This is a genomic window from Noviherbaspirillum sp. Root189 (genome assembly GCF_001428545.1).
In the GTDB taxonomy this organism is placed as follows: domain Bacteria; phylum Pseudomonadota; class Gammaproteobacteria; order Burkholderiales; family Burkholderiaceae_D; genus Noviherbaspirillum.
Genome location: NZ_LMHZ01000012.1, coordinates 173015 through 288357 on the forward strand (window position 1 = coordinate 173015; position 115343 = coordinate 288357).

104 protein-coding genes, 1 tRNA gene, 1 pseudogene and 3 riboswitches (2 of these 109 running past the window's edge) are annotated in these 115343 nt (G+C 57.9%); of the genes and pseudogenes, 39 read left to right on the forward strand and 67 right to left on the reverse strand.

All coding sequences use genetic code 11. The annotated features are described in order from the left end of the window. The 14 genes from ASE07_RS08665 to cobT form a co-directional block, all read right to left on the reverse strand. On the reverse strand, positions 1-275 hold the beginning of the coding sequence (locus ASE07_RS08665; protein WP_200960906.1) for a cobyric acid synthase. The gene continues 1168 nt to the left of window position 1, outside the view; only the first 275 of its 1443 coding nucleotides appear in the window; its start codon is at positions 273-275; its stop codon lies off the left edge, out of view. After that, positions 272-1069: a cobalamin-binding protein gene (locus ASE07_RS08670; RefSeq protein WP_057290401.1), complete on the reverse strand. Its 798-nt coding sequence runs from the start codon at positions 1067-1069 to the stop codon at positions 272-274. The genes ASE07_RS08665 and ASE07_RS08670 overlap by 4 nt, the downstream gene beginning before the upstream one ends. After that, positions 1066-1986, reverse strand: a complete 921-nt coding sequence (locus ASE07_RS08675; RefSeq protein WP_057290402.1) for a cobalamin-binding protein — start codon at positions 1984-1986, stop codon at positions 1066-1068. Before ASE07_RS08675 ends, ASE07_RS08670 begins: the two co-directional genes overlap by 4 nt. After that, positions 1986-2975 (reverse strand): threonine-phosphate decarboxylase CobD, encoded by a 990-nt coding sequence (cobD, locus tag ASE07_RS08680; protein WP_057290403.1) that lies wholly within the window; start codon positions 2973-2975, stop codon positions 1986-1988. Before cobD ends, ASE07_RS08675 begins: the two co-directional genes overlap by 1 nt. Then, positions 2968-3924 carry an adenosylcobinamide-phosphate synthase CbiB gene (gene cbiB / locus ASE07_RS08685; protein ID WP_057290404.1) on the reverse strand — a complete coding sequence of 319 codons (957 nt, stop codon included), beginning with the start codon at positions 3922-3924 and terminating at the stop codon, positions 2968-2970. The genes cobD and cbiB overlap by 8 nt, the downstream gene beginning before the upstream one ends. Beyond that, positions 3918-4475: a bifunctional adenosylcobinamide kinase/adenosylcobinamide-phosphate guanylyltransferase gene (cobU, locus tag ASE07_RS08690; RefSeq protein WP_057290405.1), complete on the reverse strand. Its 558-nt coding sequence runs from the start codon at positions 4473-4475 to the stop codon at positions 3918-3920. The genes cbiB and cobU overlap by 7 nt, the downstream gene beginning before the upstream one ends. Further along, positions 4472-5779, reverse strand: coding sequence for a cobyrinate a,c-diamide synthase (locus ASE07_RS08695; protein ID WP_057290406.1), 1308 nt, complete (start codon positions 5777-5779; stop codon positions 4472-4474). The genes cobU and ASE07_RS08695 overlap by 4 nt, the downstream gene beginning before the upstream one ends. A 26-nt stretch (positions 5780-5805) precedes the next feature. Continuing rightward, the gene (gene cobO, locus ASE07_RS08700; RefSeq protein WP_057290407.1) at positions 5806-6411 is read right to left on the reverse strand and encodes a cob(I)yrinic acid a,c-diamide adenosyltransferase; all 606 of its coding nucleotides are present in this window, start codon (positions 6409-6411) and stop codon (positions 5806-5808) included. Further along, positions 6404-7180, reverse strand: a complete 777-nt coding sequence (locus ASE07_RS08705) for an ABC transporter ATP-binding protein (RefSeq protein WP_057290408.1) — start codon at positions 7178-7180, stop codon at positions 6404-6406. The genes cobO and ASE07_RS08705 overlap by 8 nt, the downstream gene beginning before the upstream one ends. A 5-nt stretch (positions 7181-7185) precedes the next feature. Next, positions 7186-8157, reverse strand: coding sequence for a FecCD family ABC transporter permease (locus ASE07_RS08710; protein ID WP_156396502.1), 972 nt, complete (start codon positions 8155-8157; stop codon positions 7186-7188). An 80-nt stretch (positions 8158-8237) separates the two neighbouring features. Continuing rightward, positions 8238-10106 (reverse strand): TonB-dependent receptor domain-containing protein, encoded by a 1869-nt coding sequence (locus ASE07_RS08715; RefSeq protein ID WP_057290410.1) that lies wholly within the window; start codon positions 10104-10106, stop codon positions 8238-8240. A gap of 157 nt (positions 10107-10263) precedes the next feature. Next, positions 10264-10499, reverse strand: a riboswitch (cobalamin riboswitch). Positions 10500-10627: 128 nt separating this feature from the next. After that, positions 10628-11185, reverse strand: coding sequence for a histidine phosphatase family protein (locus ASE07_RS08720; protein WP_057290411.1), 558 nt, complete (start codon positions 11183-11185; stop codon positions 10628-10630). 2 nt (positions 11186-11187) lie between these two features. Then, complete coding sequence (locus tag ASE07_RS08725) at positions 11188-11997, reverse strand: adenosylcobinamide-GDP ribazoletransferase (protein ID WP_057290412.1); 810 nt, start codon at positions 11995-11997, stop codon at positions 11188-11190. Positions 11998-12002: 5 nt separating this feature from the next. After that, on the reverse strand, positions 12003-13046 hold the full coding sequence (gene cobT / locus ASE07_RS08730; protein ID WP_057290413.1) for a nicotinate-nucleotide--dimethylbenzimidazole phosphoribosyltransferase: 1044 nt from the start codon (positions 13044-13046) through the stop codon (positions 12003-12005). A gap of 72 nt (positions 13047-13118) precedes the next feature. Next, positions 13119-13375: riboswitch (cobalamin riboswitch) on the reverse strand. A gap of 123 nt (positions 13376-13498) precedes the next feature. Between cobT and ASE07_RS08735 the strand changes: the two genes are divergently transcribed. From ASE07_RS08735 to ASE07_RS08745, 3 genes are all read left to right on the forward strand, one after another. Then, complete coding sequence (locus ASE07_RS08735) at positions 13499-14350, forward strand: alpha/beta hydrolase (protein WP_156396477.1); 852 nt, start codon at positions 13499-13501, stop codon at positions 14348-14350. A gap of 324 nt (positions 14351-14674) precedes the next feature. Further along, positions 14675-15460: a protein phosphatase CheZ gene (locus tag ASE07_RS08740; RefSeq protein ID WP_057290415.1), complete on the forward strand. Its 786-nt coding sequence runs from the start codon at positions 14675-14677 to the stop codon at positions 15458-15460. Further along, on the forward strand, positions 15460-17295 hold the full coding sequence (locus ASE07_RS08745; protein WP_057290416.1) for a chemotaxis protein CheA: 1836 nt from the start codon (positions 15460-15462) through the stop codon (positions 17293-17295). Before ASE07_RS08740 ends, ASE07_RS08745 begins: the two co-directional genes overlap by 1 nt. Positions 17296-17423: 128 nt before the next feature. Here the strand turns inward: ASE07_RS08745 and ASE07_RS08750 are convergent, their stop codons facing one another. From ASE07_RS08750 to ASE07_RS08765, 5 genes and pseudogenes are all read right to left on the reverse strand, one after another. Then, positions 17424-18104, reverse strand: coding sequence for a LysE family translocator (locus ASE07_RS08750; protein ID WP_057290417.1), 681 nt, complete (start codon positions 18102-18104; stop codon positions 17424-17426). 84 nt (positions 18105-18188) lie between these two features. Next, positions 18189-18317: pseudogene (locus tag ASE07_RS29405) on the reverse strand (fumarylacetoacetate hydrolase family protein); the annotation flags it as partial. 9 nt (positions 18318-18326) lie between these two features. After that, positions 18327-18896 carry a TMEM165/GDT1 family protein gene (locus tag ASE07_RS08755; protein ID WP_057290418.1) on the reverse strand — a complete coding sequence of 190 codons (570 nt, stop codon included), beginning with the start codon at positions 18894-18896 and terminating at the stop codon, positions 18327-18329. A 1-nt stretch (position 18897) separates the two neighbouring features. Further along, a riboswitch (yybP-ykoY riboswitch) is annotated at positions 18898-19084 on the reverse strand. Between the two features lie 21 nt (positions 19085-19105). Further along, positions 19106-19954, reverse strand: a complete 849-nt coding sequence (locus tag ASE07_RS08760) for an HAD-IIB family hydrolase (RefSeq protein WP_057290419.1) — start codon at positions 19952-19954, stop codon at positions 19106-19108. After that, on the reverse strand, positions 19951-20892 hold the full coding sequence (locus ASE07_RS08765; protein WP_057290420.1) for a CysB family HTH-type transcriptional regulator: 942 nt from the start codon (positions 20890-20892) through the stop codon (positions 19951-19953). Before ASE07_RS08765 ends, ASE07_RS08760 begins: the two co-directional genes overlap by 4 nt. 134 nt (positions 20893-21026) lie before the next feature. Here ASE07_RS08765 and ASE07_RS08770 point away from each other — a divergent pair, with 134 nt between their 5' ends. The 7 genes from ASE07_RS08770 to cobA are packed head-to-tail and all read left to right on the forward strand — an operon-like array spanning position 21027 to position 27822. Continuing rightward, the gene (locus ASE07_RS08770; RefSeq protein ID WP_057290421.1) at positions 21027-21800 is read left to right on the forward strand and encodes a sulfite exporter TauE/SafE family protein; all 774 of its coding nucleotides are present in this window, start codon (positions 21027-21029) and stop codon (positions 21798-21800) included. Positions 21801-21815: 15 nt separating this feature from the next. Further along, positions 21816-23510 carry a nitrite/sulfite reductase gene (locus ASE07_RS08775; protein ID WP_057290422.1) on the forward strand — a complete coding sequence of 565 codons (1695 nt, stop codon included), beginning with the start codon at positions 21816-21818 and terminating at the stop codon, positions 23508-23510. Then, a complete protein-coding gene (locus tag ASE07_RS08780; protein WP_057290423.1) occupies positions 23503-24024 on the forward strand; it encodes a DUF934 domain-containing protein in 522 nt (173 codons plus the stop codon). The genes ASE07_RS08775 and ASE07_RS08780 overlap by 8 nt, the downstream gene beginning before the upstream one ends. Next, positions 24021-24740, forward strand: a complete 720-nt coding sequence (locus ASE07_RS08785; RefSeq protein WP_057290424.1) for a phosphoadenylyl-sulfate reductase — start codon at positions 24021-24023, stop codon at positions 24738-24740. Before ASE07_RS08780 ends, ASE07_RS08785 begins: the two co-directional genes overlap by 4 nt. A 57-nt stretch (positions 24741-24797) precedes the next feature. Beyond that, on the forward strand, positions 24798-25733 hold the full coding sequence (gene cysD / locus ASE07_RS08790; protein WP_057290425.1) for a sulfate adenylyltransferase subunit CysD: 936 nt from the start codon (positions 24798-24800) through the stop codon (positions 25731-25733). Further along, complete coding sequence (locus tag ASE07_RS08795; RefSeq protein ID WP_057290426.1) at positions 25733-27061, forward strand: sulfate adenylyltransferase subunit 1; 1329 nt, start codon at positions 25733-25735, stop codon at positions 27059-27061. The genes cysD and ASE07_RS08795 overlap by 1 nt, the downstream gene beginning before the upstream one ends. Before the next feature lie 20 nt (positions 27062-27081). Beyond that, complete coding sequence (cobA, locus tag ASE07_RS08800) at positions 27082-27822, forward strand: uroporphyrinogen-III C-methyltransferase (RefSeq protein ID WP_057290427.1); 741 nt, start codon at positions 27082-27084, stop codon at positions 27820-27822. Positions 27823-27956: 134 nt separating this feature from the next. On the opposite strand, the gene ASE07_RS08805 is transcribed toward cobA, so the two are convergent. From ASE07_RS08805 to lptF, 3 genes are read right to left on the reverse strand one after another with little or no spacing between them, the layout of a single operon-like run. Further along, positions 27957-28334 carry a sirohydrochlorin chelatase gene (locus tag ASE07_RS08805; protein ID WP_057290428.1) on the reverse strand — a complete coding sequence of 126 codons (378 nt, stop codon included), beginning with the start codon at positions 28332-28334 and terminating at the stop codon, positions 27957-27959. An 8-nt stretch (positions 28335-28342) separates the two neighbouring features. Then, positions 28343-29470 carry an LPS export ABC transporter permease LptG gene (lptG, locus tag ASE07_RS08810; RefSeq protein ID WP_057290429.1) on the reverse strand — a complete coding sequence of 376 codons (1128 nt, stop codon included), beginning with the start codon at positions 29468-29470 and terminating at the stop codon, positions 28343-28345. After that, positions 29467-30600 (reverse strand): LPS export ABC transporter permease LptF, encoded by a 1134-nt coding sequence (lptF, locus tag ASE07_RS08815; RefSeq protein WP_057290430.1) that lies wholly within the window; start codon positions 30598-30600, stop codon positions 29467-29469. The genes lptG and lptF overlap by 4 nt, the downstream gene beginning before the upstream one ends. Before the next feature lie 39 nt (positions 30601-30639). Between lptF and ASE07_RS08820 the strand changes: the two genes are divergently transcribed. After that, positions 30640-32160: a leucyl aminopeptidase gene (locus ASE07_RS08820; RefSeq protein ID WP_057290431.1), complete on the forward strand. Its 1521-nt coding sequence runs from the start codon at positions 30640-30642 to the stop codon at positions 32158-32160. A gap of 129 nt (positions 32161-32289) precedes the next feature. Beyond that, the gene (xth, locus tag ASE07_RS08825) at positions 32290-33054 is read left to right on the forward strand and encodes an exodeoxyribonuclease III (RefSeq protein WP_057290432.1); all 765 of its coding nucleotides are present in this window, start codon (positions 32290-32292) and stop codon (positions 33052-33054) included. Positions 33055-33260: 206 nt separating this feature from the next. Here the strand turns inward: xth and ASE07_RS08830 are convergent, their stop codons facing one another. From ASE07_RS08830 to prpB, 6 genes are all read right to left on the reverse strand, one after another. Next, positions 33261-35153: a propionate--CoA ligase gene (locus tag ASE07_RS08830; protein ID WP_057290433.1), complete on the reverse strand. Its 1893-nt coding sequence runs from the start codon at positions 35151-35153 to the stop codon at positions 33261-33263. A gap of 165 nt (positions 35154-35318) precedes the next feature. After that, on the reverse strand, positions 35319-36773 hold the full coding sequence (locus ASE07_RS08835; protein ID WP_057290434.1) for a bifunctional 2-methylcitrate dehydratase/aconitate hydratase: 1455 nt from the start codon (positions 36771-36773) through the stop codon (positions 35319-35321). A 246-nt stretch (positions 36774-37019) separates the two neighbouring features. Continuing rightward, complete coding sequence (prpF, locus tag ASE07_RS08840; RefSeq protein WP_057290435.1) at positions 37020-38210, reverse strand: 2-methylaconitate cis-trans isomerase PrpF; 1191 nt, start codon at positions 38208-38210, stop codon at positions 37020-37022. 137 nt (positions 38211-38347) lie between these two features. Next, the gene (acnD, locus tag ASE07_RS08845) at positions 38348-40960 is read right to left on the reverse strand and encodes a Fe/S-dependent 2-methylisocitrate dehydratase AcnD (protein ID WP_057290436.1); all 2613 of its coding nucleotides are present in this window, start codon (positions 40958-40960) and stop codon (positions 38348-38350) included. Between the two features lie 66 nt (positions 40961-41026). Then, positions 41027-42181: a bifunctional 2-methylcitrate synthase/citrate synthase gene (prpC, locus tag ASE07_RS08850; protein WP_057290437.1), complete on the reverse strand. Its 1155-nt coding sequence runs from the start codon at positions 42179-42181 to the stop codon at positions 41027-41029. A gap of 39 nt (positions 42182-42220) precedes the next feature. Continuing rightward, entirely contained in the window at positions 42221-43111 is an 891-nt protein-coding gene (prpB, locus tag ASE07_RS08855; protein WP_057290438.1) for a methylisocitrate lyase, read from the reverse strand. Between the two features lie 207 nt (positions 43112-43318). On the opposite strand from prpB, the gene prpR reads away from it, so the two are divergent. Then, on the forward strand, positions 43319-44941 hold the full coding sequence (gene prpR / locus ASE07_RS08860) for a propionate catabolism operon regulatory protein PrpR (RefSeq protein ID WP_057290439.1): 1623 nt from the start codon (positions 43319-43321) through the stop codon (positions 44939-44941). Positions 44942-45139: 198 nt separating this feature from the next. Here prpR and ASE07_RS08865 read toward each other — a convergent pair whose 3' ends face one another. After that, positions 45140-45781, reverse strand: a complete 642-nt coding sequence (locus ASE07_RS08865) for a glutathione S-transferase family protein (protein WP_057290440.1) — start codon at positions 45779-45781, stop codon at positions 45140-45142. Between the two features lie 39 nt (positions 45782-45820). On the opposite strand from ASE07_RS08865, the gene ASE07_RS27965 reads away from it, so the two are divergent. Further along, the gene (locus ASE07_RS27965) at positions 45821-46006 is read left to right on the forward strand and encodes a DUF1289 domain-containing protein (RefSeq protein WP_082584024.1); all 186 of its coding nucleotides are present in this window, start codon (positions 45821-45823) and stop codon (positions 46004-46006) included. Between the two features lie 71 nt (positions 46007-46077). Here ASE07_RS27965 and cls read toward each other — a convergent pair whose 3' ends face one another. From cls to glnA, 5 genes are all read right to left on the reverse strand, one after another. Beyond that, positions 46078-47298 (reverse strand): cardiolipin synthase, encoded by a 1221-nt coding sequence (gene cls, locus ASE07_RS08870; protein WP_057290576.1) that lies wholly within the window; start codon positions 47296-47298, stop codon positions 46078-46080. Between the two features lie 302 nt (positions 47299-47600). Then, on the reverse strand, positions 47601-49157 hold the full coding sequence (gene ntrC, locus ASE07_RS08875; RefSeq protein WP_057290577.1) for a nitrogen regulation protein NR(I): 1557 nt from the start codon (positions 49155-49157) through the stop codon (positions 47601-47603). 52 nt (positions 49158-49209) lie between these two features. Further along, a complete protein-coding gene (glnL, locus tag ASE07_RS08880; protein WP_057290578.1) occupies positions 49210-50283 on the reverse strand; it encodes a nitrogen regulation protein NR(II) in 1074 nt (357 codons plus the stop codon). Positions 50284-50353: 70 nt separating this feature from the next. Further along, positions 50354-50848 (reverse strand): hypothetical protein, encoded by a 495-nt coding sequence (locus ASE07_RS08885; protein ID WP_057290441.1) that lies wholly within the window; start codon positions 50846-50848, stop codon positions 50354-50356. 220 nt (positions 50849-51068) lie between these two features. After that, a complete protein-coding gene (gene glnA, locus ASE07_RS08890; RefSeq protein WP_057290442.1) occupies positions 51069-52484 on the reverse strand; it encodes a type I glutamate--ammonia ligase in 1416 nt (471 codons plus the stop codon). A gap of 425 nt (positions 52485-52909) precedes the next feature. Here glnA and ASE07_RS08895 point away from each other — a divergent pair, with 425 nt between their 5' ends. After that, a complete protein-coding gene (locus ASE07_RS08895) occupies positions 52910-53362 on the forward strand; it encodes a rhodanese-like domain-containing protein (RefSeq protein ID WP_057290443.1) in 453 nt (150 codons plus the stop codon). A gap of 36 nt (positions 53363-53398) precedes the next feature. Here ASE07_RS08895 and ASE07_RS08900 read toward each other — a convergent pair whose 3' ends face one another. The 4 genes from ASE07_RS08900 to orn form a co-directional block, all read right to left on the reverse strand. After that, positions 53399-54772 (reverse strand): TAXI family TRAP transporter solute-binding subunit, encoded by a 1374-nt coding sequence (locus ASE07_RS08900; protein ID WP_057290579.1) that lies wholly within the window; start codon positions 54770-54772, stop codon positions 53399-53401. A 163-nt stretch (positions 54773-54935) separates the two neighbouring features. Next, positions 54936-55730: a hypothetical protein gene (locus ASE07_RS08905; RefSeq protein WP_156396481.1), complete on the reverse strand. Its 795-nt coding sequence runs from the start codon at positions 55728-55730 to the stop codon at positions 54936-54938. A 133-nt stretch (positions 55731-55863) separates the two neighbouring features. Next, entirely contained in the window at positions 55864-57531 is a 1668-nt protein-coding gene (locus ASE07_RS08910; RefSeq protein WP_057290445.1) for a peptide chain release factor 3, read from the reverse strand. 130 nt (positions 57532-57661) lie between these two features. Next, positions 57662-58249 (reverse strand): oligoribonuclease, encoded by a 588-nt coding sequence (orn, locus tag ASE07_RS08915; RefSeq protein ID WP_057290446.1) that lies wholly within the window; start codon positions 58247-58249, stop codon positions 57662-57664. Positions 58250-58291: 42 nt separating this feature from the next. Here orn and ASE07_RS08920 point away from each other — a divergent pair, with 42 nt between their 5' ends. From ASE07_RS08920 to ppnP, 6 genes are all read left to right on the forward strand, one after another. Further along, complete coding sequence (locus ASE07_RS08920) at positions 58292-59551, forward strand: M48 family metallopeptidase (RefSeq protein ID WP_057290447.1); 1260 nt, start codon at positions 58292-58294, stop codon at positions 59549-59551. 19 nt (positions 59552-59570) lie between these two features. Beyond that, a complete protein-coding gene (locus ASE07_RS08925) occupies positions 59571-59921 on the forward strand; it encodes a 4a-hydroxytetrahydrobiopterin dehydratase (RefSeq protein WP_057290448.1) in 351 nt (116 codons plus the stop codon). A gap of 2 nt (positions 59922-59923) precedes the next feature. After that, the gene (rsgA, locus tag ASE07_RS08930) at positions 59924-60814 is read left to right on the forward strand and encodes a ribosome small subunit-dependent GTPase A (RefSeq protein WP_057290449.1); all 891 of its coding nucleotides are present in this window, start codon (positions 59924-59926) and stop codon (positions 60812-60814) included. 120 nt (positions 60815-60934) lie between these two features. Next, entirely contained in the window at positions 60935-61849 is a 915-nt protein-coding gene (gene argF / locus ASE07_RS08935; protein WP_057290450.1) for an ornithine carbamoyltransferase, read from the forward strand. A gap of 70 nt (positions 61850-61919) precedes the next feature. After that, positions 61920-63257 (forward strand): argininosuccinate synthase, encoded by a 1338-nt coding sequence (argG, locus tag ASE07_RS08940; protein ID WP_057290451.1) that lies wholly within the window; start codon positions 61920-61922, stop codon positions 63255-63257. Positions 63258-63281: 24 nt separating this feature from the next. Further along, positions 63282-63602 carry a pyrimidine/purine nucleoside phosphorylase gene (gene ppnP, locus ASE07_RS08945; RefSeq protein ID WP_057290452.1) on the forward strand — a complete coding sequence of 107 codons (321 nt, stop codon included), beginning with the start codon at positions 63282-63284 and terminating at the stop codon, positions 63600-63602. Between the two features lie 101 nt (positions 63603-63703). Here the strand turns inward: ppnP and murB are convergent, their stop codons facing one another. Then, complete coding sequence (gene murB / locus ASE07_RS08950) at positions 63704-64732, reverse strand: UDP-N-acetylmuramate dehydrogenase (protein ID WP_057290453.1); 1029 nt, start codon at positions 64730-64732, stop codon at positions 63704-63706. 159 nt (positions 64733-64891) lie between these two features. On the opposite strand from murB, the gene ASE07_RS08955 reads away from it, so the two are divergent. Together ASE07_RS08955 and ASE07_RS08960 are read left to right on the forward strand one after the other, a co-directional pair. Continuing rightward, positions 64892-65377 (forward strand): YajQ family cyclic di-GMP-binding protein, encoded by a 486-nt coding sequence (locus tag ASE07_RS08955; protein ID WP_057290454.1) that lies wholly within the window; start codon positions 64892-64894, stop codon positions 65375-65377. Between the two features lie 172 nt (positions 65378-65549). Next, complete coding sequence (locus ASE07_RS08960; RefSeq protein WP_057290455.1) at positions 65550-66185, forward strand: retropepsin-like aspartic protease family protein; 636 nt, start codon at positions 65550-65552, stop codon at positions 66183-66185. A gap of 140 nt (positions 66186-66325) precedes the next feature. On the opposite strand, the gene aroG is transcribed toward ASE07_RS08960, so the two are convergent. Next, on the reverse strand, positions 66326-67387 hold the full coding sequence (aroG, locus tag ASE07_RS08965) for a 3-deoxy-7-phosphoheptulonate synthase AroG (protein ID WP_057290456.1): 1062 nt from the start codon (positions 67385-67387) through the stop codon (positions 66326-66328). Between the two features lie 321 nt (positions 67388-67708). Next, complete coding sequence (locus tag ASE07_RS08970) at positions 67709-68206, reverse strand: redoxin domain-containing protein (RefSeq protein WP_057290457.1); 498 nt, start codon at positions 68204-68206, stop codon at positions 67709-67711. 903 nt (positions 68207-69109) lie between these two features. Here ASE07_RS08970 and ASE07_RS08975 point away from each other — a divergent pair. From ASE07_RS08975 to ASE07_RS08990, 4 genes are all read left to right on the forward strand, one after another. Next, complete coding sequence (locus ASE07_RS08975; RefSeq protein WP_057290580.1) at positions 69110-70345, forward strand: polyhydroxyalkanoate depolymerase; 1236 nt, start codon at positions 69110-69112, stop codon at positions 70343-70345. A 117-nt stretch (positions 70346-70462) separates the two neighbouring features. Next, a complete protein-coding gene (gene rsxB / locus ASE07_RS08980; RefSeq protein ID WP_082584025.1) occupies positions 70463-71245 on the forward strand; it encodes an electron transport complex subunit RsxB in 783 nt (260 codons plus the stop codon). Continuing rightward, positions 71242-71892, forward strand: coding sequence for an endonuclease III (nth, locus tag ASE07_RS08985; protein ID WP_057290458.1), 651 nt, complete (start codon positions 71242-71244; stop codon positions 71890-71892). The genes rsxB and nth overlap by 4 nt, the downstream gene beginning before the upstream one ends. A gap of 183 nt (positions 71893-72075) precedes the next feature. Continuing rightward, positions 72076-72498 carry a DUF1841 family protein gene (locus ASE07_RS08990; protein WP_057290459.1) on the forward strand — a complete coding sequence of 141 codons (423 nt, stop codon included), beginning with the start codon at positions 72076-72078 and terminating at the stop codon, positions 72496-72498. Positions 72499-72555: 57 nt separating this feature from the next. On the opposite strand, the gene ASE07_RS08995 is transcribed toward ASE07_RS08990, so the two are convergent. The 4 genes from ASE07_RS08995 to ASE07_RS09010 form a co-directional block, all read right to left on the reverse strand. Beyond that, positions 72556-73062: an Hsp20/alpha crystallin family protein gene (locus tag ASE07_RS08995; RefSeq protein ID WP_057290460.1), complete on the reverse strand. Its 507-nt coding sequence runs from the start codon at positions 73060-73062 to the stop codon at positions 72556-72558. Positions 73063-73438: 376 nt separating this feature from the next. Continuing rightward, positions 73439-73780: a c-type cytochrome gene (locus tag ASE07_RS09000; protein WP_057290461.1), complete on the reverse strand. Its 342-nt coding sequence runs from the start codon at positions 73778-73780 to the stop codon at positions 73439-73441. Between the two features lie 13 nt (positions 73781-73793). Next, positions 73794-74114 (reverse strand): c-type cytochrome, encoded by a 321-nt coding sequence (locus ASE07_RS09005; protein WP_057290462.1) that lies wholly within the window; start codon positions 74112-74114, stop codon positions 73794-73796. A gap of 256 nt (positions 74115-74370) precedes the next feature. Then, the gene (locus ASE07_RS09010) at positions 74371-76509 is read right to left on the reverse strand and encodes a site-specific recombinase (RefSeq protein ID WP_057290463.1); all 2139 of its coding nucleotides are present in this window, start codon (positions 76507-76509) and stop codon (positions 74371-74373) included. Positions 76510-76638: 129 nt separating this feature from the next. Between ASE07_RS09010 and ASE07_RS09015 the strand changes: the two genes are divergently transcribed. The 3 genes from ASE07_RS09015 to ASE07_RS09025 are packed head-to-tail and all read left to right on the forward strand — an operon-like array spanning position 76639 to position 79288. Further along, entirely contained in the window at positions 76639-77493 is an 855-nt protein-coding gene (locus tag ASE07_RS09015) for an AAA family ATPase (RefSeq protein WP_057290464.1), read from the forward strand. Between the two features lie 30 nt (positions 77494-77523). Continuing rightward, the gene (locus ASE07_RS09020) at positions 77524-78129 is read left to right on the forward strand and encodes a GNAT family N-acetyltransferase (protein ID WP_057290465.1); all 606 of its coding nucleotides are present in this window, start codon (positions 77524-77526) and stop codon (positions 78127-78129) included. Then, complete coding sequence (locus ASE07_RS09025; protein WP_057290466.1) at positions 78119-79288, forward strand: vWA domain-containing protein; 1170 nt, start codon at positions 78119-78121, stop codon at positions 79286-79288. The genes ASE07_RS09020 and ASE07_RS09025 overlap by 11 nt, the downstream gene beginning before the upstream one ends. 64 nt (positions 79289-79352) lie before the next feature. On the opposite strand, the gene ASE07_RS09030 is transcribed toward ASE07_RS09025, so the two are convergent. Next, the gene (locus ASE07_RS09030; protein ID WP_057290467.1) at positions 79353-80195 is read right to left on the reverse strand and encodes a response regulator; all 843 of its coding nucleotides are present in this window, start codon (positions 80193-80195) and stop codon (positions 79353-79355) included. Positions 80196-80492: 297 nt separating this feature from the next. On the opposite strand from ASE07_RS09030, the gene ASE07_RS09035 reads away from it, so the two are divergent. The 3 genes from ASE07_RS09035 to parC are packed head-to-tail and all read left to right on the forward strand — an operon-like array spanning position 80493 to position 85604. Then, positions 80493-82481 carry a DNA topoisomerase IV subunit B gene (locus ASE07_RS09035; protein ID WP_057290468.1) on the forward strand — a complete coding sequence of 663 codons (1989 nt, stop codon included), beginning with the start codon at positions 80493-80495 and terminating at the stop codon, positions 82479-82481. A gap of 24 nt (positions 82482-82505) precedes the next feature. Continuing rightward, positions 82506-83282, forward strand: a complete 777-nt coding sequence (locus ASE07_RS09040) for a lytic transglycosylase domain-containing protein (protein WP_057290469.1) — start codon at positions 82506-82508, stop codon at positions 83280-83282. A 12-nt stretch (positions 83283-83294) separates the two neighbouring features. Next, on the forward strand, positions 83295-85604 hold the full coding sequence (gene parC, locus ASE07_RS09045; RefSeq protein WP_057290470.1) for a DNA topoisomerase IV subunit A: 2310 nt from the start codon (positions 83295-83297) through the stop codon (positions 85602-85604). Positions 85605-85674: 70 nt separating this feature from the next. Here the strand turns inward: parC and ASE07_RS09050 are convergent, their stop codons facing one another. The 7 genes from ASE07_RS09050 to ASE07_RS09080 all read right to left on the reverse strand — a co-directional run bounded on the left by ASE07_RS09050 (position 85675) and on the right by ASE07_RS09080 (position 93351). Then, positions 85675-87630, reverse strand: coding sequence for a DUF4214 domain-containing protein (locus tag ASE07_RS09050; protein ID WP_057290471.1), 1956 nt, complete (start codon positions 87628-87630; stop codon positions 85675-85677). Positions 87631-87901: 271 nt separating this feature from the next. Continuing rightward, positions 87902-89095 carry an aminotransferase-like domain-containing protein gene (locus ASE07_RS09055; protein WP_057290472.1) on the reverse strand — a complete coding sequence of 398 codons (1194 nt, stop codon included), beginning with the start codon at positions 89093-89095 and terminating at the stop codon, positions 87902-87904. A 264-nt stretch (positions 89096-89359) separates the two neighbouring features. Next, positions 89360-90193 (reverse strand): PhzF family phenazine biosynthesis protein, encoded by an 834-nt coding sequence (locus ASE07_RS09060; protein ID WP_057290473.1) that lies wholly within the window; start codon positions 90191-90193, stop codon positions 89360-89362. Positions 90194-90247: 54 nt separating this feature from the next. Next, positions 90248-90706 carry a RidA family protein gene (locus tag ASE07_RS09065; protein ID WP_057290474.1) on the reverse strand — a complete coding sequence of 153 codons (459 nt, stop codon included), beginning with the start codon at positions 90704-90706 and terminating at the stop codon, positions 90248-90250. A 96-nt stretch (positions 90707-90802) separates the two neighbouring features. Beyond that, positions 90803-91684: a DMT family transporter gene (locus ASE07_RS09070; RefSeq protein WP_057290475.1), complete on the reverse strand. Its 882-nt coding sequence runs from the start codon at positions 91682-91684 to the stop codon at positions 90803-90805. A gap of 84 nt (positions 91685-91768) precedes the next feature. Next, positions 91769-92359, reverse strand: a complete 591-nt coding sequence (locus ASE07_RS09075) for a LysE family translocator (RefSeq protein WP_057290476.1) — start codon at positions 92357-92359, stop codon at positions 91769-91771. Positions 92360-92376: 17 nt separating this feature from the next. Next, positions 92377-93351: a threonine dehydratase gene (locus ASE07_RS09080; RefSeq protein WP_442946059.1), complete on the reverse strand. Its 975-nt coding sequence runs from the start codon at positions 93349-93351 to the stop codon at positions 92377-92379. Positions 93352-93464: 113 nt separating this feature from the next. Here ASE07_RS09080 and ASE07_RS09085 point away from each other — a divergent pair, with 113 nt between their 5' ends. Further along, positions 93465-94928: an aminotransferase-like domain-containing protein gene (locus ASE07_RS09085; protein ID WP_057290478.1), complete on the forward strand. Its 1464-nt coding sequence runs from the start codon at positions 93465-93467 to the stop codon at positions 94926-94928. A 172-nt stretch (positions 94929-95100) separates the two neighbouring features. Next, the gene (gene htpG / locus ASE07_RS09090; RefSeq protein WP_057290581.1) at positions 95101-97014 is read left to right on the forward strand and encodes a molecular chaperone HtpG; all 1914 of its coding nucleotides are present in this window, start codon (positions 95101-95103) and stop codon (positions 97012-97014) included. Between the two features lie 358 nt (positions 97015-97372). Here the strand turns inward: htpG and ASE07_RS27970 are convergent, their stop codons facing one another. The 6 genes from ASE07_RS27970 to ASE07_RS09120 form a co-directional block, all read right to left on the reverse strand. Further along, a complete protein-coding gene (locus tag ASE07_RS27970; protein WP_156396483.1) occupies positions 97373-98809 on the reverse strand; it encodes a polysaccharide deacetylase family protein in 1437 nt (478 codons plus the stop codon). A 13-nt stretch (positions 98810-98822) separates the two neighbouring features. Next, a complete protein-coding gene (locus tag ASE07_RS29410) occupies positions 98823-99032 on the reverse strand; it encodes a hypothetical protein (RefSeq protein WP_156396485.1) in 210 nt (69 codons plus the stop codon). Between the two features lie 559 nt (positions 99033-99591). After that, positions 99592-100629, reverse strand: coding sequence for a 2-dehydropantoate 2-reductase (locus ASE07_RS09105; protein WP_082584028.1), 1038 nt, complete (start codon positions 100627-100629; stop codon positions 99592-99594). 13 nt (positions 100630-100642) lie between these two features. Beyond that, complete coding sequence (locus ASE07_RS09110) at positions 100643-101095, reverse strand: Mpo1 family 2-hydroxy fatty acid dioxygenase (protein ID WP_057290481.1); 453 nt, start codon at positions 101093-101095, stop codon at positions 100643-100645. A gap of 61 nt (positions 101096-101156) precedes the next feature. Beyond that, positions 101157-101903, reverse strand: a complete 747-nt coding sequence (locus ASE07_RS09115; RefSeq protein ID WP_057290482.1) for a helix-turn-helix domain-containing protein — start codon at positions 101901-101903, stop codon at positions 101157-101159. Positions 101904-101946: 43 nt separating this feature from the next. Further along, positions 101947-102696, reverse strand: coding sequence for an SDR family oxidoreductase (locus tag ASE07_RS09120; protein WP_057290483.1), 750 nt, complete (start codon positions 102694-102696; stop codon positions 101947-101949). Between the two features lie 159 nt (positions 102697-102855). Here ASE07_RS09120 and ASE07_RS09125 point away from each other — a divergent pair, with 159 nt between their 5' ends. The 4 genes from ASE07_RS09125 (at position 102856) to ASE07_RS09140 (ending at position 106642) form a co-directional block, all read left to right on the forward strand. Next, entirely contained in the window at positions 102856-103353 is a 498-nt protein-coding gene (locus tag ASE07_RS09125; protein WP_057290484.1) for a DNA-deoxyinosine glycosylase, read from the forward strand. 81 nt (positions 103354-103434) lie between these two features. Then, complete coding sequence (locus tag ASE07_RS09130) at positions 103435-104280, forward strand: spermidine synthase (RefSeq protein WP_057290485.1); 846 nt, start codon at positions 103435-103437, stop codon at positions 104278-104280. Next, positions 104277-106091 carry a GspE/PulE family protein gene (locus ASE07_RS09135; RefSeq protein WP_057290486.1) on the forward strand — a complete coding sequence of 605 codons (1815 nt, stop codon included), beginning with the start codon at positions 104277-104279 and terminating at the stop codon, positions 106089-106091. Before ASE07_RS09130 ends, ASE07_RS09135 begins: the two co-directional genes overlap by 4 nt. Before the next feature lie 475 nt (positions 106092-106566). Next, a tRNA-Lys gene (locus ASE07_RS09140) sits at positions 106567-106642 on the forward strand. Positions 106643-106904: 262 nt separating this feature from the next. Here the strand turns inward: ASE07_RS09140 and ASE07_RS09145 are convergent. The 8 genes from ASE07_RS09145 to ASE07_RS09180 form a co-directional block, all read right to left on the reverse strand. Beyond that, a complete protein-coding gene (locus tag ASE07_RS09145; RefSeq protein ID WP_057290487.1) occupies positions 106905-107972 on the reverse strand; it encodes a hypothetical protein in 1068 nt (355 codons plus the stop codon). A 176-nt stretch (positions 107973-108148) separates the two neighbouring features. Continuing rightward, positions 108149-108463 (reverse strand): flagellar transcriptional regulator FlhD, encoded by a 315-nt coding sequence (gene flhD, locus ASE07_RS09150; protein ID WP_057290488.1) that lies wholly within the window; start codon positions 108461-108463, stop codon positions 108149-108151. Positions 108464-108481: 18 nt separating this feature from the next. Continuing rightward, complete coding sequence (locus tag ASE07_RS09155) at positions 108482-108802, reverse strand: type II toxin-antitoxin system PemK/MazF family toxin (RefSeq protein WP_057290489.1); 321 nt, start codon at positions 108800-108802, stop codon at positions 108482-108484. After that, positions 108796-109050 carry an AbrB/MazE/SpoVT family DNA-binding domain-containing protein gene (locus tag ASE07_RS09160; RefSeq protein WP_057290490.1) on the reverse strand — a complete coding sequence of 85 codons (255 nt, stop codon included), beginning with the start codon at positions 109048-109050 and terminating at the stop codon, positions 108796-108798. Before ASE07_RS09160 ends, ASE07_RS09155 begins: the two co-directional genes overlap by 7 nt. Before the next feature lie 370 nt (positions 109051-109420). Beyond that, positions 109421-110569, reverse strand: coding sequence for a hypothetical protein (locus ASE07_RS09165; protein WP_156396487.1), 1149 nt, complete (start codon positions 110567-110569; stop codon positions 109421-109423). A 397-nt stretch (positions 110570-110966) separates the two neighbouring features. Then, complete coding sequence (locus tag ASE07_RS09170) at positions 110967-112217, reverse strand: L,D-transpeptidase family protein (protein ID WP_156396489.1); 1251 nt, start codon at positions 112215-112217, stop codon at positions 110967-110969. 20 nt (positions 112218-112237) lie between these two features. Beyond that, positions 112238-113374, reverse strand: a complete 1137-nt coding sequence (locus ASE07_RS09175) for a tetratricopeptide repeat protein (protein ID WP_057290492.1) — start codon at positions 113372-113374, stop codon at positions 112238-112240. Between the two features lie 340 nt (positions 113375-113714). Next, on the reverse strand, positions 113715-115343 hold the final stretch of the coding sequence (locus tag ASE07_RS09180; RefSeq protein ID WP_057290493.1) for a hypothetical protein. 2688 nt of this gene lie beyond the right edge of the window; 1629 of the gene's 4317 nt are visible here — the last part of the coding sequence; its start codon lies beyond the right edge, outside the window; its stop codon occupies positions 113715-113717.

Sequence of the window (115343 nt, forward strand, 5' to 3'; positions counted from 1 at the left end):
ACCTGGGCCCCGGTATCGCTGGACGGCTTGAGAAGGACCGGATTCATGTCGGTGTGCGGTTGCAATCCGGCCGCCTGTGCCTGCAAGGCCTGCGCACGTCCGATTTCGCCGCCATCCGTTGTCACTGCGCTATTGAGCGCCATGTTCTGCGGCTTAAAAGGAACGACCTGGATACCATCGCGTGCGAGCAGGCGGCACAAAGCGGCAACAACGGTACTCTTGCCGGCGTCGGAGGTGGTGCCCTGCACCATCAGGGTAGGGAATGGGAAATTCATGATTGTTGTTGATGCCAGCGGCGAATGATGTCGGCCAGTTGCGGCAAGCCTTCCGTAATGGCGGACGGTCCGGGCGACAGGATGTCGGCGGATTTGATTTCGAGGACCATGCGGTTGCGTACCGCCGGGATGGCATCCCAGCCTTCACGCTCGCACACGGCTTCGGCCCGAAATTTCTTGCCGCACCAGGAGCCAATGATGATGTCGGGGGCACGCCGGATCACTTCAGCCGGATCGGCGATGATGCGTTCCTTCGCGCTCGAATGCGCAGCCAGATCGGCGAAAACATCGTTTCCGCCGGCAAGCGCAACCATTTCGGATACCCAGCCAATACCGCTGATGAGTGGATCGTTCCATTCTTCAAAATAGACACGGGGACGCGTGAGTTCGGACAGTAACTGGCTGGTGACCGAGGCAATCGTTGTCTGCAGGTCGGCGATGAGTTGTTCTCCAGCTTCTCCGCGATCCACCAGCACCGCCAGCGCCCGCACCATGCGAAGGATGCCCGCAATATCACGCTGATTGAACAAATGGACCTCGATACCTGCTGCGGCAAGGTCACGGCAGATATCCGCCTGCATGTTGGAAAAACCGATGACCAGATCCGGCTCCACCGCCAGTATCCGTTCTATACGCGACGAGGAAAATCCGCTGATTTTTGGCTTCTCGCTGCGGGCGCGTGCAGGCCGCACCGTAAAGCCAGAAATCCCGACGATCAAGTCTTCCGCACCAAGCGCGTAGAGAGTTTCGACCGCCTCGGTGCTGAGACATGCAATACGCCGGTAGCAGCTCATGGACGGTCTCCGCGACGGCCCCTTGCCTGTTCGAGGCGCGCACATAGTTCACCGGCACCATCGATGATGCGCGGCCCGGAACGATTAATCAGGTTGCCGTCAATGGCGAACAGGTTGCCACGCTTGACCGCCAGCATGGATGGATACTGCTTCCAGATTTCGATGCCGCTGACAGTCTGGTCGTTTCTGTCGCCGCTGACGATCACTTCCGGATTTTCCTTGACCACGGCTTCTTGCGTGATGCTTGGCGCAGCCATAGGCAAGGACGCGAAAATGTTTTCCCCGCCGCAAACGCGGATCGCGTCGGTGATGATGTGCCGCTCATTGAGTGTGTACAGCGGCTTGTCCCATACCTGGTAAAAGACGCGGACCCGGGGCCGGTTGCGATACGCTGAGACAAGGGTTTCGAGTTGCTTGCGCAGTTCGCCCGCGCTTTGCTGTGCCTGCTGTTCGGTGCCCATAAGCCGACCAAGCCGCAACACTGACTCCGGAATGTCTTCCAGCTTGTGCGGGTCGCTATAAAACAATGGAATACCGAGGCGTCTAAGCTGATCCATCTGACGTGACGATGCATTGTGACGCCAGACCACCAGCAGATCGGGCTTCAGCGACAGCAGGTGTTCGATATCCACGGAGCGATTGTCGCCGACGCGCGGAATGTTTTTTGCGGCAGGCGGGTAATCACTGTAGTTGACCGTCCCCACAATGCGATCCGCGCCACCGGCGGCGAACAACATTTCCGTTACATGCGGCGAAAGTGAGATCACGCGCCGCGCCGGCTGCGCGAGCGTCACCAAGTCGCCTGCATCGTCGCGCATGCTGATCGCAGCCTTGGCAGGAACGGCTTGAACACTCAGTAGTGCAGCCAGTGCGATCCATATTTGTATCCGGACTTGCGCTCGTACTTTTTCGATCATCAGATTTCCCTTTTCCAGTCATCCAGGCTTGCAGCCAGTCGCTGCCATCCTGCTTCGTTGCCGGGCAATCCCAGCCGGATACCACGCGCCTGATGGACAAACAACCGCACCCAGATGCCGCGTTCCGCCATGTGATGTGCGAACGCTTCTGCATGCTTCTCGGGCCACCACTGGAACAGCGCTGTACCGCTTGATGCAATTGCATACGCCGATAGCAGGCCACGCAAGCGTTCACCGTCGCGGAGCAGCCTGGCATGCGTTTCTCTTTGCCACGTGAAGTCGGACAATGCGGCGGTGCCGATCTGTTGCGCCGGACCGCTGACCGACCATGGGCCGATCCACTCGGCAAGCTGGTTCAGTAATTTCTGGTCAGCGGCGACAAAGCCAAGCCGCAGTCCTGCAAGGCCAAAAAATTTTCCGACCGAGCGCAGCACAATCAAGCCCGGCCGATCGGTCCAGCGTGCAACACTCATCTCCGGCGCGGTATCGCCGAACGCCTCGTCGACCACCAGCCAGCCACCGCGTGCCGCAAGTTGCTCTGCCCACCCGAGAAGGGTGTCAGGGGCAATCATGGCGCCGGTCGGATTGTTGGGATTGACCACCACTACGACATCGGCCTCGGCGATGTGCACCGCCAGCCTATCGTAGTCCACCTCGCGAACCACGTGTCCAGCCTGACGCCAGCGATGCGCATGCTCGGCATAGGAAGGCGCCGAAATGATGACGCTCGCCTGATCGCGCAGTCTTGGCAAGGCCTGTATCGCAGCCTGCGTTCCTGCCACCGGCATCATTCGCGGGGCGCCGTAATAGGTTTGCGCCGCTTCGACCAATGCGCGGTCGGGCTGAGGAAGCCGATGCCATGCATTGGGTGCTGTTGCCGGGATGGGATAGAACACCGGATTGATGCCGGTCGACAGGTCGAGCCAGTCGGCTTCGGGCCGACCGAAGCGCTCGGCCGCATCGCGCAGGTTACCGCCATGTTCAAGCATGAAAGGTCCTTTCCAGCACAAATGCCAACCCGCCCGCTGCAATAAGCCACAGAAGCGTAGTACGTGCCACCAGTTGCCATGCGCGGGCGATGTCTTCTCCTTGGGCCTCGCGCCCGATGCCCAAGGGCGGCCGGGTTTCGACGATGCCGTCATATTCAGCGGTGCCGCCCAAAGCCAGTCCGAGTGAACCGGCTCCAGCCGATATCACGGGACCGGCATTCGGACTAGGCCATGCCGCAGCCTGCGTCATCCAGGATTCGCGCGCGCGTCGGGTATCGCCAAGTACGCCATACGACAACGCGGTCAGCCGCGCGGGAATCCAGTTGAGTACGTCGTCGGCGCGTGCGGCCATCCAGCCGAAGGAGAGAAATCGTGGATTGCGGTATCCCCACATGGCGTCGAGCGTATTGGCGAGCCGAAACAGTAATGCACCCGGTCCACCGGCAACCGCAAACCAGAACAGTGTGCCAAAGACCGCATCGTTGCCGTTTTCCAATGTTGATTCAACCGCGGCCTTGGCGAGATCGCCTTCACTGGCACGCCCGGTATCGCGGCTGACGATGCGCGATGTCAGCTTGCGCGCCGCGGCAAGGTCGCCGCTTGCCAACGCCTCCGCAATCGGAATGATGTGATCGCGAAGGCTGCGCAGGCCAATGCAGAAATACAGCAGGATGGCGTGCAGTGCGGCGGCAAACATCCAGTGCATCTGGTGGGCAAGGTGGATGATGGTTATCGACAGCGCTACCAGCGGTACCACGGCAAGCATCCAGCCTGCAACGCCACGGAGATACAAGCTGCTTCCCCGGTTCAGCAAAGCTTCGATCTTGCCCGCGAACTTGCCGAAGCCGACCAGCGGATGAAAACGGCTCGCTTCACCCAGCAACCAGTCGAGCAGCACGCCCGTTGCCATCATCATGGCAACCCACAGGGGCGAGATACCCATCAGCATGGCTGTCCTTTGAGCATGATCGGCAAGCCGGCCACGATGAACACAGCGCGATCGCAGAGCGCGGCCACCGCTTGATTCAAGCGCCCTGCTTCATCGACAAACCAGCGTGAAATCGCACCTTGCGGCACCACGCCCATGCCGACTTCATTGGATACCAGTATCACGTCTCCGTTTGCATTGGCAATCGCGTCAAACAGGGATTCTCGTTCAATGTTAAATGCCTCAGGCGGAACGATGGGGCCAATGTCGGGATAATCATGTAGTTTGGAAAAGAGCAGATTGGATAGCCACACCGTAAGGCAATCGACCAGGATCACCGTGTCCGGCCTGCTCCATTGTGCGATGGCCGTGCCGAGGGCGAGCGGCTCTTCCATCGTCTTCCATGCCGCATCGCGTCGCTGGCGATGGTGGGCGATACGGCTGGTCATTTCAGCATCGCCGGCTTGGGCGGTGGCGATGTAGATCACCCGCTTTCCACATGCTGTTGCTAGCGCTTCAGCATGTGCGCTTTTACCCGAGCGGGCGCCGCCGATCACAAGTGTGGCCGTCATGGTGTTGTCGGTTGAAGAAAGAGACTTGCCACTGCCTGAGGGCAGGAAGGGAAATACGCATGAAAATAAGACGCGGTGAGCGAACCGACGCGATAAATCGGTTCACCCTCGATATTCATCGGGTGCTTGATAGTGTGTGCCATCGGCTGCAACGTCGACTCCATGTGCGAATAGTGGAATGCGTGGCCGCGTAACTCTCCCTGTGCAGTTGTCCAGGCTTGAGGACCGAGCGCAGCAAGCCGCTTTTGCATGCTGACTTTTCCGGGCAAGATGCCGGCCATCGACCACGTCGCGCCCTCGATGTCCACAAGCTGATTCGCAAGCGCCATCATGCCGCCGCATTCAGCGACGATGGGCAGATCGTCGGCATGGGCGTTGCGGATCGATGCCTGCCACTGGCCGGCCTGCGACAAGGTGCGTGCATGCAGTTCGGGATAGCCGCCCGGCAGATACACCGCGTCGGCATCCGGCGGCACCGCTTCATTCGCCAGTGGCGAGAAAAACAGGCATTCGGCCCCAAGCCTGTGCAGGCAATCGATGTTCGCCGGATAAAGAAAAGCAAATGCCGCATCGCGTGCGATCGCAATTTTTCGTCCTTTAAGCATTGGCTCGATCGGCACATCGTCGGCAGGGTCATTCAAAACAATTTCCGGCATCGCATCCCATGCTGTTTGATCGATCTCCAGCTGGTCGGCAAGGTGATCGAGCAAAGCGTCGAGGTTGTGAATTTCGTCTGCCTGCACCAGGCCAAGATGCCGCTCCGGCAAGGACTGTTCCTGGCGTGCCAGGGTGCCAAGCAAGGGGATGTCGCGCATGGCGTCGGCAACCATCTGCGCATGCCTTGCGCTGGCGACGCGATTGGCTAGCACACCGGCCAGTCGAACGGGACCATAGTCGCGCAGACCACGGGCAACGGCTCCCGCTGTTTGCGCCATGGCCGACGCGTCGAGCACAGCCATGACGGGCACGCCGAAGGTGTTGGCAAGGTCAGCCGATGAGGGGGTGCCGTCGTACAAACCCATCACCCCTTCAATCAGGATGACGTCGGCGTTGCCCGCGGCCTGCGCCAGCAAATGACGGCTGCGCTTTTCGCCGACCATCCACAGGTCGAGCGAATCCACCGCGCTGCCGGCGGCGCGCTGCAACATCATCGGATCAAGGAAATCCGGTCCGGTCTTGAACACCCGTACCCGCTTGCCCTGCCGTTTCAGCTTGCGCGCAAGTGCGGCTGTCACGGTCGTCTTGCCTTGTCCGGATGACATGGCCGAGACAAGAAGGAGTCGTGCCGATGCGGCGTGCTTCATAGGCTTACCTTCATGGGCTTATCCATTTACCATTCGACGCCGGGCTGGGCGGCAATGCCCGCGGCGAACGCATGCTTGACCGGTTGCATCTCGGTCACGGTGTCCGCCACTTCAATCAGTTCCGGCGGCGCTGCTCGTCCCGTGACGACAACGTGCTGCATGGCCGGTCGGGCCTGCAGATCGGCGATCACCCGTTGCACGTCGAGATACTTATACTTGAGTGCGATGTTGAGTTCATCGAGGACAACGAAGCCGATTGCCGGGTCGGACAAAAAACTTTTTGCCTGTTCCCAGGCGCGTTCAGCGGCGGCGATATCGCGCTCGCGGTTTTGCGTTTCCCAGGTATAGCCCTCGCCCATGGCATGAAAACTGACCTCATCGGGGAAGCGCTGCAGGAACAATTCTTCACCGGTCGACTTCGCGCCCTTGATGAACTGGACCACGCCGACCTGCATGCCATGACCCAATGCACGGATTGCCATGCCGAAAGCGCTGGAACTCTTGCCCTTGCCATTGCCGGTATTGACCAGCAGCACGCCTGCGTCGCGCTTGGCGGCTTCGATTTTCTGATCGACCACTTCCTTCTTGCGTTGCATGCGCGCGCGGTGGCGTTCGTTGATATCGTCACTCATGGTACGACTCCTCTGCGGGAATAAAAATGGTTCGCTTGCCGTGCCTGACAAGATCGATCGGATAACCGAGGCAGCGACTCAGCAGGTCCGCCGTCATCACATCCTGTACCGGTCCGGCCTGCCATTCGCCGTCGCCCATCAATAGCAAGGCGTGGCTCGCGACACTGTGCGCGAGGTTGAGGTCATGACTGACCAGGACGACGGATTTCTGCTGCGTGCGGCACAGCCGTGCCAGCAGTTCCATGACACCGACCTGATGGGCGAGATCAAGTGCGCTTGCCGGTTCATCGAGCAACAGCAGCGGCGCTTCCTGCGCCAAGGACGCGGCGATGGCAACCCGCTGGCGTTCGCCACCGGACAGCGTGCGCACGTCGCGCTCGGCCAGCTCGGCGACATCGAGCGCGCGCAGGGCGGCATGCGCGACACGGTAATCGTCTTCCGCATCCCAGTAGCGATCATCCTGGTAGGGATGACGCGCGGCGAGCACGGTTTCAATCGCACGATAACCGAAGGCATCGTTGCGGCCCTGAGCAAGGTAAGCCCGCTGTCGTGCCAACGCGGTCAATGGCCAGTCCGCGAGAGGACGTCCATCGATATGAATGGCTCCGCCGTCCGCTTGGCGCAAACCGACCAGGGTACGCAGGAGCGTACTTTTCCCTGCGCCATTGCGCCCGATCACACACCAGCTTTGTCCGGCTTCTACTTGCCAGTCCAATCCGGTGACCAAGGCGCGGGAGCCGATACGCAGTGAAAGATTGATTGTCTGCATCCGCGTTATTTCCTGTAAAGCTGATGCAGCTGCACCAGGAACACCGGCACGCCGATCAGCGCGGTGATCACGCCGACCGGCAATTGCTGTGGCGCGATGATGGTGCGTGCAAGGGTGTCGGCCAGCACCAGAAAGCTGCCGCCGGCCAGTGTGGCGGCTGGCAGCAGCAAGCGGTGATCGGGGCCCCAGGCGAAGCGACAGGCATGAGGAACGATCAGGCCGACAAACCCGATGCTGCCGGCGCTGCTTACCGCGCTCGCCGTCAACAGTGCAGAGCACAGGAAAAGACCCTGCCGCAATCTGGCAACCGAGATGCCAAGCGTTGCCGCGGCTTCGGCATGCAAGGCCATCACGTTGATCGCGCGCGCCACCCGCACAGCGAACATCAGCGCTCCGCCCCAGATCAGCCATGGCAGCCAGCGCAAAGGTGTCGCCGACAGATCGCCGATCAGCCAGAACACCATGCCGCGCAAACGGTTATCCGGCGCTACCGACAGCATGAGCGTGATCAGTGCACTGCAACCAGCGGCGACAATCACTCCGGTCAACAGCAGCATCGGTGCATTGCCGTCGCCACCGCCACCGCGCAAATCCCGATACGCAAGCAGGAGCAATAGACAGGCTACCGCTATGGCGCCGCCAAATGCGGCGAGGTCCACGATCCATGCCGCCGCCATGAAAAGAATGGCGGCGAGCGCGCCGACAGCAGCCCCTCCCGACACGCCGAGCACATATGGGTCCGCCAAGGGGTTGCGCAGCAAGGCCTGCATCATCACGCCGGCCAGCGCAAGCGTCGCTCCTGTCACAAACGCCGACAGTGCACGCCCAAGCCGCAATTCCAGCAACGTCGCTGCGAGGCTTGCCGGTTGCCCTGACAGGATGTCCGCCAGCGCACCAAACAGTTCGGATGCCGACAAGGAGACGGAGCCGATGGCGCATGCAAACAGTACTGTGGCGCAACCGATGGCGGCCAGCATCGCAAGGATGCCAACCGCTCGCCGGCGTTCCTGGAATGAAGGTAATGAGACGACTGGGCTATGCACGTGCATTCCGAAAATTAACGCAGGCCGTAACGCACGCCGACAAAGACGTTGGACCCGGCGGTGTTGTAATTCCTTGCCAGCTCATAGTCTTTGTCCAGCACGTTGTTCCAGCGCCCGAATAACGACCAGTTGGGCGCGAAATCATAGGTCGCGTACAGGTTGAATACGCCATAGCCGCCAAGGCGGTTACGGTTGTTGGTGTCATCGAAGCGCCTGCCGGAGAAAATCAGCTCGCCGCCGGCCGTCGCCTTGCCGGCGCCATAGTCCAGCGCCAGGGTGCCATGCTTTTTCGCGCGGCGCGCAAGTTGGCGTCCGGTAGTTTCATCCTGCGGATCTTGCAGGTCGAGCGAACCGCGCAACTTGAAATCACCCAATGCCTGTGTCATTCCCAGGGTCAATCCCGTCAGCAAGGCCTTGTTGACATTGTAGGAGCAGCCGAAAGGATGGGTTGCCTGTTCCACCGGGCAAACATTGGTATTGACCAGCAGGTCGGTCAGGCGATTACGGTAATACACGGCACTGTATTGCGATTTTCCGTCGTCGTAGTACAGGCCCGCCTCCGCATTGCGTCCCTTCTCCGGACGGTTGGTGGCAATGCCAAAACCGGGGAAATACAGATCATTGAATGTGGGCGCACGGAAGCTGGTACCCATGCTGCCGCTGGCGCGCAAGGCGTTGCTCAGCCGGTATCCATACGACAGATTGCCCGTCGTCCGCGATCCGAACTGTGAATTGTCATCATTGCGAATACTGGCTGCAGCCAGGTGCGCACCACGTTTTAACTGATAGGCCGCCGCGATTGCATTGGTAGTGCGCGCGCCGATAAGTTCTGTGGTCGTTGAATCGACTTCTTCACGGCGGTGTTCGGCCAGCAATTGCAGCACATCGGTGGTGGCGACCGCGATATTGTTTTGCCAGCTGACTTGGGTCTGTGTCGTGTCGAACAGTGTGCGGCCAGTGCGCATGTCGGATATGGAACGGTCCTGGGATTGCGACACCTGGAACTGGCTGTTCCAGTTTTGGGTGATCTGGTTTTTGCTGTACACGCCATAGGTAGCAAGCTTCTGCTTGCTGCGGTCGTCAAACGTTGCGCTGTTATCGAACTGGTTTTTAAGCTCGCTGTGCAGGAAGGTCAAGCCCAGCTCATGTCCCTTCGCCAGTTGCGTGCTGAACTGTCCGCTGGCACTGTTATTGTCGTAGCCGTCACGGTCCGGATTAAAGCCAAATGCGCCGCTCTTCGTTGACGAGAACCCGTCCGACTTTTCATGGGATGCGCGCAGCGCGTAGCGGAAGCCTTCCGTCGATCCCGAGACGCCCGCTTCCAGATTGTAGGTATGGTAGCTGCCGACACCTGCGGACACGGTGGGACTCGGCGGTCCGTCACCCTGTTTGGTAAAAATCTGGATAACGCCACCGACGGCATCGGCGCCATACATGGTGCTCAACGGTCCGTAAACGATTTCGATACGATCGATCTGGGACAGCGGGATCGACGACCAGGTCGCGCCGCCGTTGGTTGAAGAACCAACCCGTACGCCGTCGACAAGAACAATATTCTGCTTGTTGTCGGTTCCACGCAAAAATACGGATGACGTGGCTCCTGGCCCTCCGTTGCGTACAATTTCCATGCCGCGCTGGCGCTGCAGCAGATCGACCAGCGAGGTACGTCCGGATCTTGCAATGTCTTCGGAAGTAATGACCGCATGATCGCTCAATACTTCGGCGGCGATCTGGGGCGTTCTCGTTGCCGTGACGACGACCGATTCGAGTTTTTTTTCTTCAGCGAGCGCGACGCTTGATGCGGAAAATGCTGCACAGACGGCGATTGCCATGGCCAACGGCTTTCCAGCTGCCGGAGAGGCCAGGGATACGAATGAATGCATGTTGTGATTCCAGTGAATAGACAACCGGCCCGCTTCCCCGCAGGCTGGATTGAAAGAAAGCATTCGAACTGGAGTCGATATCGAGAGAGCCCGGTTGGCTTGTCGCGCCTGAGGCGCTATTGCATTGCCGGTCTGCGTCGCGACGGTCCCCGTCCGCTTGCTTCCACCTGTTCTGGCCGGTATCCGGGCTGGCAAGATGAACCGGTCGACCTTCCCATGCGGACTGCACAGTGGTACGAAGGACCGTCTGTCACACAGTCACCATGTCGGCTTCTGTCGTGACGCTTGCTTACCGTTGCGGGGGCAGCACACGTTGGCTCTGAAGAGCATCGTGTTTCCCGTTTAACTGCCTGCATGAATATGCGGGCGGGCACCAAAACTTCGCTATTGTAAAGCTTGCAGTAACAGGCGACAACAAGCGCAATGGAAATTGCACAACACTTGTCTATATGTAACAAACTTACAGCGGTGACCCGTGATGATCAATCAGACAACATTGCGCTGTCGGCAATCAAGCACCATCAAGGACAATCGAGAATAATCAGTTCTCCGTAACGAATCGTATGTCGAACGCCGCCGGCGTGATGTGCAATGTCGCTCGGCAACGAATGCGAAAGACATTGCTGTAACAACCGGATCGTTCCTGCGTGGCAAACGACAATCACGTCGGCGATTCCACTGCTGCGCATATCGTCATAAAACCTCCGCACACGCGTAGCGACGTCAAGTACGCTTTCACCTTTGCCCGGCCGGTAATGCACCACATCGGCCGCCCATGCATCGATTTCGCTGCGCGGTATTGCATCCCATGTGCGCATTTCCCAATCGCCGAAATGTATTTCGGCAAGCCGGCTGTCCTGCACTATTTCGGGAGCATGTATCGTCTCAGCAATGGCTTCAGCCAGACCACGGCATCGTCGTAGCGGGCTGGTAAGAACGGGTACGCCACGCGGCAAGGAAGGCAGAATTGCCTCCGCCACGCGACGGTTCTCCCGCTCGCATATTGCAAGATCGCTGCTGCCGTAGCAGGTGCCCATATCGACTTCCGGCTTGCCGTGCCGGATGAGATACAGACGCATGGTCAGTGCACCATCGCCAGCAAGGCGAGATAACAGCTTGCTTCGCTCACCTGCTGGACTGCGCCGAGACAGTCGCCGGTGTAACCACCAAGGCGGCGAATAAATTTACAGGCGAGCCACAACGTCGGAAGAGCACATGCAGCGATCGCTGCCAGCAGGCTCTGCCACGGTATCCAGCCTAGCGCAAGCAATACCAGGGCGGGCAGCAATGCGGCGCTTGCCGCAATGACGAACTCTCCGTTTGTCATGCGTTGCGCAAGCGGTTTGGCCTTGCCTTCGGTCTTTGCATACGCGAGCCGCCAGATCAGCGATGATGCCGCCAGGCGCGACAAGGGATGCGCGATCATTAATGCGGCGAGCACCGACTGCGGCGGCAAATAAGCGAGCGTCGCGCATTTCAGTGCGAGCAGCAATATGATGCCGATCGCACCGTACGCGCCAATGCGTGAATCCGTCATGATCTCCAGCACGCGCTGACGCGTCATGCCGCCACCGAGTCCATCGCAGGTATCGGCAAATCCGTCTTCGTGGAATGCCCCGGTCAGATAGATCCCTGCGATGGTGGAAAGGAGAACTGCGACCGCAGGCGGCAGCAGCAGGCTGGTGAGCCAATACACAGCGGCAGTGACAGCCGCAACCACAATACCCACCGCCGGAAAATAGCGGCTGGCGTGATGCAGCCAGTCCGGCTCGAAACCTACCCAGCGCGGAATCGGCAGTCGGGTAAAAAATTGCAGGGCGATGAAGAACAACCTGACTTGATGCAGGCAGTTCCTCGCGATAGAGAGAGCAGGCGTGACGGAGGGCTGCATAACGTTTACGCTTCCTTTTCGCTGACCTGCGCGGATGCAAAGGTGGCCATCTCATTGAGGAAATTGACGGCGGAACGCAATAGAGGCAGCGCAAGAGCGCAGCCGCTACCCTCGCCCAGGCGCAGGCCAAGCTGCAGCAGCGGACGGGCTTTCAAATGGTCGAGCATCTGACTATGCCCGCGTTCATCGGAGCAATGCGAGAATACGCAGTAATCGAGAATGGCCGGTTGCAACTTTGCCGCAACCAGTAAAGCGCTGGTAACAATGAAGCCGTCAATCAGCAGCACCATGCGGCGCTCCGCCGCGGCCAGCATCGCACCGACCATCATCGCGATTTCAAAACCGCCAAAGGTGGCAAGCACGCTGAGCGCATCGCTGGCGTTCGCGTGCAGTTTTACCGCTTGTTCAATCACATGCAATTTGTGTGCAACGCCCTCCGCCGACAGGCCTGTGCCTGCACCGACGCATGCATGCAGCGAAACGCCCGTCATCTTGTGCATCAATGCCGCTGCCGAGGTCGTGTTGCCGATGCCCATTTCACCGAAGCCGATCACATTGCCTTCGAGCCGGCCAACCAACGCGGCGCCATGCTCCAGCGCTAACGTGCATTGCTCACGGGTCATCGCCGGCGCCTTTGCAAAGTTGTGCGTACCGTAGGCGACCTTACGATCGATCAAATTAGAGCGCGCGCCGAAGTCGTGATTCACACCAGCATCGACGACCTGCAACGCGCAGCCATTCTGGCGCGCGAACACATTGATGGCTGCCCCGTTGGCCAGAAAATTCTCGACCATCTGCCAGGTCACGCTTTGGGGGAATGCGGATACGTTTTCCTCTACCACGCCGTGATCGCCGGCAAACACCACGATGGTCGGAGCGATGAGCCGGGGCGTTACCGTTTGCTGGATCAGGCCGATCTGGTGCGCGAGCGATTCGAGCATGCCGAGGCTGCCGAGCGGTTTTGTCTTGTTGTTGATCGCGGCATCAAGTTGTGTGGACAGGACGGTATCGACTGTCAATGCGACAGAAGGAATGGGCGTAATAGGCATGTGGCAAACTCTGAATGGGGGATGAAGCCGCAGGAAACCCCGCCTGCATGCGCTGGGTGCATGAACCTGTTCCGCTCATGCACCATTCCGGCCGGTATCCGGGCTGGCAAGACTGACCGGGCCGCCTTCCCATGCAAACTGCATAGTGGCATCGAGGCCGGCTGCCGTCAGGAGACGACGCTTGCTTACCGTTGCGGGGGCAGCACACGTTAGGCCGGCAAGTTCAAGAATTCAAGAATTGAACTCTTGGGCGCTTGCGCCGGCGTCGTGTTTCCCGTTTAACTGCAACCGCGATTGCGGTTGCGGGCACCAGAATGCACGCAGTGTAAGCCCCTGCACGACCGCACGTCAATTCGTCATGCTTGCGCCTGCAATCCCCGTTAAACTCTCTCTTTTATCCGCTATACAAGCGGATACTGACCGGATAACTGCAAACGATGAATGCGCCTTCCATGACCGACAGAACCGAATACTACAGCCAGCAGTACAACGCCCGCGCGTCCATCCCTGACCACCCTTATATCTTCACCCGCTGGTTGAAGGAATCGATGCAGGTCAGGCGCAGCCAGCCGGCACTGTTTGACATTACCTATGGCGACGCCAGTGGCGAAAGACTGGACTTCTTTCCGGCCAGCCGCGGGGATGCCCCCTTGCTGGTATTTATTCACGGCGGATGGTGGCGCTCGCTCGACAAGGCTGACTTTTCCTTTCTCGCCCCAGCCTACGCGCGCGCCGGCTTCAATGTCGCGCTGACCAACTACACCTTGGCGCCGCACGCCTCGATCGCGGAAATCGTGCAGCAGCAATTGCGTGCCCTCGCCTGGCTTTACCGCAATGCCGACAAGTATGACTTCAACCGGGACCGTATTGTCGTCGCCGGTCATTCCGCGGGTGCACATCTGGCCGCGATGATGATGGCCGCACACTGGGATATTTATGGAAGTGACTTGCCAGCCAACCTGATCAAGGGCGGCATCCTGATGTCGGGATTGTACGATCTGGATCCGGTGCGCTATGCGGACTTCGTCAATGTGGACCTCAAGCTGACCGAAGAGGATGTTCCCGTGCTTTCACCAGCTCTCATGCCACAGCCCAATCCGGCGCCATTTATTACTGCCTATGGGGCGCTGGAATCGGACGAGTTCCGGCGTCAGACCGAGCTGATCGCCAATGCATGGAAGCCGAATCATCGCGCCGATGTGCCGCTGCCCGGGCTCAACCACCTTACTATCTGCGATGCCTTTGCCGATACGGACCATCCTTTATATAAAGCCACGCTTGAACTCTTGACAGAGATTCAATAGACGATAAGGCAACTTGGCGCTCGTCGGGTTTGCCTGACGAATACGCATCGTAACAATCGCAACAGTTTAGGGTGAGTTTAAGGTTCATCCGGGTTGCCGCAGCATGTTCGTGTTGCGCAGAAGAAATTCGTAGTCGATAATCGTAGTCAATCAGCATGGGAAGTACGCGCGGGCGCCCGTATCTGCGCGCTTCCCGGCTGAAGCGTCTTTACCAGGGCGTGCGGCGAATACACGATGGATGTCGGAACAACGATTCCGACATGGCGACCGGTGTTCGACCGCCGCCGATGATCAGGCTGACTACGAACAAAGGGATGTACCGATATGACCGACGCTGCAGATGACCTTGAAGCACTGTTTGACGAAGTAGCCGCGCAACGCGTAGAAACAGCTGCTCCACCGGCGCCCGCACCTGAATCCGAAATTGTCAGCGAAAGCAGCGAACACGTCACGGAACTGGTTGTTGGCGAGACCGCCACCCAGGAGCACGACGAAGACCAGTCCGACAAGCCGATGTACGAACGCCTTGGCGGCATCGTGCGCATGCTGCACGATTCGCTCCGTCAGCTCGGCTACGACCGCTCGTTGTCCGATGTGGCCAGCCAGATTACCGATGCCCAGGGCCGTCTCGAGCACGTCGCTTCGCTGACTGAACAAGCTGCCAACAAGGTGCTTAACACGGTCGATACCTGCATTCCGGAACAGGAAGCCTTGTCCAAAAAAGCCAGGGACATTGAGGCCCGCTGGGCCATGCTGTTCGACGGCAAGCTGAGCATCGATGAATTCAAGGCGCTGGCCGGCGATTCCCGTCAGTTTGCCAGCGTTGTCATGGAAGCCACGGAAACCGAAAAGGCTCGTCTGCTGGACATCATGATGGCCCAGGATTTCCAGGACATCACCGGTCAGCTGATCAAGAAAATCGTCCATATCACCAGCACCGCGGAACGCGAACTGGCGCAGGTGTTGCGCGACAATGCGCCGCCCGAAGTGAAAGCCGCTATTGCCGCCGCCGAAAGTAAACCGGTCGATCTGATGCAAGGCCCGGCCGCTCCCGGCGTCGCCATGGCACAGGATGATGTGGATAGCTTGCTTGCTGATCTGGGGTTCTAATGGATGACATGCTCAAGGAATTCGTTGTCGAGGCGCTAGACCTGGCAACGAACGTCGAGGAGCACCTGCTCTCTCTGGAGCGGCGCCCCGACGACACCGACACCCTGAATGCGCTGTTCCGCTCCTTCCATACGATCAAGGGCGGCGCGGGCTTCATGAACCTGCCGGCCATTGTGTCGGCCTGCCACCTGACGGAAAACCTGTTCGATGGCTTGCGTACCGGCCAGGTACCGGTGACGCCGACCGCCATCGAGGCTGGCCTGCAAGCCAGCGGTTTTGTCGGCGACCAGCTCAAGCAACTGGCCAACGGTGCATCGCCCGACTCGTTGCCGGCAATGCCTGCTGCCCTGGAAGACATCCTGACGCAGGCGATTGAAGGCAAGAATGAAGCTCCGGCGGCTGCCGCATCAGTCGCGGTCGCCACGGAGGCTGCGGCCGAGGCCGGGGCTGCCATCGCGATCGCTAGCGGATCAGCCATGTCTGAGGACGGGCTGGACTGGGAAGCGCTCTATCGCGCGGTCGTGCCTGCCGGCACCCTCCCCGATACCGCCACGGCCGCCGTACTCGCTGCGAGTGCGCCGACCAATGTCACGCCTTTGGCCAAGCCCGCGCCTGACGAGCAAAGCCGCCCGATCACTGCGCAGGTCAAGGAAGACAGCATCCGGATCGATGCGATCAAGCTGGATGCCCTGCTCGAAGTCGCAGGCGAATCAGTGCAGGCCGCCAATCAGGCTAGCGTGTTGCTCGAAAAACTTTCTCAGTTCAAGTTTGAAGGCCAGGCTGCCGCGCTGATGGCAACGCTGCAGGAAACGCTCAGCCGCGCGTCACGCTATTCGACCGAACTGCAACGCGCAACCCTGTCGACCCGCATGCAACCGGTCGGACGTTTGTTCCAGAAATTTCCGCGTCTGGTGCGCGAACTGGCCAAGGACCTTGGCAAGGATGTCGACCTGATCATCGAAGGTGCGGAGACGGAAGTCGATCGCGTGGTCGTCGACAGCCTGTACGACCCGCTGGTCCACATGCTGCGCAATGCGCTCGACCATGGCATCGAAACTGCAGACGAACGCGCCGCCACACCGAAACCCGCCAAGGCGACGATCCTGCTGAAAGCATGGCAGGAAGGCAGCAGCGTCATGATCGAGATTTCAGACGACGGCAAAGGCATGGACCCGGTCAAGCTGCGCACCAAGGCGCTCGCCAAAGGCTTGATCGGCGAGAACGCCGCACAGACCACCGAAGAATCGCTGCAACTGATTTTCCTGCCCGGCTTCTCGACCAAGGAAGTCGCCTCCAGCGTATCGGGTCGCGGCGTCGGCATGGACGTTGTGAAGACCGCCGTGGAAAAGCATCGCGGTGCAATCCGCATCGATTCCACGCTGGGCGAAGGTACGCGCTTCACGATCCGCCTGCCGATCGAACTGTCCATCGTTCCGACCATGCTGGTACGTACCGCCGGCGCTGCCCTGGCGATGCCAATGGCCGTCGTGCAGCGTGTGGTTGAATTGCCGGAAGAGTTTTCCGAAGTCGGTGGCGCACCGGTCCTGCGCGACCAGGGCCGCCCGCTCGCGGTACGTTCGCTGGCCGGCATCCTTGGTTACGAAGAGTGCAAGGAAAAGGTCGGCATCGTGATCGCGGCGCCCCAGCCTTACATCCTGGCGGTGGAAGCCGTGGACGGTACGGCGGACCTCGTGATCAAACCACTAACCGCCCTCGCCGTTCCGGGTGTCAACGGTACTGCCCGCTCGGCTGAAGGCGAACTGGTGCTCGTTATCAGCCTTGCCTTCCTGCTCGACGGATGCAAGATCACCAACCCGGCCCGACTCGCAGCCTGATCAAGGCGGCATAAAACAAAGCCCGGAAACGCCAAGCGTTCCGGGCTTTTTTCTTGTCGAGTGCTTGAGTACCCGTGTCAGCGCTCCGCCGGCATGCGATGCAATACACGGGTGTTGAATACAAAGATTTATTTGGCTGAACGCCCGCCCGCAAAAGCAGTAAATATCCCTAACCCGATAAAGGTACTCGCAGTCACATATCGCCCAATTGCACCAGCGCCGCGCATGCGGTTCAGCATTGGTGCCACGGCGCTCGCGACGGACACATAAACACAATCCGTTGTCGCGGCGATGAGCACGAAGACCGCGCCGAGAGAAATACTTTGCAACACCGCCGGTGCGGCAGGATCCATGAACTGTGGCAGGAAAGCCGCAAAGAAAATCGTCGTCTTCGGGTTGAGTAATGCAACCAGGAAGCCATCGCGGAAAATACGCCTGATGTTTGTGGTATCGAACTTTTCTTCCTGCCCGATAGCTTGTGCAGCATCCTCAGCGGCTGCAACAGGTGTAACAGGTGCGCGCAGCGTCTTTATGCCTAGATAGATCAGGTAGGCCGCGCCGGTATATTTGACGACAGTAAAGGCAATCGACGAAACGGCAAACAATGCAGCAAGTCCGATTGCCGCACCGATCGCGTTACCAAGATTTCCCAAGGCCACACCGGCGACTGATGCCACGCCAGCGCGACGACCCTGCGCCAGCGTACGTGTTACGACATAGATCACACCAGGTCCGGGCGTAACCGCCAGCGCCAGACTGGCCAGGAAGAACGCAGCCATCAATGGCCAGGCGGGAAACAGGCTGTGCATCAGACTCTCCTTGACGATACGTGTGGACCGCTCAGTATAAACTGGGAGGCGATCGGTCAGGCAAAGGCATCAAGTCCATCTTGGCTCGTCCGGCGTAACGGCACCCGGTGAAAAACTGGACGCCGGTTTGGACTGGAAAAAGCCAAAGCCTTTTGCCAGTTCACCGGGAATCAGGTTACGCAGCGAAACGTCGTTGACCAGCATCAGCAGCCTGGGAATTGCTTACAGAAGGTTGCCGACGTTCAGGAGAGTCAGTACGCCGAGGATTGCGAAAATTGCCGCAGCGATGCCATGCACGAGCTTGAGCGACACGACGTGCATGATCCGGCTGCCGATGAATACGGCCGGCACATTGGCGAGCATCATGCCCAGGGTTGTCCCGGCTACTACAGGGATAAAAGCAGCATATTTTGCTGCCAGTGCGATGGTCGCCACCTGTGTCTTGTCCCCCATTTCAGCGAGGAAGAACGCTACCGCTGTCGCACCAAAGATGCCGAAGCGCGCGGGCTTGGCATCAACGTCGTCGAGCTTGTCGGGGATCATGGTCCAGGCGGCCATTGCGAGAAAAGACAAACCAAGTATCCAGCGCAGGACGTCCTTGCCGACGAGTGAAGTCAGCCAGCTGCCAAGCGCGCCCGCAAAGGCGTGATTGAGCAAGGTTGCTACGAGGATGCCAAGGATGATAGGGACCGGACGCCGGAATCTGGCTGCAAGCAGCAGGGAAAGAAGTTGCGTCTTGTCGCCCATCTCTGCGAGGGCAACGATTCCGGTCGAAATGAAGAATGCTTCCATAAGTGCTCCAGGGCCGGACAGATACCAATGACCATGCGCCTTCCGGCCCTAAGCTGAGGCGGCATGGTCAAAGGTCTCGCCAAACCTGGATCGCTTGCGCCATAACCTGCTGTCGATGACGCAGGTTAAGTCTGTTGACGCAAGCCCCTCTCGCTTTCGGAGGGCGGCTACTCCCCAATGACGGGGGCGATTTTAACCCAAATAAAGGGTTACTGGGCAGAAATGTTTTTGTGTTCCGGGATGCCATGCGCGGCCAGCACAGCGCGTGCAGCTTCTACAAAGCCTGCGCCACAGGCTTGTTGCGTGACGTAAGCGGGAGCGACATCCAGCCAGGCAAGGTGCTTGCTGATATTGGCGACTCCCACGGTATAGGGGTAATGCGCAAACATCGCCGCATCGTTGCCTGAATCGCCAATAAAAAGGCAGCGTTTACACGCATCCGCATCAATAATTCCGAAGACGCTTTCAAGCACATGCGCGCTGGCAATCTGCTTGGAAAAGTGTGCCAGGGACGCGTGCGCATGGATACTGCTGACGGTGGCATAAAAGCCGTGCGAGGTGATGAACTGCACGATGGCGGCTATGTCATCCGTTGTCCTGGGCTGGACGTTTTCACCGATATCAAACGCCAGATCTCCCACACGCTGCGGCGCATCGTCGGCGACCGGCAAGTCGGGGAAGCGCCGCTGCAGCACCGGTACAAATTCTTCCAGCGCCGCGCGGTGCTGTTTTCGCGTAGAGACATCTGCATAGAACCACGATTGCAGCCGCCCCTGCGCGTCATCCCAGAACGCGCTGGCGCCATTTTCGGCAATCACGGCGTCAAACCGGCATAGTTTCAACAGGGGCATGGCCCAATAGGTCGGACGTCCCGTCACGGCAATCACGCGTATGCCAATGCTGCGAAAGTCATTAATGGCGGCCAACACCTCCGGCAGGAGCGCTCCATCCGTCGTCAGCGTATCGTCGATATCTGTAAGCACGAAGTCGATCTGGCGGCGCTGGTCGATCGGCCACGTGGCCAGTGCCTGCATTTGCCTTCCCGGGACCGGCTTCATAGTTCGTAGCTATCCTTTTCGCCGCTCATGACCTGTTCGATCAGCTTACGGTTCATGGTCGGCGTCAGCAGTTCGATAAAGCTGTATACATAGCTGCGCAAATAGGCGCCCTGCTTCAGCGCGACCCGCGACACGTTCGATCCGAACAGGTGACCGACGGAAATTGCCTGCAAACCCTTATCCCTTTCCGCATCGAAGGCCATACCGGCAATGATGCCGACCCCCATGCCTAGCTCGACGTAGGTCTTGATGACGTCGGCATCAATGGCTTCCAGGAAAATATCTGGCTTCAGTTCCCGAATCGCAAATGCATGATCAATCTTCGCGCGGCCGGTAAATGCACTGTCATAAGTGATCAGCGGATAGTGGACGATCTCTTCCAGCGTGATGACTTTTGCATCCAGCAAGGGATGTCCGTGTGGAACCACCACCACATGTTCCCATTGATAACAAGGCAAAGTAATCAAGCCGTCAATGCTGGCGATGGCTTCGGTCGCGATGGCAAGGTCGGCCTGATCCTTCAATACCATTTCCGCAATCTGCTTGGGATTGCCTTGCAGCAGCGACAGCCTGACTTTGGGAAACTTCTGCGTAAACGCCTGCACGACTTTCGGCAACGCATAGCGCGCCTGCGTATGGGTGGTGGCAATGGTAAAACTGCCGCTGTCCTGCGCCGCGAATTCCTTTCCGATGCGCTTGAGCCCCTCGATCTCCTGCATGATCAGTTCAACCGAGCGAAGCACGGCCCGCCCTGGCTCGGTCAAGCCACGGATGCGCTTACCATGCCTGGTGAAAATATCGACGCCCAGTTCTTCCTCGAGTTCGATGATGGCTTTGGAAACGCCGGGCTGGGAAGTGTAGAGCGCTTTTGCGGCTTCGGTCAGGTTGAAGTTTTGGCGGACGGCCTCGCGCACAAACCGCAGTTGATGGAGATTCATTGTTTCCCTTATGGCAACACTACCTTATTTTTTGTTCTTGCATATGCCAAATGAGCATATAAGCAAATAAATACTAAGTAGTTTGGAATAAGGAATTAGTTTATTACGATTTACATTCCTTTGCGCGAGGTGACATGACTGTTTCTTATGTAGTTTCCGGATTTGCGGTTGGCCTGCTGGTCGGCCTGACTGGCGTCGGTGGCGGTTCGCTGATGACGCCATTGCTTACGCTCATGTTTGGCGTTTCGCCAACCGTGGCGGTTGGGACCGACCTCGCTTTTGCGTCCGCCACGAAGACCGCCGGCACCCTTGCCCATCGTGTGCGCGGCACGGTACGGTGGGAAGTGGTCCGCCACCTTTGCTATGGCGCGCTGCCTGCCGCCCTGTTCGCCACACTGGCGCTGAAATACTTCGGCGCACTGGACAAGCAGATCGGCCAGATCATTCGTTATTCCATCGCCGGGTCGGTCCTGCTTACGGTCGCAGCACTGCTGTTCCGCAGCCGCATGCAAGCCTGGATACTTGCCCATCCCGAAAAGCAGTTGCAAGGCCGCAACCTGATGGTCGCCACAATTGTTGTGGGCGTCCTGCTCGGCACTCTGGTCACGATCTCTTCCATCGGCGCCGGAGCAGTCGGTGCGACCATTCTTGTATTACTGTATCCTCGCCTATCCCCGGCGGAGATTGCCGGTACCGATATCGCCTATGCGGTTCCGCTGACAGCCATTGCTGCTGCCGGCCACTGGTATCTCGGTTCCATCAACTGGGAACTGCTGGTCACCCTGCTGATCGGTTCGGTTCCCGGCATTACCCTCGGTTCACTGGCCGCGAAAGCGGTTCCGGAAAAAATTCTGCGCGGCCTGCTGGCTACCACGCTGACGGGTGTCGCCGCCAAAATGGTTTTTTAAGATTGGAAGAAGAAGATGTATCGTTACGACCAATATGATCATCAGATCGTCAAGGAACGCGTCGCACAGTATGCCGACCAGGTGCGCCGCCGGCTGTCCAATGAGCTGCTGGAAGATGAGTTCCGTCCGCTGCGCCTGCAGAACGGCCTGTATTACCAGCGCCATGCTTACATGCTGCGCATTGCCGTTCCCTACGGCCTGCTTTCTTCCAAACAGATGCGCATGTTCGCGCACATTGCCCGCGAATATGACCGTGGCTACGGACATTTCACGACGCGCCAGAACATCCAGTTCAACTGGATCAAGCTCGAAGACACACCTGAAATCCTGTCCAAGCTGGCATCGGTCGAAATGCATGCGATCCAGACTTCGGGCAACTGCGTGCGCAACATCACTTCCGATGAATTTGCCGGCATTGCCCCTGACGAGATCATCGATCCGCGTCCGTACGCCGAAATCCTGCGCCAGTGGAGCACCTTCAATCCTGAATTCGCCTTCCTGCCACGCAAGTTCAAGATCGCCATCAACGGTGCGCTGGAAGATCGTGCCGCGATCATGGTGCATGACATCGGCCTGTCGGTCGTAAAGAACGAACAGGGCGAGGTCGGCTTCCGCGTGCTGGTGGGCGGCGGCATGGGTCGCACGCCTATCCTTGGCAGCGAAATCCGTGCCTTCCTGCCGTGGCAGCACGTGATGAGCTACATCGAAGCGATCCTGCGCGTCTACAACCAGTACGGCCGCCGCGACAATATGTACAAGGCACGCATCAAGATCCTGGTAAAAGCCATCGGGATTGAAGAATTCGCGCGCCAGGTTGAAGAAGAATGGGCTGACATCAAGGATGGCCCCAGCACGCTGACCGAAGAAGAACTTGCCCGCGTCGCCGCCTATTTCACCGCACCCGCATACGAGACGCTGCCGGCGAACGATGCCGCCGTCGAACAGCTCAAGTCCGACAACAAGGCGTTCTCCAACTGGATCAAGCGCAACGTCAAGCCGCACAAAGTGTCCGGTTACGCTGCGGTCGTGCTGTCGCTGAAGAAAACCGGCGTGCCGCCGGGCGACGCGACGGCCGAGCAGATGGAATTCGCCGCCGACCTGGCCGATCGTTACAGCTTCGGCGAACTGCGCGTCACGCACGAACAGAACCTGGTGCTGTCGGATGTCAAGCAATCGGACCTGATCAGGGTCTGGGAAGAAGCCAAAGCGCATGGTATGGCAACACCGAACATCGGCCTGCTGACCGACATGATCTGCTGCCCGGGTGGTGACTTCTGCGCGCTCGCCAATGCCAAGTCGATCCCGATCGCGTCGGACATCGCCGAGCGTTTTGACAACCTCGATTTCCAGCACGACATCGGTGAAATCGAACTGAACATCTCCGGCTGCATCAACTCCTGCGGCCACCACCATGTCGGCCATATCGGCATTCTTGGCGTCGACAAGGACGGCAGCGAGTGGTACCAGGTATCGGTGGGCGGCGCGCAAGGCAACAATTCGAGCATCGGCAAGATCATCGGCCCGTCGTTCTCCGCGCACCAGATGCCGGAAGTGATCGACCGCATCCTGCAGGTCTACCTGCGCGAGCGCAACGAAGATGAACTCTTTATCGATACGGCGCGCCGTATCGGCGTTGCGCCGTTCAAGGAATTCGTCTACGCGACACCGATCGTCATCGAACACAAGACAGGAGAAGACGCGTATGCGTAACATCATCAAGAACAAGGCAGTCGTTTCGGATGACTGGACCGTATTGCGCCTGACGGAGAACGACACGGCCGACACCGTTGCGATCCCGGCGGGCAAGGTGATCGTGCCTTTGAAAGTCTGGCAGCAGCAACGCGCCGCATTGGAAGGCCGTGCCGACCTCGGCGTGTGGATCGCCAGCAGCGAGCGCCCGGAAGAACTGAAGGATGAGCTGTCGCACTTCAAGGTCGTCGCCGTCGACTTCCCGAAGTTCGCGGATGGCCGTGGCTATTCAATCGCCTACAACCTGCGTGCCCGTCTCGGCTATACCGGCGAACTGCGCGCCATCGGCGATGTGCTGCGCGACCAGCTCTTCTACATGCAGCGCGTGGGCTTCGACGCCTTTGCCGTGCGTGAAGACAAGAACATCCATGATGCACTCAAGGGACTGACCGATTTCTCCGAGGTCTATCAGGCCTCGTGGGACCAGAAGTCGCCGCTGTTCCGCCGTGTGCAGCGCTCCGGAGTGTCGGCATGAGCGATTTGAACACCCTGGTCGACAATACGACGGCGACGCTGCAGCGTATTGCCGACGAATTTTCGCCGGCGGTATTCGCGTCCAGCCTGGCTGCGGAAGACATGGTGCTGACCGACCTGATCCTGAAGGCGAAACTGCCGATTGGCATTTTTACGCTGGAAACCGGTCGCCTGCACAAGGAAACACTGGCCATGGTCGACCGCATCCGGGAAACCTATGGCTACGAGGTCGCGCTGTACAAGCCAGAGACTGTGGCGATCGATGCTTACGTTGCGCAGAATGGCCTCAACGCCTTCTATGACAGCGTGGACATGCGCAAGGAATGCTGCCGCATCCGCAAGGTCGAGCCGCTGAACCGCGCCCTCGCTGGCAACAAGGCATGGGTGACCGGCCAACGCCGCGCGCAGTCAACCACCCGTGCCGAACTGGCGGTACAGGAAGACGACGTTGCGCATGGAATGACCAAGTTCAATCCCCTGGCCGACTGGTCCGAGGAAGACGTATGGAACTACATTCGCAGCAACAACGTGCCGTACAACCCGCTGCATGACAAGGGTTATCCGTCGATCGGCTGCGAACCGTGCACGCGGGCGATCCAGCCTGGCGAGGATGTACGCGCCGGCCGCTGGTGGTGGGAAAACCCCGACTCCAAGGAATGCGGCCTGCATGTGGTTGACGGCAAGCTGATCAGAATCAAGGCAGTCGCGACATCCTGATCTCTATCGAGAACGGGAAGAATCAAATAGCGTAACAACGATGGCATGGATAACATTATGAATACCGCAGTCGAAAAACTTTTTCTGGATGCCGCCAGCAACCGTCACCTTGACTGGCTGGAGTCGGAAGCGATCCACATCATGCGCGAGGTCGCTGCGGAATGCACCAATCCCGCCCTGCTCTTTTCCGGCGGCAAGGATTCCGTTGTTCTGCTTCGTATCGCTGAAAAGGCTTTCCGTCCGGGCAAGTTCCCGTTCCCGCTGGTCCATATCGACACCGGCCACAACTTCCCGGAAGTGATCACCTTCCGCGACAAGCGCGTGGCTGAACTGGGTGAGCGCCTGATCGTCGGCTCGGTGGAAGATTCCATCAAGCGCGGCACGGTGCGGCTGCGCAATCCGCAGACCGATTCACGCAATGCGGCACAGGCTGTGACGCTGCTGGAAACCATTGCCGAACACAAGTTTGACGCCTGCATCGGTGGTGCCCGCCGTGACGAGGAAAAAGCCCGTGCGAAGGAACGCATTTTTTCCTTCCGCGATGAATTTGGCCAGTGGAATCCGAAGGCCCAGCGCCCGGAACTCTGGGACCTGTACAACACCCGCGTGCATCCGGGTGAAAACATGCGTGTATTCCCGATCTCGAACTGGACCGAGCTCGACGTCTGGCAATACATCGCCCGCGAGAAGCTGGAGCTGCCGCCGATCTATTTCGCGCATGAACGCGAAGTCATTCCACGCAACGGCCTGCTGGTGCCGCTGACCGACCTGACACCGCCGCGCGAAGGCGAAGCCGTTGAAAAGCGCGTCGTGCGCTTCCGTACCGTCGGTGACATCTCCTGCACCTGCCCGGTCGCCTCCGACGCGGCAGACGTTGACGCGATCATTGCCGAGACCGCTGTTACCCAGATCACCGAGCGCGGCGCGACCCGCATGGATGACCAGACATCCGAAGCATCGATGGAAAAACGCAAGAAAGAAGGATATTTCTGATGAACGCCGTAGCTGAACAACAAGCCCTGTCGATCAATGCCGGCGCCGAACGCGGCCTGCTGCGTTTCATCACCGCGGGTTCGGTGGACGATGGGAAAAGCACACTGATCGGTCGCCTGCTGTTTGACAGCAAGGGCATCTTCGCCGACCAGCTTGATGCGATTTCCCGTGCCAAGCACAAGCGCACCGTAGGCGATACCGTCGACCTGTCGCTGCTGACCGATGGCCTCGAAGCGGAGCGTGAGCAAGGCATTACGATCGACGTCGCCTACCGCTACTTCGCCACGCCGAAGCGCAAGTTCATCATTGCCGACACGCCTGGCCATGAACAATACACGCGCAACATGGTGACCGGCGCATCGACCGCCGACGCGGTGATCATCCTGATCGACGTGTCCAAGGTCAAGCTGGGCGATGACGGCAGCGTGACGCTGCTGACACAGACCAAACGCCATTCCACGATTGCGCATCTGCTGCGCATTGAACACGTGATTGTCGCGGTCAACAAGATGGACCTGGTCAACTATGACCAGACTGTGTATGACCGCATCGTCGGCGCTTATCTCGATTTCGCCAAACAGCTCGGCCTGAAAGATGTACGTCCGATTCCGTTGTCGGCGCTGGCTGGCGACAATGTCGTTGTAGCCGGCGACAAGATGCCGTGGCACAAGGGCCCGACCCTGATCAGTCTGCTGGAATCGCTGTCGGTGTACGAAGATTCGCATGAAGAACCGTTGCGTTTTCCAGTGCAGCTGGTCGCGCGCCACAACGGTCACGAAGCAAACGATTTCCGTGGCTATATGGGCCGTATCGAAGCCGGCAAGGTGCGCAAGGGCGACAAGCTCGTGGTGCAACCGAGCGGACAGACTGCGACCGTCAAGGATATCCTGACGCTGGACGGGTCGCACGATTGCGCGACGTCCGGGCAATCGGTGACCGTGCTGCTGGAAGAATATCTCGACATCTCGCGCGGCGACATGCTGGCGGCAGCCGAAGCCCCTGCCACGCTGCTGAAGACCGTCAACGCCGATATCTGCTGGCTGTCGGAAGAGCCGCTGGACATGCGTCGCAAGTACTGGCTCAAGCACACTACCAAGCAGGTCGCTGCGCGCGTGACTGCCATCGATACGCTGCTGGATATCAATACGCAGGAACGCCGCAACGCGGACGCGCTCAGGCTCAACGATATCGCTACCGTATCGATCAACGTGCAGCAGCCTCTCGCCGCCGATGCGTACGATGCCATTCGTGCCACTGGTGCCTTCATCCTGATCGATGAAGTGACCCACCAAACGGTGGCCGCAGGCATGATCCGACTGGCTAAATAAATCAGTCAGGGCTACTGCCGATGCCATCAAATGAAGTTGCAGGCCGGGCACTCGGCAAGGTCTACCTGATTGGCGCCGGCCCCGGCGCCGCCGACCTGATCACGGTCCGCGGCGCCCGCATTCTTTCTCAGGCCGACGTTGTTCTGTATGACGCGCTCGTAACTGAAGATATGCTTGCCCTGTGCCCACAGGCCGACAAGATTTCCGTTGGCAAGCGATCCGGACAGCGCTCGACGGCCCAGCATGTCATCAATGAGCAGCTGGTCGCCTGTGCGAAGAAGTACACACTGGTAGTACGCCTGAAAGGCGGCGATCCCATGCTGTTTGGACGGGCCGATGAAGAGCTGCGCGCGCTCGAAGCGGCCGGCATCGAAGTCGAGATTGTTCCCGGCATCACGGCAGCGCTCGCCGCGGCAGCATCCACCAGGCAACCGCTAACCAAGCGGGGCATTGCCCGCAGCGTGGCGTTTTTTACTTCCAGCACCGCGCCCAATCATCCCGAAGAAACGACGCTTCCGGATTGCGACACGCTGATCCAGTACATGGGCGGCAAGGAAGCAATCGCCACTGCACAGAAGCTGCTGGCGCAGGGACGTTCTCCTGCCCTGCCGGTCGTCGTGGTGGAGAATTGTAGCCGGGAGAATGAACGCGTGATGCGTCTTAGCCTGGGTGGCCTTGAACAGGGATTATCAGGCTGTCAGGGGCCGGTGCTTGTGATGATTGGCGAGGCGTTTGCGCCAAGGGATTCGGGCAGAGATTAGCGTTGCAGAAGTAGCTGCCAATCCTAGAGCGGATTTCATCGTGTGTACTGTCGCCTCGGTCCGCCTTGACGCGCAGGACGGCGTTGCTTGTCGCTTGTGTGGCCCGCCACACGGCACTTCCGATGAAATCCGCTCTAGCCGTTCCCCAACGCCTCAATGCAATACTGCCCGATCGCGTTCAGCACATCCAAGCTCTCTCCAACTGCGGGCGCGACCGTAATCTGCAGCAGCGGATATTGATGCCGGATTTCATCGATGATCACCGGCAGGTCACGCAATACATGGCCACCCTGCCCGAAGAAGACAGGAACCACGGTCACTTCCTTGCAGCCATCCTCGACCAGCTCTTTCACCAGTTCCGGCAGGCGAGGCGTCATTAACTCAAGATAGGCCAGCGACACGGCGACATCCGGCTTCTGCTCTTCGACGATCCGCTGCAGACGCTGGAAAGGCTCCGCCCAGCGTGGATCGCGGGCGCCGTGGGCGAACAGGACAAGGGCACGATGTTTCATCAGGTTTCCTAATGTTTTTGGACCCACCACAGCGATCCGATCGCAATCACAAGGAACATCATACTGGGCAAGACCGCAGTCGCCAGCGGAGGCCAGGTATTAAGCAGGCCCAGATGCGAAAACAGGCTGTTGAGCAACTGGAAGCTGACACCGATCATAATCCCGATAAAGATCTTGAGGCTGACGCCACCGGCACGGAAATGCAGATAGGCAAACGGTAGTGCCAGCGCCATCATCACCAGCACGGCAAACGGATAAAACACCTTTTTCCAGAACGCGATTTCGTAACGCTCTGTCGTCTGGTTGTTTTCCGCAAGATGGCGGGTATAGGTGGCCAGTCCGTACGCCGACATACGGTCCGGATCGGCAAACAGCACCGACAGGATGTTTGGCGTAATTTCTGACACCAGGTCGCGCGTCGGCAAGGTCTTGGTTGAGATGGTGGCCGTGATATCGCTCAGCCTGGTGCTGAAGCTTGTCTCCGTCACATCCGACAGCCGCCAGACATTGCTGGCCTGATAATCGGCATAAGCTGCGGTGACCACCGCAATCAGATGAAAATCACGGTCAAACTCATACAGCTTCACGTTTTGCAGACGGCCGGCCGGCGTCACATCCTTGACGTTAAGGAAGCGCGTCCCGATGGTTTCGCCAGTCAATCCGTTTTGCCGGATGACGTCCTTGGTCCATAAGCCGGTACGAAACTCCTGTGACACCGACGCACCCTGCGCCTGCAGCTTCCATTTTTCGGCCATCGCACTGGTCGTGGGGGCGATAAACTCGCCGAACAGGAAAGTCACGATGACGAGCACGATTCCAACCCGTGCCAGCATCCAGCTCGCCATGCCGGTCGACAGCCCCGACGCCCGCATGATCGTAAATTCGGAACGCGCCGCCAACTGTGCCAGGGTATAAATGCTGCCGATCAGGGCGGCGATCGGCATCAGGTCATACACATAACCGGGCAGACCCATCGTGACATACAGAAAGGCATGTTGAAGCTGATAATTACCCCGACCGACCTGCGGCAGTTCACCGATCAGGTCGAAAAAGGCAAACAGCGCAAGAAAGGCTACCAGCGCAAAGATGACGGCGCCGATGATCTCGCGTGCCACATAACGATGCAAGACCTTCATTGTGCCGCCGCCTTCCGGGCAAATATGGCGCGCTTGAACGCTCCCCATAGGCTGGCCGGATGATAAGGATGGTTCACCAGCAGACGCCAGGAGAACAAGAACGCAATCAGCGCGGCGGCAACGACATGCAGCGGCCACCAGGCGGTTTCCAGCGTGAGCCGTTTCTGCACCACTGCTGCCTGGAATACGCTGACCATGTTGCTGTAGATGATGAACAGCAGCAAGGCGATCAACAGGTTGGCGGACCGACCGCCTCGCGGATTCACAAAACTGAGCGGGATGGCGAGCAGCATCAGCAGCAATCCCATGATCGGAAGGGACAGACGCCAGACCAGTTCGCCGCTGTTGAAATTATTGAGGTTAGCCAGGAGCAGCGGTGTCGACAACGAGCGGGCCGACATGTCGCCGACCAGTGCCTGTGACTGGCGCGCCACCAGCACACCGTAGCGCTCGAATTCAATGACACGGAAATCCGACTGGCTCGCGACACCGTCATAACGCCGGCCCTTGTCCATCAGGAGGAACTTGTCGCCACGTTCGTCGATGGCGATTGTTCCTTCCCTGGCCACCACGACGCTGGTCCTGCCGTTTTGTATGGTATTGACGAAGACGTTCCTGACCTTGGTCGCATCGCCGCTGACACCTTCAACAAAGAAGATCCGGTCGGCGGATGAGGATTCCTGGAACCGTCCCGGCGAGACCCTCGCGATGTCTTCGCGCTTCTGAAAGCGCTCACGAAACTCCGCACTCTGGCGATTGGCCCATGGGGTAACAAAAAAGCTGAGCAAGGTAATAAGTATGACGATGGGGATGCCGAAGCTCATCACGGGCGCGATCCATTTTGACAGACTCATGCCGGACGCGAACCAGACGACCATTTCGGAGTCCTGATAACTGCGAGTGACGACGACCAGCACCGAAATGAATCCGGTCAGGATCAGGATCACGGAAAGGTAACGAAGCGCCGCAAATCCGATCAGGGCGATGACATCCTGCGATGCGATTTTTCCTCCGGCTGCCTGGCCGAGGATCTTGATCAACATCACGGTAATCGTGATCGTAAAAAGCGTGGTGAAGACAGCGCCGGCGGTACTTACCAATTCGCGACGAAGAGCGCGCTGAAAGATCATTGAATTGAAGACTATAATTGCGTCTCAAAAGGAGTGACCATGGACTTTAGCATAAAACCATTCGACGCAAAAACCGGACTTGCCGGTTTCAAGTCAGGCTGCATCGCCGTAGGCGTATTTGAAGATAAGAAACTGTCGCAGGCCGCTCAGGCCCTGGATCGCAAGGGCCAGATCGCCGCGGCGCTGAAGTCCGGCGACATCACCGGCAAGCCGGGCTCGACCTTGCTGCTACGCGGCCTGGACGGCATTGCCGCCGAGCGTATCCTGCTGGTCGGCCTGGGGGCGGATACCGAACTCTCCGACAAAACATTTGTCACTGCCTTGCAGGCAACCGCCAAGGCGTTCTCGTCGATCGGTTCGGCGGACGCTGCCATTGCCCTGCCGCTGGACCAGGTCAAGAAGCGCGATACCGCCTGGGCCATTCGCTGCGCCATTCTGGCGGTGCGCGACGCCGAGTATCGCTATAGCGTGACCAAGAGCGAAAAAGAACCGCCTGCGCGCGGCGTCAAAAAGATTGCCTTTCTGAGCGCGGGTGCCGATGCCGCAGCCAAGAACGTGATTGCGCAAGGTATCGCCCTGGCCAACGGCGTCGACCTGGCCAAGGAACTCGGCAATCTTCCTCCCAATATCTGCACCCCGACTTACCTCGCCAATACGGCCAAGCAGCTGGGCAAGGATTTCGGCTTCGGGGTTGAAGTCCTCGAACGCAAGCAGCTCGAAGCCCTCAAGATGGGCAGCTTCCTCTCCGTGACCAAAGGCAGTGACGAACCGCCGAAGTTCATCGTCATCAAGCACATGGGCGGCAAGGCGAAGGAAGCGCCTATAGTGCTCGTAGGCAAGGGTATCACCTTCGACACCGGCGGCATTTCACTCAAGCCGGGCGCCAACATGGACGAGATGAAGTACGACATGTGCGGGGCGGCATCGGTGCTCGGCACTTTCCGTGCGATCGGCGAGATGAACCTGAAGCTGAACGTCATCGGCGTCATCCCGACCTGCGAAAACATGCCATCCGGCCGCGCCTCCAAGCCGGGCGACATCGTCACGTCGATGTCCGGCCAGACCATTGAAATCCTGAATACCGATGCCGAAGGCCGCCTGATCCTGTGCGATGCGCTGACCTATGTCGAGCGCTTCAAGCCGGCGGCAGTGGTCGACATCGCAACCCTGACCGGCGCCTGCGTGACCGCACTTGGCCATCACAATACCGGCCTGTTCACGCGCCACGACGATGATCACGACGGTCTGGCGGATGAATTGCTCACCGCGGGCAAGGTGTCCGGCGACACGGCATGGCGCATGCCGATCGAAGACGCGTATCAGGAACAGCTTAAGTCCAACTTTGCCGACATGGCCAACATCGGCGGTCCGCCAGGGGGCAGCATCACGGCGGCCTGCTTTCTGGAGCGTTACACCCGTAAATATCTGTGGGCTCACCTGGACATCGCGGGCACGGCCTGGAAAAGCGGCGCGGCCAAAGGTGCGACTGGGCGACCGGTTCCCCTGCTGACCACATTCCTGCTGAATCGCGCAAACGGTAACGGCAAGAAGGCTGCCTGATAGGCGCTTGTCCGGACGTGTGAAAACGCGATCCGTATATCCGATCTGTCCGCTCCCGGCGCTGCCGGCAGCGGACATTATTTATTCTGAACGCGCGGGGCACCGCGCCGGTATTGAGAACACTCTGCTATGAAACTTGTCACTTGGAACGTAAATTCCCTGAAAGTACGCTTGCCGCAGGTACTGCAATGGTTGGCCGAAAACCCTGTCGACGTTCTTTGCCTTCAGGAAACCAAGCTCACCGATGACAAGTTCCCTGTCGCGGAGATTGAAGCGGCGGGTTATCACGTGGTCTTCACAGGTCAGAAGACCTACAACGGGGTTGCCATCCTGTCGAAGCATCCGATGAGCGAAGTCGTCAAGAATAATCCCCGCTTCGAGGATGAGCAGCAGCGCATCATTGCTGCGACCATCGAAGGCGTACGCGTGGTCTGTGCCTACATCCCGAACGGACAGACGGTTGGGTCGGATAAGTATCAGTACAAGCTGCGCTGGCTGGAAGCCTTGCACGACTGGCTGGCAGATGAATTGAAGACCTATGAGAGTCTTGCCTTGCTGGGCGACTACAACATCGCACCGGACGATCGCGATGTGCATGATCCGGTCGCATGGCAGGGCCAGGTCCTGGTGTCCGAACTTGAGCGCGCGGCGTTCCAGCGGCTGATCGCTCTAGGCTTCAAGGATTCGTTCCGGCTATTCGAGCAGCCGGAAAAGATCTACAGCTGGTGGGATTATCGGATGATGGCCTTTCGGCGGAACATGGGATTAAGGATCGACCATATCCTGCTGTCGCCGCCGCTGGCTGCACGGTGTACGGCGTGTGTGGTCGACAAGGTGCCGCGCAAGTGGGAACAGCCGTCGGATCATACGCCGGTGGTGGCGACGATTGAGTGATGTAGGTTGGCGTGCTGTTGACGCACTAATTGAATCGTCCACGTACGTCGCGCAACCCGCTGCCGGCTCCTTCCCCTTCGCAGGGGGAAGGCTGGGATGGGGGTCAGGTGGTCGAACCAGCGCAGTCAGGCGATCAACCTTCACACCCCCATCCCAACCTTCCCCCTAGAAGGGGGAAGGAGCCCTTCTCCTAAGCGCGACACTCCTTACGTCTGATCAGCCAACACCGCCCGAATCTGCTGCAACGACGTCGGATCCTCAATCGTCGTCAAATCCCCCGGGTCGCGGCCTTCGCAAATCGCCTGGATCGAGCGTCGCAATAATTTCCCCGACCGCGTCTTCGGCAACAGCGACACAAAATGCACACGCGCCGGACGCGCCACCGCACCCAACCGTTTGTCCACCACGGCCATCACCTCGGCTTCCAGCGCCTTCCGTGCTTCCGCGCTGGACAAGGCGTCGCCATTCTTCGGAATCGCAAACGCCACGGCGACCTGTCCCTTCAGCTTGTCCTCGACGCCCACCACCGCGACTTCCGACACATTCGGATGGCTGGAGATGCTCTCCTCGATTTCACGCGTGCCGAGACGATGCCCGGCGACGTTGATCACGTCGTCCGTGCGACCCAGGATAAAGTAGTAACCATCCGCATCGCGAATCCCCCAGTCGAAGGTCGAATAAACCTGTTCCTTGAAATTGGACCAGTAGGTTTTGACAAAACGTTCGTCGTCGCCATACACCGTCTGCATGCATCCCGGCGGCAACGGCCCCTCAATCACCACAACGCCCTTCTCGTTCGGGCCGCATTCCACGCCGGTCGATTCGTTGATCAGCTTAACCTTGTAGCCGTACATCGGTACGCCGGGGCTGCCCAGGCGTGTCGCCTTGTTTTCCACGCCGCAGGCAACCGTCAGGATCGGCCAGCCGGTTTCGGTCTGCCAGTAGTTATCGATGATGGGCACGCCGAGTTCCGACGCGATCCACTCCGACGTCGTTTCATCAAGCGGCTCACCGGCCAGATACAAGGCCTTCAGTGAAGACAGGTCATATTTCTTCATGAATTCCGGTGGCTGCTTCTTCAGCACGCGCACCGCGGTCGGCGCGGAAAACATGCGCGTGACCTTGTACTTCTCGACGATGCTCCACCATATACCGGCATCGGGACGGATCGGCAAGCCTTCGTACAGAACAGTCGCCATGCCGGCGATCAACGGTCCGTACACGATGTAGGAGTGACCAACCACCCAGCCGATGTCCGACGTCGAAAAATAGGTTTCCCCCGGATTGCCGCAGAAAATATGCTTCATCGATGCGGCAAGGGCAACCGCATAACCGCCGACGTCACGCTGTACGCCTTTCGGCTTGCCGGTCGTGCCCGAGGTATAGAGAATGTAGGAAGTCTCATTCGATTCCAGCCAGGTCACCGGCACCTGTGCATGGAAATGCTGTTCACGCAACTCGGCATAGTCGACATCGCGCCCGGCTACCATGGTCGTCGGCACAAGACCGCGATTGACCATCAGCACATGCGCGGGTTTATGCTGCGCGTGATGGATAGCCTCATCCAGCAAGGGTTTGTAAGCCACCGCCTTGCCGGCGCGCGATCCGGCGTCGGCGGACACGATCAACGTTGGTTTCGCGTCATCGATGCGCGTGGCCAGGCTGTTGGAAGCGAATCCGCCGAATACGACCGAATGAATCGCACCGATACGCGCGCACGCGAGCATCGCAAAAACCGCCTCCGCAACCATGGGCATATAGATCAGCACACGATCGCCCTTGCCCACGCCGAGAGACTGCATCATCGCCGCAGCGCGCATGACTTCTGTTTGCAATTCCTTGAAGCTATAGACCTTTTCCGTGCCGGTTTCAGTCGAGATGGCGATCAGCGCTGGCTTGTCAGCCTGCATCGCCACCCAGCGATCGACCGCGTTATGGCACAGATTGGTTTTGCCGCCGACAAACCATTTGGTAAATGGCGGATTGGCGTAATCCAGTACCTGGGTGTAGGGCTCATTCCAGTCGATTCGCTTGGCCTCCCTGTCCCAGAATGCCTGTGGATCGGTGATCGACTGCTGGTAGAAATCCGGGAAGTTCATGGCGTCTCCTATCTGAATGATATCCCTGCGTCATCGCAGGGCATAAGCAATTCTTTTTTGTAATTCAACCTTGAAGTCCAAGTATGGGACTGCTGTCTTACTAAGTACTTACTAAGCACTGACGCGCCATGCGCGCGAAGCGAAAACGCAGGAAAAAATCGAAGCTCAGATGACGTACAGGTCCACGTAGTCATTCACTGGCATCGCTTCCAGTGTCGCCTGGTCCAGTGACACATCGAGAATCGCCTTCTGCTGCTTCGTCGGAAACCTGCGCGCCAAGTTAGTCCTGAACTTCGCTTCCAGCAGTGGGATGCCCTCCTTGCGCCGGCGTGCATGTCCGATGGGATACTCGACGACAACTTCATCCAGTACTTCGCCAGTAGTGAGTTCGACTGTCAACGCATTCGCAATCGACCGTTTGAAGGGATCGTGATAATCGATGGTGAACAACGGATCTTCCACGCATACGATCTTGTCGCGCAATGTGTCAATGCGTGGATCCACGGCGACGTCATCCTCATAATCGGCTGCGGTAAGGTGGCCGTAGAGCAGCGGTACGGCCACCATGTACTGGATGCAGTGGTCACGGTCGGCCGGGTTGTTCAGCGGTCCCTTCTTGTCGATGATGCGAATGCAGGCTTCGTGTGTGCGGATGGTGATCTTTTTGATGTCTTCTGCCGACTTGCCGATCTTCTTCAATGCGGCATGCAGAGTCATTGCCGCTTCCACCGCTGTCTGGGCGTGGAACTCGGCCGGAAAGGAAATTTTGAACAACACATTTTCCATCACGTAGCTGCCATAGGGCCGCTGGAAATGGAAGGGTTTACCGTCGAACAGCACATCGTAGAAACCCCAGTCCCTGGCGGTCAGTACGGACGGATATCCCATCTCGCCGGTCTTCGCCATCAGCGCCAGTCGCACGGCACGCGCGGTGGCATCGCCCGCTGCCCATGATTTGCGCGAACCGGTATTGGGCGCATGACGATAGGTACGCAGCGATTGACCGTCGACCCACGCGAGCGATACGGCATTGAGGATTTCTTCGCGCGTCAGGCCGAGCATCTGCGCAACGACAGCAGTCGATGCCACCTTGACCAGCACGACATGATCGAGACCGACTTTGTTGAAGGAATTTTCGAGTGCGATGCAGCCCTGAATTTCGTGCGCCTTGATCATGCCGGTCAGCACCTTTTTCATGACCAGCGGCCGTTTTCCTGTCGCCACCGCATTGCGCGACAGCCAGTCGGCCACCGCCAGAATGCCGCCGAGATTATCCGAAGGATGTCCCCATTCGGCGGCGAGCCAGGTGTCGTTGAAATCCAGCCAGCGGATCATCGTGCCGATGTTGAACGCGGCTTGCACCGGATCAAGCTGGAACTGCGTACCGGGTACACGGGCCCCGTTGGGAACGATCGTGCCAAGCACAACCGGACCGAGAAGCTTGGTGCAGGCCGGGTATTCCAGCGCTTCAAGACCGCAACCCAAGGTATCGATCAGGCAGTTGCGTGCGGTTTCGTAGGCCAGATCGGAGCCGACCCGGTAATCCAGTACGTAATCGACGATATCGATCAGGACCTTGTCCCAACTGGGGCGCGTGGCTGATGTCATGGCGGTCGTCATGGCAAGTGAGGTGCAGTAGTCAACAGCATGATTCCTCCGTATCCGTTGGCACGGCGCTCGATTGCCCTGCGCCCCAACCCGCTTTCAAACCGGCATCAAAACATTAATACATCACAACATCAGAACCTTATACCAATCCCAACCCATAACGCACCATGAGATCGCGTCTTTTTCCGCCTGCCTGCGTTGCACTCGTCGTCAATAGCTCGCTATTGACTCCTCTCACGTTATAGCTTGGGATTGGTATTAGAACGCGTCGCCGGGCACGCGCACCCAACCTTCCATCAGCACGCGTGCGCTGCGGCTCATGATGGCTTTGGTCACGCTCCAGTCGCCGTCGACCTGCGTGGCTTCGGCACCGACCCGCAGCGTGCCGGAGGGATGTCCAAAGCGTACTGCGGTGCGCGGCCCGCCACCGGCGGCAAGGTTCACCAGCGTGCCGGGTATCGCCGCCGCGGTGCCGATCGCGACCGCAGCCGTACCCATCATCGCATGATGCAGCTTGCCCATGGACAGCGCACGTACCAGCAGATCGACATCGTCGGCCGTGACCTTCTTGCCGCTGGAAGCAACATAATCGGCCGGTTTGGCAACAAACGCAACCTTCGGCGTGTGCTGGCGCGTGGCGGCTTCATCGACGTTCTTGATGAGGCCCATGCGCACCGCGCCATAAGCACGGATCGTCTCGAACATGGCCAGGGCCTTGAGATCGCTGTTGATGGCGTCCTGCAATTCGGTGCCTGTGTAGCCGATCGCTTCCGCGTTCACGAAGATGGTCGGGATGCCCGCATTGATCATGGTGGCCTTGAGCGTGCCGATGCCGGGAACCTCGAGGTCATCGACCAGATTGCCTGTCGGGAACATCGCACCGCCGGCACCCTCTTCTTCAGCGGCCGGATCCATGAATTCCAATTGCACTTCCGCAGCCGGGAAAGTAACCCCGTCGAGTTCAAAGTCACCGGTTTCCTGCACCGCGCCATTGGTCATGGGTACATGCGCAATGATGGTCTTGCTGATGTTGGCCTGCCAGATACGCACGGTTGCCATGCCATCTTTCGGAATGCGGCTGGCATCGATCAACCCATTGCTGATGGCGAACGGTCCGATCGCCGACGAGAGGTTGCCGCAGTTGCCGCTCCAGTCGACAAATGGCTTGTCGATGGAAACCTGGCCGAACAGATAATCGACATCGTGATCGGGTCTGCTGCTTTTTGCGACGATGACAGCCTTGCTTGTACTCGATGTGGCAGCGCCCATCCCGTCGATCTGCTTGCCGTACGGGTCGGGACTGCCGATCACGCGCAGTAGCAGCGCATCGCGTGCCGCGCCGGGTACCTGTGCGGCTTCGGGCAAATCCTGCAGACGGAAGAACACGCCTTTGCTGGTGCCGCCACGCATGTAGGTGGCGGGAATTTTAATCTGGGATACGTGGGCCATGGGAGTGTTGTCCTTGTGAATCCGGGTGATATCGATCGATATCAATCATTACCATCGATATCACCCTTTGCAAAACCGTAGAGGTGCGCTTCGCATGCCGGCATGACTGCAAGCGCACCTCAGTTAACCGGCAGGTTTCAGGCTGCCTTTGCCGTCGATGCAAGGAAGTCTTGCGCAAACCGCTGCAATACGCCGCCGGCTTCGTAGATCAAGACTTCTTCGGCGGTATCGAGCCGGCAGGTTACCGGTACTTCGACACGCTCGCCATTCTTACGATGGATCACGAGGGTCAGATCGGTTCGCGGCTTGCGCTCTCCGATCACGTCGTAGGTTTCCGTACCGTCAATGCCGAGAGTGAGTCGATTGACGCCAGGCTTGAACTCCAGCGGCAGCACGCCCATACCGACCAGGTTGGTGCGGTGGATGCGCTCGAAACCTTCGGCAACGATGGCTTCCACGCCGGCAAGGCGCACGCCTTTTGCAGCCCAGTCGCGCGAAGAACCCTGACCATAGTCGGCACCGGCAATTACGATCAGCGGCTGCTTGCGTTCCATGTAGGTCTCGATCGCTTCCCACATGCGCGTCACCTTGCCTTCGGGCTCGATACGCGTGAGCGAACCTGCCTTGACCTTGCCGTCGACCATCACCATTTCGTTCTTCAGCGTCGGATTGGCGAAGGTGGCGCGCTGGGCAGTGAGGTGATCGCCGCGATGGGTTGCGTAGGAATTGAAATCCTCTTCCGGCAGGCCCATTTTCTCGAGGTACTCACCGGCAGCGCTGTCCAGCATGATGGCGTTGGACGGCGACAGGTGGTCAGTCGTGATGTTGTCGCCGAGGACGGCCAGCGGACGCATGGCCGTGAGCGTGCGCGGACTGGCAGCCAGCGCGCCCTGCCCTTCCTTGTCCCAATATGGCGGACGACGGATGTAGGTGCTCTGCGGGCGCCAGTCATACAGAGGACTAACCTTTTCGCCCGAATCCACGCTGAACGTGAACATCGGTTCGTAGACCTTGCGGAACTGCTCGGGTTTCACGCTCTCAGTAATCACTGCGTCGATTTCGGCATCGCTCGGCCAGATGTCCGCCAGGCGGATTGGCTTGCCATCTGCATCGGTCCCGAGAACGTCCTTCTCGATATCGAAACGGATCGTGCCGGCGATGGCATAGGCGACCACCAGCGGTGGCGATGCCAGGAAGGCTTGCTTGGCATACGGATGGATGCGGCCGTCGAAGTTACGGTTGCCGGAAAGAACTGCGGTCGCATAGAGGTCGCGTTCCACGATTTCCTTCTGGATCACCGGGTCGAGTGCGCCCGACATGCCGTTGCAGGTAGTGCAGGCGAAAGCCACGACACCAAAGCCCAGGCTTTCGAGCTCGGGCAGGAGGCCCGCTTCTTCCAGGTACAGCGCCACGGTCTTGGATCCCGGCGCCAGCGAACTCTTTACCCAGGGCTTGCGCGTAAGGCCAAGCTTGTTGGCGTTACGGGCCAGCAGGCCGGCGGCAATCATGTTGCGCGGGTTGTTGGTATTGGTGCAGCTGGTAATCGCGGCAATGATCACAGCGCCGTCCGGCATCAGGCCCGGCTCGTTCTCGACCTTGCCGCTGATGCCGCGTGCGGCCAGCTCCGTGGTCGGCACGCGGTTATGCGGGTTGGACGGTCCGGCAATGTTACGTACCACCGAAGACAGGTCGAAACTCAGCACGCGTTCATACTCGGCGTTCTTGAGGCTGTCCGCCCAGAGGCCGGTTTCCTTCGCATAGGTTTCGACCAGCTTGACCAGTTCTTCATCACGACCGGTGAGCCGCAGGTATTTGATGGTCTGCTCGTCGATATAGAACATCGCGGCAGTGGCGCCAAACTCGGGCGCCATGTTGGAGATGGTCGCACGGTCGCCCAGCGTCAGGTTGGCCGCGCCTTCGCCAAAGAATTCCAGGTAGGCGGAGACGACTTTCTGCTTGCGCAGGAACTCGGTCAGTGCCAGCACGATGTCCGTCGCGGTAATGCCGGGTTGCGGCTTGCCGGTCAGTTCGACGCCGATGATGTCCGGCAACCGCATCCAAGACGCACGGCCCAGCATGACGGTTTCCGCTTCGAGACCGCCGACACCGATGGCGATCACGCCAAGTGCATCGACCATCGGCGTATGGCTGTCGGTACCCACCAGGGTATCCGGAAAGGCCACGCCGTCTTTTACCTGAACCACGGGCGACATGCGCTCGAGGTTGATCTGGTGGAGGATGCCGTTACCCGGCGGGATCACGTCGACGTTCTTGAACGCCTTCTTGGTCCAGTTGATGAAGTCGAAACGGTCTTCGTTACGGCGGTCTTCGATGGCGCGGTTCTTGTTGAACGCGTCCGGATCGAAACCTCCGCATTCGACGGCCAGTGAATGGTCCACCACCAGCTGGGTCGGCACGACCGGATTCACCATGGCAGGATCGCCACCTTGCGAAGCGATGGCATCACGCAGACCGGCGAGGTCGACCAGTGCGGTCTGGCCAAGGATGTCGTGACATACCACACGAGCGGGGAACCATGGAAAGTCCAGTTCGCGCTTGCGCTCGATGATCTGTTTCAGTGACGCTGTCAGGGTAGCCGGATCGCAGCGGCGCACGAGATTCTCGGCCAGCACGCGCGAGGTGTACGGCAACTTGTCGTACGCGCCGGGTGCGATCGCGTCGACGGCGGCACGCGTGTCGAAGTAGTCGAGTTTGGTCCCCGGCAGGGGTTTGCGGTTTGCGAGATTCATGGATCAGTAAAGAAAGGAGTCACGGTGTAGAGGATGTCTCGGACACCCTCTATGCTTTATTTTGCTTTATTTGCGTTCCTGGATCGGCACAAACTTCAGGTCTTCCGGACCGACGTAGTTGGCGCTCGGACGGATGATCTTGTTGTCGATGCGCTGCTCGATGATGTGTGCAGCCCAGCCGGAAGTACGCGAAATCACAAACAGCGGTGTGAACATCGCTGTCGGCACGCCCATCATGTGATAGGACACGGCGGAGAACCAGTCGAGGTTGGGGAACATCTTCTTGACGTCCCACATCACGGTTTCAAGACGCTCCGCAATGTCGAACATCTTGGTTGAACCGGCTTCGGTGGAGAGGTTATGCGCGACTTCCTTGATGACCTTGTTGCGCGGATCGGAAATGGTGTACACCGGATGGCCGAAGCCGATGATGACTTCCTTGTTCTCGACACGGCGGCGGATGTCGGCTTCCGCTTCGTCGGGATTGTCGTAACGTTTCTGGATTTCGAAGGCGACTTCATTGGCGCCGCCATGCTTGGGGCCGCGCAATGCGCCGATCGCGCCAGTGATGGCCGAGTACATGTCGGAGCCCGTGCCGGCGACGACGCGACCGGTAAACGTCGACGCATTGAATTCATGTTCCGCATACAGGATCAGCGAAGTGTGCATCGCCTTTTCCCATGTTGCCGAGGGCTTCTTGCCATGCAGCAGATGCAGGAAGTGGCCGCCGATGGAGTCGTCGTCGGTTTCGACTTCGATACGCTTGCCGTTGTGGCTATAGTGGTACCAGTACAGCAGCATCGAACCCAGTGATGCCATCAGGCGGTCAGCGATGTCACGCGCGCCCGGCGTGTTGTGGTCGTCTTTCTCCGGCAGTACACAGCCGAGCACCGATACGCCGGTACGCATCACATCCATCGGGTGCGAGGACGCCGGTAGTGTTTCGAGTGCCGCCTTGACGTTGGCCGGCAGGCCGCGCAGCATTTTCAGCTTGGCCTTGTAGCCTTTGAGTTCGGCGACATTGGGCAGTTTTCCGTGCACCAGCAGATAGGCAATTTCTTCAAATTCGCAGGTGTCCGCGACGTCCAGAATGTCATAGCCGCGATAGTGCAAATCGTTACCGGTTTTACCCACTGTGCAGAGGGCGGTATTGCCGGCGGTCACGCCGGAAAGGGCAACCGATTTTTTTGGCTTGAAGCCGGCGGCTTGTTGTTCGCTCATCAAAGTCTCCTGGTAAAAATAAGATACGTGGAATGCGGATTACTTGGCTTTTTGCTGGGCAAACAAGGCATCCAGCTTTTGCTCGAAATCGTGATAGTTGATGCGGTCATACAGTTCCATCCGCGTCTGCATGGTGTCGACTACATTCTTTTGCGTGCCTTCGCGGCGGATCGCGTTATACACGTTTTCCGCGGCCTTGTTCATCGCGCGGAATGCGGACAGCGGATACAGCACGAGGCCGACATCAACACTCTTTAATTCCTCGACCGTGTACAGCGGGGTCGCGCCGAACTCGGTGATGTTGGCCAGCACCGGCACCTTCACCGCGTCGGCAAAGGTCTTGTACATCTCGAGCTTGGTGATGGCTTCCGGAAAGATCATGTCGGCGCCCGCTTCGACACAAGCCTGTGCGCGGTCAAGCGCGGCTTCCAGGCCTTCCACGGCCAGCGCGTCGGTACGCGCCATGATCACGAAATTTTCATCGGTACGTGCATCGACGGCTGCCTTGATGCGATCGACCATTTCCTGCTTGCTGACGATTTCCTTGTTCGGGCGATGACCGCAACGCTTGGCGCCAACCTGGTCTTCGATATGCATCGCCGCTGCACCGAACTTGATCATCGACTTGACGGTACGCGCCACATTGAAGGCCGATGAGCCGAAGCCGGTGTCGACGTCAACCAGCAGAGGCAGGTCGCAGACGTCCGTGATGCGGCGGACATCGGTCAGTACGTCGTCAAGATTGGAAATGCCGAGGTCGGGCAGGCCGAGCGAACCGGCTGCTACGCCGCCGCCCGACAGATAAATGGCGCGATAGCCGGCACGTTTGGCCAGCAACGCGTGGTTGGCGTTGATGGCGCCGACAACCTGCAGCGGGGATTCTTCGCGTACTGCCTGACGAAAGGCGGCTCCTGCGGATTGGACTGTCATGTATTCACCTTGTTGGATGTTTCAACGAATTGCATTCCGGGTCTTTATTGCAATCGGTGTGCCATACGGGAAGTTTCTGGGGTCTATCGAAGATGTTCTATACAGATCAATGACTTAGCCAAACATGTTATCAAAACATTCTATCCAGTGTTTCACCAATAGGTTCAAGCTGCGTTACACTTGAAACATTGAAACAAGAGGTGAAACATGCGCTCCCGAAGCCATTCCCTGCCCGATCCGAATGACAAACCCGTTATCTGGACCGTTGCCATCTCCAGGCTGTCCGACCTGTTCCGCGATATCACCCTTGAATTCGACGACCGCGCCAGCATTGAACCGATCAATCTCGGTTTTGAAGATGCTGTCCGGCATATCCGCGAGCGCATGGAAACAGAACGCTGCGACGCGGTCATCGCCGCCGGGTCCAATGCCGCCTACCTGAAAAGCCGCCTGTCGTTGCCGGTCATCATCGCCAAGGCCAGCGGCTTCGATGTCTTGCAGGCACTTGCACGCGCCAGAAAAATCACCGCGGAAATCGGCCTGATCACCTATCAGGAGCCCATGCAGGAACTGGCCGAATTCCAGGCGACCTTCAACCTGAAAATCGCGCAGCGCACGTATGTGACCGAAGAAGATGCCCGCGCCCAGATCAATGAACTGAAAGCCGCAGGTATCAAGGCCATCGTTGGGGCCGGGCTGATCACAGACCTGGCTGCGGAAGCCGGTCTTGCAGGCGTTTTCGTATATTCGGCAGCGTCGATTCGACAGGCATTCGAAGACGCGCTGGAACTCGCCCGTTTCAGCCAACTGGAATCAGGCCGCGCCCGCGCCAATCCCCTTGCCGATGCCTTGCGCGCCAAGCATGGCTTGAACGATCTGCGCGGCGAGTCGGCGGCGATGCAGGCCGTGCGCCATTCGATTGAACTGTTCGCCAAATCCCCTGCCACCGTACTGATCCAGGGCGAGACAGGTACCGGCAAGGAATTGACGGCGCAGGCGATCCACCGCGAAAGCCAGCGGGCACGCCAGCCGTTTGTCGCCATCAATTGCGGCGCTGTCGCCGAATCGCTGCTGGAATCGGAGTTGTTTGGCTATGAAGAAGGCGCTTTCACCGGCTCGCGCCGTGGCGGTCATGCAGGCTTGTTTGAAGCGGCCAATCGCGGCACGCTGTTCCTGGATGAAATCGGCGAAATGCCGTTGCCATTGCAGACCCGGTTGCTACGCGTATTGGAAGAGCGTGAAGTCGTCCGAGTCGGCGGCACGCGGCCGATTCCGGTCAATGTGCGCATCATCAGCGCCACGCATTGCGATCTCGACCGGCGTGTCCGGGATGGGCGCTTCCGGGCTGACCTGTTCTACCGTCTGGGCGGATTGCGGCTGACACTTCCTCCGTTGCGTGAACGCGCCGATGACCTTGCCGCGCTCGCGGAATGGGGATTGAAGAATGCGCTTGCCGCGCTCGGTACCCGCCCGCATGCCAACCTGCATGCGGAGATCCTCGCATGTGTGCCTTTGCTCGCAAGTTATACCTGGCCCGGCAATGTGCGCGAACTGCGCAACCTGATGGAGCGCGTGGCACTGTTCCTGGCCGCCGAACCGCTGCAGGCTTTGTCACCGAGTTTTATTGCAGCGGTTGCGCCTGAACTGACCCGAGAGAATGCGCATGGCATCCCACCGGTGACGGCTCAGTCAATGGTTCCTTCCGGTTCCAATAAAAAAGAATCCGTCCATGCCGTGCTTGCAAGATTCAACGGCAATCGGGAAGCCGCCGCAAATCATCTCGGCATAAGCCGCACCACCTTGTGGCGACGCTTGAGCAAGCCTGAATAAAAACATATAAGGCAAAGCAGAAAAACGCACAGATCATATAGACAACACAGACCATTCAGATCAATTTCCCCCATCCTCCGAACGATCCCCTCCCCCTTCTAGGGGGAGGGTTAGGGTGGGGGTGCGAAGGTCGATCGCCCTTCTGCGTTAGCAAAAGCTCAAGGAGTTTTTAACTCAGAATCCTCTCCAACTTCGTCATCAAAAGAACGGCGCCACCAACCCCTCCTGCTCCAAAGCTCTGCTAATCGCCGCACGCTCAACCATCCTCCGCAAAAACGGCCCAAGATGCGCACGATGACGCGCCGGATTACCCATCATCCTCGTCCACCGCGACAGCATGAAGAGATATGGATCAACAGCGCTATATGTTTCACCCAGCAGATACGGTCCACCATGTTTGGCGAACACTTCATCCAGCAAGTCGAGCATCGTTCCGATCCTGGCCTCCGCATGCTGCTTCACATCCGCAGCGCCCCTTTCATCCGCAGCCAGTCGCTCCGGATAAAAATACGTAATCAGTTCGGCCTGCAAGGTATTGGTCAGGTACATCAGCCACTTGTAAAAATGCGCGCGCTCCGCCGTACCGACTGCTGGCGCAAGCCCGGCTTCAGGATGCGTATCCACCAGGTGCAGGCAGATGGCAGCCGTTTCAAACAAGACAAGATCGCCGTCGACGAAAGCGGGAATGCGGCCGGTCGGATTCAGGCGAAGGTAGTCGGCGCCCTTGTGCGCATTCTTGTCCCGGTCAACCAGGACAAGTTGATAAGGAACACCCAGTTCTTCGAGCAGCATGTGTGGCGCGAGGCTGGCATTGCTGGGATAGTAGTAGAGCTGATACATGGTTTTGCCCTATCATTGGCGTTTTAGGTCCTTTATTCTATGCAAAAACCTTCCCGCCCGGACACGCCTTGTGTTGCCGTCTGCTCAACAACCTTTGACGACGTCTGCCGCGGATGCGGTCGCACCGTTGCCGAGGTGGCGAACTGGGTGTTCATGACACAAGAAGAAAAAGACAAAGTCTGGGACCGTATCACGGCGGAAGGCTTTCCGCGGCGACAATCATAGTGCATGTCCCGGCCATCGCGACGTCGAATCGCGGCATGTCGGGCTCATCAGTCATTCAATCATTCAGACGATCAAAGTTGCTTGCCCAGCAAAGAAGAAGCGTGCTCGATCACTTTCTCCTTCCACGGCCGGTTGCGCCACTGCTCAATGGTAATGGCCCGCGTCTTCGCAAAATCCTGTTCGAACTCCCTGGTCATTTCTGCGGCAAAGCCTGCGTCGTAAACATTGAGGTTGGCTTCGTCATTCAGCCGGAATGATCGATTGTCAAAATTGGTCGAGCCGGTCGACACCATGAAGCCGTCGACAATCATGATTTTGCAATGGAACATGGTCGGCTGGTATTCCGCGATCACGATGCCTGCTTCCAGCAACTCACCCCAGCGCGCCCGCGATGCGTGCCGCACGACCGATGCGTCAATATCCTCGCCCGGCGTGATGATGCGGATCTTCACACCTCTTTTTGCGGCTTCGACAAGGGCATTGATCGCGAGATCATCCGGTACGAAATAGGAACTGGATAACAGGATGGACTGACGTGCGGAAGCAATGGACAGCAGGTACATCAGGTGCATGCTTTCACTGCCTCCGGTCGGCGAACTGCTGAACATCTGTGCCGGCATTTTCCCTGCATTGTCGATCTTCGGAAAATAGTCCCCGGAATGCAGGACACGCCCGGTCGCCTTTATCCAGTTGTCCAGAAAGACTGCCTGGAACTCGGATACCGCAGGTCCGCGCACCATAAAATGCGAATCACGCCAATGCTCCTTATCCTGCGCATTCCCATCCCACTGATCAGCGATGCCTACCCCGCCGGTGAAGCCGACTTGTCCGTCCACGATGAGAAGCTTGCGATGCGTGCGGTTATTCATTCGCGTCAGGTTGAGCCAGTGCGGTTTATGGTAACGCTCCACCTCGACACCGCCCTTACGCATCTCTTCCAGCAAGGCCTCGTCCATCTTGGCGCTGCCGATCCAGTCGAGCAGGACGTGGACTTTAACGCCGACCTGCGCGCGTTCACGCAGGGCTTCGGCGAACTGTTTGCCAATATCGCCGGACCAGTAGATATAGGTTTCAAAGGTGATCGTTTCACGGGCCGAACGAATAGCCTCAAGCATCGCAGGAAAAATCTCGGCGCCATTCTCAAGATGTTTGACGGTATTTCCCTCAATGATGGTCGGTCCGAGAAGCACGCCCATCGACCGCAGATATTGCGGATCGGTAACGCCGTACAGGCTTTCGACCCGGGTATCGATCTTTTTTTCACCCGCGGAAAGATTTCCCAGCAACAGCATGGCTGCGGCGGTCACCAGCACCGCAACGGCAATATGAACAAGGTTGAAGCGATTTTTCACAAAAGCCCTACGCCCCACGGAACCCGAGGCAGCAATGAGGAATATGCTTACTGTATCCCGTGCGACATATCGGTGCCTTGCGATTGGTAAAGTCTCATGCTGGTGCGCAGCACCGGTCCGTCTTGGGGCACTGGATAAATGACGCTGCACTCCGATGAAGGCCCTACGGCGCTGCCCGGAGACAGCTTCCGCAAGCAGGGGAAGGATGGAAAGGAAAACGGCGCCCGCAGGCGCCGTTGAGGTCATTCGTCCTTGGCTCCGTCTATACCAAGTTCATGAATTTTGCGGGTGATGGTGTTGCGCCCTATGCCGAGCCGGATCGCCGCATCGTTCTTGCGGCCATGCGTATGCTTGAGTGCGGTTTTGATCAGCGCGGACTCGAACTGACGTCCCAAAGCGTCCATCACTTCGGGCTGGCCGGCCGCCAGCATGTGAGCAGCTTCGGACTCCAGTAAGGCGATCCAGCCTGCCTTATCGGCGACAGCCGCCGCATGACCGTTAGCCGGCGTCGGAGACGATGACGGGAAGGAAGGCACCGACATGGAAGACATCGCGGACGACACATCGGACAGCGCCGGCATGGCCGAGGGCTGCACCGGCATGGTGACAGAAACCGGCATGCTCACAGTCGACGAGACATAGTCCTGGCCATGGGTCAACTCCTGCGGCAGATCCTTGACCTCGACCGTTTGCCCGGGCGCCATCACGGTAATCCAGTTACACAGGTTTTCCAGTTGCCGTACATTGCCCGGCAACTCGAGACTGGCGAGGAATTGCATGGCGCTGTCGGACATGCGTTTTGCTTCGACACCGAGCTGCTTTGCGCTTTGCGCCAGGAAGTGACGGGTCAGCAGCGGAATGTCTTCGTGGCGCTCGCGCAGGCTGGGCAAACGCAGGCGAATCACATTCAGGCGATGATACAAGTCTTCGCGGAACAGGCCCTCTTTCACGCGCTGTTCCAGGTTCTGATGCGTCGCTGCGATCACGCGGACATTTGCCTTCAGAGGCTGATGACCGCCAACGCGATAGAAGTGGCCATCCGACAGCACCCGCAGCAGGCGGGTCTGCAAATCAAAAGGCATATCGCCGATTTCATCGAGGAAGAGCGTGCCGTTTTCGGCCTGCTCGAATCGTCCTCGCCGAGTCGCCTGTGCGCCGGTAAACGCGCCGCGCTCGTGACCAAACAACTCGGATTCAAGCAAGTCCTTGGGAATTGCCGCGGTGTTGAGCGCGATGTATGGCTGGGCCGCACGCGGGCTGTGCTTGTGCAATGCGCGCGCCACCAGTTCCTTGCCGGTACCCGATTCGCCGGTGATCAGTACCGTCACGTTGGATTGCGACAGGCGCCCGATCGCACGAAAGACGTCCTGCATCGCAGGAGCCTGACCGAGGATTTCGGGTGTCTCGGCCGACACCTGTTCGACATCAGACTCACGCAGGCTTTCTTCCAGCGCGCGGCGTATCAGTTCAACTGCCTTATCGATATCGAAAGGCTTGGCGAGGTATTCGAACGCACCGCCCTGAAAGGCGGCCACGGCCGAGTCGAGATCGGAAAACGCGGTGATCACAATGACCGGCAGGCCCGGATGCTTGGCCTTGACCGCCTGCAGCAGTTCGAGGCCGGACTCGCCCGGCATGCGGATATCGGACACCAGTACTTGCGGCACGCTGGTCTGCAGTGCATCGAGTGCTTCACGCGCATTCGGGAAGCTTTTGGTAGCGAGATTTTCGCGGGCAAGGGCCTTTTCCAGTACCCAGCGAATTGATTCGTCGTCGTCGACAATCCAGATTGGCTTCATATTTTCGTGTGCATCCCGCGTCATGAGGCATTGATCAAAGCCGGCCCGTTATTCAGGGCAGCGGTATCAGTATTCTGAAGTCGGTGCATCCCGGCCTGCTCTGGCATTCGATAACGCCCATGTGCTGCTGAACGAACGTCTGCGCAAGAGTCAGGCCCAGTCCACTACCGCCCTGCCGCCCCGATACCAGGGGATAGAAGATCCGGTCATGGATGTCGGGAGGGATGCCCGGCCCATTGTCGATAATATGCAAGTCTAATGCCAGCCTGTAACGAATCTTCGCGAGCGTCACCTGGCGGGCGACACGGGTCTGCAAAGTGATCTGTGCATCGCCGTCTTTCATGCGGTGCGACAGTGCCTGCGCAGCGTTGTGCGTGATGTTCAACACCGCCTGGATCAGTTGCTCCTTGTCGCCGCGGAATTCGGGCACCGACAGGTCGTAGTCGCGCTTGATGGTCAAGCCATTGGGGAATTCGGCGACGATCAGGCTGCGCACACGTTCGCAGACTTCATGGATGTTGACGTCGCCGACGATATGCGGACGACGATGCGGGGCAAGGAGACGATCGACCAGAGTCTGCAGGCGATCCGCCTCCTTGATGATGACCTGTGTGTATTCGCGCAACTCCTTCAGATGCCGTTCGGGCAATTCAAACTCGAGCAATTGCGCGGCGCCACGGATACCGCCGAGCGGGTTCTTGATTTCATGCGCGAGGTTGCGGATCAGTTCCTTGTTGGCCTGGCTCTGGTCGAGCAGGCGTTCTTCCCGGTCCAGCTTGAGTTGCTGAACGTTTTCACGTAGTTCGATCAGCACCGGCGTGTCGGGATTGTCGAGCGCGGTGACGATCACATGCACCTGTAGCGATTCACGCCCCGCCCGCTCCAGCGTCAGATCGAGGCGCTTGTCGGCGAAGCGATGCTGGACCGCTTCCTCGAAAATTTCGGACAGGTGGTCTCCGTTCAGGAAGAGGTCTTCCAGCTTTTGGGTCATGAGTGCCTTGGCCGAGCTCTCGAACAAGTTTTCCGCCGCCGCGTTGGCATAGGTGATACGGCTTTCCGGGTCGAGGATGATGACCGCCGAGGAAAGCAGATCCAGTCCATCCAGGGGATTTCGCGTTGTTTTCACATTCATCCAAAAATAAAGGGCCGCATATGCGGCCCTTGTTATGCAAGCGTCATACCTGAAGCGCGCATTGCTATTTTAGATTACCAATCTCGCGTTTCAGTGCCTCGATATTCTTTTCGCTGCGGCTAATATCGTCCTTCATGGTCGCAACGCGTTCCTGGTATTTCGCATAATTGCGCTCATCGCCACGGCGTTCCGGCTCGCCATTGTTAAATTCCTTCTTCAGGTTCGCAAGCTTCTGCTCCTCGCTTTTCATTTCATCTGCGAGGATCTGGCGGCGGTCGTTGTCACGGGTTTTCTGCGTGTCGCCATCGACTTTCGGGAAATCCGACGGCGATGCCGACGGTTTTGCGGCAGCGGTCTGGACAACGGGTTTGCGCGCGGATGGTGGCGCGGGAATCATGGTGATGCCGGGAAGATCAATCTTTTTGCAGCCCTTGGTAGTGCCGGTATTTTTATATTCCTTCTTGCCAGTCTCATCGACACAAAGGAATACCTCGCTCTGTGCATGGACGTGTCCGGCAGCGGCTGCAACTAAGGCCAGTCCAATCAATTGTTGTTTCATAATCTTTCTGCGTGGAAACAGTAAAGGTGCTTACAAGTTTAGGGCAAGTAGCGATCCTTTACAAACATTCGAACTCAGAACGACTTATAGCACAACAGTTCCATACGACAAAAAAGGGAAGCCGAAGCTTCCCCTTTCTGCAACAGTCGAACGATCGAACAGTTAACCTTGCGTACTTGTTGCCAGGTACGCAAGATCGCAAGCTCGATATATCCGCGTATTACAGCGAGTAGTACATGTCGAACTCGATCGGATGCGTCGTCATGCGGAAGCGCTGGACTTCCTGCATTTTCAGCTCGATGTAAGCGTCGATCATGCTGTCGCTGAACACACCGCCACGGGTCAGGAATTCGCGGTCCTTGTCCAGGTACTCGAGCGCCTGGTCGAGCGACGAGCACACTGTCGGGATCAGCTTGTCTTCTTCCGGCGGCAGGTGGTACAGATCCTTGGATGCTGCTTCGCCCGGATGGATCTTGTTCTGCACGCCGTCCAGACCTGCCATCAGCAATGCAGCAAAGCCCAGATACGGGTTCATCAGAGGATCCGGGAAACGTGCTTCGACGCGGCGACCCTTCGGATTGGCAACGTGCGGAATACGGATCGAAGCGGAACGGTTACGCGCCGAGTAAGCCAGCTTGACCGGTGCTTCATAGCCAGGAACCAGACGCTTGTACGAGTTGGTGCCCGGGTTGGTAATCGCGTTCAATGCACGTGCGTGCTTGATGATGCCGCCGATGTAGTACAGCGCAAAGTCGGACAGGCCGGCATAGCCATCGCCTGCGAACAGGTTCTTGCCATCCTTCCAGACGGACTGGTGCACGTGCATACCCGAACCGTTGTCGCCAACGATCGGCTTCGGCATGAAGGTCGCTGTCTTGCCGTAAGTGTGGGCAACGTTCCAGATCACGTACTTGAGGTTCTGTGTCCAGTCGGCGCGCTCAACCAGTGTCGAGAACTTGGTGCCGAGTTCGTTCTGGCCTGCGCCAGCAACTTCGTGGTGGTGAACTTCAACCGGGATGCCCATTGCCTCGAGGATCAGGGACATTTCCGAACGCATGTCCTGGAAGCTGTCGACCGGAGGAACCGGGAAGTAGCCGCCTTTGACGGTCGGACGGTGGCCAGTGTTGCCGCCTTCGAGCTTGTCGCCGGTAGTCCACGACGCTTCTTCGGAATCGATCTTCACGAAGCAGCCGGACATGTCGATCTTCCAGCGAACGCTGTCGAAGATGAAGAATTCAGGTTCCGGGCCGAAGTAGGCGGTATCGCCCAGGCCGGAGGACTTCAGGTAGGCTTCAGCGCGCTTGGCGATGGAACGTGGGTCACGGTCGTAGCCCTTGCCGTCGGACGGCTCGATAACGTCACACTGCATGAACAGCGTGGTTTCTTCCATGAACGGGTCAATGTTGGCGGTACTGGGATCCGGCATCAACAGCATGTCAGATGCTTCAATGCCTTTCCAACCAGCGATCGAGGAACCATCGAAGGCGTGGCCCGAGTCGAATTTGTCCATGCCGAACTGCGAAATGGGAACGGTAACGTGTTGTTCCTTGCCTCGGGTGTCTGCAAAACGAAAATCAACGAATTTGACTTCGTTGTCTTTCGCCAACTTCAAGACCTCTGCGGCCGTACGTGCCATGCGAATCTCCTAAATGAGCAAAATGTGTCTTAGAAATGCGGATAATGTTGAGTCGATGGTATCCGCCGTGCTGCAAGCGCAGTACACATCGAAGTGCGACCGAAACTCAGGCCGGAATGATAGCAGATTCCATGCCACCAACTTGAGAAATCACAAATGCCTCGCACCGTCCTGATGCACGCTAATTAGCGGAAATAGTGCGATGTTGAAACATGATTGTTAGCTTTTAAGCCACATGAAGAAGTCCCCATTTCGGTGCGTTTCCTCCTAAAATCCCTGTATTGGTGCATTTATGCTTTGCACTACCGAAATCCGCACGGTTTTTGTGCGTCGCGATCCCAGTCTAGTCCATGCGCCGCCGAGATAAAATAACAAGTTGAACATGCGGTAAATTGCTGACTCACTCCAACGAAATTGGAACCATCATGGACATACTCGACAAGGCTCGCGAACGCGGGCAGGAACAACAACTCCCGTATGCGGGTGCCGTCACCCCCTCGGAGGCTTATGCCCTTCTCCAGGCCAACCCGAATGTCAAACTCGTCGACGTCAGGACCAATGCGGAGCGCGACTGGGTCGGGCGTGTGGCCATACCTGAGGACCAGCATGCCGCAGTGCAGTGGAACACTTATCCCGGCAGCGTACCAAACCCGGCATTCATGGATGAACTGGCGCAGACTGCCGACAAGAATAAGATCTTGCTGTTTTTGTGCCGCTCTGGTGTCCGTTCCCGTCACGCGGCCAAACTGGCAACTGAGAACGGCTATCCCCATTGCTTTGACATACTGGAGGGTTTTGAAGGCGACAAGGATGCCGATGGTCATCGAAAATCCGTGGGGGGCTGGTGCAAGGCCGGCCTGCCTTGGGTCGGTGCGTGACGTTGTTAAACCGCCTGCAGATCGACTCAATGCGACTCAATGCCCGGAGGTGCCTTGGCGCAGGTTTGGCGCCTCCGTCTGCATCAGCGACGCCACCCGGCGACGGACGAAATTGATGTGGCTGCGAAGTCCATATAATTCGTCAGCAAAGGACAACGGGATGGAGATGCGATTGACGCGTTCCTCAATGTCGTTCAGCCGTTGCAACTGGGCGGGATAGACTTCGGCCTGTTTTTCGGGCGGCACTTCCTCGATGGCTTGTTCAACCGCACGCAACTGCCCGTACCAGCGATAGACGCGCGAGCGCACTTTCCATACGTAGATTGGCGGAATGATCCGCGACAGCGGCAGAATCAGCGCGCCAAGAGCCACGACCACTACCCACATGCGCTCAAAAAAGTTGGCCAGCCAGAATGGCAGATAACGCTGCAACAGCGGCGGTCCGTTCTTGTAAAACTTCTGCGCCGCCGGCGAGACAGGAATCTCGGTATAGCTTGCCGTCGGAAACTCATCCTTCCTGTTGAACCAGCCCGCATTTCCGTGGATGGTTGTCGCGGCCTCAACAAACAGGTCGATGATGGCGGGATGCAGGTCCGACCGCGCCACGAGCGTCGCGGTCGGCGCGATCAAATGGTAATCCTTGGGAGGAAGATCCTTGCCAAGGTCCACGATCCCGCGTGGCAGCACGACATGCGACAGAAAAGGAAAGCGCCGCGTATACGCTTCAGCCTGAGCGAAGTCGAAGAGCCTGATACCCGGGGTTTGTAGCAGCATCTGGATGAGCGGTGCGTCCGGCGCCGAGCTGAACACCAGACCATCGATACGACCGGCCAGCAATTCGACCGTCGCCGGCGTATTTTCCAGCGCGCCCAGCTTCAGTTCTTCCGCTTCCACGCCATTGACGGACAGAATCTTGCGAAACAGGATTGGTACGCCCGTCCCCTCCGGGCCGACGTTGATTTTCAAGCCTTTCAATTGGGTCAGGTGCGTCACGTTGCGTCCACCGCGGTCACTACGCAGGAACAGCCAAACCGGTTCCGTGAACAGGCTTCCCAACGAGACCAAACCGACACGTTCGGCTTCTTCCTGCTCCGTGGAACCACTCTGCACGAAAGCGATATCGACACGTGACGCCGGATCTTTCAGGCGCTGAAGATTTTCCTGCGACCCGAGGGAGTCTTGCTGGATGACGCGAATATCATGTTTTGCGAGCGCACCCGCATATTTTTTGCCCAAAGTCTGATAGGCGCTATTGTCCTGCCCCGTAGAGAGTGTCACCACGGATGGCGGCGACGGATCCACAAGCCAGTAAGCAAGCAGAGAGGTTGCCAGAATCGCGATGACTGCCGGTCCGGCGGCGACGAGGAAATCACGCAGGGAAAACCTGGTGAACTTGAGAATTTTTGGCATGCGCGACCGGAATGAAATCATGGGCCACACCATGCCAAGAAACGTCACACTATGCAAGCAGGGAAAATGCCGTGCAGATCAATTCAGGAGCGAAAAGACGCCCCGGAATTGATCGAATGTCATGGAGATTGTAGAGCGGATGTATTGAGACAACGAGTAAAGCTTAATGCAGGTTAGCGGAAGTCCCGTGATGCCTGAAACCGTTGGACGACTGAGAAATTTCGCCGCGACGGCGCCGATCGGGTACACCGCCGGATTGCTCTGACAGGAGTTGAGCGGCAATCGAGAACCATTGTTCGACCGACAGCATTCTGCGAGCGAGCGGCATCAGTTCCTTTTCTTCCTTTTCCAGCCGCATGTCCAGATGGCGGCAATACAATTGCATGGAATGACAAATTTCCGTTGCCTTGCTGCTACCGAGTTCGACAGCATTGGTGATTTGTTCACTAATCGTACGAAGGGTTGTCGCTGCTCTGACAGAGATGCTGTCGAGTTCGGCAATAACGATCTCCGCATCCCTGCTCAGGCCACGTAACGAGGGGATGACGTAAAGCTCGATCTTTCGTGTCCGGAAAAACCGGTCGAACTGAGTAAGTTTTCCAAAGGCTGTATCAATAAAAGTGAGATCCAGGTTGTGCAGGCTGTTCCACGCGGTTTCAACGTACTGCTGCAGCCGGCAAAGCATGTTGCGCGTCTTGTCCTGTTCGGTTGCGATGGCGATCGTTGCATATGTTGCTGTTAGCATGCATACCTCTTGATTCAGAAAAGTGCAAGGTGAAGACGTCGGAGCGAGAAATGTGCCGGGCTTTCTCCGCACCAAAAAGCCGCAAAAAGCGGGTTCCGAAAACGTTGGGTGAGTATAGGCGCGAGACCCCGGATTTATTTGATCTTGCGCAAACACGACAAACCCGTGCAGCGATTCCCCCAGCAATTGCAGGGTAATAGCGTGTAACTGCACGCAACACGCGAAATTTTCGATATCGGCTTGACGTCGCCGATCACTCGCATTCCTATCGACAGGAAGATAAAAAAGCCCTTCGAACCAACGGTTTGAAGGGCTTTTCTGCCGGCCGTGGTTGATTCTTGTGGTATCAGCCGACCTTTACCGCATGCTCGCGCGTAGCGTGGAAAGTGAGTTGCGGCCAGCGCTCCTGGGTTAATTTCAGGTTGACGCCCGACGTGGCGAGGTAGGCCATGTTGTTTGCCGCATCGAAAGCGATGTTCGCGCCGGCGGCCGATCTTTCGAAATCGGCCAGCGCTTTCTTGTCATCGCTTGAAATCCAGCGAGCGCTACTGATGCTGGTGCTTTCAAATACCGCATCGACCCCGTACTCATTGAGCAAACGGCTGGCCACCACTTCAAACTGCAGCACACCTACCGCTCCCAATACCAGGTCGCCGCCGTGCACCGGTTTGAACACCTGCACTGCACCCTCTTCGCCCAGTTGCTGCAAGCCTTTGTGCAGCTGCTTGATCTTCAGCGGATTACGGATCCGTACCGAGCGGAAAAAGTCCGGCGCAAAATACGGAATACCGGTGAACTGCAACAATTCTCCTTCCGAGAAACTGTCGCCGATCTGCATGTTGCCATGGTTGGGCAAGCCGATGATATCGCCGGCGTAAGCCTCTTCCACCTGCTCGCGGCTGGACGCCATGAAAGTCACCACGCTCGAGACCTTGATTTCGCGATTCAGGCGCAGATGCTTGATTTTCATGCCGCGCTCGAAGCGGCCGGAGCATACACGCAGGAAGGCAATGCGATCACGATGCGCTGGATCCATATTCGCCTGGATCTTGAACACAAACCCGGAAAACGGCGCTTCCATCGGCTCCACGGCACGCACCGTCGCATCGCGCGAACGCGGTGCCGGCGCCCAGTCCAGCAGTGCGTTGAGGATTTCACGCACACCGAAGTTGTTGATCGCCGACCCGAAAAATACGGGGGTCTGCGTACCGGCAAGAAATGCGTCGAGATCGAACGGATGCGACGCGCCATGCACGAGCTCCACTTCCATCTTGAGCTGCTCGATTTCCTGCGGGAACATTTGCGTCAGGCGTGGGTTATCGATGCCCTTGATGACTTCGAACTCCTGGTCCGCCCTTTCCGAGCCGGCCTTGAACAGCAAAATCTCGTCACGCAGGAGGTGATAGACGCCGCGGAAGTTCTTGCCCATGCCGATCGGCCACGTCACCGGCGCGCACTGGATCTTGAGGACTGACTCGACTTCGTCGAGCAGTTCCAGCGGATCACGCGTTTCGCGGTCCATCTTGTTCATGAACGTCAGAATCGGCGTCGCGCGCATGCGGCAGACGTTGAGCAACTTAATCGTCTGTTCTTCCACGCCCTTGGCGGCATCGATCACCATGAGCGCGGAGTCGACGGCCGTCAGCACGCGATAGGTATCTTCGGAAAAGTCCTGGTGGCCGGGGGTGTCGAGCAGGTTGACGACATGACCACGGTATTCAAACTGCATGACCGAACTGGCCACCGAAATGCCGCGCTGCTTTTCAATTTCCATCCAGTCGGAGGTGGCGTGACGGCCGCTCTTGCGTGCCTTGACCGTGCCGGCGAGCTGGATCGCGCCTGAAAACAGCAGCAGTTTTTCAGTCAGCGTGGTTTTACCGGCGTCCGGGTGGGAAATGATGCCGAAGGTGCGGCGGCGTGCAACCTCCTTCGCAATCAGTTCGGTTGGAACCTTGCGGTTATCGGTTGCGGTGTCGAGCGTGCCGTTCGACGGAGAATCTGTAGCGGAGGCCATGTTTCGGCTTTGGAAAAAAGGGACTGAAGTTTACCGGCTCCCGACCTTGAAGTCGACTCTTGCGTTGCCTGTGCGGCAAACCGGTAAACATGAAATGGATCGATACGGACTTTTTTGAAAGCTTTTAGCGCTATGCCTTGATGAAATGCTCTCGGTAATAGCGTAACTCCTCGATCGATTCAGTGATATCGGCCAACGCCGTATGTTTCTGGTGCTTTTTGAAGCCGCTTGCCAGTTCAGGCTTCCAGCGCTTGCACAATTCCTTGAGAGTCGATACATCGAGGTTGCGGTAATGGAAAAACGCTTCCAGCTTCGGCATGCCGCGCGCCATGAAGCGGCGATCCTGGCAAATACTGTTGCCGCACATCGGTGACTTGCCCGTAGGCACATAACGTTTCAGGAACGCGATGAGTTCTGCTTGCGCATCCGCCTCGCTCACCGTTGATGCCTTGACGCGCTCAATCAGACCGGAGCGTCCGTGGGTGCCCTTGTTCCAGGCATCCATCTTGTCGAGAACTTCATCGGGTTGATGAATTGCAAATACCGGTCCTTCGGCAAGCACATTCAGGTTGGCGTCGGTAACGACCGCTGCAACCTCGATAATACGGTCGGAATCCGGGTCCAGCCCGGTCATTTCCATATCCACCCAAACCAGATTAAATTCATTTGGACGCACGATTGCGTCTGCACCGTTATTCGTTTCAGTAGCTTGTGACATAATTTGTTCCTTGGTAAACCGCCATTTTCTCACAGGCACAGCATGTCTTCACTTGCGTTCTCCGTATTGTTCCTCAGCTTCCTCGGCGTAACCGTGCTCCTCCGTTTCTGGTTGAGTTCACGGCATATTCGCCATGTGGTCGCCCACCGCCATGCCGTACCGGCGGAGTTTGCGGAAAAAATCCCATTGTATGCGCACCAGAAAGCGGCCGATTACACTGTGGCCCGCACCAAGCTCGGCATGCTTTCCCTCATGGTCAATACTGTCGTGCTGATCGGCTTCACCCTGCTCGGCGGCCTGCAATGGCTGTCTGTCACGCTGTTCAAGATCACCGGTCCAGGCATGACTTATCAGCTTGCGCTGCTGGCGTCGTTCGGCCTGATCAGCGCGCTGATCGAGTTGCCTTTCGATTATTACAAGCAGTTTGTGCTGGAAGCAAAGTTCGGCTTCAACAAGATGACCCTCGGCCTGTTCATCAGTGACCTGGTCAAAAACACCCTGGTTGCTATCGTCATCGGCTTGCCACTGGTGTGGGTGATCCTGACCCTGATGGACAAATCCGGCGACCTGTGGTGGCTGTACGCCTGGTTCGTCTGGACCGGCTTCCAGCTGTTGATGCTGGTGTTGTATCCGACCGTGATCGCGCCGCTATTCAATAAATTCACGCCGCTGCAGGACGAAAGTCTGCGTACCCGCATTGAAAACCTGATGCAGCGCGTCGGCTTTGCATCCAAAGGGCTGTTCGTCATGGACGGTTCCAAGCGTAGCGCACACGGTAATGCGTATTTTTCCGGCTTTGGCGGCGCCAAGCGTATTGTTTTCTTCGACACCCTCCTCGCTCGGCTCGGTCCGCAGGAAATCGAGGCCGTGCTGGCACATGAACTGGGACATTTCAAGCTCAAGCACATCGTCAAGCGTATCGTTGTCATGTTTGCGATCTCGCTGGGCTTCCTTGCCCTGCTCGGCTATCTGAAGACGCAAGTATGGTTCTATACCGGTCTTGGCGTTGACCCTTTGTTGATTGGCAACAACGACGCGATGGCCCTGATCTTGTTCATGCTGGTCCTGCCGGTATTCACGTTCATACTCTCGCCACTGAGCTCGATCACGTCGCGCAAGCATGAGTTTGAAGCAGACGCGTTTGCCGCCCAGTATACAAATGCCCAGGACCTGGTCTCGGCGCTGGTCAAACTTTACGAAGACAACGCGTCGACGCTGACGCCCGACCCTTTGCATTCCGCATTCTACGATTCACACCCGCCGGCAAGCGTCCGTATTCAACATTTACTCGCCAGCCGATAAAGATAACAAGGATTTCACCATGGTAACCGCAGCAGAACTCATCCAGAAAAAAGGCCGGCATACCGAAACGGCGCTGACCGAAGCGGAAATCGCCGAACATCTCGCCGCCGTCGAAGGCTGGGAGCTGAAGGATGGCAAGATCGTCAAGACCTTCAATTTCAAGAATTACTACGAAACCCTGGCATTCGTAAATGCCATCGCCTATGTCATTCACGCCGACGACCATCATCCGGAACTGATCATTACCTACAACCGCTGTGTGGCGAAGTTCGATACGCATTCAGTCAATGGCGGTCGCGGCGGGATTTCGGAGAACGACTTCATCAGCGCAGCCAAGGTGGATGCAATTTATCGGCAAGCCGCACAGTGACGATGAGTGGAGCAACCGGGACCGTCATCGCAGCGCACGGCAGGCATTATCTGGTACAGGCGGGTGACGAAAAGTTGCAGTGCGTCACCCGTGGCAAAAAAAGCGACGTCGCCGTCGGCGATATCGTCGATCTGAAGCGGACTTCGGCCAACCAGGCCGTCATTGAATCCATCCAGGAACGCAAGACCCTGCTCTACCGTTCCGATCAGTACAAATCCAAGCTGCTGGCAGCCAATCTGACGCAGCTATTCATTGTGGTCGCAACGGAACCGGGCTATTCGGACGACCTGGTGTCGCGGGCACTGGTCGCGGCCGAAGCCGGCGGCATCGCCCCGCATATCATCCTCAACAAGATTGATGTTGCCGATCTGTTGCCAAAGACCCGCGAGCGCCTCGGCATGTACACACGGATTGGCTATCCTATCCATGAGGTCTCGGCGCGCAAGGACCCAGAACACACCTGCGCGACCCTTCAACCACTTCTGGAAGGCCAATCGACCATTCTGATCGGCCAATCCGGCATGGGCAAGTCGTCGTTGATCAACCTGCTGGTGCCGGACGCAGAACTGGCTACCCGGGAAATTTCCGCAGCACTTGATTCCGGCAAGCATACAACGACATTTACCCGTCTTTTCACGCTGAATGAACGCAGCAGCATCATCGATTCGCCGGGATTTCAGGAATTCGGCCTCTACCACCTGAGTGAAGGCATGCTGGAACGTGCCTTTCGCGAGTTTGGTCCGCACCTGGGGCATTGCAAGTTCTACAATTGTCACCATCTGACCGAACCGGGCTGTGCAGTTCTTTCCGCTGTCGATTCCGGCGAGATTGCACCATTGCGACATGCGCTTTACCAGCAACTGGTTCACGAGTCGTCGCAAAAGCTGTACTGACTCCGGGTGCGCCGCTGGATGGCGCCAAGTTATCTTTTCGACAGAAAATCTCTTATAATTGAACAGCTTACAACCATCCGGCGGCAGGAGCCAATCAAGCACTTGCCGCCGTTTTCATTTATGGCTATCAAACACTTCCTGCAGTTTTCTGACTTTACGCTTGATGAATTCGAGTACGTGATCGAACGCTCCCGAATCATCAAGCGCAAATTCAAGAATTACGAGCCGCACCACCCGTTGGTCGACCGCACGCTGGTCATGGTGTTCGAAAAGAACTCGACACGCACCCGCCTGTCGTTCGAAGCCGGCATGCACCAGCTCGGCGGTGCCGCCATTTACCTGAACACCCGCGACAGCCAGCTCGGTCGCGGCGAGCCGGTTGAGGACGCGGCACAGGTGATGTCCCGCATGTGCGACATCATCATGGTCCGCACCTTTGGACATGACATCATCGACCGCTTTGCCGCGCATTCACGCGTCCCGGTGATCAATGGCCTGACCAACGAACACCATCCCTGCCAGGTACTGGCCGACGTGTTTACCTATATCGAACATCGCGGCTCCATCAAAGGCAAGACCGTCGCCTGGATCGGTGACGCCAACAATATGCTGTACTCATGGCTGCAGGCGGCACAGGTCTTTGATTTTCATGTGAATGTGTCGACGCCGAAGGGCTATGAAATCGACCAGTCACTAGTTGCGCCGAGCAACACCAATTACACTTTCTTCCCCGCCCCGTCCGACGCCTGTGCCGGCGCCGATCTGGTGACGACCGACGTCTGGACCAGCATGGGCTACGAAGAAGAAAACGCGGCGCGGCTGAAGGCATTCGACGGCTGGATCGTCGACACCGAGAAAATGAAGCGCGCCAATGCTGAAGCCATCTTCATGCACTGCCTGCCCGCGCACCGTGGCGAGGAAGTCGCCGCCGACGTGATTGACGGCCCGCAGTCGGTGGTATGGGACGAGGCGGAAAACCGCCTGCACGTCCAGAAGGCGCTTCTTGAATATCTGGTGTTGGGCAAGCTCGAATAATCCCTGATCACCCAAGGCTACTGTCTTTTCCGATTCATCATCCACAATCCCAGCAAGCGAAGCAGAAATCATGTCGACCATACTTCAGTCCGTTCCCGTCAATCAAAAAGTAGGCATCGCCTTTTCCGGCGGCCTCGACACCAGCGCAGCCCTGCACTGGATGCGCCAGAAAGGCGCGATTCCTTACGCGTACACCGCGAACCTGGGCCAGCCTGACGAACCCGACTACAATGCAATCCCGGAAAAAGCCAGGCAGTACGGTGCCGAACAGGCACGCCTGATCGACTGCCGCGAACAACTGGTCGCGGAAGGCATCGCTGCGCTGCAAAGCGGCGCGTTCCACATCTCGACTGCGGGTGTGACCTACTTCAACACGACGCCGCTGGGCCGTGCGGTAACCGGCACCATGCTGGTGGCCGCGATGCAGGAAGATCAGGTCGACATCTGGGGCGACGGCAGCACGTTCAAGGGCAACGACATCGAACGTTTCTACCGCTACGGCTTGCTGGTCAATCCGGCGCTGCGTATCTATAAGCCCTGGCTCGATGACCGCTTCATCCAGGAGCTCGGCGGCCGCAAGGAAATGTCGGAGTTCATGATCAAGTCCGGCTTCAACTACAAGATGTCGGTAGAGAAGGCCTATTCCACCGACTCCAACATGCTTGGCGCAACCCATGAAGCGAAAGATCTCGAACATCTGAACAGCGGCATGAAGATTGTCGAACCGATCATGGGCGTCGCTTTTTGGCGTGACGATGTCGAAGTCAAGCGCGAAGAAGTCACCATCCGTTTCGAGGAAGGCCGCCCGGTAGCCCTGAACGGCATCGCCTTCTCGAACGCGGTCGACCTGATGATGGAAGCGAATCGCATCGGCGGCCGTCACGGCCTCGGCATGAGCGACCAGATTGAAAACCGCATTATTGAAGCCAAGAGCCGCGGTATCTATGAAGCTCCCGGCCTGGCCTTGCTGTTCATTGCTTACGAACGCCTGGTGACCGGCATCCACAACGAAGACACCATCGAACAATACCGCGACAACGGCCGCAAACTCGGTCGCCTGCTGTACCAGGGCCGCTGGTTCGATCCGCAAGCCATCATGCTGCGCGAAGCATCGCAGCGCTGGGTGGCGCGCGCGATCACGGGGGAAGTGACCGTGGAACTGCGCCGAGGCAATGACTATTCGATCCTGAACACCGAGTCCGCCAACCTGACCTATCATCCGGAACGCCTGACGATGGAAAAAGGCGAAGGCGCGTTCACGCCGCAGGACCGTATCGGACAGCTGACCATGCGTAACCTCGATATCATCGATACGCGCGAGAAGCTTGGCATCTACGGCAAAGCCGGCCTGTTGACTGCCAATCCTTCGGTTTCACTGCCACGCCTTGACAAGAAAAGCAGCGAATAAAAAATCTTTATCAGACTCAATACCATGACTACTCAATTCGACAACGTTTCCGTCGTCAAGAAAGCCAACATCTACTTCGACGGCAAGTGCATTTCGCACACCGTCCAGTTCGCTGACGGCAGCAAAAAAACCCTCGGCGTGATTTTCCCCTCCTCGCTGACGTTCAATACCGGTGCGCCGGAAATCATGGAACTCAATGCCGGCAAATGCCGCATCCGTCTGAAAGGCGAAGAAGCCTGGAATACTTTCGAAGGAGGTCAGAGCTTCAATGTGCCAGGCAATTCCAGCTTCGATATCGAAACCCTGGAAACGCTGGATTACGTCTGCCACTTCGTCACGGAGTAAGGTAAATTGGGCGTTATGGTGCGGGTGTTCCAGGGAGACTTATCGCCACTCGGAGCCCGCACTGGAACGCCGGTTCAACCTCAGGTCGAGAATCGACCAGCTCAGATGAACACCGGCTCAGGTTCGAGCCGCACCGAGAAACGCGACATCACGTCAGCTTGAATAGCTTTGGCCAGCGCGACCACATCTGCGCCTTTCGCGCCGCCGCGATTGACCAGTACCAGCGCCTGTTTTTCATACACACCCGCAGCGCCCAACGTCCTGCCTTTCCAGCCGCACTGATCGATCAGCCATCCGGCTGCCAGCTTGAAACTTCCATCCGGTTGTGCATAGCTCACCATCGTCGGATGCCTTGCCAAGAGAGCGTCGCGTTGTTCGCGTGGCACCACGGGGTTTTTGAAGAAACTGCCCACATTGCCGATCAGCGCGGGATCGGGAAGCTTGCGCGTGCGGATCGCAATCACGGCATCACTCACTTGCCTGGCGTCAGGTGTCGTTATGTCGCGTGCGGATAATTCCTGGGCCACATCCGCATAATGCAGGTTTGGGTGCCACTGGCGTGGCAGCGCGAATGTCACGTCAAGGATGACCGCACGATCCCGTAGCTCGTGCTTGAAAACGCTATCGCGATAGGCAAACCGGCAGTCTTCCGCCGAGAGTGTCAGCCGCTCACCGGTAGTGAAATCGAAAGCCGTCAGCGAATGAAAGCTGTCCTTTGTTTCAACCCCATAGGCGCCGATATTCTGGATGGGCGCTGCACCGACGCTACCGGGAATCAGCGACAGGTTTTCAAGCCCGCCGAGACCATGCGCCAGTGTCCACAATACGAACTGGTGCCAGTTCTCCCCGGCTGCCGCCCTGACATAAATAAACCGCTCATCCTCCCCGACGACGGCAATTCCCCTGGTGCTCATATGCAGCACTAGACCGGAAACATCGCCGGTCAGCAGCAGGTTGCTGCCACCGCCCAGCACCAGCCGCGGCATGCGCGACAGGTCCGGGTCCCGACGTACGGCATCAAGCATATCGTCGTCGCTTACCGGAAGGTAGAAGGCCGCCTTGGCATCGATACCAAAGGTATTGAAATGCTTCAGGGAAAAGTCTTGATGGAGTGGGAGCGCTGCAGTCATAGGTCTGAAATTATAGAGGGTCGCCAAACTAGTCACCCGTTTTTTTGTCAGCTAGAATGGGTCAGTGTTTTCAGCATGACAAGTCCCTGCCCGAGAAAACAATAGAACAACGGATAGCAGCGGGTAACAACCTAATCAACATAGCAAGAGAGAATAGCCATGCCATCTTTTGATGTCGTATCCGAAGCCAATACCGTCGAAGTCAAAAACGCCGTCGACCAGGCAAACAAGGAAATCACCAACCGCTTCGATTTCAAAGGCAGCGATGCCCGGGTCGAACAGAAGGAAAACGAACTCACGGGCTACGCCGACAGCGAATTCCAGCTGGGCCAGGTGCGCGACGTACTGACCGCCAAGATGGTCAAGCGTAATGTCGATGTACGTTTCCTTGATATTGGCAAAGTCGAAAAAATCGGCGGCGACAAGGTCAAACAGGTTATCAAGATCCGGAACGGCATCGAGACCGACGACGCAAAGAAGATCGTTCGCGTCATCAAGGACAGCAAGATGAAAGTACAGGCCAGCATCCAGGGCGACGCCGTACGTATTACCGGCGCCAAGCGCGACGACCTGCAATCCGCGATGGCTCTCTTGCGCAAGGAAGTGAGCGAATTGCCACTGGAATTCAACAACTTCCGGGACTGAACCGTCATGCGGTCCGTTTCGTGGCCCCGGCCCGCGAAACCGGCATGTGAAGCGCAAGCCTGGGAGCCGGGTATTGCCTCCGGTGTTGTTCATGGGGAATGGAAGATGCTATGCTTTTGTTGAAGCTTTCGTATTGCCGAAAGCTTCTCCATTTAACTTTCGCCTGCCATCCATGCGCTTTCCCGTTTCCGCCGCCGGCCTGCTTCTCGCAGTTTCCGCTGTCCACGCAGCCGACATCAGCGTGGTCGGCCTCTTCCCCAACAAAGCGGTACTGGTCGTCGATGGCGGTGCCCCAAAAACTTATTCAGTCGGGGCAACGATTACTGAAGGCATACGCCTGGTCAGCGCCAGCGAATCCTCGGCCACGATAGAAACCAACGGTAAACGCCAGGCGATTGCCATCGGCGATCACGTCAGCCGCAGCGGCGCATCCAACGGTCGTGTGAGCGTAACCTTGCAGGCAGATGGTCGCGGGCACTTTGTGGTGCCGGGACAGATCAACGGCGGCACGGTGCGCATGCTGCTCGACACAGGCGCAACCATGGTGGCTATTCCGGCATCCGACGCAACGCGTCTTGGCATTGATTACCGTAAGGGCCGGGTCACCTACCTCAACACAGCCAACGGAGCCGTGCCTGCTTATGCGGTCAAGCTCAATACCGTGAAGGTGGGCGACATCGAACTGAACCAGGTCGATGCGGTCGTGCAGGAGCAGGGCCTGCCCTTCATCCTCCTGGGCATGACTTTCCTGAACCGCACTGAAATGCACCGCGACGGCGAGCAGATGGTGTTGACCAAACGATTCTGAAAAAGAAACAAAAACCTCGCAATATCAGCACTTTGAGGTGTCGCAGGCTCGATTGAGATTAGCCTATTCAAAAGCCCCATCATGCGGCTTGCGCCCCGAATCAGGACGCAGTCCGCGACGCCGCCATCACACACAACTACTTATTCTCGTTCCTGCAACCTGCGCTGCTTCACGGCTTCCGCCAAACCTTCCAGCACCTTGACGCTGGAATCCCAATCAATGCAGCCGTCCGTGACAGACTGGCCGTAGGTGAGTTCCTTACCGGGAATCAGATCCTGGCGACCCGCCACCAGATGTGACTCCACCATCACACCGACAATACGCGTGTCGCCTGCGGCAATTTGCGCTGCGATGTCGGCGCAAACCGGCACCTGATTCTCGGGTTTCTTCGAGCTGTTTGCATGCGAGGCATCAATCATCAAGCGCGAAGCCAGGCCGTTTGCCGCGATTTCCTTGCAAGCGGTGTCAACGCTGGCCGCATCATAATTCGGCGCTTTGCCGCCACGCAGGATGATGTGACAATCTTCATTGCCGCTGGTAGAAACGATTGCGGAGTGGCCGCCCTTGGTCACCGAGAGAAAATGGTGGGGCTGCGACGCCGCTTTGATCGCGTCAACTGCAATCTTGATGTTGCCGTCGGTACCGTTCTTGAAACCTACCGGACAAGAGAGGCCCGATGCGAGTTCGCGGTGGACCTGGGATTCCGTGGTACGTGCACCGATCGCGCCCCAGCTGATCAGGTCGGCCACGTATTGCGGACTGATCACGTCAAGGAATTCGGTACCTGCCGGCAGGCCCAGTTCATTGATATTCATGAGCAGTTCGCGCGCCATGCGCAAGCCGTCGTTGATACGGAAACTGTTGTCCATGTAAGGATCGTTGATCAGCCCCTTCCAGCCTACCGTGGTACGTGGCTTCTCAAAATATACCCGCATGATGATTTCAAGTTCACCGGCAAAGCGATCGCGCTCCTTGACCAGGCGCCGCGCATATTCCATTGCGGCCTTGGTGTCGTGAATGGAACACGGCCCGATAACGACCATGACGCGATCGTCTTGTCCGTGCAGGATACGATGCAACGCCAACCGCGCATTGGCGGCGGTGGTAGCCACATGCTCGCTGCAGGAAAACTCGCGGATAAGGTGCGAAGGTGGAAGCAGTTCTTTCATTTCGCGAATGCGTAAGTCATCGGTGCGCGGCATGTTTTTTCTCCAGATAGAAGGGTTCAAGACTGTACAAATGAAAAAACCGCCATCGCTGGCGGTTTTTCTAGGATTCGGTTTAGCTCTTTTATTCGTGCGCTTACCGCTTCTCCACCGCCATTGGGCTGGAATAGCTAAAGTAAAAATAAAAGTAAAAGCGCGCGAAAGTCATATGTTTTCAACGATGTTGAAGCCTGTTTTAATCAATAGTGCAGCAAATCATGGCGTTTGGCAAGCCGCGAATCACAAACAGGATCACAAACATTTTCAATCGAGGTGGTCGCTTGGCCCTGCACTGACCGCATGTTGTCGATCATGCGTTTATCGCGCTGCCAGTTTTGCAATGATTTCAGCAGTGATGACTCCCGAGTACGCCACCCGTTCGCCGCGCGCATTAAACCAGTAACTGCGCGGCATTTCGCCATGCCATTTTGGATCAATCGCATAACGTAGCTGCTCAGGAGACGCATCGCCGTAAGCCCACGCGTTGCTGCTCATGCCTGTGGACTCAAGTTTCTTCTTCATTAATGCAACAGCCTGCGGATCGCCGAGGGGATCGGTTGAAAGCGTAACGACATGAAGGTCCTTGCGCTTGCGCTTTTCCTCCGCAAGGTTTTTCAGGCTCGCCTGACAGTATTCGCAGTCGAGTGACCAGACAACGAGTACAAAAGGCCTGCCCTTCTGGGTGTCGACAAGGCGCTCCATCGTATTTGCTTCGAAAGACCGGATCGCTTCCGCTTCCGCTGCCGTGGCCGTGGCCGTGATGATGGCGAGGCACAATACCGCCGATATCGCAAAACTTCTGAAGCTTACTGGCATAACCGTCTCCTGTTGATTCCATTTATCGGTACACGCTTGTCACGTGTACATAACCGCATGATACCGGCTCGTCTTGGCAAAACTAGGCGCATAGGACATTTGCTTGTTTGTGCAGGACAGCACCAGCGACGTGCACCGTTTCAACGTGATTTCCTGTCACTCCACAATATTGCCGGCCATTACTGTTGGGTGTGCGATTACATCTGTGTGAAACGTTACGCTAAAACTGACTTACCGTTATCAGGCACGAATGTACACAGTTTTTCAAAAGGCTATCCACCCCACTCCTCGCCACCGTAAAAATTACAATCGTTTTGCGTTTTTAATGCATTGCAGAATACCGTGGTGCAATTTTTTGGGAGATTTCCGGTAGATCACTTGAAATTACAGCGCAATTTGTTTCATCGTGCTCGCAAACCGTCTTGGCACGGGTCGTGCTCAGTACTTGTCAAGACGCGTTAAATAGTATGGAGACAGCCAACACTGTTGCTTTTTGGGGTAAGAGTACTGAAACCCCAACAAGCAATTGAGCGATTTAAATATCGCTGTCTTCAGGCAGAGCACATTGAAAAAAGCGGAGTTTTTTACAAGCCGAAGCGCACTTATTTGTATCTTGCTAGAAGCTTTAACGGACTCATATAGTAGCCAGGGCCCCAAGATACAGAAGGTGTTCTAGTCCGTTGCTGCCGCTGCTGATTTCTGTGCTATGTTACTTATCGGAAAGAGCTGGTCTGGTGAACGCTGAGCGTTCATCAAGCATGTCTTGATTGTTTGGCAAAATCCGACCGACCGGTCAGACTATTTTTTGACGAAAACAACCGAAAATTGTAAATGATGCATTGCAGCAAGGAAAATTTCGCTGCAGAATCTAGCGATACCGGTACCCCCCTGAAAGAGGCCACTATGCTTTATCAATTCCACGAGCTGAATCGGACTTTCCTGAACCCGCTTATTCAATGGGCGGAAGCCTCTGCCAAGCTCTTCACGAATCCAGTCTCGCCTCTTGCGCATACGCCTTATGCGCAGCGCATCGCTGCCGGCTACGAATTACTGTACCGACTAGGCAAGGATTACGAAAAGCCGGAGTTCGGTATCAAAACCGTTCCCGTCGCCGGCAAACCGGTTGGCGTGCTCGAAGAAATCGAGGAACAGAGACCTTTCTGTCGCCTGATCCATTTCAAGAAAGACCTGAGCAGCAAACAGTTTGCCAGCCTCAAGCAGCCAACGGTGCTTCTGGTCGCGCCACTGTCTGGCCACCACTCGACACTGCTACGCGATACCGTACGCGCCTTGCTGTCGGAACATGACGTTTTCATCACCGACTGGACCGACGCCCGCATGGTGCCGATGAGCGACGGCGCTTTCCACCTGCACGATTACATCTATTACGTGCAGGATTTCATCCGCCGCCTTGGCCCCGACGTGCATGTGATTTCCGTCTGCCAGCCGACTGTGCCGGTGCTGGCCGCGATTTCGCTGATGGCCAGCGCCAACGATCCCAAGCTGCCCAAGAGCATGACGATGATGGGCGGCCCGATCGACCCGCGCCGTTCACCGACGCAGGTGAATGATCTGGCAACCGAAAAGCCCTACTCCTGGTTCGAGACCAAGGTCATTTACAGCGTCCCGCCTAACTATCCCGGCTTTGGCCGCAAGGTCTATCCCGGCTTCCTGCAGCATGCCGGCTTTGTTGCCATGAACCCTGGCCGCCATGCGCAAAGCCACTGGGATTTCTACATGCATCTGCGCGAAGGCGACAACGAGTCGGCGGAAGAACATCGCAAGTTCTACGATGAGTACAACGCGGTCCTTGATATGCCAGCCGAGTATTACCTTGAGACGATCAAGACGGTATTCCAGGAATTCAACTTGCCCAAAGGCACCTGGGAAGTCGAAGGCAAACTGGTACGTCCGCAGGACATCAAGAACGTCGCGTTGTTTACGATTGAAGGCGAGCTTGACGATATTTCCGGCACTGGACAGACCCAGGCAGCACATGATCTGTGCTCGAGCATTCCCGAGTCGAAGAAACAACACTTCACCGCACCCAAGTGCGGTCACTACGGCATTTTCTCCGGCCGCCGCTGGCGCGAAGTGATCTGTCCGAAGATTGGCGAATTTATCAAGGCCAACTCCTGATTCAACGCCTGGACGTATAGCTCTCCGAAAAAGCCGTTCGCAGATAGCGAACGGCTTTTTTATTTGTGGCAGCAGCGGTTTCCCGGGATAATCGTCTTTTTCCCCGCAAAACCTGCCGTGTCCCACATTCCCACCCTGGCCGACGAGATCGAAAACCTGTTGCCGCAGACGCAGTGTACAAAATGCGGCTATGCCGCCTGCCGTCCCTATGCCGAAGCGGTCGCCGCTGGTGACGCCAACTATAACCAGTGCCCGCCTGGTGGCATGGAAGGTGTGGCGCGTCTCGCCGCTTTACTCGGCAAACCCGTCATTCCGCTCAATCCAGTCAATGGTGTCGAACGGCCGCGTCCGGTTGCCGTGATCGATGAATCCTTGTGCATAGGTTGCACGTTGTGCATTCAGGCTTGCCCTGTCGATGCCATTGTCGGCGCGGCCAAGCATATGCATAGCGTGGTTCCGGATCTCTGTACCGGTTGCGATCTTTGCGTCGCGCCCTGCCCTGTCGATTGCATTGCGATGGTCGACCTCACGCCAGGCAAGACCGGCTGGGCGGCGTGGTCGCAGCAACAAGCCGACGCCGCCCGTGAGCGGCATCAGTTCAGGATTTTTCGCCTGCGTCGTGACAAGGAAGAAAACGATGCACGCCTGGCAGCAAAAGCCGCCGCGAAACTGAAGGCGGTAGAAGCCGAATCGACGCTGACACCCGAGGAGAAGGCGGCGCAGGAGCGTAAAAAAGCCATCATCCAGGCAGCAATGGAGCGCGCCCGCCTTCAGAAAGAAAAGATGGCCGCCATGCCGGCGCCGGCGACGACCACCATGAACGACTTATCGCGTGGCGTGCGCAAGCAGGTTGCCGATATCAACAGCAAGCTCGACGAACAAGCGAACGACCAGCAATGAACGCCGTAAAACGCCTGGAAATTTTCAGACGCTTCCACCAAGCGAATCCCCATCCAACCACCGAACTCGAGTACACGACGCCTTTCGAACTGCTGATATCGGTCATCCTGTCGGCGCAGGCCACCGATGTATCGGTCAACAAGGCGACCCGCAGGCTCTACCCGGTCGCGAACACGCCCGCTGCCATCTACGCGCTGGGTGTTGAGGAGCTCGAAACCTACATCAAGACGATCGGGCTGTATCGCACAAAAGCAAAGAACGTCATCGAAACCTGCCGCATTCTGATCGAGCAGCACGGTGGCGAAGTGCCGCGTTCGCGTGAAGCGCTGGAGGCCCTGCCTGGGGTGGGCCGCAAGACGGCGAATGTGGTGTTGAATACCGCATTCGGTGAGCCGACCATCGCGGTGGATACCCACATCTTCCGCGTGTCGAACCGTACCAACCTCGCGCCCGGCAAGAATGTCGATGAGGTCGAGCAGAAGCTGCTCAAGTTTGTGCCGGATGAATTCCGGCACGATGCGCATCACTGGCTGATCCTGCATGGACGTTACACCTGCATCGCGCGCAAGCCGCAATGCTGGAACTGCATCATTGCCGATCTTTGCGAGTACAAAGACAAGACGCCGCTGCCTGAAAAAGGCGTTTAGAGGTTTAGAGGTTTAGAGGTTTAGAGGTTTAGAGGTTTAGAGGTTTAGAGGTTTAGAGGTTTAGAGGTTTAGAGGTTTAGAGGTTTAGAGAAGTCTGCAATGCGGGCACGCTGGCGTATCGCCTGCCGTCATCGGACGCAGGCGATACAATGACGCCTTGTTTTTACGGCTGAGCCATTGACGATGTTTACCCCTTCACAACATGACGTTCGTCGCTTCTTTTGCGAAACTTTTCGCAAGGTGCGCGCGAACGAAATTCTGACGCCGCTGGAAGCGATTGCACGCGACTGGATCGTCCAGCATCAGGAATATGAGGATGATCTGTCGGATGTCGAAAACGCGCTGGCTGCTGACTATTCGGTCGAACGCGGGCAAAGCAATCCCTTCCTGCATCTGTCCATGCATCTGTCCATCGCGGAACAGATTTCTATCGACCAGCCGCCGGGAATACGCGCAGCCTTTCTCGGGCTGGCGCAGCGATTAGGGTCTGAACACGACGCGCATCACGAAATGATGGAATGCCTCGGTGAAATGATCTGGAATTCGCAGCGCAGCGGCATGCCGCCGGATGGCGTAGCGTATATCGAGTGTGTGAAGCGGCGCTGATCGCCAGGCCGCTTCCGTTGCACAACCGGTGTACCACAGCCGACTTTTGCCCGACCGTCATTCAACCTTGATCGACATCTTGCGCGGTTTTTCAAAATCCGCCTTGGGTAACTCCACCCGCAGCACACCGTTGCGATACGTCGCCTGCGCCTGGTCCGCAATCACGGCAACCGGCAATGGAAATACACGGCGAAAACCGCCGTACGCGCATTGCAGCACGCGGTAACGGCCTTCGGTACTTTCACGCTCGAAACGTTTCTCGCCATTGACGATCAGGGTTCCATCCTGCACCTCGATATCGAGGTCGCTCTTGTCGATGCCAGGAATCTCCAGTTTGACGATCACGCGCTTTTCGTCTTCAAATAAGTCGCCTCCCAACATCGACCAGGTACCTGACGGTATGAAAAACGCGTCGTCCACCTCGGTCCGCGCAGGAAGGCTGGTCGTATCGCCGGGCTTGAAGCGCGTCAGCGCGCTGGATGCCGACTGTCGCATATGCTGCCAGCCTTCCGCCATCGAATCCCAGAACGACGTCAGTCCTTGCTTCAGCTCATCCAGTTTCATATCAACCTCCTTACCTTGATAAGAATGCCAACCGCGGCCAGCTTATACCGGCGCGGCACAATCGTTTCCCTCTATTGCCTTGGATATCATCCAGGCGGGAGTGTTCAACTGTCAGCCCAGCCATGCGGAAGCTGTCACCAGACTATTGACAGGCCAGTCGCATGGTGGGAAGGCGGGAAGGCGGTGCCAAAAGGAAATAAAGCAGCGAAGTGAAGGGACTGACAATGCAGCCGGCCAGGAAAACTATTGTTTCCTGAACCCGGAGACGAAAAATGCCACGACATGCGTGGCATTTTGTAGGGACTGGCTTGCGGCACGCTTTTGTGTCGCTGTAATACCGCTGTTGTATCGCAGCTGACTTCGAGCGTTTTTGTTTTTATTTACGCAGTACCAGCGAACCAGGCAGGCTGTGCAGGTAAGCGGCGATGTTCTGGATGTCCTGACGGGACAGGGGTTTTGCCTGCGCACCCATGATTGCATTACCGCGGCCATTGGCGCCATCGGCACCACGCTTGTATTCAGTCAGCGCTACAGCCAGGTAATCCTGATGTTGGCCCGCAAGCTTCGGATAGCTTGGATCGATGGGTGAATTGTAGTCCTTGCCGTGACAGGAAGCGCAATTGTACTTTTCAGCTGCGGCCTTACCTTGTTCGATATTACCGGCGGCGAATGCGTTGAACGACAGCAGCACGGCTGCGCCTGCGAGAATCTTTTTCATTATCGGTCCCCTCTTATTTCTGCTGTGCGTAATAGGCTGCCACATCGGCGATATCCTGATCCGACAGGCCGGCAGCGATGCCGCGCATGCTTGGATGCTTGCGCTCGCCCTTTTTATACGCATTCAGCGCGTTCTCGATATATTTGGCCGACTGGCCACCCAGCATGGGCACCTGATAGACCTCGGGGAATGTAGCCTTGTAACCGGGGATGCCATGGCAGCCGATACACATTGCCACCTTATTTTCTGCTGCCTTGGCGTTGCCGACGATGTCTGCCGCGGCAGCGAAGTTCGCAACACCCGCAAGCGCGAGAAGCGCAAAGATTTTTTTCATGATAGCTGGGTAATTAATACGAATTTTCAAAACTTATCCGCAAGGGATTCGACTGACCCGAGCACCGTAGACAGACTGGTGTAAATCGGGTTCGCGGACGGCGCCGGTCGAATCGCTGGCGGATAAACTTTAAGCGCGGCCGCTGAAACAGACGGTTGTTGCTTTCACGCACCAAAACCGCTTAATTCTACATTAAGACTCCCGGGGAGTCCACGCCGCCATGACGGGACGCAAACTCTCCGGGAAATTGCAGTTGTCACCGGTCGGATCCGGTACGCCGCTCTTCTTCGGGCGGCTGCTCGACGGCAGGCTGCGTCGGCAAGGCTTCCACACTGCTCTCGCGCCGCTCCGGAAACAGGAACAGCCATGGCGACGCCGCGAATCGCCGCAGCACCGAGCGATACACCAGTCGTTGCACGCGCCGCGGGACGTCGCGCGCACGCAATGCCAGCGCGAGCGCACAGGCAAACGCAACACCCACATTCAGCGCGCCGATACCCAGGATGCCGAAGACGGCCAGCCAGAACTCAGGTGTCAGCAGAACATGCCATCCAAGGCTGGCGACCGCAGCCGTAAGCGTGCCGGTTGCCAGGGTCACGTGCCGGACATCCAGCGGCAGCCCGAAAAATTGCGCAAGCACCGGAGACATGCCGAGCAAGACCGCAAGCGACACATTGCCGGACACGCTGGCAACGTGTCTTTCGATCCACTTCGCGCACCGCTCCGCCCGCGTCGTACCCAGTGCGTGCACCAGGCGGCGATGATGCGTGATGGATTCCCGTACCTTGCGCAACGCGAACCAGTTGTCGGCAAAACCGGCAGCCAGGCTGGATATCCAGAGAAGCACCCCGGTAAAGGCCGCGTACAGCGGGGTCGGGCCGACCAGCGAAAAACTGTTTATCGATGCCGTGGCTTTGACCGGGTCCATGACCGGCGAGCCGACCGCGTAGATAAACACCAGGGAAATGGCCAGCATCGCCGGAATGACAGCAATCAGGTTGCCAAACACGGCAGCAGCCTGCGAACGCAACAGGTAGGCGATTTCCTGCATCAGCTTGCGCAAACCTTCAAGGGTGTCCAGCGACTGCATCTTTGCCGCCAAGGCTGGCGCCGTGATGGCCGGCTGCTTGGTCGCGAGCGTACCCCCGACTGCTGAAATCAAGAGGAAACTCGACGCATAATTGAGCGACGCGAATGCACCCTCGAAAAAGCGTGCGGCACCTCCGGCGGGAAGGATGCCCTTGACCAGTACGGTAAAGGCAGTCAGCGTGCCGCCGCGCAAAGCCGCTTTGAACATCGCGCGGTATTCAGTGCGGTCGCGTGCGATGTAGTGCTCCCCATGGTCGGCATTACGCTCGACCATTTTGCGCGCCAACAGAGAAAAACTCCGCCCGGCCAAGCCCTGCACAGAGGCGCGGTGATGATGAGCTTCGATCAGGTCGATGAGCAAAGCATGAACCTGTGCCGCGCTCTCTTCCTCGGGCAGCGCGGAGCGCAAGTCGATCAGTCGCGACATACGGTTCAATTGAGCGCGCATGCGCTCGACCCGATAAACCAGGCTGACCGATACGCCATGCTCATCCAGATCGGCGTAGATGCGATCCGTCTGCGCCTGACAGACGGCAATCAGCATGCGTACGCTGCGCAGGGAGGACTCGTCATGCACGCCGGAGAGCAGGTATTTTTCAAGTTCGCGTCGCAAGGCAAAGAAAGGCGTTGCCTGTAGCGGCATTCGTGGTTCCAGGCGCTGCCGGAATTCGGAACTGACGCCGACCGCAATGACCATCGACACCAGATAGGTTAAAGCTTCATCGATTTGCTGACGATAGTTGTGCGCAATCGCTTCATCGGCACAGAGCTTCCAGATGCGCGTCAATGTATTTTGATCAAGACCGAGCAGCCAGTCGGCATCGGCGGGCTTGGGAAACATTGCCGTGAAGAGCGTTGACAAATCCTGCTTACCCGGCGGACGTGGCAGCAGCATGCGAATGACGCGCTCCCACAGTTCGCTGAAAAAAGCCGGCTCGCGCGGCAGGCCGGTAACGCAGAACAGTTCGGGACCAACCGCCTCGCGCAGCGTTTTCTGCAATGTCGCCTGCACAATCCTTTTGGTATCGCGGTTGCGGTCCAGCCAATCAAGCAGAAAGCGTGTGCGCTGATGCCTCAGCCGCTCCCATGTGTCGGCGTCAGGGATGCCATCGCGTGGCGTCATTCTGAGCCATTGTGCGATATCGATCATCCAGTTTGCGCGCTCGTTCCACGAAGCGAAAGGATCGGCGCGACGCATCAGCGCCTGGATTTGCGCCACATAACGGAGATGATGGTCGTTGTATGCCGGTGAGCTGCGTCGGAAACGACGCCAGATCACCTTTAACTTCATCAGGGATATTTTCATGTTGTGGCTATCTGGTGGGAAAAGTGAGCAAATTCGGCGTACCCCGAGCGTTTCGGGCGTTCTGCCGGCCTCCGCGTTCTCGCTTATACTTGTTCTTGTTTCTTCTACTTCTTCTGGACAACACCCGCCATGCGACAAGATACCCGCTTTGAAGGTTCCCAAAATTATGTAGCCACCAACGACCTGAAGCTCGCCGTCAATGCGGCGCTGACGCTGCAGCGCCCTCTGCTGATCAAGGGCGAGCCGGGTACGGGCAAGACCATGCTGGCGGAAGAAGTCGCCGCTGCGCTGGGCATGCCGCTACTCCAGTGGCACATCAAATCCACCACCAAGGCCCAGCAGGGCTTGTATGAATACGATGCGGTGTCGCGACTGCGCGATTCGCAACTCGGCGACGAACGAGTCAAGGACATTCACAACTACATCGTTAAAGGCGTGTTGTGGCAAGCCTTTACGGCGGATGAACAAGTTGTGCTGCTGATTGATGAAATCGATAAGGCCGACATCGAGTTCCCGAACGACTTGCTGCGCGAACTCGACCGTATGGAGTTTTACGTGTACGAAACACGCGAGATGGTCAAGGCAAAAAATCGCCCGCTGGTGATCATCACTTCGAACAATGAGAAGGAATTGCCGGACGCCTTCCTGCGCCGCTGCTTCTTCCATTACATCAAGTTTCCGGACAAGGACACGATGCAGCAGATCGTCGACGTTCACTTCCCCGATCTGAAAAAGGATTTGCTGGCTCAAGCGCTGCAGACCTTTTACGAAGTGCGTGAAGTCGCCGGCCTGAAGAAGAAGCCGTCGACATCCGAGCTCCTCGACTGGCTCAAGCTGCTGCTGGCGGAAGACATTCCGGCGGAAGCGCTGCGCAGCAAGGATGCCAAGAGCATCGTCCCACCGCTGCATGGCGCGCTGCTGAAAAATGAACAGGACGTGCATCTGTTTGAACGCCTGGTATTCATGTCGCGTACCAATCGTTGAACCGTTGTTAAGGCACCGAGGCAATAGTCCATGAATTTTGTTGAACAGGTCACGCTGCAGGGACGGTATGCGACATTGGAGCCGCTGGCGCCGCAGCACGCGGACGAAATCCGCGTCGCTGTCCAGGACGGCGAACTGTGGAAGCTTTTCTTCACCATGGTGCCGAAGCCGGAAGCCGTACAGGACTACATCGACGGCTTGCTCGCATTGCGTGAGCGCGGCCTCGCCTTTCCATTTGCGGTGCGTGACAACAAGAGCGGACGCATTATCGGCGGCAGCCGCTACCTGAACATCGACGCAGCGCATCGCCGTGTCGAGATCGGCGGCACCTGGTATGCAAAGAGCATGCAGCGCAGCGGCATCAATACGGAATGCAAGCTGATGATGCTGACACATGCGTTCGAGAAGCTCGACTGCATCGCGGTCGAATTCCGCACTGACTGGTTCAACCATCGTTCGCAGTCAGCGATCGAGCGCCTCGGCGCCAAGCGTGACGGCGTGCTGCGCAATCACATGATCATGGCCGATGGCCGCATCCGCGACACCGTCGTGTACAGCATCATCCGCAATGAATGGCCGGGAGTGAAAACCAACCTGCAATTCAAACTGGAGGCAGGAGAGTCCCATGTTGATTGATTTTTTCTTTACCCTCAAGGATGCCAAGATCCCGGTGTCGATCAAGGAATTCCTGATCCTGCTCGAAGCGATGCAAAAGAACGTCATCAGTCCTTCGCTCGACGATTTTTACTTCCTGTCCCGGACCACTCTTGTCAAGGACGAGGCGCATTACGACAAGTTCGACAAGGCCTTCGGCCTGTACTTCCGCGGCATCGATGCGATCTTTGAAAAGCATCCCGAGATCCCGCTCGAGTGGCTGCAAAAACGCATGGAGCGCGAACTGACTCCCGAGCAAAAGGCTGCCATCGAGAAGTTTGGCTACGACAAACTGATGGACCGCCTGAAGGAGTTGCTGAAGGAGCAGAAGGAACGCCATGAGGGCGGCAACAAATGGATCGGCACCGGCGGCACATCCCCGTTCGGAAACGGCGGTCAGAATCCGGAAGGCATACGCATCGGCGGCGAAGGCGGCAACCGTACCGCGGTGAAGGTATGGGAAGCGCGTTCCTATCGCGATTACGACGATGAGCGTGAACTCGGCACCCGTAACATCAAGGTTGCGCTGCGCCGTCTGCGCAAGTTCGCGCGTGAAGGCGCCGAAGAAGAACTGGCGCTCGACGATACGATCCGCGCCACCGCCAACAATGCCGGCTACCTTGACATCAAGATGCAACCGGAACGCAAGAACAACATCAAGGTGCTGATGCTGCTGGATGTCGGCGGCACGATGGACGACCACATTGCCCGTACCGAGGAACTGTTTTCGGCCGCGAAAACGGAATTCAAGAACATGGAGTTCTTTTACTTCCACAACTGTGTCTATGACTACCTGTGGAAGAACAACCGGCGCCGGCATGCGGAGCGCTTTCCGACATGGGACATCCTGCGCAAGTACACACCGGATACCAAAGTGATCTTCGTTGGCGATGCGACCATGAGCCCGTACGAGATTTTGCAGCCGGGCGGTTCGGTGGAGTACAACAACGAGGAAGCCGGCGCGGAATGGCTGCAGCGTTTCACCAGCACGTTTCCGAAGTTCATCTGGCTCAATCCGGAACCGGAAGGCCTTTGGCAGTATCGCCAGTCGATTGCAGTAATTCGTCAGCTGATGAACAACCGGATGTTCCCGGTTACCATCGAAGGCCTGGAACGCGGCATGCGACTGCTTAGCAAATAAGCAAATATTGGCGAGCACGCCGGGATGCCTTCCCGGCTGCGGCGCACCTGCCTGATGCGCCCGATTATCTGGCCGATGGCAAATACTTCTTCAGTACCGTAATCAGGTGATTGCTGGCCAGCGGCTTGTTGAGAAAACCTTCCACGCCAACATAATGGGCCTGCTCCCTGTCGTACTCAAAGGGCTTGCTGATCAGCAGGATGACCGTGGTTTTCACCGGCGAGTCTTTTTCCTTGATACCCCAGCAAAGACGGTAGGGATCGACACCCGGCGTCGAGGTATTGATCAGCACCACGGCAATCGGCTGTTGTTTGCAAATATCGACTGCCGCCATTTCATCACCTGCCCATAGCACTGGCACCGGCACCTGCCCTGGCTGCCGTGCCAGTAAATCGGACAGGTAATCGCGGGACGCGGTGTTCTTGTCGACGATGAGGACTACGCCATCTTCGGGGATTTTTGTCCGCATCTTTTCGTACTCAGCCGGATCGGTCAGGTCAATATCCAGTCTCTGCCGACGGCGGCGCTCCGGAACGACGACCACATCCGACGCTTCCAGTCGGGCAAGTGCATCCGCCTTTTTCTCCACCAGATCGTCCAGCGCGACAAAAAATGCATCCCATTCGAGGGGACGGGCAATCTGTGGATACGGCAAGTCAATCTGCGGTGTGCCAACCATTAGTGCCGGCCGGACATCGCTGGCCCGCAGATCGGACAGGATAATCATTGCCTTCAGCTGTTCTGCATTGACCACATACAGATCAGGATCCTGAAGATTGTCCTCCGCCAGCCTGAAATACCCGTATCCTTTGCCATGGCCTTCTGCAAAGGCGACGTCGAACCCGGCTTCTTCCTCATCGGAGAAGCCGATTGGGCGCACGGCAAAGGGAAAGATGGTATTCGGCATAGGGTTTCATTTTATAAACATTTTGTGGTGCCGGACTACTGAAACTTCCTGCAACCATGAAAAATCGATCACAAACGGCGTCCGAAACTACACTGACCCACTTCATGGTTTTTTATCCTCAAACGACACAAAAGCGTTGCATACCGCCATTGCGCCCCCAGATACAGTTGGTTCTGCCGGGGCCTCCGGCAAGCGCGTTTCTTCTCAACGCCCGGCACGTTTTTCATTAGAATGCTGGGACTTATGTTTAAATACATTCCCTCTGGAAATAACCGCATCTTTGGCGTTCTCACTTGAATGGCAACTAAAAAATCCTCCGCCTCCGAATATAGCGAATCGTCGATCCGGGTCCTGAAGGGCCTTGAGCCGGTGAAGCAGCGGCCGGGTATGTACACCCGTACCGAAAACCCTCTGCACATCATTCAGGAAGTCATCGACAACGCGTCCGACGAAGCCCTCGGCGGACACGGCAAGAACATCATGGTCACCCTGAATGCCGATGGCAGCGTCAGCGTGGAAGACGATGGCCGCGGCATCCCGGTCGGCTTGCACCCCGAAGAAAAGGTCCCGACGGTCGAGATCGTGTTTACCCGGCTGCACGCGGGTGGCAAGTTCGACAAGGGATCGGGCGGCGCCTATTCCTTCTCCGGCGGCTTACATGGCGTCGGTGTTTCGGTCACCAATGCCCTTTCCACTCGGCTGGAAATCACTGTCTGGCGCGAAGGCGGCATGCACCAGCTCACATTTGCCGACGGCGATGTGATTCAAAAGCTGAAATCCCGCCCGCTCGCCAAGGACGAGAAAAAATCCGGTACCCGCGTCACGGTCTGGCCGAATCCGAAGTACTTTGATTCCCCCGTGATTCCCGGCGCGGAATTGCAGCGCCTGTTGCGTTCGAAAGCAGTCCTGCTCCCCGGCGTGAAAGTCACGCTGACGAACGCCAAAAACGGCGACACCCAGACCTGGCAATACGACCAGGGCCTGCGCGGCTACCTGGTCGAATCGCTGGCCCAGGCTTCGCATGCCGAACCGCTGATCCCATTGTTCGAAGGCCAGCAGTACGCCGGCAACGACGTGGAAGGTTTTGCGGAAGGTGAAGGTGCCGCCTGGGTAGTTGCATGGACCGAAGACGGCAACGTGGTGCGCGAATCCTATGTCAATCTGATCCCGACTCCAGCAGGCGGCACGCATGAAGCAGGCTTGCGGGAAGGCTTGTTCGGCGCGGTCAAGAGCTTCGTCGAAATGCACTCGCTGCTGCCCAAGGGCGTCAAGCTGCTGCCGGAAGATGTGTTTGCCCGTGTTTCTTTCGTGCTCTCAGCCAAGGTGCTGGACCCGCAGTTCCAGGGACAGATCAAGGAAAGGTTGAATTCGCGCGATGCTGTCCGCCTGGTGTCGACTTATACCAGGCCGGCGCTCGAATTGTGGCTCAACCATCATGTCGACTACGGCAAGAAACTGGCCGACCTGGTGATCAAGCAGGCGCAATCCCGCCTGCGCTCCGCCCAGAAAGTCGAGAAAAAGAAATCGTCGGGTGTGGCGGTCCTGCCCGGCAAGCTCACCGACTGTGAATCCGATGACATCTCGCGCAACGAGATTTTCCTGGTCGAGGGCGACTCGGCGGGCGGTTCCGCCAAAATGGGCCGCGACAAGGAATTCCAGGCCATCCTGCCGCTACGCGGCAAGGTGCTCAACTCCTGGGAAACCGAGCGTGACCGCCTGTTCGCCAACAATGAAATCCACGACATCGCAGTGGCGATCGGCGTCGATCCGCACGGCCCGAACGATACGCCCGACCTGAGCGGCCTGCGCTACGGCAAGATCTGCATCCTCTCCGATGCGGACGTCGACGGTTCGCACATCCAGGTGCTGTTGCTGACCCTGTTCTTCAAACATTTTCCGCAATTGATCGCGCGCGGTCATATCTGCGTTGCCCGTCCGCCGCTGTACCGTGTCGACGCGCCGGCACGCGGCAAGAAGCAGGCGCAGAAGCTGTACGCGCTTGACGATGGCGAACTCGAAGCGATTGAAGACAAGCTGCGCAAGGATGGACTGAAGGATGGCAGCTGGGGAATTTCGCGCTTCAAAGGCCTGGGTGAAATGAATGCCGAGCAGTTATGGGAAACCACGATGAATCCGGATACCCGCCGCCTGCTGCCCGTGTCGCTTGGCGACTTTGACCTTGCCGCATCCGAATTGCGCTTCAACATGCTGATGGGCAAAGGCGAAGCCGCTGCCCGACGCGCATGGCTGGAAGAGCACGGCAACGAAGCGGAAGCCGATATCTAAGCCGAAACCAAGCCAAAACACGCGATGCGACTTCTCGCTGCCCTTTGCCTGACCTTGCTGATGTTGGCCGCGCTGCCCGCGCGAGCCGACATCTATGGCTACGTCGATGCGGAGGGCATCGCGCATTTCTCCACCGAAAAAATCGACGCGCGTTATCAGCTTTATTTGCGGGGGACGACATCGTTTGATACCTCGCAACCTGGTGCGTCGGTCGCATCGGCTGAGCGGATCGAAACGCCATTGTCGGCGTATCTCTCCGGCCATCCCGGCCTGAAGAAAGTGGAAACCCTGGTGCATGACGCGGCGCAGGAATTCTCTCTCGATCCGGCATTGCTGAAAGCGGTGATGGCGGCCGAGTCAGGCTTCAACACGTATGCGGTATCGCCCAAGGGCGCCATCGGACTCATGCAGATCATGCCGGCAACTGCGGAACGCTACGGTATGCAAGGCGACCGCAAACGCAGCATCGCGCAAAAACTGACGGACCCGAAAACCAATATCCGGCTGGCGGCGCGCTACCTGCGCGACCTGCACAAGCTGTTTCCATCCCGGCCGGAACTGGTGATCGCGTCGTATAACGCTGGTGAGGGCGCGGTGCAGAAGTACAACAATGCGATCCCGCCCTATCCGGAAACGCGCAACTATGTGCAGATCGTCAAGCAGTTTTACCTGATGTACAAGCCGGCCGCACAGACGCTGGCCATTGCTTCTGCTTCGTTAGCCGGCGAAATGTCCGGCGCGAAGCGCATACATATGACCATACCCGGACGCCGCAACATGCCGGCATCCGCACTCGAATAAATTCTGAACATAATGACTGAACAAGCCACTCTGTTTGATGAGATGCCGTCTGGCGACGGCGAAGCGCTGACGCTCGCGACTTTTGCCGAACGCGCCTATCTGGACTACGCAATCTCGGTCGTCAAGGGACGCGCCCTGCCCGACGTCAGCGACGGCCAGAAACCGGTGCAGCGTCGCATTCTGTATGCGATGCATGAACTCGGTTTGAACGCCACCGCAAAGCCGCGTAAATCCGCAGCCGTGGTCGGCGACGTGCTGGGCAAGCTGCATCCGCACGGCGACCAGTCCGTGTATGACGCGCTAGTGCGCATGGCCCAGGGCTTTTCCTTGCGCTACCCACTGATTGATGGACAGGGCAACTTCGGATCGCGAGACGGTGACGGTGCCGCGGCGATGCGATATACCGAAGCGCGCCTGACGCCGATCTCCCGCCTGCTGCTCGATGAAATCGACATGGGCACGGTCGACTTTGCGCCCAACTACGACGGTACCTCGGAAGAGCCGAAGCTGTTGCCGGCACGCCTGCCTTTCGTCCTGCTCAACGGCGCATCCGGTATCGCGGTCGGCCTGGCAACGGAAATCCCGTCGCACAACCTGACCGAGGTTGCCAAGGCCGCGGTCGCGATGATTCGCAACCCGAAACTGACACATGCCGAACTGATGGAATTCATCCCCGGCCCGGATTTCCCGGGTGGCGGACAAATCATCACGCCGACCTCCGCAATCTCGGAAATGTACGAGAGCGGTCGTGGCACGCTCAAGGTGCGCGCGCGCTGGAAAATCGAAGACCTGGCACGCGGACAATGGCAGGCGGTCATTACCGAGCTGCCGCCGGGCACCTCGTCCCAGAAAGTGCTGGAAGAAATCGAGGAACTGACCAACCCGAAGGTGAAGACCGGCAAAAAATCGCTGCTGCCCGAGCAACTGGCGACCAAGCAGATGATCCTGTCGGTGCTCGACACGGTGCGCGACGAATCCGGCAAGGATGCGCCGGTACGCCTGGTCCTTGAACCCAAGTCGAAGAACCAGGACCAGACCGAGTTCATGAACATCCTGCTGGCCCAGACTTCGCTGGAAACCGGCAGCTCGATCAACCTCGTGATGATCGGCGGTGATGGCCGTCCGCGCCAAAAGGGTCTGACCCATATCCTGCGCGAGTGGATCGATTTCCGTTTTGCGACCATCACCCGCCGCACCCAGTTCAGGCTGAAAAAGGTCGACGACCGCATCCACATCCTGGAAGGCCGGGAAGCCGTCCTGTTGAACATCGACAAGGTGATCCGCATCATCCGCGAGTCCGACGAGCCCAAACCGGCCCTGATGCAAGCCTTCAAGTTGTCGGACCGTCAGGCCGAGGACATCCTTGAAATCCGGCTGCGCCAGTTGGCGCGCCTCGAAGCCATCAAGATCCAGCAGGAACTGGATGAACTTCGCAAGGAAAAGACCACTCTGCACGACCTGCTCGACAATCCGGCGTCAATGAAGAGACTGGTGATCAAGGAAATCGAAACCGATGCCAAGCAATTCGGTGACGCCCGTCGCACGCTGATCAAGGAAGCCGAACGCGCCAGTGTGGAGCAAAGAGTCATCGACGAACCGGTCACCGTGGTGATCTCGCAAAAGGGCTGGGTCCGCGCGCGTACCGGCCATGGTCACGATCCGGCGCAGTTCACGTTCAAGGCGGGTGACAACCTGTACGGCACGTTCGAATGCCGTACTGTCGATACGCTGCTCGCCTTCGGTTCGAATGGACGGATCTATTCGGTGCCCGTGACATCCCTGCCGGGCGCCCGCGGTGACGGCGTGCCGGTCACCACCCTGATCGAACTGGCGAGCGGCACACGGCTGCTGCATTACTTCGTCGGGCCGTCCGATACGCTGCTGTTGCTGGCGTCGACGGCGGGCTACGGCTTTACCGCCAAGGCCGGCGAAATGGTCAGTCGCATCAAGGCCGGCAAGGCCTTCATGACGCTGGACGAAGGCGACGAACCTGTCGCGCCCCGTCCGGTGACCGCCAATGCCAGCGCGATCGCCTGCGTATCCGAAAAGGGAAAACTACTGGTGTTCGGCATGGACGAGATCAAGGCCCTATCCGGTGGCGGACGCGGCGTGATCCTGATGGAGCTCGAAAAGAACGAGAAGCTGGTGGCGGCGCAACCGATCAGCCAGAAAGGCGTCACCGTGAGCGGCATCGGTCGCGGCGGCAAACCGCAGGAGCTTCGTCTGACCGCATCCGACCTGACAGGCCATATCGGCAAGCGGGCACGCAAGGGCAAAGTGCTGGAATCGAAGATCAAGCCGGCTGGCCTGGTGTCGAATTAAATTAACAGAAGGTTGCAGGGTGCGACTTGCGCCCTGCTTGTTCTACGGTTTCTGCTTGCTGTTACTGATATTAAATCATCACACCACTTGCCGCCTGCCCGATCAGCGTGGCCAGGCTGGCACCGTCTGCACCGACACTGTTGGTCAGCGTAACCAAATGCTCGGGGGTCATTGCCTGCTGATGCTCACTCTGATAATTGACTGCATACAGCGACCAGTCGAGACGGTTCTGGAAGAAATCCTTGCCAGGAGTGCCATCCGGCGAGCCCAGCGCGGCATTGGTCATTTCCATCACGAGTTGTCCGCGTGATGCGGAAGCATGTTGCTTCACCCAGAAGTTGAGCCCTTCCGTATCCGGCGCACGGTTAAAAACGTTGTTGTAAATTGTTGTGACGAATTCAGTCGACGTCATCCATGTCGGGTAAATCGCTTTGACAACGTCTAGCGAAAACATGGTGTCCGCCACGGCGACATAACCACGTGCAGCGACATCCTTGGCCCAGTAGTTATAACCCTCGGTCTCAGGCGCACGACGGAACGCCGCAACATAGATCTGCCCGAGCATCGAATCAATGCTGGGACCGGCCGACAGTCCGCTCACGCCAAGGATGCCGTCACTGAACTTGATCTGCTCAACACTACGGCACACCGCCACATTGCCGCTGCTGTCGGTGACCAGCGTTGCATCGTTGCGGAGCTTGAGCACCTGGGTTTTTGTGATACCAGAGGATAGCAGCAGCACGTCGGTGCCAGCGCCACCATAAATCAGGTCAGCACCGGACACGCCGAGGAAGGAGTCGTTGCCGTCCCCGCCCTCGAGAACATCGTCGCCACTCCCACCGCTCAGCGTATCGTCTCCGGCATAACCATAGAGATGATTGTCGACGCCATTGCCGATAATGGTGTCGCTACCTGTCCCACCCTTGGCGTTTTCAATGACCGTACCGAAATTGACTGTCACCTGACCGGACGAGGTAATCAGAGATGCCTTGCTGCCCAGGTACCCCCAATAACCCGGCTCGAGATACAGCGTGACGCCCTGCGTGGTATTGGTGCCATCAAGGCTGTCGATACCGCCGCCGTCCCAGATGAAGTTTGGCGCAGTCGCGCTCAGGGTGTACACATTGTCCCCGGTCTGTGCGGTAGTGCTCGGTCCGTACAGGTATTGCAGCGCGGCGATGTCCAGCGGCGAGTAGCGCAAGTTGTATTCCGCCGGGCGACTGTTATAGCTCATCACCGTCCATTGCGAGGTATCTTCCGCGGTGGGAAGTGCCGGCCCGTCGCTAGCATTGCCAAGCGAATCGACAGACGTGAACGGATGCTTGAGACCGAGTGCATGGCCCAGTTCATGAATCAGCGTCAACGCAGAATAATCACCATTGGTCGGCGTCAGGTTGCGCGCGCTGCTGCCCGTGTAGTTGAGCAGCACATCGCTGCCCTGATAGTCGTCAAACGGGAAATACGCGTAACCTGCCGATCCGGTCTGTACATTATTTGCCAGGACGATGGTATTGGCGGCTGCAGGATTGGTCGTCTCGACAAACTGGATGCCGATGACGCTGGAGATGTATGCGAAGGCTTGTCGTGCAAAAGTTTGTTGTTGTGCTGTGAAAGCCTTGAAGCCGTAGGCGTCTTCCGCCGTAAAGTGAGCAGGCGCAGCGGTGGGGAAGGTGTAGTAGATGGTCTTGCCGCCCTTCAGCAGCGACGGGAAGCTTGGCGCGGTTCCCGGCACCAGTGAGTCGATCCAGTACGGCAGCTTTTGTACTCCGCTGGCCCACGTCCAGGTTTCTACGCCCTCATTCGTCTTGTAGAAGTCAGCGTAAATGATGCCGCTATCGGTTCCGGCAGAATCCCAGATCGAATCGAAGCGATTGCGGATGATATAGAAATCATTGCCGTTACCGCCGTACAGGGCGTTGCTACCCGCGCCACCGTCCAGGGAGTCATTGCCAGCGTTCCCGTATAGAACGTCGTTACCTGCTGTTCCCGTGAGATTGTCGTTGCCGCTGGTGCCGTAAATGTTCATTGACCACTCTTGTGTAGATGCATGCCCGGGAAAAGCACCGGGTCTCAGGCGAGTCTAACAAAAGAGTTTCCTCAAAGCATTGATTTCAGGAAAAGTACAACATAGATTTTTTCTATTTGAAGTAATGGGGAAGCAGATGACCGGTCCGGTCGAGATAATTCAATCGTGCTTCGGACGTGAGCAATGTTATAAAAAATGCCCCTGTCGGGGCATTTTTTCATTCACCGTGGATCACCTTGCGAATCCACATGCGCAGCAGCGATGTACAAGCTTACAGTTTTTTCGCAATCAGCTTGCCAAGACGCTCCACACCTTCACGGATCTTCGCTGGCGGAACCGTCACGAAGCTCAGGCGCAGGGTATTGTTTTCCGGCGTGTTCGCATAGAACGGCGCACCGGGGACAAAGGCGACCAGTTGCTCGATCGCTTCATCCAGCAATTCCATGCTGTTGATATGCTTGGGCAGTGTCACCCAGATAAACATGCCGCCTTCCGGCTTGGTCCAGGTTGCCGAGGACGGGAAGAATTCCGTCAGTGCCTGCAGCATCGCATTGCACTGGTCCGCATACAGCTTGCGGATGGTCGGGATGTGCTCGGTCAGGAAGCCGTCCTTGATCGCTTCATAGACCACCATTTGTGTCAGTGTCGCGGTATGCAGGTCAGCGGCCTGCTTTGCCTGCTCCAGCTTGCGGATCAGCGGAACCGGGGCAACGACATAGCCGAGGCGAATACCGGGCGTCAGGACTTTCGAGAACGATCCCATATAAATGACGCCGTTCGGGTTCATGGTCAGCAGCTTTTGCAGCGGTTCGCCGCGATAGCTGAGTGCGCCGTACGGATCGTCTTCGATCAGCGGCAGGCCCAGGCGTGCGCAAGCTTCGACAAGAGCGATACGGCGCTCGACCGGCATGGTCCGACCGGTCGGATTCTGGAAGTTCGGCAGTGCGTACAGTAGACGGGCTCCCTTGCCGACGGCAGCGAGATTCTCGGGAAGGAGGCCGTACTCATCGGTGGGAACGGAAACGAATTCGGGGCGGTACACGGAAAATGCCTGCAGCGCGCCGAGATAGCTAGGCGTCTCGACAAGGACCCTGCTGCCTTCATCGACCAGGACCTTGGCCAGCAGGTCGAGGCCTTGCTGAGAACCGGAGACCATCAGCACTTGTTCGGGCACGATCTTGGCGCCGTCGGTGGATAAGGAATTGGCAATCCATTCCCGCAACGGGCCATAGCCGTCGGTGGGACCGTACTGCAGTGCGACCTTGCCCTGCTTCGACAACACGGTGTCAAAGGCGGCGCGCATGCGCTCGACCGGGAAGGTTTCGGGAGAAGGCAATCCGCCCGCGAAAGAGATGACTTCCGGACGGGCTGTCACCTTCAGGATTTCACGGATGGCCGAGCTTTGCAGCTGTTGTGCGCGCTCGGAGAATTGCCACTGAATCGGGGTAGGACTTTCCATTTTCATACTTGTCTCACTTGGTTGATGGCAAATGGCGCACCGCTCATTCACCTTGTTAAGCCTTGCTCGTGGCGGGCTTTTGTCAAACCGGCATCGGGTAGACGCCGGCCGGAATGGAGATTGTAGTGCATGCAGCGCGATCCCGGTTTTGATCGTTCGCCGGAACCGCAAAATTTTGCAAGTAGTTGCCGCTGGCTGCCGCTTGTATTACCAACGATTGCCAGTAATACCCCGCGACTGCCTGTATTGCTGAAGCTGCGCATGACTGGTCTAGGCAACGATGTATCCCTCAATACAGTTCACCGCCTGGCCACCAAGCCAGATGGCGTCGCCATCATGCACGACACGGATATGTCCATCACGGCCGACGCACCTGCCTTGCCGTGCCTGGTAGTCCACCGCGCCACGCCGCTGCCGCAGGTAATAGGCCACCGCCCCATTGCCGCTGCCGCAAACCGGGTCTTCCGGCGTTCCTTCATGCGGGGCAAACGAACGGACTTCCGGCGTATCGCCGTCCAGCCCAAACAGATTGAGACCGTTGGCGCCGACGCGCCGTGCGACCGCGGAAATGGCTTCCATGGATGGTTTCAGTTGACGCAATGCCTCGCCGCTCGCGACCTGGGCGGTCAACCAGGCTACGCCAAGATCGACAATCACCGGTGTTTCCAGCAGCGGTGCGCCGATCGCGTCCTCGACGGCGGTGCGTGCCGCCTCGTCAACTTCTTTGAAATGCGCTTTGGGCAAGGCGATCGAGACACCATCCGGAGCAGTCTTCAGATTGACCAACCCAACCCCACATTCCTGCACCAGCATTCCTTCCTGTTTCGGGCTGAAGCCTGATGTCAGCAAGGCGTGCGCGCTGCCGATGGTGGGATGCCCGGCAAAACGCATTTCGCTGGCAGGACAAAAGATACGCAACCGGTAATCGGCCGAGGGATCGGTGGCCGCACAGACAAAGGTCGTTTCGGAAAGGTTGGTCCAGCGCGCAATCGTCTGCATCTGTTCGGTCGTCAAGCCGTCCCCATCCAGAATGACGGCAACCGGATTGCCCTGGTAAGGCAGCGTGGTGAAGACATCGACTTGCCTGAATCGGCGCTGGATCATGTGTGCTCCGTCGGTTTTAACTCTGTCCGGGTGTTAACGCAACATCACGCAACATCACGCGATTTCCGCGATCAGTTCAATTTCAACGCAAGCGCCCATCGGGATTTGCGCGACGCCGAAGGCAGAACGGGCATGCTTGCCTGCCTCGCCGAAGACTTCGCCGAACAGTTCGGATGCGCCGTTGGTCACCAGGTGCTGCTCGGTGAATTCCGATGTGGAGTTCACCAGGCTCATCACTTTGACGATGCGCCTGACGCGATTGAGGTCACCGCCGCAGGCAGCCTGCAGTGTCGCCATCAGATCGATGGCGATCGCGCGTGCGGCCTGCTTGCCCTCTTCGGTCGCCATGTTCTTGCCGAGCTGGCCGACCCAGGGCTTGCCATCCTTCTTGGCAATGTGGCCGGAAAGGAAGACCGTATTGCCAGTCTGTGCGTACATCACATAGGCGGCTGCGGGTGCGGCAACGGCGGGCAGTTCGATATTGAGGGTTTTGAGTTTGTCGTAATAGGACACGGTATTCTCCAGTAACGGGTTGTCGAACGGATTGCCAAATGGATTGCCAAACGAATGAAACGGATGGCATGGACAAGCATTCTAACTGTCAACGACTCAACGCCGGATACTCATCCGCCTGCCGACCGCGACGACGGCAACGACGGCAATCGCAAACAGGAAGTTTCGCGCATCCAGCGCTTCGCCAAGAATCAGGGCGGCACCGATGAGCGTCAGGAAAGGCTGCAGGAGTTGCACCTGTCCTACACGTGCGATACCGCCAAGGGCCAAGCCTTTATACCAAAAGAAGAACCCAATAAACATCGAAAATAAGGACACATAACCAAATCCTATCCATGCGCGCGGAGAGGCGTCCAGACCGTAATTCCAGCAAAGCCAGACGGTGATCGGGAGCAGAATCGGCATTGAAAGCACCAGCGCCCATGATATGACCTGCTGTCCTCCCATCGATTGCGACAGGCGTCCACCTTCTGCATAGCCCATCGCGGCGGCGATGACCGCGGCAAACAGCGCCAGGTCGGCGACATGGAATTCGCCTCCGCCCTGCCACAACGCAAAACCGACGACCACTGCACTGCCGAAAAAAGCGGCAATCCAGAAGCCGGCGGAAGGGCGTTCGCCAAAACGCAATGCGCCAAACAGCGCCGTGGCAAGTGGCAGAATTCCGATGACAACCGCGCCATGCGACGCCGGCACATAACGCATGGCAATCGAGCTAAATACCGGGAAGCCGACCACCACACCGAGTGAAGTGATAGTCAACGCACGCCATTGTCTTGGTGTGGGACGCGGCGCACGCACCCACCAGAGCAATGCGGCGGAGCCCATGGCTGCCACGACGGCACGCCCCAGCGCGACCAGCACCGGATTCAGTTCCGTCACTGCCATCCGGGTAAAAGGCAAGGTCAGGCTGAAGATCGCCACGCCCACCATGCCCATCCACATGCCACGATTTTCCTGGCTCATTGTTGCGCTCATCTGCTTTCCCCTGGTACGTGCTTATTCGTTTAGGTGCGTGCCTGCTTACTCGCTACGTGCTTAATTGTTTACGACGTGACACATTCACAGCCAGATCGCCACGGCGGAATACAAGGTCAATAGCACCATCATCACGCAGAACAAACGCTGCCAGCGTGGTTGCGCAAGATAGCGACGCAATGCCGCTCCTGTACCGGCCCAGATGCCGATGCACGGCAGATTGACGGCACAGAAAACGATGCAGAACAAGGCAATCGCAAACCATACCGGCTGCATCAGCGGCAGGAAAGCCGATGCACCTGTCACCGCCATGACCCATGCCTTCGGGTTGGCAAACTGGAACAGCGCCGCGCCCATGAAGGACATTGGCCGTGCATGCTGATTTTCATCCTGACGGAAGGCCATGCTGCGCAAATTCCACGCAAGATAGACTAGATAGGTCGAACCTAATACCTTGAGCACGATATGAATTGCCGGGACCGTCAATAACAAACTGCCGACACCTGCGGCGCAAAGCGCCAGCATGATGCCGAAGCCGAAGGTAATTCCCAGCATGTGCGGAATCGAACGCTGGAAGCCGAACAGGATGCCGGACGAAGTCAGCATGATGTTATTCGGTCCGGGCGTGATCGACGAGACAAAGGCAAACAGTGCGAGAGGCAGCAATGATTCCATGGCAATTTCCAAAAGTATTATGAAGTACGTGGCTGCCCGTGCAGGACGCGCGTAAACTGTTCGCCATCGACGTTGCCTCCGCACAGCGGGATGCCGATCTTGCGGCCCGCCAGCCGGGACTTCATCTGCATCGCGGCAGCCAGCGGCGCGGCGCCCGCCCCTTCCGCGACATTGTGCGTCGCCATGAAATACAAGCGCATGGCCGCTTCAACTTCATCGTCGGTGACCGCCACCACGTCGTCGGCATAGCGGGTAATCCATGCCAGCGATGCTTCATCCGGGACGCGGCATGCCATGCCGTCCGCAGTAATGGTCGTCACCGGCGATTCCAGCTTGCGCTTTTGTTCGTAAGAGAGCTTGTAGGCCAGCGCATGCGCGGAAACCACACCGACAATCCGGGTCGACAAGCCTAGCGCGTGCCGCGCCGCGATCGCGCCGCAGATGCCGGAGCCCTGCCCGATCGGAACAAACACCGTGTCAAGATCTGGCTGCGCGGAGAAGAGCTCCATCCAGTAACTGGCCACACCGTTGATCAAGTCATGGTGACAGGAAGAGATCATGTGCAGACCTTGTTCCTCGGCCAGCTGGACAGCGTGTTCGCGGCTTTCCTGAAATTCCTTGCCATGTTCAATCAGCTTGGCGCCAAGTGCGCGCATCGCCGCATTCTTTTCCTTGCTGTTGCCGTGAGGGACCACGATGGTGGCTTGCATCCCCTGGCGTCCGCAGGCAAATGCGACGGACTGGCCATGATTGCCGCGCGTAGCTGAAATCACGCCGCGTACATGCGGCGCACGCCTTGCCAGTTCATGCATGTACACCAGTCCGCCACGTACCTTGAAAGCACCGGTCGGCGTATGGTTTTCGTGCTTTATCCAAGCCTCGGTACCCAGCGCCTCATTGAGCAGCGGCCACGAATACTGCGGTGTTGCAGGCATCGCCCGATAAATAATCCGCGCCGCAGCGCCAAGTTGTTCGCGGGTCGGGAGCGGCATGGTCATCGTCGGCTTTCGGTTGCAGTGTAAAGAAGGTTGGACTATGCTAATCGACAAAACCAATACAGTACCAGTACAGTTCTTCAAATAATCTTTATCACTGTCACGGCAAAATGACCAATACAGCCAATTCGCGTAAAGCCGCCGCACTCAGCGTAGTCAGCTCGCAGACCTTGTCTCGGGAAGGAGGCGAATCGCTGGTCGACCAGATCGTGCGTTCCATTGAAGCGCGGATAGACGACAAGTTATTGCGCAGCGGGGCGCGCATGCCGTCGATTCGGCAATTCGCCGAGACGCATGGCGTATCGCGCTTTACCGTGGTGGAGGCATATGACAGGCTCGTGGCCAAAGGGTATATGGAATCCCGGCGCGGCTCGGGTTTCTATGTGCGGGAACGTTCGCCGATGATCGCGGCAGGCAACGCCCGTCCTGCTGAAATGCCGCCACAACAACTGGATGTAGTCTGGCTGGTGCGCAACATGTTCCGTCAGTATCCGGCCCAGCACACTCCCGGTTCAGGTTTGCTGCCCAGCGACTGGCTGGACGGAGAACTGATTGCCAATGGCTTGCGTGCGATCAGCCGGCAAAACCTGAGCCTATTGCTGCAGTATGGCAATCCACAAGGCTTTCTGCCCTTGCGCCAGCAATTGCAGTTGAAGCTGGCGGAGCTGGAAATCGCGGCGACACCCGAACAAATCGTCACCACGTCCGGTATCACGCAAGGCCTGGACCTGGTGGCCCGCCATTTTGCGCAGCCCGGAGATACCATCTTTGTCGATGATCCTGCATGGTTTCTGATGTTCGGCTCGTTCGCCACGCTTGGCGCCAAGGTGGTAGGCATTCCGCGTCTGCCGGACGGACCGGATATCGCCAAGCTGGCCGAGCTGGCGGCGGTGCACAAACCGCGCTTCTATGTGATCAATTCCGTGCTGCACAATCCGACGTCGACCTCACTGTCGGCCGCCAAAGCCTTCCAGATCCTGAAAATCGCCGAACAACACGATTTCACGATTGTCGAGGATGACATTTATTGCGACCTGCATCCCGGTAGCGCGGTACAGCCGGCAACCCGCATTGCCTCGCTGGACCAGCTGAACCGCGTCATTTACCTGGGCGGATTTTCCAAGACGCTGGCCGCCAACCTGCGGGTCGGCTTCATCGCCACCTCGGAAGACATGGCCAAGCGCCTGTCCGATCGCAAAATGCTGTCAACCCTGACGACTTCCGATATTGGCGAACGCATCGTCTACAAGATCCTGTCCGAAGGTCATTACCGCAAGCATGTCGACCGGCTACGGGGCAAACTCGATACAGTGCGCGACAAGACCGTCAAACAGCTGGAACGGGTCGGCCTGACCATCGATATCACCACGCCCGCCGGCATGTTTGTCTGGGCCGACACCGGGCGCGACACCCATGTGCTGACCGAAAAAGCGCTGGAACAAGGGATTCTGCTGGCCCCAGGCAGCCTGTTCTCGCCGAGCCAGCTGCCATCCACACGGATGCGCGTCAATGTCGCCTCGGCAAGCGATGTGTCGGTGCTGCGCTTTCTCGAGCGGGAACTGGGAAAACCCTGAATGCCCTCAATATCGGGTTGCCTACGGACATTCAGGGTCTTGAAATTGGCTAAACTATCCCCAACTGGCAGGAGTTGTCATACCAACACTGCCCGGTGCGTGGATTTGGAATCCTTTCCGGGAATGTGCAGGTTTGGCCCCTGACATTTCTTTCATTGATTTCGAGGTAAAAATGGTCGTAGCCGAAAAGCAAACCCTAGGTTTTCAGGCAGAAGTCAAGCAACTGCTGCAATTGATGATTCATTCCTTGTACTCCAACAAGGAAATATTTTTGCGGGAACTGATTTCCAACGCTTCGGATGCATCGGACAAACTGCGCTTTGAAGCAATCAACAACAACGCCCTGTTTGAAAACGATCCGGACCTGAAGATCAAGGTCACTTTCGACAAGGCGGCACGCACCATCACTATTTCCGACAACGGCATCGGCATGAGCCGCGACGAGGCGATCGAGCACCTCGGCACCATTGCCAAATCGGGCACCAAGGAATTCTTTTCGAGACTGTCCGGCGACCAGCAAAAGGACGCGGCACTGATCGGCCAGTTTGGCGTCGGCTTCTATTCGGCCTTCATTGTTGCCGACCGCATCACGGTCGACAGCCGCCGCGCCGGCCTGCCCGCTGACCAGGGCGTACGCTGGGAATCCGGCGGTGAAGGCGACTTCAGCGTCGAACCGATCGAAAAAGCGACACGCGGTACCGATATCACCCTGCACCTGCGCGAAGGCGAAGACGAGTTCCTGTCGGTCTGGAAGCTGAAGTCCATCATCCGCAAGTATTCCGACCATATCTCGCTGCCCATCCTGATGCAGAAAGAAGAATGGGACGAAGAGAAAAAGGAAACCGTCGTCAAGGACGAATTCGAGACGGTCAACCAGGCGAGCGCTCTCTGGAGCCGCAGCAAATCCGACATCACAGCCGAGCAGTATGAAGAATTCTACAAGCACGTCTCGCATGACTTCGAGGCGCCGCTAGCCTATACCCATAACCGCGTCGAGGGACGCAGCGAATATACCCAGCTGCTCTACATCCCTGCCCGTGCGCCGTTCGACCTGTGGGACCGCAACAAGCGCGGCGGCATCAAGCTGTACGTCAAGCGCGTCTTCATCATGGACGACGCCGAACAGCTGATGCCGGTCTACCTGCGCTTCGTGAAAGGCGTGATCGACTCCGCCGACCTGCCGCTCAATGTCTCACGTGAAATCCTGCAGGAGTCGCGCGACGTCAAGGTCATCCGTGAAGGCTCGACCAAGCGCGTGCTGGGCCTGCTGGAAGAACTCGCCAACAGCGAAGACCAGGCACAGAAGGACAAGTACACAAAATTCTGGACCGAATTTGGCCAGGTGCTCAAGGAAGGCGTGGGCGAAGACCAGGCCAACAAGGAACGTATCGCCAAGCTGCTGCGTTTTGCATCGACTCACAATGATAGCGATGCACAGACCGTTTCCTTTGAAGAGTACATCGGCCGCATGAAGGAGGGCCAGGACAAGATTTACTACGTCACTGCCGACAACTATGCGGCGGCGAAAAACAGCCCGCATCTTGAAATCTTCCGCAAGAAAGGTGTTGAAGTCCTGCTCCTGACCGATCGTGTCGACGAATGGATGCTGTCCTTCCTGCACGAAGTGGAAGGCAAGGAACTGGCATCGGTGGCGAAGGGCGACCTTGACCTCGGCAAACTCGAAGACGAGACCGAGAAGAAACAGCATGAAGAAACCGAGACCCAGTACAAGGAACTGGTCGAGAAGATGAAGACTGCCTTGTCCGACAAAGCCAAGGATGTGCGCGTGACGTTCCGTCTTACCGATTCCCCGGCCTGCCTGGTCGCGGACGAGCATGAGTTGTCCGGCAACCTGCTGCGCATGCTGAAGGCGGCCGGCCAGAACGCGCCCGAGTCCAAGCCCATCCTTGAGATCAACCCTGACCATGCATTGGTTCAGCGACTGAAGTACGAGGAAGCGAAGTTCAACGACTGGGCGCATATCCTGTTTGATCAGGCGACGCTGGCCGAAGGTGGCAACCTTGCGGATCCGGCCGGGTTTGTGAAGCGGTTGAATGAGATGTTGCTCGGGATGGCCGGGAAGTAAGGGAACGGATTTTTTCCTGCGCATGTCGGCTCATCGTGTGCGAAGCTTCGATGAATTACATACTGCTCTGGCCGTTTCAATCTCCTGCCAGTACGCGCCGTAAGATCACCTCCCCTTTTTAGGGGGAGGGCTAGGGAGGGGGTGATGCGGTCGAATAATCACAATCGATCGACCAACCATTCCACCCCCATCCCAACCTTCCCCCTGGAAGGAGGAAGGAGCTTTACGGAGCGGCCCTCAACCATTTTTGACCTGCGGTTGTGGCTGGACTAATTTGTCCGATCAATCGAAATAAAAAGCGGGGCTTCAACACCCCGCTTTTTATTTACCCATCATTCAATATTTCACAAGCATTACATCACGGCGTCACGTCCACCGTCACCGTCTCCCCAGGCCGCACATCAAACAGCAATTTCCCGCCGGAGATTGTCGATGCCACCGTGTTCCCGACACTGTTACGCACCTGCACCTGCCCCTTCAACGGCTCCTTGATTGGCAATCCCACCGTCAGAGGCGCATTGCACACGCCTGCATTGAAGCTTCCCGCGAGTTGTACGGTCGCCCTGCTTGACGACGATGCGGTTGCAGTGGGCGTCACCTGCGGCCGGCACAGGCGATAGCGGGCAACATTCGCGTAGGTATCAATCCACAGTCTGGACGCATACTGACTTGCATGGCTCAAGTGATCCTGCAGGAATTGCGACGTCACCGGGCTCCATCCATTGCCATCGACACCATGGCCGCCCGCCACCAGCCACCCGCCGGAATTCACCATGTCGGTCAACTGATTATTTGCAATCGCGAGCGCCTCTGCAAGCGTCGCCGTATGGTCCTGGTCGAAGAACGCAAACGCATAGTTACTTTCGCTGATTTCCTTCTGACGCACGGAAAAGTGATTCTGACTGGCGATGGAGAAGGCTTTGCTTGTGTATTGGTGCCACGGGAAGGCAAACGTCAATGGACGTACGCCCAGCTTCTGCTCGATCAATTGCTGCGCACCATTGATCTCGGTATTGAGAGTCTGATCGCTGAGCGTCGGATCGGACATGTCAATCGTATGCGTCATCGAATGGTTGCCGATCTCATGCCCCTTGTTGTGCAGGGTCTTCCAGAAATCCCAGCCTGTCATGCCTTCGACTGTCGTCGGCACGATGTAGAACGTCGCCCTGAATCCACGGTTTTCAAATATCGCCGCGATCTTGTCGCTTGATGCATAGCCGTCGTCGAATGTGTAAGACGCGGCCGCTTCCTTGCCGCCCTTGTACCGCGTCACCTGGGGTGCGGTCAGGTCGAAGCAGCGATCGACGATGGCGCTGCAGTCGGTTCCTGGCGATGGGGTCGGCGTTGGTGTGGGTGTGGGAGTAGGCGTCGGAGTCGGTGTGGGCGCCGGTGTCGTGGAACCGTATTCGCAGATCTTGTTGGCGCCCGGTAGCGGATCGCCAAACACGTCGTTGTTACAGGCAATCGAACCGGTCGCCGTCCGTGTTGCATAGGTGCCATTGAGTCCGTAGCGCACCGTCCGCGTCCCTGTAAATGTGCATGTTCCATATTCATCCGCGCACTTCGTCCACGTGGTCGGTGTGGGTGTGGGTGTGGGTGTGGGTGTTGGCGTGGGCGTTGGCGTTGGTGTTGGAGTGGGCGTTGGTGTTGGAGTGGGTGTCGGTGTCGGCGTTGACGAGTCATACTCGCAGATCTTGTTTGCACCAGGAAGCGGATCGCCGAACACTTCATTATTGCAGCCGATGCTGCTTGTAGCGGTACGCGTTGCATAGGTTCCGTTGAGCCCGTAACGCACTGTCCGTGTTCCGCTAAACGAACATACTCCATACTCGTCCGCGCACTTCGTCCAGGAAGTTGGCGTTGGCGTTGGCGTTGGCGTTGGCGTTGGCGTTGGCGTTGGCGTTGGCGTTGGCGTTGGCGTTGGCGTTGGTGTCGGTGTCGGTGTCGGTGTCGGTGTTGGTGTTGGTGTTGGAGTGGGCGTCGGCGTCGGCGTTGGTGTAGTCACCGCAAATTCGCAAATCTTATCCGCACCTGGCAGCGGATCGCCGAATACTTCATTATTGCAGCCGATACTGCTTGTAGCGGTACGCGTTGCATAGGTTCCGTTCAATCCGTAGCGAACCTGTGTGGTACCCGAAAAGGAGCACGTCCCATATTCGTCCGCACATTTAGTCCATGTCACGGTAACCGCCTCGGCCGCGAAACTTGAACTGCCTGTCCCACCCTGACTTGTTACGCCCCCACCGGTGCTATCGGTGCCTCCACCGCAGGCAGCAAGCCCGCTCAACATGGTGAGAAGAAGACTATTAAGAACCGGGGGACGCATTCTCCTCATGTCGACGCTCCTTTAATTTGTAATTAATGGTAGAAGCCTCCATGTTATTGAGCAGCCGAAACAATTAATTGATTGAAATCTCCTTCATCACGGCAAGAGCTTGCGAAATGTTAACGCTGCAATATGCAATATTTCGCAATGGAAAAGAAGAGGTCTATCCGGCTCAAATCGCAGATCGTGAGATAGCGCCCGTTGTTCAGGTGCAAATTGACATCCGGGTCATTCGGCAATGCCGATGTTACTCAGTGCAACGACCCTGACTGTACGAGCGTAGGCGCCCCCGTCTTCAACGCATCCAGCAAGCCCTTGCCGTCCAGGGCCAACTCCCTTTGCTGCTCGGCGATATGGATGAGCGCAACGATACGTTCATTCGCCGGCGCCTTGCGACCCACCGACACAGCGAGCCGCACGACGGCGCCATTGAGATAATCGATCTCGGTCTTGCGCCCTGCCTGCATGTCCTCCCACATCGATGAACGCGCCTCAGGATCAATACGCAACATTGCGGCCGCAATGCGGGTAAACAGGAAGTCCGGCAGGCGCAACAAGCGCGGCAGCAAATGCGGCCCGATACGGGCGACCTTGGCCGGTTTGATGCCGGCAGTCTTCAATACCTCGAGTGCCTCATCGATCAGCAAGGCCAGGCAGCGTCGGTAAGCCCGCTGCGACAACTCCGACTTGAGCGGCAAGCCAGACAAGGCATTGACCGGATTATTAAGATTCAGCAGCAACTTGCCCCATTGCACGGCAAGGAAGTCCTGACGCTCAACCAGCGGCACGCGTGCCGCGCGAAATACGTCCAGCCACGGCGACAGGGAAGCGGAAGCGGCAACCATCACCTCTCCTTCCGTCCCCCGATGAAACCGGTTGCCGGGCATCTGCACCACGTTGAATGGCACCATGCCGCCAATGACTTTATGTCCGGAAAGCACTTCCTTGAGAATGTCTGCGTTGCCGATCCCATTTTGCAGACTGAGAACCAGCGCCTCTGGCGTTGCATGTGAGTTGATCGCCAGTGCGGCGGCACGGGTATCCGCACTCTTGACCGTCACCAGGACCAACCCCGCGCCGGCAAGCGCCGATGGATCTTCAGAAAATGGTATCCCGCCACCATCAAGACGCACCTCCCCGCCATGCAGGTCCGTGAGTGCCACGCCCTCGGCCGCAATGCGCGTGGCCATAGCCTTGCGTCCGATCAGCACGACATCGGCACCCGCAGCCATCAGCGATGCACCGACATAGACGCCGATGGAACCGGCGCCGAAAACCGCAATTTTCATGATGTGCCGGCGATCAGTAGGCGATACGGAAACGGCGGTACAGGAAGCTCAGGACAAATAGCGGCCCGATCAGCAGGAAACGCAGATCGTCAAAAAAGGAAGGCTTCTTGCCTTCAATCTTATGGCCGATGAACTGACCGATCCACGCCACGACAAATACCGCCAGTGACACCTTAAGAACCTGCGCCTGGGGCAGCACCGACAAGATCCACAACATGATGCCGGACATCAGCAGCATGCCAATCGCAAACGGAACGGAAAGCCGGAAATAATAGAGCAGCGACACGACTGTCACGGCGACCGCGGCCAGCGGATGCAGTGCCCAGATCATGCCCAGAAAAGAGAACACGATGGCCGGGATGCAGATGAAGTGGATGACTTCGTTGGTGTGATTGAGGTGGCTTTCGCCGTACTTTGCCAGCAGGCTATCGATCTGCCGTTCCTGGGAATGCGAGAAGGTGGTCATGAGGGTCTCCAATGTGAATACGCCGGCTCTTGTGGGCCGATACGATTCTCATCTTAAGACGTCATGCCGGGTTCCGCTTGAACGCAATCGTCATCTTTTGCAGTTCCGACGGCACCACGCCAAAGGTGCTGCGAAACGTGCGGCTCATATGCGCCAGGTCGGCAAAGCCTGCCTGATGGGCCGCATTGGTCATGTTCTCGCCGCGGGCCACTGCCGCCACGCCGGCCAGCAGGCGCATCCACAGCAGATAGCGCGACAGCGACATGCCGGTCTGCTGGCGAAACAGGTGGGTAAACCGGCTCTCGGACAAATGCACTTCGGCAGCCAGCAAGGCCCCGTCCGGTTCTTTGCCCGGATTGGCGGCAAGCCAGTCGAGCGCCCTGGCAATGCGCGGGTCAAAACCTGTTGGCGACTGCGCCTGCGGGATCGCGCAATGCAGCCATTGCTGCGCCGCCTCGCGCGCCATGTCACTGTCGAGTCGGCCCTGCCTCGCCGCTGCGAATGCAGCACGCACTTGCGCAAAATGCGGCAGTGCATCGTACTGCGCCGGCATCACCGTCGATACCGTTTGCTGCCGCTGCGGCAACTCCACCAGCAGGTGCGCCAGCATGTCGCCGCCGCAATCGATCTGATGAAACTGGTTGGGCGCAAACACGGCGGCGCGCGTTTCGATCCAGGGCTGATCAGGGCCGAGGCGGGCGCGGAATGGCTTGTCCAGCCCAAGCGTCAATTGCACCGCAAAATGCGCATGCGGACTCGAATCGATACCGGGACCGATCAACATGGCGCTCCCGTGCCAGAGGTACATGCTGGTGTGGCCCTCCTTTGCGGCAACGGGCAATGTCACTGTGTTAGCGTCCGCCTGTGACATCGATGAAAGAGCCGGTCGTATAAGAAGCCTGGTCAGACAGCAGCCAGAGAATTGCATTGGCGACCTCCACCGCATCGCCGCCACGCTTCATCGGCACCGCGTCCTTGACGCGGTCAACGCGTCCCGGTTCGCCGCCGCTGGCATGGATTTCCGTATAGATCACGCCCGGGCGTACAGCATTGACGCGTATGCCTTCGGCTGCGACCTCTTTTGCCAGGCCGATTGTCATGGCGTCGATTGCTGCTTTCGATGCCGCATAGTCGACGTACTCTCCCGGGGCGCCGAGGCGAGCGGCAATCGACGACACATTGACGATCCCGCCGCCCTTGCCGCCGCGCGCGGTCGACATGCGACGCACTGCCTCCCTTGCACACAGGAAGCTACCCGTAACATTAGTGGCAAAGATGCGCGCCAACCGCCCGGCATCCATATCCTCGACGCGCATCTGGTGCTCAAGGATGCCGGCGTTGTTGACGAGCGCATCGATGGTTCCGAGCGTATCGTCGGCCGCCTCGAACAGTTTGATCACGTCATCCTGCGACGAAACGTCGGCCTGTACCGCGATCGCTTCCCCACCGGAATTCTCAATGGCACGCACGACTTCTTCGGCGGCGTCGCGATTACGCACATAGCTGATGCACACCGCATAATCGCGCGTCGCGGCCAACTGGGCGGTGGCGGCACCAATGCCGCGGCTGCCGCCTGTAATCACCATGACTTTCCTGGTCATTGTTCAACCTCCATCAAAAGCCTGTCATTGCGCCCGCGACAGCGTCCTTTACCGACCCCGGACGACATGGCATCCGGCGGAACTCGCGGCCCGTACTTGTGACCCAAACAATAACATTAACCTTCACTTGCCCGCAGACCCGCTTGCTACAATTTCCCTATGTCATCGTCCGTGCCTTCCGCCCTTCTTGCCGGCTTCCCGCCGGTCCTCGACCGTTCGACCCGCGTCGTCATCCTCGGCAGCTTTCCAGGTGCTGCCTCGCTGGCGGCCGATCAATACTATGCGCATCCCCGCAATCAGTTCTGGCGCTTGCTGTCGGCAGTGCTGGACGACCCAATAACAGGCTTGCCGTATGAACAACGACTGCAACGAGTGCTCTCTCACGGCATAGGCTTGTGGGACGTCATCGCACTTTGCGAACGGGAAGGCAGCCTGGATGCCGATATCCGCCGCGCGCAGGCCAACGATTTTGCGCTCCTGCGGCAGCAATGCCGGACGCTGCGCCGGGTTTGCTTTAACGGCAAGACTTCCGGCAAATTTGCACCCCAGTTTGCCGATGCCGGATTTGAAACATTGGTCCTGCCCTCGTCTTCTCCAGCCAACGCCCAGTTGTCGTTCGACGAAAAACTGGCGCAATGGAAGAACATCATTCTGTAGAATGGCAGAAACATTTCCCGGGCGTCTCAGCCTAACAGGGCCAAGGCGCCGGATCTCGCCGGACCTAGTCAGACATCAGCCATGCTCATCAAACGCAATTCCATGGAAGCGCAAGCCAATCGCAAAGCCGGTCCCGGCAAGGCGAAAGCGCCGGCCAAACCGCGCAAGCCGAAATTCGCGCCCATCACGCTGTCGGAACAGGACGGCGTCGTCTTCCTGCACTTCGGCACCGAGTGGATACAGGGCGCGATGCGTATCCGCAAACCCGACTGGATCGAACTGGAATATGCACAGCAGATGATGGCCTGGATGCTGTTCATTGAAAAACCGGATCGCATCGTCCAGCTTGGCCTGGGTACCGGCGCGCTGACCAAGTTCAGCTACAAGCATTTTCCCGAAGCCCATGTGACCGCCGTCGAACTGAATCCGGGCGTGATCACCGTCTGCCGCTCGATGTTCCGCCTGCCGGAAGACGACGAGCGCCTTGCCGTGATCGAAATGGATGCGCTGGACTTCGTCAACGACCCGGCCAATCACGGCACCGTGGATGTATTGCAGGTCGACCTGTATGACGCGACCGCCAAAGGCCCGGTGCTCGACACACCCGAGTTTTATGAGGCCTGCAACGCCTGCCTGACGCCGCAGGGCATCCTCACAGTCAACTTGTTCGGCGACCATCCCAGCTACAACAAGAACTACAAGGCCATGCGCTATGCCTTCGCTGACGTGATGTGTCTGGCACCTGTCCATGAGGGCAATGTCGTCGCGATCGCCTTCAAGACGCAACGTGAACTCGACTTCGCCGCATTGCACGAGCGTGGCAAGCAGATCACCAGTGCGACCAAACTCCCCACCAAGTCGTGGGTCAACGGGCTCAAGGCCTGGCACGTGGCGCGGCAAGCCAGAACCAAGGATACAGCGCAATGAACGCGAGAGTCGAACAGCCGGCGCAAAGCACGGCCAAGCCTGCGTCCAGGGGACTGGACCTGCAGCAGATCTTCACATGGCTGCTGGCCGATGGCATCGTGGAAAAAGCGCAGGTCAAGGCACAGTTCAACCAGGCTCAGGCCCTGCTGCGCAACGCTACCATGACCATGCATCCGCTAACTGCCGTCGCACAGTGCAAGGTGCAGTCCGCACAGCCGCCGCACAAGCTGCTGACGCTGGACTGGCTGACCGAATGGATGGCGGGCAAGGTCAAGCTGCCCTTCTTCCGCATCGACCCGCTCAAGATCGATTTCACCAAAGTGGCCGATGTCATGTCCGCCACCTACGCCACGCGCTTCAATATCCTTCCGGTCGAACTCACGCAGAGCGAAGTCATCGTCGCCACCGCAGAACCGCTGTCGGTCGAATGGGAAGCCGAGATTTCGAAAATCACGCGCCGCAATGTTCGCCTGGTCATCGCCAATCCGCTCGACATCGCACAGTACACCAGCCAGTTCTTCACGCTGGCCAAGTCCATCAAGGGCGCCAACAAGTTTGGCAATCAGGATGTTTCGCTGCGCAGCAATTTCGAACAGCTGGTTGAACTTGGCAAGGCCAACAAGACGCTCGATGCCAATGACCAGCACATCGTCAACATCGTCGACTGGCTCTGGCAATACGCATTCGAACAGCGCGCGTCGGATATCCACCTCGAACCGAAACGCGACCTCGGTGTAATCCGTTTTCGTATCGACGGCGTCCTGCATCAGGTCTACCAGGTACCCATTGCTGTCATGATCGCGATGACCGCGCGTATCAAACTGCTTGGCCGCATGGACGTGATTGAGAAGCGCCGCCCGCAGGACGGCCGCATCAAGACACGCACTGGCGGCGGGCAGGAAATCGAATTGCGTCTGTCGACCTTGCCGACGGCCTTCGGCGAAAAGCTGGTGATGCGTATCTTCGACCCCGATGTCGTGGTCAAGACCCTGCCCGAACTCGGCTTCCCGATCGATGATGCGCAGCGCTGGGATGCGTTGACCACGCGACCACACGGCATCATCCTGGTGACCGGCCCGACCGGCTCGGGCAAGACCACCACGCTGTACACCACGCTCAAGGCATTGGCCACTTCCGAAGTCAACGTCTGCACGGTCGAAGACCCGATCGAGATGGTGGAAGGCTCGTTCAACCAGATGCAGGTACAGCACGGCATCGACCTCTCCTTTGCCGACGGCGTACGCGCCCTGATGCGCCAAGACCCGGACATCATCATGGTCGGCGAAATCCGCGACCTTGAAACGGCAGAGATGGCGATCCAGGCAGCCCTCACCGGCCACCTCGTGCTATCGACGCTGCACACCAACGATGCCCCATCCGCCGTGATGCGTCTGCTCGAGCTGGGCGTCCCGTATTACCTGCTTGAAGCCACGCTGATCGGCATCATGGCGCAGCGTCTGGTGCGCACGCTCTGCCCCGACTGCAAGCAATCCGACGGCGAACTCAATGACGATGTCTGGAACGGCCTGACCGAAGGCTGGAACCTGCCCAAGCCGGACAAGATCTACCGCCCTGTCGGCTGCCCCGATTGTCGCCAGACCGGCTATCGCGGCCGTACCGGCTTGTACGAACTGCTCAACATCACCCAACCCTTCTCCCGGCTGATCAAGGAAGAGACTGACATCCATGCGTTGCGCAAGCAGAGCATCGCGGACGGCATGAAACCGCTGCGGATCGCTGGCGCGCTCAAGATTAGTGAAGGTGCCACGACGGCGGATGAGGTGTTGAAGGTTACTTCGGCGATGAGCTGATCTGGGTGAGGCTGAGGACGAGCGGTCCATTCTGACGTTCCGTTCCGACGGATCAGAGATACAGGCTTATGCACTTATGCAAACAAGTTAAACGGCTTCCAGCACCATCCATTGTCACATCCCCTCCCCCTTGTAGGGGGAGGGTTAGGGTGGGGTGTGAAGGTTGAGCAAGGGCCTGCTTCTGCATAACCACATCACCCCCATCCCAACCTTCCCCCTACAAGGGGGAAGGCGCCGTCCAGTCAATGCGCGACCAAATCCTGACTTTATCCAGCGACTTCGATCACTCAACACAAAGCCCAACCGACGATGGTTGCCCTTTGTAACTGGCCTCTCTTTGCAACCGGCAGTCCCTCGCTGCAAGACATCCGCAGGCGCATGCCTGCGGATGAAATGCTGCATTTCAGCAGGAAGAACAATTTAATAACGCACCCCTTCCGCTTGAGCGAAATGTTGCTATAATTCGGGCCTCGTTGGGTCGTTAGCTCAGTTGGTAGAGCAGCGGACTCTTAATCCGTAGGTCGAGTGTTCGAGCCACTCACGACCCACCAGCGAATTCAGCACTTAGCCCGGTCCATGTGACCGGGCTTTTTGTTTTCTGGAAGTAATGGAATGACTGGGGCGCCCGCTACAAGAAGTAACCAAGAAGGCAGGTGCAATCAAAGATCTCGCGGAAATTATTGATGCAAGGTCCATGATCTTGAACCTGCACTTATACCAATTCCAACCTGTAATATGACAAAAAAGACGCGATGTCATGTTGCGTGATGGGTTGGGATTGGGATTGGGATTGGTATTGGAGCCAGCGAATCTTTAAAAATACCAGGCGTAAGCAATCAATGCCGCAGTACCAACCGTCGCATGCAACCCGTACATCAAAAGTTGCCGAATACGACTGGCTGCTACCTTCTTCGCCACTTCTTCCGACTCCACCTCACCTGCGACATCAGGTATCGCAGTGACAGGACGTGCATGTACAGGCTGTACAGCCGCCTGTTTAGGCTGCACGACTTGCGCCACGGGCTCAACCCATGGGGCCGGCGGCGCTTCCTTGCGTGCCATCTCGACCACCGGACGCGTCGACCGCTCCATCACCGGAGCCGCTACCGCAGCCGGCCGACGGTTGTCCGCCGTAATCTTCCCCTTTGTCAGCAACAGATGCAGTTCCTGCACAGTCGGCTTGCGCTTGTGTTTCTGCGTCCAGGCATGAATCAGGTTGCCGTGCCCCTCGCCCATCAATGCATCATGCAGTGCATTGCCCATCTCACGGCCGCGAACGACTGCTTGTTCCAACTGCTTGTCATGAACGTTCTGTGCAAACTTGATGAGGTTGCGTGCGCGTACATGGTCGCGGCAATCGCATAGTTCTTCTTCAAGATTGTGGAATTCGATTTGTGCGTCGATCTGCACGGGCGGATCGAGGACGATTTTGTGGCTGACCTTTTTCAGATCGAGCAAGGCGCGTACCGTGAAGTCGAGTTGCGGTTCGGCATCACCGCCATCCATGAACAGGCGTGACTGCCTGTAGCCGCTGAAGAAGGACGCGAGCGGTTCGATGTCCGCCTTCAATAAGGAAAAAGGTTTGCTCCACTCCGCGCCTTCCTTTTCGTCATCGAGCGGGATCAGGGCGGAGCGCATGCGCGGGATGCGGAGCACCTTATCGATCCATTCGCTGCGCAACGAAGCGGCGTCTACCACAGCGGCTTTAGAAAACTGTGCGGCACGGATGATGGGAGAAGCAGGATCATCGGCGGCGGTTTCATTGCGCATAGGCTCGTCGCGTGCCTGTTTTCTACGCAGCTCCAGCGCTTCCTTGTGGATGCGGTTCTGTCGTTCGGTTTCCCACTGCAGCGGGCTGTCGAGAATATCGAGGGCCTGCATATCAGTGTGCTCCATTTGAAGAATAACGGAGCGTGCTTGCCTTGATACTTGCCTTGATGTTAGTGATGCGGATAGTACCAATGGAGAACGTGCTGTCCGCGCCCGAGGAGGAACGGACAGTCATGAAGCTCATCACATTGCATCGATCGCGCGTCACGCCGAAGGTCTTTCGGTTTTCAGACCATCGCTTCCGGGGCCTGCGACGCCATGATGATGGAGGCGTGGACCGGAGCGTTGGAGGCGCCTGCCTTGTCGCGCAGCAGCGTGGACAGGATCGCGGTGTCGTTGAAGCGGAAGCGGGACAGCATGACGTTGCAGCTCGCCATTTTCAGGACCTGGGCGTTGCTCATGCCGGCAATCAGGTCAGCGATCTCGCCACTGATACCGAGACGGAAAATAGCCTCGGCGCGATCATCGCGAATCATCTGTTGCGCAATCATCAGGTAGCTCAGATTGACATCGCGGATCTCGGACAGGTAATCGTTAGCCATGTGAGTTCGGTCCTTACTTTAATAAGCGAAAACTTCTTGTAATACTTCGAGTGTCTTGCCCATGGTGTCGTCGCCGATCACGCCCAGCTTCCGGATCAGTCGCGCCTTTTCCATCGTGCAGATCTGATCCAGCAGGATCTGGCCCTGCTTGCCCATGAAGTTCACGGGGATACGGAAAGGTGCCGGCATGTCATGCGTGCTCATGGGAGCAAGGATGAGCGTGCTCAGGTACTCGTCCATTTCTTCCGGCGAGACCACGACGCACGGCCAGCGTTGCTGCGTCACGCTGCCGATCGGCTTCTCATAGTCGACCAGCCAAACCTCTGCCCGCTTTACCATGTAAATCCAGCGTCCTGTTCATTGGTGATCAGAGGCCATGCAATCGCCTGCTCGGCATTGCTCGCGGCGATCTTCTGGCAGGCCTGCGCCCATCCTTCGCGGGACTTCTTCTTCGGCTTGCGAATGATGATCGTGTCGTTTTCGACTTCGATCTCTACCTCGCCGATATCAAGACCGGTCTGCAACAAGAACGGCTTGGGGATAAGCACCCCTTGCGAATTACCCATCTTGCGGATTGCAGTCTTCATAGAAATCCCTTTAACAGTACGTTCCAACATAGTACAACTTATTTTCCACAGGGCAAATTTTTATTTGAACAATGTTGGAACGAAGCAGCATTGATTGCCACTTAGTATTTACCTCCGTTCAAACCTTGTTCTAACTTTTGTACCTACTTTGTAGCTGAGCGGGATAACTAAGGTCTGCGCGTGATGGTGGAAGGTGGAAGGTGGAAGGTGGAAGGTGGAAGGTGGAATTGAGGAGGGATGCCCGGCTTATGGTTAACGCTTTTCGAAGCAGATCACTGCGGCCGGTTTGCAACGTGCTTACTGCAATAAAGCGCGGATAAAGCGCGCGCAGAAGCCGACAGCTGACTGAGCTGTGATTACTGAGCTGTATTTAGTAAGCGTTGTTGCCGGCTGGCTTGGTATATGACGGACAACCGTTGCGGCCCCACATGCCGTTACAAAGCTTCCATTTGCATTGCTCGCGCACGAAGATGTTGGAGGCTCGCTCGCAACGTGCCAGCATGACTTGGGTGCCGTGCACCTTGGGCAAAAGCCCTTCACCGCCAGAGCGCGCCGTGGCAGTGGTTGAATTGCTTGACCCACTGGAGGCATTCGAGCCTGACCCGTTTGATTTCTTTGCCACTCGAGCCTCTTCTATGCGTCGCTTAGCCTCGGTCTTTTTTTTTAGCTCCTCTTCGGCCTGCTGGCGAATCCGCTCAATCTCAAGATTCTTGGCGACTTTCGGTTCAACTTTTCGCTTTGGCGGAGCGATGGAAGGCTTTGGATCGGACTTCGCGGACTGGGCTTCTTCCTTGCCGTCCATTGCCGGCGGCGCGTCTTTTTCCGCTGTTACAGCGGACTTGGCGACCTGAGATGTCGGTACTTCCTGACGGCTCGGTGTGGTCGATTCTACGGATGTGCCAATCGAGGACTGCGAGGACTGCGGGGACTGGGACTGCGGCACCGATGGCAAATCCATTTCATCCGCACTGTTGCCGGATGAGTTCACGACCGGGCTTGAGCGCTGGCTGCTTGCCGACGCGAGCGGAGGGGTAACAGCCGGCAGATCGTCTGCATCATCCGGCGGCGGCGCGCCATCATAGGGAAGCTCACTGCGGCTGATGCCGCGGACTCCGGTGCCGTGTCCTGGCGTTGTCAGTTTGCGGGCTTCGGCCAGCGGAGGCAGCAACGGCTTGCTACTGCTGATTCCAGGAACGCTCTGGGCCCTCGTGCTGGACTGGTGGCCGACCCACCATGCGGATCCGAGGCCGACACTGGCACCGACGACAAAGACCATCGCCATATAAGCAAGGCGCGGCAGGCGGCGACGTGGCACATTGGGTTGTTCGTACCTTGCATAACGTTCCGCGTATTCACGCTGGAATTGCTCGTAGGCTGGATTGACCTGCGACGTACCCTGGGGATCGCTCGCGCCATCAGCAGCCGGTTCGATCCGTGTCTGCGCGCCAGCATGCATCGCCGGGCCGGTGTTTCGGCGATCAGGATCGGTCGATGATGGTGGTGGGGTAAAGCCGGTCAAGTAGCGGGTCCTCCGGAGTAGTTTGGCATAATCAGGTCGGGCTATAGCGACCACCGTTGCCGCGTGCTCTCCCCGGACCGGCCCCGTGAAACTGTGTGAATGCGCAGAACGCGACGGCAAGTCGCTCGAGGAGGTGGGCTTATTGCGTGAGGAGCAAATCCTGACAAAGCCGGGATGTTCTGCCCTGCAATATCGGTATCGCATAGCGGCCGGGTCTGATGAATCGGTTGCGTATATTCACAAAGACAACTGGAGGCAACAGTGGTTCAACACCTTAGCGCCGGGCAGCGCCATTCGCTATCGATTTAATCGATTAAGTGAAAGCTTGTTGAGGAAGATCATTGGGAAAGGAAAGCTTGCCGGATGGCAGCAAAACTGCTCCCTCCCATTTTTCGGACTACAGGTTCAGCTCGTAAATAATCTTCCATTGGGCACCTTCCTTCGCCCAGTACTGCCGTTTTCGCAGCGATGTCTTGGCCTTACCCATTTGTGCATCCTGGGTAAAGGTACTCACGATCATGTCGTCGCGACCGGGATAAAAGAAGTGGGTGACATCGCGTAGCTTGATAGATAGTTCGGTGATTGTGCCGAGTGATTTCCGATGCTTGGCAAGCCAGGTGTCGACATCTTCGCCTTGATCAGACTTGAACTGGCGTGAATATTGAGAAGCGACCCGCGACGGGTTCAGGCTTTCCACATCACGCCGCCAGTTATCGACCAGGCGTATCGCAATGTTGCGATCGTTCTCCCATTTCGCCTTGTTGACAAAGTCGATGCTTTCGCTGATCACGATTGGGGTTTTCCCGATTTCCACCGAATTCGCGAGCCTGTAGAGGTCTGGATTGGTCAGTACAACGCAACCGTCGGACGAGAGAGGCGGACGGCTGAAGCTGTCCGAAGGCGTGCCATGCAGCCAGATGCCGGAACCGCTGCGGCCGTTGAGCTTGTCCCACTCATTGGGGTAGTTGATCGGCAGTGCGCCAGAACCGTAGAAATCCGGCAGGCGCGAGCCCGCAAGGTGGCTCGTGATGTAGTACACACCGACCGGCGTTTTCTGGTCCCCTGTCTTCAGTTTGTTGACGCCCAGCTTGCCTTGGCTGACGTAGTAGTCGGTTACCAGTTTGAGCTGACCGGCGTGGTGCTCATAAACATAGAGGCGTGAACGCCTGGCATCCACCAGAAGCACGTGCTTCTGGTCATCGCGAAGCTGCAGCACCTGACGCGGCAACATACCGGCGTCCGGACGCTCGCGCAGGGAGCGCAGGCGAACCATCGCTTCTTCACGCAGGTTCTTGAGCTTGTCTTCAGGCCCCTCGACCGCCCCCAGTGTAGTGACGGGCCGCGTATGCATCAAAAGCAGGTCGCCGCGGATCAGGTGGCCCAGACGGAAATTGGGATACGCCGCAACGAGGCGATCGGCTTTCTCAAGCGCTGAGCGCAAATGGTTGGCGCCGAGTTCCTTGTAGACATCGATCAGCAATACTTCGGGGTCGGGCTTGCTCGCCACCACTTGTGCGGCAGCCTTTGTTTGTGCGCGCACCGGTGGGTTGCCTGCCACGGCACCGGACGAAATCGATGCCCCGGCCGCGAGCAGGCAGGACAGCCCGACATACCAGAGACGCTTGCGGCCGGTAGACGATGGACGCATGGTAAGTTGAAGGCACAACATCAGCTACCCGTACTCTCCTGCTTGATCTTCCATTTTCCACCCTGCTTATTCAAGACCAGGATCTTGCGTGTATTGGCGGTCAGGCGATCGGAAACATAGACCTGGTGGAATTTGACTGTGGCCGTATTGCCAATAATGGCAACTTGCGGCTTCTCGACCTTGACGTTGATCCGGCCCTTGCCCACGATACGACTGCGGCGTTCCTCTTCCCACGCTTTACGCTGCTGGCCGTTCGGCACTTGGAAGTCGGAACTATAGGCATTCAGGTAAGACTTGACATCCTGCGAGCTCCAGGACTTGGCCCAGTCGTTCACCGTGTCCATGACCTCGTCGCGCTCGGCATTCTCGGCCGAAGGCTTGGACGCGGGTTTCGTCGCGGGCTTGGCTACGGCGACTTGTTCGGGCGGCGCAGGCTTGGCGACCGCGACCGGTGCGGGAGCTGGCTTGACCGGCGCAGCGACAACCGGATCTGGCGCTCTGACCGGTGCCGGAGTTGGCACTGGCGCCGGTGCAGCCGCAACCTTGGTATTGTTGCCGTTGTTGCCGTTGTTGCCGGCATTTATGTTGGCATTGGCTTGCGTACTGCCATTGCTGTTGCCGACCAGCGAACGTACCAGCGTCAGTTTGGATTTAGCGGCGGAATTACCTGAATCGAACTGCAGCGCCTTGTCGTATGCCTGGCTTGCCAGCTTGGCATGCACGTCGCCGAGGTTCTCATAAGCAGTGGCGTAACTTGGATTGGTCCTGATCGCCGAGTCCAGTGCCGTGCGTGCCTTGTCGTATTGCCCTGCCGCTGCGTACAGCACGGCGAGGTTGTTATACGGCTCCGGCAGGGTTGGGTAGTCTTCGGTCAGGCGCGAAAATACGGTAATCGCTTCGGCCGACTTGTTTTGCTCAGTGAGGATCACACCCTTCAAAAACCGCATTTGTGCATCACGCGGATTTTTGCTCAGGAAGACATTGGCCTTGCTCAGTGCTTCCTCGTATTGACCGCCGCGCATCAGTTTGCCGACATCGGCAATATCATCGGCGAATGCCGGAACCGCCAGTGCAGCCATCAAGCCGGCGACCGCGACGGTTTTGTAGATGACAGGACGCAAATGATTGGTAAACATGCGGCGGGACAAAGATGTCATGGTTTGAATGGGTGTTATTTTGCAGCAAAAAAGGCCGCAGCGATACAAGAGTTCACCGGAAGCAACTTAAAGCGGATTTCACGACAACAGGGACCGACGGCGCGTGCCGACGGTATTTGACAAAGCAGCAAGAAGCACCAAGAAGCACCAACAGCACCTTCATCCTGCTGAACGGCGGCATTCTACCCCTCAGAAAGGCAATACGCTATTTGGAGGCGGCACGAAAAACAAGAAATGTTTGGTGCATGCGGATAGGCGTCTACTCCACTCTTGGCGGCGAGACAAGATGCAAACTAGCGTGGCAGGTTTTCCTGCCATGCCACGCTACAGCCTGCATCGCTTATTTCGCGGATTTGGCTCGTGCCTGATCAGGCACGCTGCTGGACGGACTCAATATATAGGTCATTTGCAGCCCGGACGGTGCCACTGGCATTGCCGCCGTAGCCCCGTCTGCCGTTACAGGTGAAGCGGAGGCCACGGGGCCGCTCGATGTAGCGCGGGAAGCACTGCCCACGTCGGCGAACTCGGTATGCCAGCCGGTGGCAACCGTCACGCCAATACCCGCAGCGAAGGCTACGCCGCCGATCAATGCCGCCACCGGCCTGCGAATACCGGGGTGGCGTACCGCTAGTACTGGCGAATCAGCGATGAGGGCCTTGGCCCGCATGGTCCACGCATCGGTCTTTTCCTTATCGCTGCGCATGCGGCCGATCAGGTCTTTTGCAATTGCTTCCGCTTCGACGCGGCCTTGCTCGCATTGCTGCTGCAGCGCTTCGGCCTGCTCGGCACTGGCGTCAGCGTATTCCTTCTGGCGCCGCGCTGCTTCCAGGGCCCGGCGTTCAGCGTCGACACGCAATTGTTCGGCCGCGTGCGCTTCGATTTGCGCGCCCATGCGCTGAGCGGCCAGTTCGGCAGCTTCACGCTCGGCCACAGCGCGCTGTTCGGCCTCGTCATGAGCGATCTGCTCAGCGCGCACACGTTCCCGGATCGCTTCCAGTGCCTGCTGCTCGGCCTTGGCACGCGCGCTTTCCAGGCGCGCCAGTTCAATTGCTTCGCGTGCTTTCGCTTCGACGGCATCGGCGGCTTCCAACTGCAAGCGTGCTTGCTCAGTCGATTTATCGAGAAAAACCTTCTCTGCCGCAAGGCGGGCTTCGGCGGCTGTCCTTGCCCTGCGCGCGGCGTCTTCGCGTGCACGGGTGACAGCGGTCTGTTCAGCTTCGACATGAGCGCAAGCAGTGGCGTCCGCATGCAGTCGCCTTTCCGACACAAGTTTTTCTTCGATGGCAGCGAGCGCTTGCTGCTCGGCGGCGATGCGTTCATGTTCCAGCTGAAGCTTTTGCTTGAGCGTGTCGAATGTTTTTTTCTCGGCGTTGGCACGCTCGCGCTCGGCGGTGGCAAGGGTAACGGCCTCACGGGCGCGGGCGATCGCGAGTTCGGCAGTCTTGCGCTGTGACTCGGCTTGCTTGATAGCGCTGTCGAGTTCGATCTTGTCGGCCGCGTTCTTCGCTTCAAGGGCTTCACGCGCAGCGCGCTCGGCGACTCCACGCGCGGCCAGCGTCGCGGTCTGTTCCGCTTCGGCCCTAGTCCGCGCTTCGGCCTCCTGATGCAATTGACGTTCGGAAGAAAGTTTGCGCTGGATGGCTTCCAGTGCCTGCTGTTCGGCCGCGGCACGCTCCTTCTGGACACGCGCCAGTTCAATGGCTTCGCGCACCTTGCCGAGGGCGGCATAGGCGGCCTTGCGCTCCAGTTCGGCACGTTCGGCAGCCTGCTGCATCAAGTGCTTTTCCGCGGTCAGCTGCGCTTCGATGGCCTGACGTGCGGAACGCTCAGCCTGTTCGCGTGCACGCACGACCTCGGTGTGCTCCTGCTCAACCCGGGCACGCGTCTCTGCGTCTGCCTGGGCAGCCTGTTCGGCGGCAAGTGTCTGGCGTACCACTTCAAGGGCCCGCTGCTCAGCATCGGCGCGAGC

Excerpts from the sequence above, each read along its gene's own strand:
- ASE07_RS08670 (WP_057290401.1), bottom strand. The coding sequence starts at position 1,069 with ATGAGCTGCTACCGGCGTATTGCATGTCTCAGCACCGAGGCGGTCGAA.
- ASE07_RS08675 (WP_057290402.1), bottom strand. The coding sequence starts at position 1,986 with ATGATCGAAAAAGTACGAGCGCAAGTCCGGATACAAATATGGATCGCA.
- cobD (WP_057290403.1), bottom strand. The coding sequence starts at position 2,975 with ATGCTTGAACATGGCGGTAACCTGCGCGATGCGGCCGAGCGCTTCGGT.
- cbiB (WP_057290404.1), bottom strand. The coding sequence starts at position 3,924 with ATGCTGATGGGTATCTCGCCCCTGTGGGTTGCCATGATGATGGCAACG.
- cobU (WP_057290405.1), bottom strand. The coding sequence starts at position 4,475 with ATGACGGCCACACTTGTGATCGGCGGCGCCCGCTCGGGTAAAAGCGCA.
- ASE07_RS08695 (WP_057290406.1), bottom strand. The coding sequence starts at position 5,779 with ATGAAGCACGCCGCATCGGCACGACTCCTTCTTGTCTCGGCCATGTCA.
- cobO (WP_057290407.1), bottom strand. The coding sequence starts at position 6,411 with ATGAGTGACGATATCAACGAACGCCACCGCGCGCGCATGCAACGCAAG.
- ASE07_RS08705 (WP_057290408.1), bottom strand. The coding sequence starts at position 7,180 with ATGCAGACAATCAATCTTTCACTGCGTATCGGCTCCCGCGCCTTGGTC.
- ASE07_RS08710 (WP_156396502.1), bottom strand. The coding sequence starts at position 8,157 with ATGCTGGCCGCCATCGGTTGCGCCACAGTACTGTTTGCATGCGCCATC.
- ASE07_RS08715 (WP_057290410.1), bottom strand. The coding sequence starts at position 10,106 with ATGCATTCATTCGTATCCCTGGCCTCTCCGGCAGCTGGAAAGCCGTTG.
- ASE07_RS08720 (WP_057290411.1), bottom strand. The coding sequence starts at position 11,185 with ATGCGTCTGTATCTCATCCGGCACGGCAAGCCGGAAGTCGATATGGGC.
- ASE07_RS08725 (WP_057290412.1), bottom strand. The coding sequence starts at position 11,997 with ATGCAGCCCTCCGTCACGCCTGCTCTCTCTATCGCGAGGAACTGCCTG.
- cobT (WP_057290413.1), bottom strand. The coding sequence starts at position 13,046 with ATGCCTATTACGCCCATTCCTTCTGTCGCATTGACAGTCGATACCGTC.
- ASE07_RS08735 (WP_156396477.1), top strand. The coding sequence starts at position 13,499 with ATGACCGACAGAACCGAATACTACAGCCAGCAGTACAACGCCCGCGCG.
- ASE07_RS08740 (WP_057290415.1), top strand. The coding sequence starts at position 14,675 with ATGACCGACGCTGCAGATGACCTTGAAGCACTGTTTGACGAAGTAGCC.
- ASE07_RS08745 (WP_057290416.1), top strand. The coding sequence starts at position 15,460 with ATGGATGACATGCTCAAGGAATTCGTTGTCGAGGCGCTAGACCTGGCA.
- ASE07_RS08750 (WP_057290417.1), bottom strand. The coding sequence starts at position 18,104 with ATGCACAGCCTGTTTCCCGCCTGGCCATTGATGGCTGCGTTCTTCCTG.
- ASE07_RS08755 (WP_057290418.1), bottom strand. The coding sequence starts at position 18,896 with ATGGAAGCATTCTTCATTTCGACCGGAATCGTTGCCCTCGCAGAGATG.
- ASE07_RS08760 (WP_057290419.1), bottom strand. The coding sequence starts at position 19,954 with ATGAAGCCGGTCCCGGGAAGGCAAATGCAGGCACTGGCCACGTGGCCG.
- ASE07_RS08765 (WP_057290420.1), bottom strand. The coding sequence starts at position 20,892 with ATGAATCTCCATCAACTGCGGTTTGTGCGCGAGGCCGTCCGCCAAAAC.
- ASE07_RS08770 (WP_057290421.1), top strand. The coding sequence starts at position 21,027 with ATGACTGTTTCTTATGTAGTTTCCGGATTTGCGGTTGGCCTGCTGGTC.
- ASE07_RS08775 (WP_057290422.1), top strand. The coding sequence starts at position 21,816 with ATGTATCGTTACGACCAATATGATCATCAGATCGTCAAGGAACGCGTC.
- ASE07_RS08780 (WP_057290423.1), top strand. The coding sequence starts at position 23,503 with ATGCGTAACATCATCAAGAACAAGGCAGTCGTTTCGGATGACTGGACC.
- ASE07_RS08785 (WP_057290424.1), top strand. The coding sequence starts at position 24,021 with ATGAGCGATTTGAACACCCTGGTCGACAATACGACGGCGACGCTGCAG.
- cysD (WP_057290425.1), top strand. The coding sequence starts at position 24,798 with ATGAATACCGCAGTCGAAAAACTTTTTCTGGATGCCGCCAGCAACCGT.
- ASE07_RS08795 (WP_057290426.1), top strand. The coding sequence starts at position 25,733 with ATGAACGCCGTAGCTGAACAACAAGCCCTGTCGATCAATGCCGGCGCC.
- cobA (WP_057290427.1), top strand. The coding sequence starts at position 27,082 with ATGCCATCAAATGAAGTTGCAGGCCGGGCACTCGGCAAGGTCTACCTG.
- ASE07_RS08805 (WP_057290428.1), bottom strand. The coding sequence starts at position 28,334 with ATGAAACATCGTGCCCTTGTCCTGTTCGCCCACGGCGCCCGCGATCCA.
- lptG (WP_057290429.1), bottom strand. The coding sequence starts at position 29,470 with ATGAAGGTCTTGCATCGTTATGTGGCACGCGAGATCATCGGCGCCGTC.
- lptF (WP_057290430.1), bottom strand. The coding sequence starts at position 30,600 with ATGATCTTTCAGCGCGCTCTTCGTCGCGAATTGGTAAGTACCGCCGGC.
- ASE07_RS08820 (WP_057290431.1), top strand. The coding sequence starts at position 30,640 with ATGGACTTTAGCATAAAACCATTCGACGCAAAAACCGGACTTGCCGGT.
- xth (WP_057290432.1), top strand. The coding sequence starts at position 32,290 with ATGAAACTTGTCACTTGGAACGTAAATTCCCTGAAAGTACGCTTGCCG.
- ASE07_RS08830 (WP_057290433.1), bottom strand. The coding sequence starts at position 35,153 with ATGAACTTCCCGGATTTCTACCAGCAGTCGATCACCGATCCACAGGCA.
- ASE07_RS08835 (WP_057290434.1), bottom strand. The coding sequence starts at position 36,773 with ATGACGACCGCCATGACATCAGCCACGCGCCCCAGTTGGGACAAGGTC.
- prpF (WP_057290435.1), bottom strand. The coding sequence starts at position 38,210 with ATGGCCCACGTATCCCAGATTAAAATTCCCGCCACCTACATGCGTGGC.
- acnD (WP_057290436.1), bottom strand. The coding sequence starts at position 40,960 with ATGAATCTCGCAAACCGCAAACCCCTGCCGGGGACCAAACTCGACTAC.
- prpC (WP_057290437.1), bottom strand. The coding sequence starts at position 42,181 with ATGAGCGAACAACAAGCCGCCGGCTTCAAGCCAAAAAAATCGGTTGCC.
- prpB (WP_057290438.1), bottom strand. The coding sequence starts at position 43,111 with ATGACAGTCCAATCCGCAGGAGCCGCCTTTCGTCAGGCAGTACGCGAA.
- prpR (WP_057290439.1), top strand. The coding sequence starts at position 43,319 with ATGCGCTCCCGAAGCCATTCCCTGCCCGATCCGAATGACAAACCCGTT.
- ASE07_RS08865 (WP_057290440.1), bottom strand. The coding sequence starts at position 45,781 with ATGTATCAGCTCTACTACTATCCCAGCAATGCCAGCCTCGCGCCACAC.
- ASE07_RS27965 (WP_082584024.1), top strand. The coding sequence starts at position 45,821 with ATGCAAAAACCTTCCCGCCCGGACACGCCTTGTGTTGCCGTCTGCTCA.
- cls (WP_057290576.1), bottom strand. The coding sequence starts at position 47,298 with ATGCTGTTGCTGGGAAATCTTTCCGCGGGTGAAAAAAAGATCGATACC.
- ntrC (WP_057290577.1), bottom strand. The coding sequence starts at position 49,157 with ATGAAGCCAATCTGGATTGTCGACGACGACGAATCAATTCGCTGGGTA.
- ASE07_RS08885 (WP_057290441.1), bottom strand. The coding sequence starts at position 50,848 with ATGAAACAACAATTGATTGGACTGGCCTTAGTTGCAGCCGCTGCCGGA.
- glnA (WP_057290442.1), bottom strand. The coding sequence starts at position 52,484 with ATGGCACGTACGGCCGCAGAGGTCTTGAAGTTGGCGAAAGACAACGAA.
- ASE07_RS08895 (WP_057290443.1), top strand. The coding sequence starts at position 52,910 with ATGGACATACTCGACAAGGCTCGCGAACGCGGGCAGGAACAACAACTC.
- ASE07_RS08900 (WP_057290579.1), bottom strand. The coding sequence starts at position 54,772 with ATGCCAAAAATTCTCAAGTTCACCAGGTTTTCCCTGCGTGATTTCCTC.
- ASE07_RS08910 (WP_057290445.1), bottom strand. The coding sequence starts at position 57,531 with ATGGCCTCCGCTACAGATTCTCCGTCGAACGGCACGCTCGACACCGCA.
- orn (WP_057290446.1), bottom strand. The coding sequence starts at position 58,249 with ATGTCACAAGCTACTGAAACGAATAACGGTGCAGACGCAATCGTGCGT.
- ASE07_RS08920 (WP_057290447.1), top strand. The coding sequence starts at position 58,292 with ATGTCTTCACTTGCGTTCTCCGTATTGTTCCTCAGCTTCCTCGGCGTA.
- ASE07_RS08925 (WP_057290448.1), top strand. The coding sequence starts at position 59,571 with ATGGTAACCGCAGCAGAACTCATCCAGAAAAAAGGCCGGCATACCGAA.
- rsgA (WP_057290449.1), top strand. The coding sequence starts at position 59,924 with ATGAGTGGAGCAACCGGGACCGTCATCGCAGCGCACGGCAGGCATTAT.
- argF (WP_057290450.1), top strand. The coding sequence starts at position 60,935 with ATGGCTATCAAACACTTCCTGCAGTTTTCTGACTTTACGCTTGATGAA.
- argG (WP_057290451.1), top strand. The coding sequence starts at position 61,920 with ATGTCGACCATACTTCAGTCCGTTCCCGTCAATCAAAAAGTAGGCATC.
- ppnP (WP_057290452.1), top strand. The coding sequence starts at position 63,282 with ATGACTACTCAATTCGACAACGTTTCCGTCGTCAAGAAAGCCAACATC.
- murB (WP_057290453.1), bottom strand. The coding sequence starts at position 64,732 with ATGACTGCAGCGCTCCCACTCCATCAAGACTTTTCCCTGAAGCATTTC.
- ASE07_RS08955 (WP_057290454.1), top strand. The coding sequence starts at position 64,892 with ATGCCATCTTTTGATGTCGTATCCGAAGCCAATACCGTCGAAGTCAAA.
- ASE07_RS08960 (WP_057290455.1), top strand. The coding sequence starts at position 65,550 with ATGCGCTTTCCCGTTTCCGCCGCCGGCCTGCTTCTCGCAGTTTCCGCT.
- aroG (WP_057290456.1), bottom strand. The coding sequence starts at position 67,387 with ATGCCGCGCACCGATGACTTACGCATTCGCGAAATGAAAGAACTGCTT.
- ASE07_RS08970 (WP_057290457.1), bottom strand. The coding sequence starts at position 68,206 with ATGCCAGTAAGCTTCAGAAGTTTTGCGATATCGGCGGTATTGTGCCTC.
- ASE07_RS08975 (WP_057290580.1), top strand. The coding sequence starts at position 69,110 with ATGCTTTATCAATTCCACGAGCTGAATCGGACTTTCCTGAACCCGCTT.
- nth (WP_057290458.1), top strand. The coding sequence starts at position 71,242 with ATGAACGCCGTAAAACGCCTGGAAATTTTCAGACGCTTCCACCAAGCG.
- ASE07_RS08990 (WP_057290459.1), top strand. The coding sequence starts at position 72,076 with ATGTTTACCCCTTCACAACATGACGTTCGTCGCTTCTTTTGCGAAACT.
- ASE07_RS08995 (WP_057290460.1), bottom strand. The coding sequence starts at position 73,062 with ATGAAACTGGATGAGCTGAAGCAAGGACTGACGTCGTTCTGGGATTCG.
- ASE07_RS09000 (WP_057290461.1), bottom strand. The coding sequence starts at position 73,780 with ATGAAAAAGATTCTCGCAGGCGCAGCCGTGCTGCTGTCGTTCAACGCA.
- ASE07_RS09005 (WP_057290462.1), bottom strand. The coding sequence starts at position 74,114 with ATGAAAAAAATCTTTGCGCTTCTCGCGCTTGCGGGTGTTGCGAACTTC.
- ASE07_RS09010 (WP_057290463.1), bottom strand. The coding sequence starts at position 76,509 with ATGAAAATATCCCTGATGAAGTTAAAGGTGATCTGGCGTCGTTTCCGA.
- ASE07_RS09015 (WP_057290464.1), top strand. The coding sequence starts at position 76,639 with ATGCGACAAGATACCCGCTTTGAAGGTTCCCAAAATTATGTAGCCACC.
- ASE07_RS09020 (WP_057290465.1), top strand. The coding sequence starts at position 77,524 with ATGAATTTTGTTGAACAGGTCACGCTGCAGGGACGGTATGCGACATTG.
- ASE07_RS09025 (WP_057290466.1), top strand. The coding sequence starts at position 78,119 with ATGTTGATTGATTTTTTCTTTACCCTCAAGGATGCCAAGATCCCGGTG.
- ASE07_RS09030 (WP_057290467.1), bottom strand. The coding sequence starts at position 80,195 with ATGCCGAATACCATCTTTCCCTTTGCCGTGCGCCCAATCGGCTTCTCC.
- ASE07_RS09035 (WP_057290468.1), top strand. The coding sequence starts at position 80,493 with ATGGCAACTAAAAAATCCTCCGCCTCCGAATATAGCGAATCGTCGATC.
- ASE07_RS09040 (WP_057290469.1), top strand. The coding sequence starts at position 82,506 with ATGCGACTTCTCGCTGCCCTTTGCCTGACCTTGCTGATGTTGGCCGCG.
- parC (WP_057290470.1), top strand. The coding sequence starts at position 83,295 with ATGACTGAACAAGCCACTCTGTTTGATGAGATGCCGTCTGGCGACGGC.
- ASE07_RS09050 (WP_057290471.1), bottom strand. The coding sequence starts at position 87,630 with ATGAACATTTACGGCACCAGCGGCAACGACAATCTCACGGGAACAGCA.
- ASE07_RS09055 (WP_057290472.1), bottom strand. The coding sequence starts at position 89,095 with ATGAAAATGGAAAGTCCTACCCCGATTCAGTGGCAATTCTCCGAGCGC.
- ASE07_RS09060 (WP_057290473.1), bottom strand. The coding sequence starts at position 90,193 with ATGATCCAGCGCCGATTCAGGCAAGTCGATGTCTTCACCACGCTGCCT.
- ASE07_RS09070 (WP_057290475.1), bottom strand. The coding sequence starts at position 91,684 with ATGAGCGCAACAATGAGCCAGGAAAATCGTGGCATGTGGATGGGCATG.
- ASE07_RS09075 (WP_057290476.1), bottom strand. The coding sequence starts at position 92,359 with ATGGAATCATTGCTGCCTCTCGCACTGTTTGCCTTTGTCTCGTCGATC.
- ASE07_RS09080 (WP_442946059.1), bottom strand. The coding sequence starts at position 93,351 with ATGCCGCTCCCGACCCGCGAACAACTTGGCGCTGCGGCGCGGATTATT.
- ASE07_RS09085 (WP_057290478.1), top strand. The coding sequence starts at position 93,465 with ATGACCAATACAGCCAATTCGCGTAAAGCCGCCGCACTCAGCGTAGTC.
- htpG (WP_057290581.1), top strand. The coding sequence starts at position 95,101 with ATGGTCGTAGCCGAAAAGCAAACCCTAGGTTTTCAGGCAGAAGTCAAG.
- ASE07_RS09105 (WP_082584028.1), bottom strand. The coding sequence starts at position 100,629 with ATGAAAATTGCGGTTTTCGGCGCCGGTTCCATCGGCGTCTATGTCGGT.
- ASE07_RS09110 (WP_057290481.1), bottom strand. The coding sequence starts at position 101,095 with ATGACCACCTTCTCGCATTCCCAGGAACGGCAGATCGATAGCCTGCTG.
- ASE07_RS09115 (WP_057290482.1), bottom strand. The coding sequence starts at position 101,903 with ATGTACCTCTGGCACGGGAGCGCCATGTTGATCGGTCCCGGTATCGAT.
- ASE07_RS09120 (WP_057290483.1), bottom strand. The coding sequence starts at position 102,696 with ATGACCAGGAAAGTCATGGTGATTACAGGCGGCAGCCGCGGCATTGGT.
- ASE07_RS09125 (WP_057290484.1), top strand. The coding sequence starts at position 102,856 with ATGTCATCGTCCGTGCCTTCCGCCCTTCTTGCCGGCTTCCCGCCGGTC.
- ASE07_RS09130 (WP_057290485.1), top strand. The coding sequence starts at position 103,435 with ATGCTCATCAAACGCAATTCCATGGAAGCGCAAGCCAATCGCAAAGCC.
- ASE07_RS09135 (WP_057290486.1), top strand. The coding sequence starts at position 104,277 with ATGAACGCGAGAGTCGAACAGCCGGCGCAAAGCACGGCCAAGCCTGCG.
- ASE07_RS09145 (WP_057290487.1), bottom strand. The coding sequence starts at position 107,972 with ATGCAGGCCCTCGATATTCTCGACAGCCCGCTGCAGTGGGAAACCGAA.
- flhD (WP_057290488.1), bottom strand. The coding sequence starts at position 108,463 with ATGGCTAACGATTACCTGTCCGAGATCCGCGATGTCAATCTGAGCTAC.
- ASE07_RS09155 (WP_057290489.1), bottom strand. The coding sequence starts at position 108,802 with ATGGTAAAGCGGGCAGAGGTTTGGCTGGTCGACTATGAGAAGCCGATC.
- ASE07_RS09160 (WP_057290490.1), bottom strand. The coding sequence starts at position 109,050 with ATGAAGACTGCAATCCGCAAGATGGGTAATTCGCAAGGGGTGCTTATC.
- ASE07_RS09170 (WP_156396489.1), bottom strand. The coding sequence starts at position 112,217 with ATGCGTCCATCGTCTACCGGCCGCAAGCGTCTCTGGTATGTCGGGCTG.
- ASE07_RS09175 (WP_057290492.1), bottom strand. The coding sequence starts at position 113,374 with ATGACATCTTTGTCCCGCCGCATGTTTACCAATCATTTGCGTCCTGTC.